This is a genomic window from Pseudomonas sp. SP16.1, from assembly GCF_052682975.1.
In genome coordinates, this window is the sequence record NZ_JBQYFZ010000001.1 from 772,483 (window position 1) to 885,944 (window position 113,462).

The 113,462-nt window shown below is 66.8% G+C and carries 96 protein-coding genes and 2 pseudogenes (2 of these 98 only partly in view); 48 read left to right on the forward strand and 50 right to left on the reverse strand.

Annotated features, from left to right (window positions below; all coding sequences use genetic code 11):
* On the reverse strand, window positions 1–773 hold the 5' portion of the coding sequence (locus tag ACUTAF_RS03915; RefSeq protein ID WP_445578743.1) for an RtcB family protein. It extends 448 nt beyond the left edge of the window; 773 of the gene's 1,221 nt are visible here — the first part of the coding sequence; its start codon is at window positions 771–773; its stop codon lies off the left edge, out of view.
* 49 nt (window positions 774–822) lie between these two features.
* Window positions 823–2,658: an Lnb N-terminal periplasmic domain-containing protein gene (locus ACUTAF_RS03920; protein WP_445578744.1), complete on the reverse strand. Its 1,836-nt coding sequence runs from the start codon at window positions 2,656–2,658 to the stop codon at window positions 823–825.
* A gap of 166 nt (window positions 2,659–2,824) precedes the next feature.
* Here ACUTAF_RS03920 and ACUTAF_RS03925 point away from each other — a divergent pair, with 166 nt between their 5' ends.
* A complete protein-coding gene (locus ACUTAF_RS03925) occupies window positions 2,825–3,136 on the forward strand; it encodes a TraR/DksA family transcriptional regulator (RefSeq protein WP_445578745.1) in 312 nt (103 codons plus the stop codon).
* On the opposite strand, the gene ACUTAF_RS03930 is transcribed toward ACUTAF_RS03925, so the two are convergent.
* Window positions 3,129–4,769: a cation:proton antiporter gene (locus ACUTAF_RS03930; RefSeq protein WP_445578746.1), complete on the reverse strand. Its 1,641-nt coding sequence runs from the start codon at window positions 4,767–4,769 to the stop codon at window positions 3,129–3,131. The genes ACUTAF_RS03925 and ACUTAF_RS03930 overlap by 8 nt on opposite strands.
* Before the next feature lie 318 nt (window positions 4,770–5,087).
* On the opposite strand from ACUTAF_RS03930, the gene ACUTAF_RS03935 reads away from it, so the two are divergent.
* The 7 genes from ACUTAF_RS03935 to ACUTAF_RS03965 all read left to right on the forward strand — a co-directional run bounded on the left by ACUTAF_RS03935 (window position 5,088) and on the right by ACUTAF_RS03965 (window position 11,570).
* Window positions 5,088–7,571: a Lon protease family protein gene (locus ACUTAF_RS03935; protein WP_445578747.1), complete on the forward strand. Its 2,484-nt coding sequence runs from the start codon at window positions 5,088–5,090 to the stop codon at window positions 7,569–7,571.
* Between the two features lie 164 nt (window positions 7,572–7,735).
* Complete coding sequence (locus tag ACUTAF_RS03940; RefSeq protein WP_445578748.1) at window positions 7,736–8,077, forward strand: PA4575 family protein; 342 nt, start codon at window positions 7,736–7,738, stop codon at window positions 8,075–8,077.
* Window positions 8,078–8,249: 172 nt separating this feature from the next.
* Window positions 8,250–8,738, forward strand: a complete 489-nt coding sequence (locus ACUTAF_RS03945; RefSeq protein ID WP_445578749.1) for a TIGR00645 family protein — start codon at window positions 8,250–8,252, stop codon at window positions 8,736–8,738.
* 145 nt (window positions 8,739–8,883) lie between these two features.
* Complete coding sequence (locus ACUTAF_RS03950) at window positions 8,884–9,189, forward strand: DUF6482 family protein (protein ID WP_445578750.1); 306 nt, start codon at window positions 8,884–8,886, stop codon at window positions 9,187–9,189.
* Between the two features lie 10 nt (window positions 9,190–9,199).
* A complete protein-coding gene (locus ACUTAF_RS03955) occupies window positions 9,200–10,735 on the forward strand; it encodes a cryptochrome/photolyase family protein (protein WP_445578751.1) in 1,536 nt (511 codons plus the stop codon).
* Window positions 10,732–10,878: a DUF2256 domain-containing protein gene (locus tag ACUTAF_RS03960; protein ID WP_445578752.1), complete on the forward strand. Its 147-nt coding sequence runs from the start codon at window positions 10,732–10,734 to the stop codon at window positions 10,876–10,878. Before ACUTAF_RS03955 ends, ACUTAF_RS03960 begins: the two co-directional genes overlap by 4 nt.
* 62 nt (window positions 10,879–10,940) lie before the next feature.
* Window positions 10,941–11,570: an FKBP-type peptidyl-prolyl cis-trans isomerase gene (locus ACUTAF_RS03965; RefSeq protein WP_445578753.1), complete on the forward strand. Its 630-nt coding sequence runs from the start codon at window positions 10,941–10,943 to the stop codon at window positions 11,568–11,570.
* 106 nt (window positions 11,571–11,676) lie between these two features.
* Here ACUTAF_RS03965 and ACUTAF_RS03970 read toward each other — a convergent pair whose 3' ends face one another.
* The 8 genes from ACUTAF_RS03970 to ACUTAF_RS04005 all read right to left on the reverse strand — a co-directional run bounded on the left by ACUTAF_RS03970 (window position 11,677) and on the right by ACUTAF_RS04005 (window position 23,474).
* On the reverse strand, window positions 11,677–11,904 hold the full coding sequence (locus ACUTAF_RS03970) for a PA4570 family protein (protein ID WP_074675630.1): 228 nt from the start codon (window positions 11,902–11,904) through the stop codon (window positions 11,677–11,679).
* 135 nt (window positions 11,905–12,039) lie between these two features.
* Entirely contained in the window at window positions 12,040–15,099 is a 3,060-nt protein-coding gene (locus ACUTAF_RS03975) for a multidrug efflux RND transporter permease subunit (RefSeq protein WP_445578754.1), read from the reverse strand.
* 101 nt (window positions 15,100–15,200) lie between these two features.
* Window positions 15,201–16,334, reverse strand: coding sequence for an efflux RND transporter periplasmic adaptor subunit (locus tag ACUTAF_RS03980; protein WP_445578755.1), 1,134 nt, complete (start codon window positions 16,332–16,334; stop codon window positions 15,201–15,203).
* Between the two features lie 140 nt (window positions 16,335–16,474).
* Window positions 16,475–18,097 (reverse strand): methyl-accepting chemotaxis protein, encoded by a 1,623-nt coding sequence (locus tag ACUTAF_RS03985; RefSeq protein WP_445578756.1) that lies wholly within the window; start codon window positions 18,095–18,097, stop codon window positions 16,475–16,477.
* Window positions 18,098–18,294: 197 nt separating this feature from the next.
* A complete protein-coding gene (locus ACUTAF_RS03990) occupies window positions 18,295–19,398 on the reverse strand; it encodes a DUF1513 domain-containing protein (protein WP_445578757.1) in 1,104 nt (367 codons plus the stop codon).
* 1 nt (window position 19,399) lies between these two features.
* Window positions 19,400–20,461, reverse strand: a complete 1,062-nt coding sequence (locus tag ACUTAF_RS03995) for an imelysin family protein (protein ID WP_445578758.1) — start codon at window positions 20,459–20,461, stop codon at window positions 19,400–19,402.
* 10 nt (window positions 20,462–20,471) lie between these two features.
* Window positions 20,472–21,884: a di-heme oxidoreductase family protein gene (locus ACUTAF_RS04000; protein ID WP_445578759.1), complete on the reverse strand. Its 1,413-nt coding sequence runs from the start codon at window positions 21,882–21,884 to the stop codon at window positions 20,472–20,474.
* Between the two features lie 252 nt (window positions 21,885–22,136).
* On the reverse strand, window positions 22,137–23,474 hold the full coding sequence (locus tag ACUTAF_RS04005) for an imelysin family protein (RefSeq protein WP_445578760.1): 1,338 nt from the start codon (window positions 23,472–23,474) through the stop codon (window positions 22,137–22,139).
* 187 nt (window positions 23,475–23,661) lie between these two features.
* Between ACUTAF_RS04005 and ACUTAF_RS04010 the strand changes: the two genes are divergently transcribed.
* On the forward strand, window positions 23,662–24,234 hold the full coding sequence (locus ACUTAF_RS04010) for a LemA family protein (protein ID WP_122107615.1): 573 nt from the start codon (window positions 23,662–23,664) through the stop codon (window positions 24,232–24,234).
* Window positions 24,235–24,238: 4 nt separating this feature from the next.
* Entirely contained in the window at window positions 24,239–25,141 is a 903-nt protein-coding gene (locus tag ACUTAF_RS04015; protein WP_445578761.1) for a GIDE domain-containing protein, read from the forward strand.
* Window positions 25,142–25,229: 88 nt separating this feature from the next.
* Here ACUTAF_RS04015 and ACUTAF_RS04020 read toward each other — a convergent pair whose 3' ends face one another.
* From ACUTAF_RS04020 to ACUTAF_RS04060, 9 genes are all read right to left on the reverse strand, one after another.
* Window positions 25,230–27,296: a putative bifunctional diguanylate cyclase/phosphodiesterase gene (locus tag ACUTAF_RS04020; protein WP_445578762.1), complete on the reverse strand. Its 2,067-nt coding sequence runs from the start codon at window positions 27,294–27,296 to the stop codon at window positions 25,230–25,232.
* 362 nt (window positions 27,297–27,658) lie between these two features.
* Window positions 27,659–28,240: a superoxide dismutase gene (locus tag ACUTAF_RS04025; protein ID WP_445578763.1), complete on the reverse strand. Its 582-nt coding sequence runs from the start codon at window positions 28,238–28,240 to the stop codon at window positions 27,659–27,661.
* Window positions 28,241–28,460: 220 nt separating this feature from the next.
* The gene (locus tag ACUTAF_RS04030; protein ID WP_445578764.1) at window positions 28,461–29,792 is read right to left on the reverse strand and encodes a DUF58 domain-containing protein; all 1,332 of its coding nucleotides are present in this window, start codon (window positions 29,790–29,792) and stop codon (window positions 28,461–28,463) included.
* Window positions 29,789–30,829, reverse strand: a complete 1,041-nt coding sequence (locus ACUTAF_RS04035; RefSeq protein ID WP_445578765.1) for an AAA family ATPase — start codon at window positions 30,827–30,829, stop codon at window positions 29,789–29,791. The genes ACUTAF_RS04030 and ACUTAF_RS04035 overlap by 4 nt, the downstream gene beginning before the upstream one ends.
* Window positions 30,826–32,007: a DUF4350 domain-containing protein gene (locus tag ACUTAF_RS04040; RefSeq protein ID WP_445578766.1), complete on the reverse strand. Its 1,182-nt coding sequence runs from the start codon at window positions 32,005–32,007 to the stop codon at window positions 30,826–30,828. The genes ACUTAF_RS04035 and ACUTAF_RS04040 overlap by 4 nt, the downstream gene beginning before the upstream one ends.
* Window positions 32,004–33,581: a DUF4129 domain-containing protein gene (locus ACUTAF_RS04045; protein WP_445578767.1), complete on the reverse strand. Its 1,578-nt coding sequence runs from the start codon at window positions 33,579–33,581 to the stop codon at window positions 32,004–32,006. Before ACUTAF_RS04045 ends, ACUTAF_RS04040 begins: the two co-directional genes overlap by 4 nt.
* Complete coding sequence (locus tag ACUTAF_RS04050; protein ID WP_445578768.1) at window positions 33,568–34,548, reverse strand: stage II sporulation protein M; 981 nt, start codon at window positions 34,546–34,548, stop codon at window positions 33,568–33,570. The genes ACUTAF_RS04045 and ACUTAF_RS04050 overlap by 14 nt, the downstream gene beginning before the upstream one ends.
* Window positions 34,545–35,270 carry an RDD family protein gene (locus ACUTAF_RS04055; RefSeq protein WP_445578769.1) on the reverse strand — a complete coding sequence of 242 codons (726 nt, stop codon included), beginning with the start codon at window positions 35,268–35,270 and terminating at the stop codon, window positions 34,545–34,547. Before ACUTAF_RS04055 ends, ACUTAF_RS04050 begins: the two co-directional genes overlap by 4 nt.
* Before the next feature lie 94 nt (window positions 35,271–35,364).
* Entirely contained in the window at window positions 35,365–36,123 is a 759-nt protein-coding gene (locus ACUTAF_RS04060) for a hypothetical protein (protein ID WP_445578770.1), read from the reverse strand.
* A gap of 178 nt (window positions 36,124–36,301) precedes the next feature.
* Here ACUTAF_RS04060 and sbcB point away from each other — a divergent pair, with 178 nt between their 5' ends.
* Window positions 36,302–37,735, forward strand: a complete 1,434-nt coding sequence (gene sbcB, locus ACUTAF_RS04065; protein ID WP_445578771.1) for an exodeoxyribonuclease I — start codon at window positions 36,302–36,304, stop codon at window positions 37,733–37,735.
* A gap of 632 nt (window positions 37,736–38,367) precedes the next feature.
* Here the strand turns inward: sbcB and mvaT are convergent.
* Window positions 38,368–38,742, reverse strand: a complete 375-nt coding sequence (mvaT, locus tag ACUTAF_RS04070) for a histone-like nucleoid-structuring protein MvaT (protein WP_445578772.1) — start codon at window positions 38,740–38,742, stop codon at window positions 38,368–38,370.
* Between the two features lie 491 nt (window positions 38,743–39,233).
* Here mvaT and purU point away from each other — a divergent pair, with 491 nt between their 5' ends.
* From purU to ACUTAF_RS04085, 3 genes are read left to right on the forward strand one after another with little or no spacing between them, the layout of a single operon-like run.
* Entirely contained in the window at window positions 39,234–40,085 is an 852-nt protein-coding gene (gene purU / locus ACUTAF_RS04075; protein WP_445578773.1) for a formyltetrahydrofolate deformylase, read from the forward strand.
* 47 nt (window positions 40,086–40,132) lie between these two features.
* On the forward strand, window positions 40,133–40,558 hold the full coding sequence (locus tag ACUTAF_RS04080) for a CBS domain-containing protein (RefSeq protein ID WP_445578774.1): 426 nt from the start codon (window positions 40,133–40,135) through the stop codon (window positions 40,556–40,558).
* 15 nt (window positions 40,559–40,573) lie between these two features.
* Complete coding sequence (locus ACUTAF_RS04085) at window positions 40,574–40,759, forward strand: hypothetical protein (RefSeq protein ID WP_445578775.1); 186 nt, start codon at window positions 40,574–40,576, stop codon at window positions 40,757–40,759.
* Between the two features lie 41 nt (window positions 40,760–40,800).
* Here the strand turns inward: ACUTAF_RS04085 and ACUTAF_RS04090 are convergent, their stop codons facing one another.
* Window positions 40,801–42,678, reverse strand: coding sequence for a methyl-accepting chemotaxis protein (locus tag ACUTAF_RS04090; RefSeq protein WP_445578776.1), 1,878 nt, complete (start codon window positions 42,676–42,678; stop codon window positions 40,801–40,803).
* A gap of 160 nt (window positions 42,679–42,838) precedes the next feature.
* On the opposite strand from ACUTAF_RS04090, the gene ACUTAF_RS04095 reads away from it, so the two are divergent.
* Window positions 42,839–44,323: a helicase HerA-like domain-containing protein gene (locus ACUTAF_RS04095; RefSeq protein ID WP_445578777.1), complete on the forward strand. Its 1,485-nt coding sequence runs from the start codon at window positions 42,839–42,841 to the stop codon at window positions 44,321–44,323.
* A gap of 221 nt (window positions 44,324–44,544) precedes the next feature.
* Here ACUTAF_RS04095 and ACUTAF_RS04100 read toward each other — a convergent pair whose 3' ends face one another.
* Window positions 44,545–44,757, reverse strand: a complete 213-nt coding sequence (locus ACUTAF_RS04100) for a hypothetical protein (RefSeq protein ID WP_445578778.1) — start codon at window positions 44,755–44,757, stop codon at window positions 44,545–44,547.
* Between the two features lie 245 nt (window positions 44,758–45,002).
* Window positions 45,003–45,878: an aldose 1-epimerase gene (locus tag ACUTAF_RS04105; RefSeq protein ID WP_445578779.1), complete on the reverse strand. Its 876-nt coding sequence runs from the start codon at window positions 45,876–45,878 to the stop codon at window positions 45,003–45,005.
* 98 nt (window positions 45,879–45,976) lie between these two features.
* Here ACUTAF_RS04105 and ACUTAF_RS04110 point away from each other — a divergent pair, with 98 nt between their 5' ends.
* Entirely contained in the window at window positions 45,977–46,732 is a 756-nt protein-coding gene (locus ACUTAF_RS04110; RefSeq protein WP_445578780.1) for a FadR/GntR family transcriptional regulator, read from the forward strand.
* A gap of 96 nt (window positions 46,733–46,828) precedes the next feature.
* On the opposite strand, the gene ACUTAF_RS04115 is transcribed toward ACUTAF_RS04110, so the two are convergent.
* The 6 genes from ACUTAF_RS04115 to ACUTAF_RS04140 all read right to left on the reverse strand — a co-directional run bounded on the left by ACUTAF_RS04115 (window position 46,829) and on the right by ACUTAF_RS04140 (window position 52,627).
* Window positions 46,829–47,731, reverse strand: coding sequence for an EamA family transporter (locus tag ACUTAF_RS04115; RefSeq protein WP_445578781.1), 903 nt, complete (start codon window positions 47,729–47,731; stop codon window positions 46,829–46,831).
* A 217-nt stretch (window positions 47,732–47,948) separates the two neighbouring features.
* The gene (locus ACUTAF_RS04120; protein WP_445578782.1) at window positions 47,949–49,229 is read right to left on the reverse strand and encodes a TRAP transporter large permease; all 1,281 of its coding nucleotides are present in this window, start codon (window positions 49,227–49,229) and stop codon (window positions 47,949–47,951) included.
* Window positions 49,229–49,756 (reverse strand): TRAP transporter small permease, encoded by a 528-nt coding sequence (locus ACUTAF_RS04125; protein WP_445578783.1) that lies wholly within the window; start codon window positions 49,754–49,756, stop codon window positions 49,229–49,231. The genes ACUTAF_RS04120 and ACUTAF_RS04125 overlap by 1 nt, the downstream gene beginning before the upstream one ends.
* Window positions 49,757–49,814: 58 nt before the next feature.
* Complete coding sequence (locus ACUTAF_RS04130) at window positions 49,815–50,789, reverse strand: TRAP transporter substrate-binding protein (RefSeq protein ID WP_445578784.1); 975 nt, start codon at window positions 50,787–50,789, stop codon at window positions 49,815–49,817.
* A gap of 77 nt (window positions 50,790–50,866) precedes the next feature.
* Window positions 50,867–51,742 carry a glucurono-1,5-lactonase gene (locus ACUTAF_RS04135; RefSeq protein ID WP_445578785.1) on the reverse strand — a complete coding sequence of 292 codons (876 nt, stop codon included), beginning with the start codon at window positions 51,740–51,742 and terminating at the stop codon, window positions 50,867–50,869.
* Window positions 51,743–51,799: 57 nt separating this feature from the next.
* A complete protein-coding gene (locus ACUTAF_RS04140) occupies window positions 51,800–52,627 on the reverse strand; it encodes an NAD-dependent epimerase/dehydratase family protein (RefSeq protein ID WP_445578786.1) in 828 nt (275 codons plus the stop codon).
* Window positions 52,628–53,492: 865 nt separating this feature from the next.
* Here ACUTAF_RS04140 and ACUTAF_RS04145 point away from each other — a divergent pair.
* Window positions 53,493–54,893 carry a DUF2252 domain-containing protein gene (locus ACUTAF_RS04145; protein WP_445578787.1) on the forward strand — a complete coding sequence of 467 codons (1,401 nt, stop codon included), beginning with the start codon at window positions 53,493–53,495 and terminating at the stop codon, window positions 54,891–54,893.
* A 162-nt stretch (window positions 54,894–55,055) separates the two neighbouring features.
* Here ACUTAF_RS04145 and ACUTAF_RS04150 read toward each other — a convergent pair whose 3' ends face one another.
* Window positions 55,056–56,018, reverse strand: coding sequence for a LysR family transcriptional regulator (locus ACUTAF_RS04150; RefSeq protein WP_445578788.1), 963 nt, complete (start codon window positions 56,016–56,018; stop codon window positions 55,056–55,058).
* 99 nt (window positions 56,019–56,117) lie between these two features.
* Here ACUTAF_RS04150 and ACUTAF_RS04155 point away from each other — a divergent pair, with 99 nt between their 5' ends.
* Window positions 56,118–57,329 carry an MFS transporter gene (locus ACUTAF_RS04155; protein WP_445578789.1) on the forward strand — a complete coding sequence of 404 codons (1,212 nt, stop codon included), beginning with the start codon at window positions 56,118–56,120 and terminating at the stop codon, window positions 57,327–57,329.
* A gap of 151 nt (window positions 57,330–57,480) precedes the next feature.
* Here ACUTAF_RS04155 and ACUTAF_RS04160 read toward each other — a convergent pair whose 3' ends face one another.
* Window positions 57,481–57,876 (reverse strand): RidA family protein, encoded by a 396-nt coding sequence (locus ACUTAF_RS04160; protein WP_445578790.1) that lies wholly within the window; start codon window positions 57,874–57,876, stop codon window positions 57,481–57,483.
* Window positions 57,877–58,016: 140 nt separating this feature from the next.
* Between ACUTAF_RS04160 and ACUTAF_RS04165 the strand changes: the two genes are divergently transcribed.
* Window positions 58,017–58,934 carry a LysR family transcriptional regulator gene (locus tag ACUTAF_RS04165; protein WP_445578791.1) on the forward strand — a complete coding sequence of 306 codons (918 nt, stop codon included), beginning with the start codon at window positions 58,017–58,019 and terminating at the stop codon, window positions 58,932–58,934.
* Window positions 58,935–59,073: 139 nt separating this feature from the next.
* Here ACUTAF_RS04165 and ACUTAF_RS04170 read toward each other — a convergent pair whose 3' ends face one another.
* The gene (locus ACUTAF_RS04170; RefSeq protein WP_445578792.1) at window positions 59,074–60,837 is read right to left on the reverse strand and encodes a methyl-accepting chemotaxis protein; all 1,764 of its coding nucleotides are present in this window, start codon (window positions 60,835–60,837) and stop codon (window positions 59,074–59,076) included.
* Window positions 60,838–61,240: 403 nt separating this feature from the next.
* On the opposite strand from ACUTAF_RS04170, the pseudogene ACUTAF_RS04175 reads away from it, so the two are divergent.
* Both ACUTAF_RS04175 and ACUTAF_RS04180 read left to right on the forward strand, forming a co-directional pair.
* Window positions 61,241–61,720 (forward strand): annotated as a pseudogene (locus tag ACUTAF_RS04175) (hypothetical protein).
* 166 nt (window positions 61,721–61,886) lie between these two features.
* Window positions 61,887–62,366: a VOC family protein gene (locus tag ACUTAF_RS04180; protein ID WP_445578793.1), complete on the forward strand. Its 480-nt coding sequence runs from the start codon at window positions 61,887–61,889 to the stop codon at window positions 62,364–62,366.
* A 54-nt stretch (window positions 62,367–62,420) separates the two neighbouring features.
* Here ACUTAF_RS04180 and ACUTAF_RS04185 read toward each other — a convergent pair whose 3' ends face one another.
* Window positions 62,421–62,972, reverse strand: a complete 552-nt coding sequence (locus tag ACUTAF_RS04185; protein WP_445578794.1) for a nucleotidyltransferase family protein — start codon at window positions 62,970–62,972, stop codon at window positions 62,421–62,423.
* Between the two features lie 284 nt (window positions 62,973–63,256).
* On the reverse strand, window positions 63,257–64,321 hold the full coding sequence (locus tag ACUTAF_RS04190; RefSeq protein WP_445582398.1) for an AI-2E family transporter: 1,065 nt from the start codon (window positions 64,319–64,321) through the stop codon (window positions 63,257–63,259).
* Between the two features lie 207 nt (window positions 64,322–64,528).
* Here ACUTAF_RS04190 and ACUTAF_RS04195 point away from each other — a divergent pair, with 207 nt between their 5' ends.
* Both ACUTAF_RS04195 and ACUTAF_RS04200 read left to right on the forward strand, forming a co-directional pair.
* Entirely contained in the window at window positions 64,529–64,807 is a 279-nt protein-coding gene (locus ACUTAF_RS04195) for a hypothetical protein (protein WP_445578795.1), read from the forward strand.
* Window positions 64,808–64,922: 115 nt separating this feature from the next.
* Window positions 64,923–65,087: pseudogene (locus ACUTAF_RS04200) on the forward strand (tetratricopeptide repeat protein); the annotation flags it as partial.
* Window positions 65,088–65,222: 135 nt separating this feature from the next.
* Here the strand turns inward: ACUTAF_RS04200 and ACUTAF_RS04205 are convergent.
* From ACUTAF_RS04205 to ACUTAF_RS04220, 4 genes are all read right to left on the reverse strand, one after another.
* Entirely contained in the window at window positions 65,223–66,743 is a 1,521-nt protein-coding gene (locus ACUTAF_RS04205; RefSeq protein ID WP_445578796.1) for a tripartite tricarboxylate transporter permease, read from the reverse strand.
* Window positions 66,744–66,752: 9 nt separating this feature from the next.
* Window positions 66,753–67,259, reverse strand: coding sequence for a tripartite tricarboxylate transporter TctB family protein (locus tag ACUTAF_RS04210; RefSeq protein ID WP_445578797.1), 507 nt, complete (start codon window positions 67,257–67,259; stop codon window positions 66,753–66,755).
* Between the two features lie 66 nt (window positions 67,260–67,325).
* Window positions 67,326–68,303: a tripartite tricarboxylate transporter substrate binding protein gene (locus ACUTAF_RS04215; protein ID WP_445578798.1), complete on the reverse strand. Its 978-nt coding sequence runs from the start codon at window positions 68,301–68,303 to the stop codon at window positions 67,326–67,328.
* Between the two features lie 31 nt (window positions 68,304–68,334).
* Window positions 68,335–69,732: an enolase C-terminal domain-like protein gene (locus ACUTAF_RS04220; protein ID WP_445578799.1), complete on the reverse strand. Its 1,398-nt coding sequence runs from the start codon at window positions 69,730–69,732 to the stop codon at window positions 68,335–68,337.
* Between the two features lie 653 nt (window positions 69,733–70,385).
* Between ACUTAF_RS04220 and kdgD the strand changes: the two genes are divergently transcribed.
* The 8 genes from kdgD to ACUTAF_RS04260 all read left to right on the forward strand — a co-directional run bounded on the left by kdgD (window position 70,386) and on the right by ACUTAF_RS04260 (window position 80,234).
* Complete coding sequence (gene kdgD / locus ACUTAF_RS04225; protein WP_445578800.1) at window positions 70,386–71,297, forward strand: 5-dehydro-4-deoxyglucarate dehydratase; 912 nt, start codon at window positions 70,386–70,388, stop codon at window positions 71,295–71,297.
* A 105-nt stretch (window positions 71,298–71,402) separates the two neighbouring features.
* The gene (locus tag ACUTAF_RS04230; protein WP_445578801.1) at window positions 71,403–72,839 is read left to right on the forward strand and encodes an aldehyde dehydrogenase family protein; all 1,437 of its coding nucleotides are present in this window, start codon (window positions 71,403–71,405) and stop codon (window positions 72,837–72,839) included.
* Window positions 72,840–72,961: 122 nt separating this feature from the next.
* Complete coding sequence (gudD, locus tag ACUTAF_RS04235; RefSeq protein WP_445578802.1) at window positions 72,962–74,311, forward strand: glucarate dehydratase; 1,350 nt, start codon at window positions 72,962–72,964, stop codon at window positions 74,309–74,311.
* Between the two features lie 135 nt (window positions 74,312–74,446).
* On the forward strand, window positions 74,447–75,802 hold the full coding sequence (locus tag ACUTAF_RS04240) for an MFS transporter (protein ID WP_445578803.1): 1,356 nt from the start codon (window positions 74,447–74,449) through the stop codon (window positions 75,800–75,802).
* A 23-nt stretch (window positions 75,803–75,825) separates the two neighbouring features.
* On the forward strand, window positions 75,826–77,382 hold the full coding sequence (garD, locus tag ACUTAF_RS04245) for a galactarate dehydratase (protein ID WP_445578804.1): 1,557 nt from the start codon (window positions 75,826–75,828) through the stop codon (window positions 77,380–77,382).
* A 13-nt stretch (window positions 77,383–77,395) separates the two neighbouring features.
* Window positions 77,396–78,337, forward strand: a complete 942-nt coding sequence (locus ACUTAF_RS04250; RefSeq protein ID WP_445578805.1) for a 2-hydroxyacid dehydrogenase — start codon at window positions 77,396–77,398, stop codon at window positions 78,335–78,337.
* 209 nt (window positions 78,338–78,546) lie between these two features.
* The gene (locus ACUTAF_RS04255) at window positions 78,547–79,476 is read left to right on the forward strand and encodes an ABC transporter ATP-binding protein (RefSeq protein ID WP_445578806.1); all 930 of its coding nucleotides are present in this window, start codon (window positions 78,547–78,549) and stop codon (window positions 79,474–79,476) included.
* Window positions 79,473–80,234, forward strand: coding sequence for an ABC transporter permease (locus ACUTAF_RS04260; RefSeq protein WP_445578807.1), 762 nt, complete (start codon window positions 79,473–79,475; stop codon window positions 80,232–80,234). Before ACUTAF_RS04255 ends, ACUTAF_RS04260 begins: the two co-directional genes overlap by 4 nt.
* Window positions 80,235–80,427: 193 nt before the next feature.
* Here ACUTAF_RS04260 and ACUTAF_RS04265 read toward each other — a convergent pair whose 3' ends face one another.
* Together ACUTAF_RS04265 and ACUTAF_RS04270 are read right to left on the reverse strand one after the other, a co-directional pair.
* Window positions 80,428–83,058, reverse strand: a complete 2,631-nt coding sequence (locus ACUTAF_RS04265) for a DEAD/DEAH box helicase (protein WP_445578808.1) — start codon at window positions 83,056–83,058, stop codon at window positions 80,428–80,430.
* A gap of 197 nt (window positions 83,059–83,255) precedes the next feature.
* Entirely contained in the window at window positions 83,256–84,131 is an 876-nt protein-coding gene (locus tag ACUTAF_RS04270) for a helix-turn-helix domain-containing protein (protein ID WP_445578809.1), read from the reverse strand.
* Window positions 84,132–84,262: 131 nt separating this feature from the next.
* On the opposite strand from ACUTAF_RS04270, the gene bglX reads away from it, so the two are divergent.
* The 3 genes from bglX (at window position 84,263) to mdoH (ending at window position 90,891) form a co-directional block, all read left to right on the forward strand.
* A complete protein-coding gene (bglX, locus tag ACUTAF_RS04275) occupies window positions 84,263–86,554 on the forward strand; it encodes a beta-glucosidase BglX (protein ID WP_445578810.1) in 2,292 nt (763 codons plus the stop codon).
* A gap of 289 nt (window positions 86,555–86,843) precedes the next feature.
* A complete protein-coding gene (locus ACUTAF_RS04280; RefSeq protein WP_445582399.1) occupies window positions 86,844–88,346 on the forward strand; it encodes a glucan biosynthesis protein G in 1,503 nt (500 codons plus the stop codon).
* A complete protein-coding gene (gene mdoH, locus ACUTAF_RS04285; RefSeq protein ID WP_445578811.1) occupies window positions 88,339–90,891 on the forward strand; it encodes a glucans biosynthesis glucosyltransferase MdoH in 2,553 nt (850 codons plus the stop codon). Before ACUTAF_RS04280 ends, mdoH begins: the two co-directional genes overlap by 8 nt.
* Window positions 90,892–90,900: 9 nt before the next feature.
* Here mdoH and ACUTAF_RS04290 read toward each other — a convergent pair whose 3' ends face one another.
* From ACUTAF_RS04290 to ACUTAF_RS04310, 5 genes are all read right to left on the reverse strand, one after another.
* Complete coding sequence (locus ACUTAF_RS04290; protein WP_445578812.1) at window positions 90,901–91,755, reverse strand: pirin family protein; 855 nt, start codon at window positions 91,753–91,755, stop codon at window positions 90,901–90,903.
* Between the two features lie 116 nt (window positions 91,756–91,871).
* Window positions 91,872–92,642, reverse strand: a complete 771-nt coding sequence (locus ACUTAF_RS04295) for an MlaA family lipoprotein (RefSeq protein ID WP_445578813.1) — start codon at window positions 92,640–92,642, stop codon at window positions 91,872–91,874.
* Window positions 92,635–93,933 (reverse strand): alpha/beta hydrolase, encoded by a 1,299-nt coding sequence (locus ACUTAF_RS04300; RefSeq protein ID WP_445578814.1) that lies wholly within the window; start codon window positions 93,931–93,933, stop codon window positions 92,635–92,637. Before ACUTAF_RS04300 ends, ACUTAF_RS04295 begins: the two co-directional genes overlap by 8 nt.
* 83 nt (window positions 93,934–94,016) lie before the next feature.
* The gene (locus ACUTAF_RS04305; RefSeq protein WP_445578815.1) at window positions 94,017–94,505 is read right to left on the reverse strand and encodes a GNAT family N-acetyltransferase; all 489 of its coding nucleotides are present in this window, start codon (window positions 94,503–94,505) and stop codon (window positions 94,017–94,019) included.
* A 63-nt stretch (window positions 94,506–94,568) separates the two neighbouring features.
* A complete protein-coding gene (locus ACUTAF_RS04310; RefSeq protein WP_445578816.1) occupies window positions 94,569–94,790 on the reverse strand; it encodes a DUF2061 domain-containing protein in 222 nt (73 codons plus the stop codon).
* Window positions 94,791–94,986: 196 nt separating this feature from the next.
* Here ACUTAF_RS04310 and ACUTAF_RS04315 point away from each other — a divergent pair, with 196 nt between their 5' ends.
* The 10 genes from ACUTAF_RS04315 to ACUTAF_RS04360 all read left to right on the forward strand — a co-directional run bounded on the left by ACUTAF_RS04315 (window position 94,987) and on the right by ACUTAF_RS04360 (window position 103,818).
* The gene (locus tag ACUTAF_RS04315) at window positions 94,987–95,316 is read left to right on the forward strand and encodes a DHCW motif cupin fold protein (RefSeq protein ID WP_445578817.1); all 330 of its coding nucleotides are present in this window, start codon (window positions 94,987–94,989) and stop codon (window positions 95,314–95,316) included.
* Entirely contained in the window at window positions 95,316–95,684 is a 369-nt protein-coding gene (locus tag ACUTAF_RS04320) for a DUF2784 domain-containing protein (protein WP_445578818.1), read from the forward strand. The genes ACUTAF_RS04315 and ACUTAF_RS04320 overlap by 1 nt, the downstream gene beginning before the upstream one ends.
* Before the next feature lie 105 nt (window positions 95,685–95,789).
* Complete coding sequence (locus ACUTAF_RS04325) at window positions 95,790–96,602, forward strand: SDR family oxidoreductase (RefSeq protein ID WP_445578819.1); 813 nt, start codon at window positions 95,790–95,792, stop codon at window positions 96,600–96,602.
* Window positions 96,603–96,692: 90 nt separating this feature from the next.
* The gene (locus ACUTAF_RS04330; protein ID WP_445578820.1) at window positions 96,693–97,853 is read left to right on the forward strand and encodes an MFS transporter; all 1,161 of its coding nucleotides are present in this window, start codon (window positions 96,693–96,695) and stop codon (window positions 97,851–97,853) included.
* 73 nt (window positions 97,854–97,926) lie between these two features.
* Complete coding sequence (locus ACUTAF_RS04335; protein ID WP_445578821.1) at window positions 97,927–98,355, forward strand: hypothetical protein; 429 nt, start codon at window positions 97,927–97,929, stop codon at window positions 98,353–98,355.
* 10 nt (window positions 98,356–98,365) lie between these two features.
* Window positions 98,366–98,698 (forward strand): YnfA family protein, encoded by a 333-nt coding sequence (locus ACUTAF_RS04340; RefSeq protein WP_445578822.1) that lies wholly within the window; start codon window positions 98,366–98,368, stop codon window positions 98,696–98,698.
* A 180-nt stretch (window positions 98,699–98,878) separates the two neighbouring features.
* Complete coding sequence (locus ACUTAF_RS04345) at window positions 98,879–100,177, forward strand: OprO/OprP family phosphate-selective porin (protein WP_445578823.1); 1,299 nt, start codon at window positions 98,879–98,881, stop codon at window positions 100,175–100,177.
* 86 nt (window positions 100,178–100,263) lie between these two features.
* The gene (locus tag ACUTAF_RS04350; protein ID WP_445578824.1) at window positions 100,264–101,388 is read left to right on the forward strand and encodes a GNAT family N-acetyltransferase; all 1,125 of its coding nucleotides are present in this window, start codon (window positions 100,264–100,266) and stop codon (window positions 101,386–101,388) included.
* A 518-nt stretch (window positions 101,389–101,906) separates the two neighbouring features.
* The gene (putP, locus tag ACUTAF_RS04355) at window positions 101,907–103,391 is read left to right on the forward strand and encodes a sodium/proline symporter PutP (RefSeq protein ID WP_445578825.1); all 1,485 of its coding nucleotides are present in this window, start codon (window positions 101,907–101,909) and stop codon (window positions 103,389–103,391) included.
* A gap of 208 nt (window positions 103,392–103,599) precedes the next feature.
* Window positions 103,600–103,818 (forward strand): VF530 family protein, encoded by a 219-nt coding sequence (locus tag ACUTAF_RS04360; RefSeq protein WP_445578826.1) that lies wholly within the window; start codon window positions 103,600–103,602, stop codon window positions 103,816–103,818.
* Between the two features lie 35 nt (window positions 103,819–103,853).
* Here ACUTAF_RS04360 and ACUTAF_RS04365 read toward each other — a convergent pair whose 3' ends face one another.
* A complete protein-coding gene (locus ACUTAF_RS04365) occupies window positions 103,854–106,955 on the reverse strand; it encodes a transglycosylase domain-containing protein (RefSeq protein WP_445578827.1) in 3,102 nt (1,033 codons plus the stop codon).
* A 143-nt stretch (window positions 106,956–107,098) separates the two neighbouring features.
* Between ACUTAF_RS04365 and ACUTAF_RS04370 the strand changes: the two genes are divergently transcribed.
* Genes ACUTAF_RS04370 through ACUTAF_RS04380 form a run of 3 tightly spaced genes read left to right on the forward strand, consistent with a single transcriptional unit; the run spans window position 107,099 to window position 109,022 of the window.
* Window positions 107,099–107,779, forward strand: a complete 681-nt coding sequence (locus ACUTAF_RS04370) for a class I SAM-dependent methyltransferase (RefSeq protein ID WP_445578828.1) — start codon at window positions 107,099–107,101, stop codon at window positions 107,777–107,779.
* A 2-nt stretch (window positions 107,780–107,781) separates the two neighbouring features.
* Entirely contained in the window at window positions 107,782–108,201 is a 420-nt protein-coding gene (locus tag ACUTAF_RS04375) for a VOC family protein (protein ID WP_445578829.1), read from the forward strand.
* A complete protein-coding gene (locus tag ACUTAF_RS04380; protein WP_445578830.1) occupies window positions 108,201–109,022 on the forward strand; it encodes an aldo/keto reductase in 822 nt (273 codons plus the stop codon). The genes ACUTAF_RS04375 and ACUTAF_RS04380 overlap by 1 nt, the downstream gene beginning before the upstream one ends.
* Before the next feature lie 119 nt (window positions 109,023–109,141).
* Here ACUTAF_RS04380 and ACUTAF_RS04385 read toward each other — a convergent pair whose 3' ends face one another.
* Window positions 109,142–110,095 (reverse strand): hypothetical protein, encoded by a 954-nt coding sequence (locus ACUTAF_RS04385; RefSeq protein ID WP_445578831.1) that lies wholly within the window; start codon window positions 110,093–110,095, stop codon window positions 109,142–109,144.
* 20 nt (window positions 110,096–110,115) lie between these two features.
* Window positions 110,116–111,831 carry a proline--tRNA ligase gene (locus ACUTAF_RS04390; RefSeq protein ID WP_445578832.1) on the reverse strand — a complete coding sequence of 572 codons (1,716 nt, stop codon included), beginning with the start codon at window positions 111,829–111,831 and terminating at the stop codon, window positions 110,116–110,118.
* A 239-nt stretch (window positions 111,832–112,070) separates the two neighbouring features.
* Here ACUTAF_RS04390 and ACUTAF_RS04395 point away from each other — a divergent pair, with 239 nt between their 5' ends.
* Window positions 112,071–112,478, forward strand: a complete 408-nt coding sequence (locus ACUTAF_RS04395) for a PaaI family thioesterase (protein ID WP_445582400.1) — start codon at window positions 112,071–112,073, stop codon at window positions 112,476–112,478.
* Between the two features lie 98 nt (window positions 112,479–112,576).
* On the opposite strand, the gene ACUTAF_RS04400 is transcribed toward ACUTAF_RS04395, so the two are convergent.
* On the reverse strand, window positions 112,577–113,462 hold the 3' portion of the coding sequence (locus tag ACUTAF_RS04400) for an OprD family porin (protein ID WP_445578833.1). The gene runs 461 nt beyond the window's last position; 886 of the gene's 1,347 nt are visible here — the last part of the coding sequence; the start codon falls outside the window, past its right edge; its stop codon occupies window positions 112,577–112,579.

Genomic DNA, 113,462 nt, shown 5'->3' on the forward strand with positions numbered 1-113,462 from the left:
GCGATCACCGCCTGCAGCATCAGCGCGCGGTTCTGCCGGGCGTAGTCCTGGGCCCAGCCGACCGCCTCGAGGTAGTCGGCGAAGTGGCGGCTGCCTTCCTCGAAGTAGGCCAGATCCTTGTCCGGCAGGTTGGCCAGGTGCTGGCGCATGTCGGCCTGGGCCAGCTCGATGAACAGGTTGCCGATGGCGTTGCCGACGCCGCGCGAGCCGCTGTGCAGCATCAGCCAGACGCGGTCGGCCTCGTCCAGGCAGAGCTCGATGAAGTGGTTGCCGCCGCCGAGGGTGCCGAGGTGCACGCGGTGGTTGCTCTTCTCCAGGCGCGGGTGCTTGGCGCAGATCGCGCGGAAGCGTCCGGCCAGCGCGCGCCAGGCCGCATCGGTGGCGGCTGGCACCTGGTCCCAGGCGCCGCGGTCGCGCTTGCCGAAGCTCTTGCCGTGCGGCACCGCGCGCTCGATGGCGCTGCGCAGGCGGTGCAGGTCGTCCGGCAGGTCGCAGGCCGTCAGCGAGGTGCGCGCGGCGACCATGCCGCAGCCGATGTCCACGCCGACCGCGGCCGGGATGATGGCGCCGAGCGTGGGAATCACGCTGCCGATGGTCGAACCCTTGCCCAGGTGCACGTCCGGCATCACCGCCAGATGCTTGAAGATGAAGGGCATCCGCGCAGTATTGAGCAGTTGCCGACGTGCGGCGTCCTCCACCGGCACGCCGCGGGTCCAGAGTTTGATCGGCTTGCCGCCGGAAACGTCCAGCAGTTGCGGGCCGTGGTCGTGCATGAGCCTGTTCCTGTCCGTTGCCACCGGCACATTGTGCGCCCATTGGTGCTCAATAGTGATACCAGCGCAGCTCCAGCTTCAGCTCGTTGACCGGCGCGGCGAGCTGGCTGAACTCGCGCTGGGCGCTCAGGCGCAGGCCGAGGTCGGTGCGCACTTCCCATTGCTGGTTCAGCGACAGGCGGCGGCGCACTTCGCCGTTGTGGAAGTAGTCGCCGGCCGCCTCCAGGCTCAGGTTGCCCAGCGCGTTGCGCCACAGCAGGCCGGCGTTGAAGCCCAGCGCCGGGGCGACGAAGGCGGCGAAGTCGCGGTTGTGCTCCAGGCGCGCGGTGGCCAGGGCGAAGCCCAGGGCGTCCTCGCCCAGTTGCCAGGTGGCGCCGGCTCCGCCGCTGATATGACCCACCAGCGGCGCGTCGCCGTCCTCGCCGGGCACCCGTTCCAGGCCGCCGCCGACCTGCCAGGACCAGGGCTGGAGCAGGGCGTCGCGCGGGGTCAGCGAGCGGATGTTGGCCAGGTCCAGGCGCTGCACTTGCCAGTGGTTGCCCTCGTACTGGCGCAGCTTGAGCTGGGCGATCTCGATCTGCGCGCCGAGCGGGAAGCCGTCCTGGTTGTCGTTCAGGTCGTGATAGGCCATGCGCAGGCCGTACTCGGCGAAGGCACGATCCGCGCGGCTGCCGCCGGCCAGCTGCCAGGTGCGCGACTGGTGACCCTCCTCGGGCAGCAGCGGACGGTCCAGCGCCAGCGGTGGTGGCGGGTTGCGGTTGACCGCGCCGAGCAGCTGGAAGCTGCGCTGGGCGGTCTCGCCGGTACGCGCCTCGCCGCTGGCGCGGTAGCGCACCAGGCGGAAGGCGGCGTCCTGGATCAGTGCACGACGCTCGGCCGGCAGCGTCTGGAACTGCGCCGTCTCGAGCCGCGCAGAGTCGCCGGCCAGGCTTAGCACCCAGTCCTTTTCCGCCGCGCCCAGCGGCTCGGCGCGACCCAGCAGTTCGCGCTCGCGCGAGGGGCGGTAGTCGATGCGTTCGATCAAGCCGGCGTCCTTGACCGCGCGCACGGTGTCGGTGGGGATGGCGGTGATCGGGAAGTGCTCGGTCAGCTCGATGCCGGGGCGGGCGATTTCCAGCAGTTCGAGCAGGCGGTAGGAGCAGTTCTCGTCGAAGAAGAAATAGTCGAAGCGTATCTGCTTGAGTTCCCAGACGTGCTCGACCATGCGCCCGGTCTCTTCGGGCGTGAGGTTGAGGCGGTATTCCCACAGGTCGCGGTTCTCCAGGCGGTTGTACTCGCTGAGCTTCTCGCGGTAGGGCACCAGGGCGAACAGGCCGGGATAGCCGCCCATCAGCCCGCGCCAGGCATAGAGGATGCTGTTGTCGTCGCCCTCGATGAAGGCGCCGAAGTTCAGCGCGTAGCTGAGCAGCGCGGTGTTGTGGCTGTCGATATCGGCCTGGTCGATACGCAGCAGGGTGTGGCCGAACATCGACGAGGGGCTGTTGAGGTAGGCGGCGGGGAACACCAGCACCGTGCTGTGCGGATTGACGTCGGCGAACCAGGCGCGGAACTCGGCGCAGTCCGGGTCGGGCAGGTCGTCCAGCGCCAGGCGTTCCCTGAGCCAGCGGCTGCGCGCGGGGTAGATGCACTGCGGGTGGCGGTCGCCCAGCTCGGCGGGCTGGTAAAGCGCCTCCAGCGTGGCGGCCAGCTCCGCGGCCGGGTCGTGGGCGCCGTCCTCGGCGAGAAAGAACTCGTCGTCATCGACATAGCTGCGCCAGCCGCCGAGCTTGCCGGTTTCGTAGTGACCGAGCGCGATCCAGTAGGGATCTTCGGCGAGCGGCAGCGGCGAAGCGGCAGCAAGGAGGGGGGCGGAGCACAGGGCGAGGGCGGCGAATATCCGTTTCAAGGTCGCAGGTTGTCCGGCGATGGCGTTGGCCGAGCTTTGGTCAGGCGCGTGGCGGGTGTCAAGGCAGCAGAGGACAGTATTTCGCGCAAGTCATGATCGGCGTCAGTCCCGGCTCATGCGATTCGCATCAAACTGATAGCTGGCAGTCAATCAAAGGAGACTGGTCATGAACCGGCGTGATGCCTTGCTAGCCTTGCAGCGTGAGTATCGTGGCCGCGCGGAGGCTATCCGGCGGGATCTGGGGCGCGGTCATTCAGCGGACTTCGCCGAACAGGCGCAGCAGCGGCAGAATGACGAGGTGCTCGAAGCGCTGCAGGCCGAGGCCGAGTTGGGCTTGGATCTGGTCAATCGCGCCCTGCAACGCCTGGCCGATGGCAATTATGGGCTGTGCCTGAAATGCGCCGAGCCGATCAGCGAGGCACGTCTCAACGCCATGCCGGCGGCGGAATACTGCCTGCGCTGCGCGACCCTCAATTGAGCGGCTGACCGACCTCTTCCAGCAGGCGGCGTGCGGCCGAATCGGCGGCGTCGATATAAGGCTGCAGCACGCTGGCCGCGCCGGCGCGGGTGAAGGCTTCCAGATCGCCCTCGCGAAAGGCGCTGAGGGTGACCTGGCCACGAAAGCCGGTACTGCGGGCGGCGCGCAGGAGGATGGCATTGACCTCGCGCTGGGGAATGGTGCTGACCAGCGCGCGTGCCCGCTGCAGCGGCAGATGGGCGACGAAATCGAGGTCCTCGGCGTCGCCGTAGCACACCCTCAGGCCGCCGAGGCGGGCGCTGGCCAGGGCCTCGGGGTCGAAGTCGACGCCAAGCACGCGCAGCCCGGCGTCTTCCAGGCGGTGCGCCAGCTGGCGGCCGTAGCGGCCCAGGCCATAGACGATCACCTCCGGCTGCTGGCGGTCGACGTCGCTGTCGGCGGCGTTTTCCCGATGCGCCACGCGGCGTTCGAACAGCCCAAGCCAGGGCGAGAGGCGTTCGAACAGCGGCTGCGAGTAAAGAATCATGTAGGTGGACAGGGTGATGGTGACCACCCCCACCAGGGTGGTCAGGCCCAGGGCTTCGCCGCCGACATGGCCGAGGCCGATGCCCATGGCGACGAAGATGATGGAGAACTCGCTGATCTGCGCCACGGTCAACCCGGCCATGAAGCCGGTGCGCTTGCGGTAGCCCATCGCACCCATGATGGCCATGACGATCAGCGGGTTGCCGACCAGCACGAACAGCGACAGCAGCAGCGCGCTGCCGAGCTGGTTGTGGAAATGGCTGAAGTCGAGCTGGATGCCCAGGTGCAGGAAGAAGAACAGCAGGAGAAAGTCGCGCAGGCTGGTCAGGCGGCTGGCGATGGCCTCGCGCAGCGGCGTCGAGGCCAGGCAGAAGCCGGCGACGAAGGCGCCGATCTCCTTGGACAGGCCCAGCGCCTCGGCACCGCCGGCCAGCAGCGTGCCCCAGGCGACGGCCACCAGCATCAGCAGTTCCGGCGAGCGCGCCATGGGCGCGATCAGGCGCGGCAGGGCGTAGCGTATCAGCAGATAGAGCACTACCAGGCTGCCGAGCAGCACGCTGAGCAGCGCCAGCGGCGACAGTCCCTGGTGGGCGCCAGCCGCCGGCTGGTACAGGTTGATCGCCAGCATGGCCAGCACCACGGCGATGTCCTGCACGATCAGAAAGCCCATGGCGATGCGCCCGTGCAGCGAATCGATCTCGCCTTTGTCCGACAGCAGCTTGACGATGATGATGGTGCTGGAGAAGGTCAGAGCCACCGCCACGTAGGACGCGGTCAACCAGTCCAGGCCAAGCAGGCGGCACAGCAGCAGGCCGAACAGGATGGTGAAGGTCAGCTGCCCCAGACCGGTGGCCAGCGCTACCGGGCCGAGGGTGCGCACCAGGCGCATGTCCAGTTTCAGGCCCACCACGAACAGCAGCACGGTAATGCCGATCTCGGCCAGCAGGCCGAGCGAGGCGTGATCGCCGGACAGGTTCATCGCCGCGGGGCCGGCGACGATGCCGACCAGGATATAGGCGATGATCAACGGCTGGCGCAGCCTCACCGCCAGCGCCCCGAACAGCGCGGAGAGCGCGAGCAGGGCGGCGATTTCCTGAAAAAGACTCATGCGGGACGTCCGGTGGCTGGGGGCGCGATACTTTAATCGGCATCGGGCCGGGCAGGCTGTTCTGGATCAAGCTTATTGAAGTGGCGGCTTTTATCCAGCGAGTCGGGCCAAGGTAGCAGGCCGCCACTGCGGTGGGAGTCGCTTACTGCGGCCAATGGCTGGCCCGGACGGTCGCAACGGTTTCGCCTCGGGGGGCGGTTGCTGCGATGCTCCTGCCGATCCGTCCGCCCATTCCCGCCGGTTCTTAGCGCTTGTCCGGGGCCGCGGATCGGGCCATGATTTCCCCCAGGCCTTTGCCTTCCCGCCTAAGGATTTACGATGCCCGACTCCGTTGCTGCCAGCCTGCGGCTAGCGCCCGATGCCCTGACCAGCCCCTTCGCCCCCGAGCAGTTCAACTTCACCAGCACCGACGACCTCGAACCCTTCCGCGGCGTGCTCGGCCAGGCCCGCGCGGTGGAGGCCCTGCAGTTCGGCGTGGCCATGCCACGTCCCGGCTACAACGTGTTCGTCATGGGCGAGCCGGGCACCGGGCGCTTCTCCTTCGTGCAGCGTTACCTCAAGGCCGAGGCCAAGCGCATGGAGACCCCGGCCGACCGGGTCTACGTCAATCATTTCGACGAGCCGCGCGAGCCGCGTGCGCTGGAGCTGCCGGCCGGCACCGCGAGCGCCTTCATCAGTGACATCAACCAGCTGATCGACAACCTGCTGGCGACCTTCCCGGCGGTGTTCGAGACGCCGACCTACCAGCAGAAGAAGAGCGCCATCGACCGCGCGTTCAACAAGCGCTATGACCAGGCGCTGGACGTGATCGAGAAGCTGTCGCTGGAGAAGGGCGTGGCCCTGTACCGCGACAGCAGCAACATCGCCTTCACCCCCATGTTCGAGGGCAAGGCGCTGGACGAGGCCGAGTTCGCCCAGCTGCCGGACGCCGAGCGCGAGCGCTTCCACGCCGACATCGCCCTGCTCGAGGAGCGCCTCAACGAAGAGTTGGCCAGCCTGCCGCAGTGGAAGCGCGAGTCGAGCAACCTGCTGCGTCAGCTCAATGAGGAGACCATCACCGTTGCCCTGCAGCCGCTGCTGGCGCCACTGTCGGAGAAATACGCGGAGAACGCCGGGGTTTGCGCCTACCTGCAGGCCATGCAGGTCAACCTGCTGAAGACCGCGGTCGAGCAGCTGGTGGATGTCGACAAGGCCGACCCGCAGCTGCGCAAGCTGCTGGAAGAGCAGTATTGCCCGAGCCTGGTGGTCGGCCACCACGCCCACGGTGGGGCGCCGGTGGTGTTCGAGTCGCACCCGACCTACGACAACCTGTTCGGCCGCATCGAATACAGCTCCGACCAGGGCGCGTTGTACACCAGCTACCGCCAGCTGCGTCCCGGCGCGCTGCACCGCGCCAACGGCGGCTACCTGGTGGTGGAGGCGGAAAAACTGCTGAGCGAGCCCTTCGTCTGGGAGGCGCTCAAGCGCGCCCTGCATTCGCGCCAGCTGAAGATGGAGTCGCCGCTGGGCGATCTCGGCCGCATAGCCACCGTGACCCTCAATCCGCAGGTCATCGCGCTGCAGCTGAAGGTCATCATCATCGGCTCGCGCCAGCTCTACTACGCGCTGCAGGACGCCGATCCGGACTTCCAGGAGATGTTCCGCGTGCTGGTCGACTTCGACGAGGACATCCCGCTGGCGGAAGACAGCCTCGAGCAGTTCGCCCAGCTGATGAAGACGCGCACCTCGGAGGAGGGCATGGCGCCTCTGACCGGTGCCGCGGTGGCGCGCCTGGCCACCTACAGCGCGCGCCTGGCCGAGCACCAGGGGCGCCTGTCGGCGCGCATCGGCGACCTGTTCCAGCTGGTCAGCGAGGCCGATTTCATCCGCCACCTGGCCGGCGAGAGCATCACCGACGTCGGCCATATCGAGCGTGCGCTCAAGGCCAAGGCCACCCGCACCGGCCGCGTATCGGCGCGGATCATCGACGACATGCTGGCCGGCATCATCCTGATCGACACCGCTGGCGCAGCCATCGGCAAGTGCAACGGCCTGACCGTGCTGGAGGTCGGCGACTCGGCCTTCGGCGTGCCCGCGCGGATATCCGCCACCGTCTACCCGGGCGGCAGCGGCATCGTCGACATCGAGCGCGAGGTCAACCTCGGCCAGCCGATCCACTCCAAGGGGGTGATGATCCTCACCGGCTTCCTCGGCAGCCGCTACGCCCAGGAATTTCCCCTGGAGATTTCCGCCAGCATCGCCCTGGAGCAGTCCTACGGCTACGTCGACGGCGACAGCGCCTCGCTCGGCGAGGTCTGCACGCTGATCTCGGCGCTGTCGCGCACGCCGCTCAAGCAGTGCTTCGCCATCACCGGCTCGATCAACCAGTTCGGCGAGGTGCAGGCGGTCGGCGGGGTCAACGAGAAGATCGAGGGCTTCTTCCGCCTGTGCGAGGCGCGCGGCCTGACCGGCGAGCAGGGGGTGATCATCCCGCACTCCAACGTCAGCAACCTGATGCTCGACGACCGGGTGCTGCAGGCGGTGCGCGCCGGCCAGTTCAACGTCTACGCTGTGCGTCACGTCGACGAGGCGCTGAGCCTGCTGGTCGGCGAGGCGGCCGGCCACCCCGACGAGCAGGGCCGCTTCCCCAGGGGCAGCGTCAATGCGCGGGTGGTCGAGCGTCTGCGCGAAATCGCCGAGATCGACCTGGAGGAGGACGGCAAGCACGCCGAGGCGGCCAAGGCCAAAGCCGAGGTCGAGAGCCGCGCGGCCAAGCCGGCCAAGGCACCGCGGCGCAAGAAGGGCGACGGCGCCGATAGCTGATCAGAACTTGCACGATTGTCCCGGGTCGCCCGGGGCAGCCGTGCCGGTGTCGTTGCTCACTTCTCATGCACAGGGTTATCCACAGAATGCGGGGATAACTTTGGCTTCCCAGTGCGTCCGCTCGGGGTGTAGGCTGAAGCCTGGATTCCGCGAGGGTCGCCACCATGCCGCGTAGTCTCTGCCTTACCCGCCAATGCCTGGGCCTGATCACCCGCATCGAATGCGAGATCCGGCCGCTGGCAGGAAGCAACGGCCTTTGGACGCTGCTCTGCGCCGCCGGCATGTCCGGCGCGCAACCCTCGGCGATCAAGGCACAAGGCCCGTTCTATGGGCCTTTCGTCGCCGAAGGAGTACTCGCCGCAATCGCCGAGAGCCTGGCTCTGCAAGGCTATGGCGAATGTCATGAACCCCCCATCTGGCGCCTGCATCTGCAGGCCGAACTGCGCCGCGTGAATGGTGAGCGCGGGCGACTGCCGGGGCAGTATCAGTTCCAGCCGGAAACCTGACGGTCAGCGCTGGGCAGCTTTTGTACAGCGCCGCCCACGGCCCCGAGAGCGCCGCGTCGGCGCCGCTGTTCACAGGCTTATCCACAGAAGCCGTGGATAACCGCGTGGCCTTTGTCTGGCGCGGGTGGCTGGGTATACTCGCGGCCGGTTTTGGTCCCTTCTGTGAGCCCCTATGGAACGCTTTATCGAGAACGCCATGTATGCCTCGCGCTGGCTGCTGGCGCCGATCTACTTCGGTCTTTCCCTGGCGCTGCTGGCACTGGCGCTGAAATTCTTCCAGGAAATCTTCCACATTCTGCCGCACGTGTTCGAGAAGGCCGAGGCCGATCTGATCCTGGTGTTGCTGTCGCTGATCGACATGGCCCTGGTCGGCGGCCTACTGGTGATGGTGATGATCTCCGGCTACGAGAACTTCGTCTCGCAGCTGGATATCGACGACAGCAAGGAGAAGCTCAACTGGCTGGGCAAGATGGACTCCGGCTCGCTGAAGATGAAGGTGGCGGCTTCCATCGTGGCTATCTCCTCCATCCACCTGCTGAAGATCTTCATGGATGCGCAGAATATTCAGCCTGAGCACCTGAAGTGGTACGTGATCATCCACATGACCTTCGTCGCTTCGGCCTTCGCCATGGGCTATCTGGACAAGCTGACCAAGCATTGATACCGAACCACTCCAGCCATTGCCGCCGCCCGGCCGTTGCAAAACGGACGGGCGGTTTGCTTTCTGCCTTGTGTTTTTATTTTCCTGTACAAAAATTGTAAATGTAGTTGGTTTTGTATAGCTTTTCCCTCGCGAGGAGAGCCCCATGAACCTGCATGACCTGTCCAACCATGCCCATGCCGGGCATATCGACGAGCTCAACCTGATCTCCATGGAGGGCGGCATCTATCTGCTCGAGGCGCAGATGGACGGCCGTGCCCACCCGCTCAGCGACAGCCGGGGCGCCACCCTGCACCTGCGTTCGGTGGAACATGCGCGCGATCTGCTGCACGAGCTGCCGAAGGTGCCATTCAACCTGGTGCATGCCGTGGTGCACGACGAGATGTGCGGCATGCCGGCCGGCAGCCAGGACTGCCTGAAGGTGCCGATTTCCTTGCGTTCCGGCTGGTGATGGGGTGAGGGTGAGGGCGCGGCGCCTGGCGCTGGTACTCGGCGACCAGCTCAGTTTCGATCTGGCCAGCCTGCAGGGGCTCGACCCGGTGCAGGACATCGTGTTGCTGGCCGAAGTGATGGAGGAGGCCAGCCATGTGCCCCATCACCCGAAGAAGATCGCCCTGATATTCAGCGCCATGCGCCACTTCGCCGTGGCGCTGCGTGAACGAGGCCTGCGCGTGCAGTACGTGGGTCTGGACGATGCCGACAACAGCGGCTCGCTGCCTGGCGAGCTGGTGCGCTGGACGCAACGCCTGAGCCCCGCAGAGGTGCATCTGACCGAGTGCGGCGACTGGCGTCTGGAGCAGGCCCTGCGCCACTGCGGTGTGCCGATCCACTGGCATGTCGACCTGCGCTTTCTTTGCAACCGCGAGGCGTTCGCCGCCTGGGCCGGCGGGCGCAAGCAGCTGCGCATGGAGTACTTCTACCGCGAGATGCGCCGCCGCAGCGGCCTGCTGATGAACGGCGACGGCACGCCGGTGGGCGGCGCCTGGAACTTCGACGCCGACAACCGCAAGGCCCTGCCGCGCGGCGTGCGCCCGCCGCAGCCGCTGCGCAGCGCGCCCGACGCGATCACTGGCGAGGTGCTGGCGCTGGTGGCCGCGCGCTTTTCCCACCATTACGGCAGCCTGGCGGCCTTCGACTACCCGGTGACCCACGCCGAGGCCGAGCGGCTCTGGGCGCATTTCCTCGCCCACGGCCTGGCGGATTTCGGCGACTACCAGGACGCCATGGCCAGCGGCGAGCCCTACCTGTTTCACGCGCGCATCAGCGCCGCGCTGAACATCGGCCTGCTCGACCTGCGCCGCCTGTGCGCCGACGTCGAGGCCGCCTATTGGGCCGGGCGCGTGCCGCTGAATGCGGCGGAGGGCTTTATCCGCCAACTGATCGGCTGGCGCAAGTACGTGCGCGGCATCTATTGGCTGCAGATGCCCGAGTACGCCGAGGGCAACGCCTTCGGCAACACGCGCGCGCTGCCTGCGTTCTACTGGACCGGCAACACTCGCATGAACTGCCTGCGCCAGGCCATCGGCCAGACCCTGGAGCACGCCTACGCCCACCATATCCAGCGGCTGATGGTCACCGGCAACTTCGCCCTGCTCGCCGGCATCGCGCCCAAGCAGATCTGCGATTGGTACCTGGCGGTGTACATGGATGCCTTCGACTGGGTCGAGCTGCCCAACACCCTGGGCATGGTGATGCACGCCGACGGCGGCTACCTGGGTTCCAAGCCCTACTGCGCCAGCGGCCAGTACATCAAGCGCATGTCCGACTACTGCAGCGGCTGCGCCTACAAGGTGAGCGAGAGCAGCGGCGAGTCGGCCTGTCCGTTCAACGCGCTGTACTGGCACTTCCTCATGCGTCACCGCGAAGCGCTCGAGCGCAACCCGCGCCTGGGCATGGTCTATCGCAACCTGGCGCGCATGGACGAGGCCAGGCAGCAGGCGCTGTGGGACTGGGGCGAACGCCTGCTGGCCTGCCTGGATGCCGGGGAGATGCTGTGAACAAGCGCCAGCTGCCGGTGAAAAGCTGCGCGGTCTGCGGGCTGCCGTTCACCTGGCGCAAGAAATGGGCGCGCTGCTGGGACGAGGTGCGCTACTGCTCCGAGCGCTGCCGACGCCGCCGTCACGCCAGCGCGGGTGCGTGACGACGGGCCGCGCTTCTGTGCTAGTCTGGCCGGCCTTTTTGCAGCCCCAAGCGGAGCCTTTCATGTCCGAATTCACCTTCAGCCCCGATCTGTCCTCCGACGAGGGCCGCGTCAGCTACGGCATCGGCCGCCAGCTCGGTGGTCAACTGCGCGACAACCCGCCGCCCGGCGTCGACCTGCAGGCCATCCTCGCCGGCCTGACCGATGCGTTCGCCGGCCAGGCCAGCCGCGTGTCCGAGGCCGAACTGTCGGCCAGCTTCAAGGTGATTCGCGAAGTCATGCAGGCCGAAGCCGCCGCCAAGGCCGAAGCTGCTGCCGGCGAAGGCCGCAACTACCTGGCCGAGAACGCCAAGCGCGAGGGCGTGACCGTGCTGGCCTCCGGCCTGCAGTACGAAGTGCTGGTGGCGGGCGAGGGCGCCAAGCCGTCGGCCGACGACCAGGTGCGTACCCACTACCACGGCACTCTGATCGACGGCACTGTGTTCGACAGCTCCTACGAGCGCGGCCAGCCGGCGGAATTCCCGGTTGGCGGCGTGATCCCGGGTTGGGTCGAGGCGCTGCAACTGATGGGCACCGGCAGCAAGTGGCGCCTGCACGTGCCGAGCGAGCTGGCCTACGGCGCCCAGGGCGTCGGCAGCATCCCGCCGCACAGCGTGCTGGTGTTCGATGTCGAGCTGCTCGACATCCTGTAAGCCTTGGACACAGGCTGTCGCTGCGGTGCGCATGGCGCACCCTGCATGACCGCGAGAAAGTCCAACGAAGCGGGGCGCCCTGGAAACAGGGCGCCCCGTTTGCATTTCAGGGCCGCAAGGCCCGCGCGTAGCAGTAGAGGAACAGGCTGCGCACCAGCTCCTTGAGCACTATGGGCTCGCTGGAGCTGAGCTCGTGCAGGTCCAGATCGCCCTGGTCGCGCAGTTCGTCCAGCGCCTCTTCTTCCAGCATGGCGCAGACCTCGCCGGTTTCGCGGTTGAGGATGCGCAGGTAGGGATGCGGGCGGTCCAGCCAGGCATCGATCAGGTAGGTCATGGCAGTCTCCTTGGCCGTCTTTATGTAACTGAGAATAATTCCTATTACATAAATAGCAAGGACTAATTACGCCTTTCTGTCGTACGCCGGCTGTAGGGTGTCGCGGCCCCGCGACACCCTACGGACAGGCACTGCTCAATGGGCGGGCGAAGCCTGTGCCTGTTCCTGCGGCTCGGCATCCGGCTTGGCCAGCAGGCTGTAGACGCAGGGCAGGACGAACAGGGTGAACAGCGTGCCGACGCTCATCCCGGTGGCGATCACCAGGCCGATGTCGAAGCGGCTCACCGCGCCGGCGCCGCTGGCGAGGATCAGCGGCACCATGCCGAACACCATCGCCGCGGTGGTCATCAGCACCGGGCGCAGGCGAATCGCCGCCGCTTCCTCGATGGCCTCGCGCAGCTGCAGGCCCTTGTCGTGGCGCAGCTGGTTGGCGAACTCGACGATGAGGATGCCGTGCTTGCTGATCAGGCCGATCAGCGTCACCAGGCCGACCTGGGTGTAGATGTTCATGGTCGAGAAACCGAGGAAGATCGGCACCAGCGCGCCGCAAATCGACAGCGGCACGGTGACCAGGATCACCAACGGGTCGCGGAAGCTCTCGAACTGCGCGGCCAGCACCAGGAAGATGATCGCCAGGGCCAGGGCGAAGGTGACGAACAGCGCGCTGCCTTCCTGGATGTACTGCCGCGAGGCACCGGCATGGTCGAAGCTGTAGCCGCGCGGCGCTTCCTCACGGGCGATAGCGGTGATGGTGTCGATCGCCTCGCCCTGGCTGACGATCGGCACGCCTTCGATGATCGCCGAGTTGAGCTGCTGGAACTGCTTGAGCTTGGTCGGCCGGGCGCGGTCGCTGAGGCTGATCAGGGTGCCCAGCGGCACCATGACGCCGGCCTCGCTGCGCACGTGGTAGTTGTCCAGCCAGCCCGGGTTGTCGCGGTAGGCACGTTCGACCTGGGCGATCACCTTGTAGCTGCGCCCGTCGATGGTGAAACGGTTGATCTCGCCCTCGCCGAGCAGGCTGGCCAGGGTGACGCCGAGATCCTCCATGGACACACCCATCTGCGCGGCCTTCTCGCGGTCGATGTCGACCACGATTTCCGGCTTGTCGAAGGCCAGGTCAATGTTGAGGAAGGCGAACTTGCCCGATTCCAGCGCGCGCGCCTTGATCCGTTCGGCTACCTGCAGCAGCGACTCGTAGTCGTTCGGCGTGTTGACCACGAACTGGAACGGCAGGCCCTCGCCGGTGCCGGGCAGCGACGGCAGGTTGAAGCCGAAGATCTGCAGGCCGGGAATATGGTTGAGCCGCGCCTGCACCTCGGGAAGGATCTCCATCTGCGTGCGTTCGCGTTCGTTCCACGGCGTCAGCAGGAAGCCGCCGATGCCCGACTGCACGCCGTCGAAGCCGTTGATCTGGAACGACGAGTAGTACTCGGGGAAGGTCTTGAAGATCCCGACGAACTGGTCGGTGTAGGCATTGACGTAGTCGAGGTTGGTCGGCTGCGGCGCGTTGGCGAAGAGGAACACCACGCCCTGGTCCTCCTCGGGCGCCAGCTCGCTCTCGGTGAAGCTGAGCAGCACCGGGATCAGCGCCATGACGATCAGGCCGAACACCACCACCACCGGGCGGGTGTTGAGGGTGCCGTGCAGCATCTTCTGGTAACGCTGCTTGAGCCGGTCGAAGATCAGGTCCAGGCGATGGGCCAGACCCGAGGGATTCTCGTCGTGACGCAGCAGCTTGGCGCACATCATCGGCGACAGGGTCAGGGCGACTATGCCGGAGATGATCACCGCGCCGGCCAGGGTCAGGGCGAACTCCTTGAACAGCGCGCCGGTCAGGCCTTCGAGGAAACCGATGGGGGCGTACACCGCGGCCAGGGTGATGGTCATCGACACCACCGGCACGGCGATCTCGCGCGCGCCCTCGATGGCGGCGTCGAACGGTGTCCTGCCCTCCTCGATATGGCGGTGGATGTTCTCCACCACGACGATGGCGTCGTCCACCACCAGGCCGATCGCCAGCACCATGGCCAGGAGGGTCAGCAGGTTGATCGAGTAGCCCATCAGCTGCATGAAGAACAGCACGCCGATCATCGACAGCGGGATGGTGATCACCGGGATCAGCACCGAACGCAGCGCGCCGAGGAACAGGAACACCACGACGATGACGATCAGCACCGCCTCGATCAGGGTCTTGACCACCTCGTCGATGGAGGCCTGGATGAACAGGGTGGCGTCATAGGCGATGGCCACCTTGAGGTTCGGCGGCAGCTGGGCTTCCAGCTCGGGGAGGATGCCGCGCACTTCCTTGATCACGTCCAGCGGGTTGGCGCTCGGCGTGCCCTTGATGGCGATGTACACCGAGGGGATGCCGTCGAAGGAACTGATCGAGTCGTAGTTCTCCGCGCCCATCTCCACCCGGGCGATGTCGCGCACCAGCACGCGGGTATCGCCGAGGGTCTTCACCGGAATCGCGCCGAAGGCCTCGGCCGACTTCAGGTCGGTGCTGGCGTTGATGCTGGTGACCACGTACTGGCCCTTCACCTCGCCGGCGGCGGAGAGGAAGTTGTACTTGCGCACCGCCTCATTGAGGTCGCCGGCGGTGACGCCGTAGGCGGCCATCTTCACCGGGTCCAGCCACAGGCGCATGGCGAACACCTGGTTGCCGAGGATCTGCGCCTCGGCCATGCCGGGCAGGGTGGCCAGCTTGGGCTGGATCACCCTGGAGAGGTAGTCGGTGATCTGCGGGTTGGACAGCTCGTCGCTGTAGAAGCTGACGTACATCAGCGCCGAGGCGTCGGCTGCCTCCTTGGACAGCACCGGGTCTTCGGCGTCCTGCGGCAGCTGGTTCTTCACCTCGTTGGCCTTGGCCAGCAGCTCGGTGAACAGGCGGTCGGTGTCGGCGCCGATGCGCGCGTAGATGGAGATGGTCGACAGGTTCTGCTGGCTCGACGAGGTCATGTAGTCGATGCCTTCGGCGCTGGCCAGGCTCTGCTGCAGCGGCTGGGTGATATAGCCCTGGATGGTCTCGGCGTTGGCCCCGGGGTAGGCGGTGGTCACCGTGATCAGGGCGTTCTCCATCTGCGGGTACTGACGGATGCTCAGCTTGCCGAAGGCCTGGAAGCCGAGCAGGACGATCAGCAGGCTGACCACTGTGGCCAGCACCGGACGGCGGATAAAAGGATCGGTAAAAGCCATAAGGATTTCCTTGGCTGTTGTCATCCGTAGGAGCTGGCATGCCGGCGAGATCTGGCTTGGGGCAGATCGCCAGCGGGCTGGCTCCTACGCGCGTTGACGGGTCAGTTCGCGTCTAGTTGCAGCGCCGGATCTTCGACCAGCTCGACATGGGCGCCGTTGTCCAGCTTGAGCTGGCCGGAGGTGACCACCTGTTCGCCGGCTTGCAGCCCTTTGACTATTACCACTCGGCCGGCACGGCGTTCGCCGGTCTCGACGAAGCGCCGCTCGACCGTCAGCTGCGTCTTGCCCTCGGCATCCTTGGCCGGTTGGCCGTCCTCGTCCTGCTTTTCCTGCACCACGTACACCGAGTTGCCGTAGAGGGTGTAGGTGATGGCGGTTTCCGGCACCAGAATCTTTGGCTCGTCATCCGGCAGCAACACCTCGAGGTTGGCGAACATGCCCGGCAGCAGCTTCTCGTCCGGGTTGCTCAGGGTGGCGCGCACCTGCAGGTTACGGGTCTCGTTCTCCACCTTGGGGTTGAGCGCGGCGATCCGGCCCTCGAAGGTCTCGCCCGGGTAGGCGGCCACGCCGACTAGCACGCGCTGGCCGACCTGCAGCAGCGGCGCGCGCTGTTCGGGCAGGAAGAAGTCGACGTGCAGGCGCGACAGGTCCTGCAGGGTGGCGATGGCGGCGCCGGGCGAGAGGTAGTCGCCGGTGTCCACCTGGCGGATGCCGATGGTGCCGGCGAAGGGTGCGAGCACGCGCTTCTTGTCCAGTTGCGCCTTGAGCTGGGCGACCGTGGCCTCGGCCTTGAGCAGCTCGGCGTTGAGGCGGTCGAACTCGCTCTTGGAGATGTTCTGCCGGTTCACCAGGCTGCGGCCGCGCTCGAATTCGACCCGCGCCAGGCTGCGCACCGCCTCGGCGGTGGCCAGGTTGGCGCGTTCCACTTCGCTGTCGAGCTGGATCAGCGGCTGGCCGAGCGTGACCTTCTGCCCGGACTCGAACAGCACTGCGCTGACGATGCCTTCCACCTCGGCGGACAGGTCGACGCCCTGGAAGGCCTTGAGCGTGCCGATGGCCGGCAGGCGACCCTGCCAGGGCTGCTGCTCGGCCTGTGCGGCGGAGACGCTGATGGCCGGCTGCGGCGCCGAGAACATCTGGATCTGCTGGTAGATGGAGAGGCCTTTGTAGGCGGCAAGGGCGAGCACCACGACGAGTACCACGCCGAGCATGATGAGCATGCGACGGAGCAACATATTCCGTTTCCTTGGCAGACAGGTAGGGCCTGGGAATAGGCAAGACAGGCACCTTAGTGCCAGAGTCGGACGCTGTCAAAACCCTGTTCGAGCGGTGATTGCAGGGTGCTGGCACTTCCCTGTGCCAGCTGTTGCGGGTGCTATGAACCCAGGCGGCGGGTCACCTCGCCGAGCTGCCCGGACAGGCCATGCAGGTTGTCGCTGGCGGCCTGGGTGCGTTCGACGTTGTCCTGGTTGGCACTGGCGATGGCGGTCAGCTCGGTGAGGTTGCGCGAGATGTCCTCGGCTACCGAGGTCTGCTCCTCGGCGGCGGTGGCGATCTGCCGGTTCATGTCGCGGATCGCCTCCACCGCGGCGGTGATGCGCTGCAGCATGGCGCCGGCCTCGGTGACCTGGGTCACGCCCTGCTCGCTGCGCTGCTGACCGCTCTCGATGGCGCGCACGGCATTCAGCGCGCCGGTCTGCACGGTGTCGATGATCTGGTTGATCTCGGCGGTGGATTCGGCGGTGCGCTGCGCCAGGGTGCGCACCTCGTCGGCCACCACGGCGAAGCCGCGGCCCTGTTCGCCGGCGCGCGCCGCCTCGATGGCGGCGTTGAGCGCCAGCAGATTGGTCTGCTCGGCGATGCCGCGGATCACTTCCAGGACCTTGCCGATGCGTCCGCTGTCGGCCTCCAGGCGGCGGATCACCTCGGCGGTGTTGGCGATCTCGCCGCGCATGTCGGTGATGGTGGCGATGGTCGATTGCATCACCTGGCCGCCCTGGCGCGCCGAATCGTCGGCATCATTGGCCGCTTGCGCCGCCTCGGCGGCATGCCGCGCCACTTCCTGGGCGGTGGCGGACATCTCGTGCATGGCGGTGGCGACCTGATCGGTGCGCTGGAACTGCTCGTTGACGCCCTCGCTCATGCGCGAGGCGATGGCATTGAGCTCGCCGCTGGCGCCGTCCAGATCGCTGCTGCTGCGGTGCAGACGCTCGCTGGTGTCGGCGAGGAAATCGCGCAGGGTATTGGCGGCGCGCGCCAGCAGGCCCAGTTCGTCCTGACGGCTGCTGTCGACCCGTTGCGCGAACTGGCCATGGCTGAGCTGGTCGACGTGGCCGATCAGATGGCGGATGGGATTGATCAGGTTGCGGTTGACCAGCCACAGGCCGAGTAGGCCGATCACCAGCGTGGCGGCGAGCATCAGCAGGGTGCCGGCGAGGATGGTGCGCTCGGCATCGGCGTTGATCCGCTCGGCCTGCGCGAGGCTCTGCGCGCGCAGTTGCCCGACCAGCGCGCTCATCTGTTCGCTGGCCGCGCGGTCGATGCCCTTGACCGCGGCATCGCCGGCCTGGGCATCGGCGCCGGCGGCGACGAAGGCGTCGCGGCCCTTGCGGTAGTTGGCGCCCAGGCTCTGGTGCTCGCTGCGCAGGCGCTCGACCTGGGCGCGCAGCGCCGGATCGCTGCCGGCGATCTGGCTCAGCCGGCCGAGGGTCTCCTGCACCTTGCGCTCCTGCGCCTCGAACTGGCCCCAGTAGCGCTCGAGGTTGGCGCTGTCCCGACCGCGCAACAGCACGTTCTTCCATTCCTGCACCTGGATCTTGAACTCGACGTTGGCGGCGTCGATCAGCCGCGAGGCCTCCAGCGGGCCGTCGAGCAGGCCGCGATAGGACTGCAGGCCGCCGGAGAGGAAAGTGAAGCAGGCCAGCGCGGTGATCAGGATCAGCGCCAGGCTGCCGCCGAGTAGAGCGAGGATCTGCGCGCGCAGGGATTTTTGCAGCATGGACGTCACGCCTCGGAAATTGGAATGGACAGGTGTTGGCCGGATATCCCTTTCCGTTGGCCGGTCATGCGGAGGCCCGGCCCTTAGCGGCATTTGATAACAGTTTGATGACATAAATATGTCAGTGAGCGCGGGCGCGCCGTGCGCACCTGCCGAGCGTTCGGCGGATCGTTGCGGTGCGCGCGGCGTATTCTACGTCAGGCCAGGCGCAGGTGGTTGTCCCACAGCCCGGCCGGCAGCTCCAGCGCCTTGGCATTGATGCGCTCGCCGCGGCAGTCGTACAGGCGGCAGCGGCCCTGGCCGGAGCTGACCACGAAGCCCTCCGCCAGCGCGCCGACCCCGGCGCAGTCGGCCAGCGGCACGTCCAGGCGTACTTCGGCGCTGTCCAGGTCCCAGATGAAGAAGCGGTTGCCGCGCGGGGCGGTCAGCGCCAGCAGACGCAGCTCGCTGTGGATCGCCAGGCTGGCGGTGTACTGGTGCATCGCCAGGCGCTGCGCCTCGCCCAGGGGGAAGGGCTGGAAGGCCTGGCCGGGACGCTTGATCGCCAGTAGCGGTGCCGCATCCTGGCTGTCGCCCATATATTGCTGGCCGCTGACCACCGTGCCGTCATCGGCCACGGCCAGGTGGCGCACGCTGTTCTGCCGCTCGGCCAGGCGCTCGCGGCTGAGCAGGCTGCCGTTGCGGCGCATCAGCACCAGGCTGGCATCCATGGCGTCGAGGTTCATCTCCACCCGGCTCTCGGCCTCGGTACGGATGCCGCCGTTGGCCACCACCAGGGTTTCGCCGTCGGGCATCCACAAAAGCTGGTGCGGGCCGACGCCGTGGGTGGAATGCTCGTCGGCGCGCGCCAGGCGCTCGCCCTGCAGGCGGTAGACACCGAGCACGCCGCGACCGGGCTCGCGGGTGTCGTTCTCGGTGGCGTACAGCCAGTCGCCGCCCTGGTGGAATACCGCGTGGCCGTTGAAGTGACGGCCGGCCGGCGTGGCCAGGGTCTGCAGCAGGCGGCCGTCGCGGGTGTCGATCAGGTAGCTCGCGGTGCTCGGGCGGCGGCCGACGAACAGCGCCAGCGGCAGTCTGGGGTGCGGCACCACGTCGTGGCAGCGCTCGGCTACCTGCGTGGCGAAGGCGCGCGTGCCGTCGAGCCTGAAGCCGACCGCGTAGTGGCGGCCGTCACCGTCGTCGCGGGCGGACAGCAGCAGCGGCTGGCCGTTCGGGCCGAACAGGGTCCAGCCGGCGAAGGCGCCGGTTGCGGCGCCTGCGCCGAGCAGCGCGCCCAGGCCGAGCAGGGTTCTGCGTTGCATGTCAGTCCCCGTCGTGGGCGTTGAAGCCGATCTGCACGCCGAGGGCCTTGGCCAGCTCGCCTTCCTGCAGGCGGTGCAGGCGATTCAGGCTGTCGTACAGCTCGTTGAGGCTGGTGCGCCCGGCTTGGTCGGCGAGCAGTTCGCCCAGCGGCCGCTCCAGCGCCGCCACGCGCTGGCGGGTGTCCTGGTAGGCGGCGTCGATGCGGCCCGCCAGTTCGGCCTGATCCTTGCCGAGCAGCGCCTGCAGGCCGTCCTGGTTGCTGCCGTGCCACAGTTGCTCGGCCGTGGCCAGGGCGGCGCCGAGGTTGGCCAGGCTGGCGGCGCTGCGCCAGGCCTCGGCCTGGTAGGGCTGGGGAATGCCCTTGCTCTGCCGGCCCATGGGCGCGCCGAGCTTCTTCTTCAGGCCGTCGAGGGCACTGACCTGCACGCGCAGCAGTTCGGCGATGGCCTCGTTGGCGTCGGCATAGCGCTCGTTGGGGAAGCTCTTCAGCTGGGCGGCCATGCCCTGTTCGGCCTGCCACTCGCCGAGGATCTCGCCGGCCAGAGCCTGCTGGTGATTGCCTATGGCCTGCAGCAGCGGGCAGTAGCGGGTTTTCTGCTCGGCCTGGGCCAGATCCAGGCGGGGGTCGAACAGCAGGTACTCGTAGGCGCTCAGGCCCTGCACCACCACGCTGGCGCTTTCCACGTCGGCCTGGCTCAGCTGCGGCTTGTTCTTCAGCAGAGCCTCGACCTGGCGCTGCACCAGGTTCTTCTTGTCCGGCCAGAACTGGATCTGCCAGGCGCGATTGCCTTCGGCCAGCGGCCCGACCAGCAGCGGCTGCAGCCCGGCCCAGGCGCTCTGCGCGCCGAGGAAGGCCTGGCGCGCGGCGGGCAGGTCGGCTTCGCCGGCGCAGAAGGCGGCGGCGCTGGCGGCGAGTTGGCGGTCGGCCTCGTGCCAGCTGTTGTAGGCCGGCAGCAGCACGCCGTCGGCCAGCGCCGCGGCGACCTTGGCCGCTGGTTCCTGCTGGCCGCAGCCGACCAGGACCAGGCCGAGCAGAGAGGCGATCAGGCTCTTGTGCAACATGTCGGGCTCCTTATAGGGAATTGAGAAAGGCGAGCAGCGCGGCGCGCTCCTCGACGTTGAACTGCAGCACCTGCTGTTTGGCCGCCTCGGCTTCGCCACCGTGCCAGAGGATGGCTTCCAGCAGGTCGCGCGCGCGACCGTCGTGGAGGAACTGGGTGTGGCCGTTGACCCTCTGCGTCAGGCCGATACCCCACAGCGGCGCGGTGCGCCATTCGCGGCCGCTGGCGAGAAATTCCTCGCGGCCGTCGGCCAGGCCCTCGCCCATGTCGTGCAGCAGCAGGTCGCTATAGGGACGGATCAACTGGCCTGCCAGTTCCGGTTCGGCGGCCTCGGCAGCGGTGGTGAAGCTGGGCGTGTGGCAACGCTGGCAGCCGGCCTGGTGGAACAGGTTCTTGCCTGCGAGCACGGCGGGCGAGTCGACGTCACGACGCGCCGGCACGCCGAGGTTGCGGCTGTAGAACAGCACGCTGGCGAGGATGCTGTCGCTGACCTCCGGCGCGCCGCCGTGGGGCGCGGCGAGGCAGTCGGCCTGCGCGGCGGTGCAGTTGTCGCGGTCAATTAGCGAGCTGGTCAGGCCCATGTCATTGGCGAAGGCGTCGGCGTTCTGCTGGTTGAGGTTGGGTTGGCCGGCTTTCCAGCCGAAGCGTCCGAGCACGCTGTGTTGTCGCTCGCGATCCCAGACCCTGTTGGCGCGACCGGAGATGCCGTCACCATCGGCATCCTCGGGGTCGGCATTGGCGAGGATATCCGCTTCGGCGATGGCCTCGAGCAGGCCCAGGCCGATCATCGGCGGCGCCACCCGCACCGAGAAACGGGTGTCCGGGTGCAGCGGGCCATGACCGAGCTGGCTGATCGCCAGTTCGGGCTGGCGCAGCTCCACCACGCTGCCGTCGGCGAAGCGCACCGGCACGCTGCGGTAGCTCAGGCGCACCTTGCCTTCGGGCGCTACGCCGGGGTTGGCCATGTCCTGCAGCTGGGTGCCGTAGGTGGGCTCGGGAATCACCCCCAGGCGCTCGATCAGCTCGGGCTGGGCCGGGTCGTGGGGCAGCGATAGGCGCACCAGCAGCGAGGCGGCGCTGCTGGCATCGGGCGCCGGCGGGTGGCCGCGGCCGTCCTTGATGTGGCAGTTCTGGCAGGCGTTGGTGTTGAACAGCGGGCCGAGGCCGTCGCGCGCAGTGGTGGTGGCCGGGGCCACGACCCAGGGGTTGCGGAAGAAGCTGTTACCCACGGCGAAGTCCAGGCGCCGGCTCGGCGCCAGGTTGGCCGCGGGCATGGAGAAGGCGTTGTGGTCGTACTGGCGCACGCTGGCGGCACCGGCCGAGAGCGCTTCGCTGGGCTCGGCGGCGGTGAAGCGCGGTTGCTGATCACAGGCCGCCAGGGCGAGAGCCAGCAGGGGCAGCAAACGGCGCGGGAACGGCGACATCGAAGAGTCCGGAGCTAAAAGACGAGGGCGCCAAGCTTAGCAGCCTAACGGAACTTAAATAAGATGGATTAGCGTTTCTTTGGCGGGACAAAAGGTCGCGCAAGGCTGTCTTGTAGCGCGGATGCAATCCGGGAGTCGGGTGCCGGACTGCCTCGGATTGCATCCGGGCTATGGCCTGTCGCTTGTGTCCAAACGCCCACAAAAAACCGGCGTCCCTTGCGGAAGCGCCGGTCTGTGCGGCTACCGGTGCGATCAGAACTGGTGATCGGCGGTATCCGGGTTGAGGTCGGCGATGCCCAGCTTGCCGGCGGCCTGTTCGATGGCGCCGGTCTGCTTGACCAGGGCGGCGATGGCGTCGCGTACCAGCTGCTGGCCTTCGGCGTTGTCGGCGGCGATCAGCTGATCGAAGTGCACGTCGTTCTTCTCGGCGCTGTCCACCAGCTTCTGCAGCGCGGCCTCGCTGGCCTGCAGGTCGGCCTTGAGGGTGGCGTCGGCCTGGGCGTCGACCTTGGCGACCAGCTCTGCCAGGCTCGGGCCGCTCAGGGTGCTGCCGTCGACCTTCTGGTACTCGCCCAGGTAGACGTTGCGGATGCCCTTGCCATTGTAGAAATGCGAGTTGTGGGTGTTGTCGCTGAAGCAGTCGTGCTCGTCCTCGGTGGAGTTGGCCTCCAGGGCGACCTTCATGCGTTCGCCGGCCAGCTCGCCGAGCGACAGGCTGCCCATGCCGAACAGCATCTTGCGCAGGCCGTTCTCGGCCGAGTCGGCCAGCAGCTGGCTGCGATAGTTGCCTTCGACGCCGTCTTTCCACTGCTCGACCATGCTGTCCAGATCGCTGACCAGCAGCTCGGTGGCAGCCTTCAGGTAGGCGCGACGGCGCTCGCTGTTGCCACCGGTGGCGCCTTCGCCGACCAGGTAGTCGGTGTAGGGACGCTCGCCGGCGCCCGGCTCAGTGCCGTTGAGGTCCTGGCCCCAGAGCAGGAACTCGATGGCGTGGTAGCCGGTGGCGACGTTGGCTTCGGAGCCGCCCAGCTCGTTCAGGCTGGCCAGCAGTTCGCCGTTGATCTCGGTCACGTCGACCTTGTCCTCGCCGATTTGGATCTCGGTATGGGCGACGATGTTGGCCTGCGCGCCGGGGTTGCCCAGGGCGTGCTGGTAGTCGGTGGCGACGTAGTCGATCAGGCCTTCGTCCAGCGGCCAGGCGTTGAGCTGGCCTTCCCAGTCGTCGACCACGGCGTTGCCGAAGCGGAACACCTCGGTCTGCATGTAGGGCACGCGCGCGGCCAACCAGGCCTGCTTGGCAGCCTTCAGGGTGTCTTCGCCGGGGTTGGCGAGCAGGGCATCGATGGCGCCCTGCAGGGCCTTGCCGGTGCTGGCGGCGTCGCTGAACACAGCCAGGGCCAGATCCGCATAGTGGCCAACCACGGCCTTGGCCGCCGCCTCGTCGACCTTGGCGGCAGCTGCCGGAGCGGTGCTCTCGGTGCTGGCTGCCGGGGCCGCCGCTTGGGTGGCGGGCGCTTGGTCGTCGCCGCAACCGGCGAGGGAAATGGCGATGGCCAGCAGGCTGGCGGAAGCCAGGGGCATACGAATCATGACGTGGTCCTTTGCGTGTGCGGATGTGGATGGTACGCAGGCGTACCTGTAAAACCGCAACATAATGCAAATGTTTCGCATTATGTGTAAAGGCCATTATGCGTCCTGTGCGGGATATCGCTGCCGGCGGCGCACGGCTGCCGTTAGAATGCGGCACCGATTCGCAGTTCTGCATGGAGAAAACTGCATGAGCCTGACCGCCGTGATCCTGATCGTCGTCCTCGTCCTCCTGGGCGCCTACGCGGTGTCGCTGTACAACGGCCTGGTGCGTCTCAAGCACGGGGTGAGCAAGGCCTGGTCGAACATCGACGTGTTGCTCAAGCAGCGTCACGACGAGCTGCCCAAGCTGGTGGAGACCTGCAAGCAGTACATGCAGTACGAAGGCGCCACCCTGGAGCGGGTGATCGCCGCACGCAGCGCCGTGGCCAGCGCCCGCGAGCAGCACGACGTCGGCGCCCTGGGCAAGGCGGAAAGCGGCCTGCGCGCCGGACTCGGTCAGCTCTTCGCTCTGGCCGAGAACTACCCGGAGCTCAAGGCCAACGACAGCTTCCAGCATCTGCAGCAGCGCATCAGCGGATTGGAGAACGGCATCGCCGACCGCCGCGAGCTGTACAACGAGGCGGTCAACCTCAACAACGTGCGCATCGAGCAGTTTCCTGACGTGATCCTGGCTCGCCTGTTCGCTTTCCAGGCCGCCGAACTGCTGGTATTCAGCGACGCCGAGAAGGCCGACGTCGACCTCAAGTCGCTGTTCAGCTGAGACGATGGAAGGCGATATCGGCGGCCTGCTGATCGCCCTGGGGTTCAGCCTGGGTGCCTGCCTGGGCGGTGGCTGGTGGTGCCTGCGACGCTGGTCGCAGGCGCGCCATCTGCTGGACACGCCGACTTCGAAGATCCGCTCGGCGGCGCAGGGCTATGTCGAACTCTACGGCGTGCTGGAGGAGCTGCCCGAGGCGACCGTGCGCGGCCCGCTGACCGGCAAGCCCTGCCTGTGGTGGCGCTTTCGCATCGAGGAGCACCAGTCCAGCGGCAAGAAGCGCAGCTGGCGGGTGATCGAAAGCGGTAGCAGCGATGCCTGGCTGCGTCTGGTCGACGGCACCGGCGAATGCCTGATCGACCCGCGCGGCGCCGAGGTGCGGCCGCTGGTGCGCGAGGTCTGGCAGGGCAACCTGCGCCATCCGCTGGGGCCGGCCAAGACCGGCCTGCTGGGCTTTCTCAGCAGCGGCAAGCGCTACCGCTACTGCGAGGAACGTTTTCACGTCGGCCAGCCGCTGTATGCCATCGGCGATTTCCGCACCTCCGGCGGCGGCCAGCAGGGGCTCGACCTGCACAGCGCGCAGGGTCAGGTGATCCGCGAGTGGAAGGGCGACTACGCCGGGCTGCTGCGGCGCTTCGACAGCGACGGCAACGGCGAGCTGGACGAGCGCGAGTGGGGCCGCGTGCGCCTGGCCGCGCAGCTGGAGGCGGAGAATCGCCATCGACGCAGCAGCGCCGAGCCTGCGCGGCACAAGATGGCCAGGCCGGGCGAGGCGCGTCCCTTCATCCTGTCCAATGCCGGCGAGGACGAGCTGGCCCGCGGCTTCTACTGGCAGGCGGCGGCTGGCGCTGCGCTGTGCCTGGTGGGCGCTTTGGCCACCGCCTGGCTGCTGGGCGTGCGGCATTTCTGAAGCGTGCAGGGTGGCCTGGGGCCCGGATGCAATCCGGGGAACGCGGCCCCCGGATTGCGTCCGGGCTACAGCACTGGGGCGCGCCGGTTCAGAGCGTGGCCGGATTGCTGGCGGCGGCGCTGAGGCGGCGGGCCTGCTTGAGGAACAGGGTCAGCTCGCGCGCCGGCAGCGGCTTGCTGTACAGGTAGCCCTGACCCTCGTGGCAGCCCTGGGCGATGATGTAGGCCTCCTGCTCGGCGGTCTCCACGCCCTCGGCGATCACCTGCATGCCCAGGCTCTTGCCGAGCTGGATGATGGCGCGAACGATGGTCGCGTCGTCCTCGTCTTCCAGCAGGTCCTGAACGAAGCTCTTGTCGATCTTGATCTTGTCCAGCGGCAGGCTCTTGAGGTAGCTCAGCGAGGAATAGCCGGTACCGAAGTCGTCGATGGCGATCAGCGCGCCCGAGCGGCGCAGGCTGAGCAGGTGCTGGGCGGCGGTGCTGATGTCCTCCATCAGGCCGGTTTCGGTGACTTCCAGTTCCAGGCTCCTGGACGGCAGGCGGTAGACCTGCATCAGGTTGTTGACCACCCGCGGCAGCTCGGCATGGTGCAGTTGCACGGTGGACAGGTTGATGGCCATGCGCAGGTCGCTGAAGCCCTGGTCGTGCCACTCGCGCAACTGGCGGCAGGTCTGGTCGAGAACCCATTCGCCGATGGCGATGATGGTGCCGTTCTGTTCCGCCAGCGGGATGAACAGGTCCGGCGCGACGAAGCCGTGCTGCGGGTGCTGCCAGCGCAGCAGCGCCTCGACGCCGACCACCCGGTGGTCGCGGTAATCCACCTGTGGCTGGTAGACTAGGTGCAGCTGGTTCTGCCCCAGCGCCTCGCGCAGGTCCTTCTCCAGCTCACGGCGGCGGCGCATCTCGCTGTCGACGCTGGCGATGTAGAACTGATAGCGATTGCGCGAGCGGCTCTTGGCCAGGGTCATGGTCTGCTCGGCCTTCTGCAGCAGCTTCTCGGTGCTGTCGCCATCCTCGGGGAACAGGGTGATACCGATGGTGGCGCGCAGACGCACCTGGTGCTGATCGACGATGAACGGCTGCTCCAGGTCGTCGAGCACGCTCTGTGCCAGTTCGGCAGCTTCGTAGGGCTGCTCGATATCGGCCTGGATCAGGGCGAACTGGTCACCGCCGAGACGGGCCAGGGCGCCGAGACGCCCGCTATGGCTGCGCAGGCGGTCGGACAGCGCCAGCAGCAGCTGGTCGCCGCTCTGGTAGCTGAACTGCTCGTTGATGCCCTTGAAGTCGTCCAGGCCGACGCACAGCACGGCGACGCGGCGCTGCAGACGGCCGGCATCCTCGAGGATCTGGTCGAGTTGCTGCTGCAACTGCTGGCGGTTGGGCAGGCCGGTGAGGAAATCGTACTGGGCCATGCGCAACAGGCTGTTCTCGGCTTCGCGACGCAGATGGGTGTTGCGCTCGATGGAGGCCAGCAACTGGTTGGCGGTGTTGATCCACAGGCCCAGCTCGTTCTTCTCGTTGCCCTTGAGCATCGGCAGTTTGTGTTCGCTGGGGCGATCGGGATTGATGGTGGTCAGGTGCTCGATGATCTTCGACAGCGGTTTGGTCAGCAGCCAGTGATAGACCAGGTACAGCACCAGGCCCATGGCCAGAGCGCGCAGCACGCCGGAAACGAAGATCACCACCGAATTGGTGACGAAGCTTTCGCCATAGGGGGCGGTGTCGAGGGTGATGTCGAGATCGCCGTAGTATTCGCTGTAGGGGCCGCGGCCGACCAGCTTGGTGGAGTAGTGCTGCTCCTGGCCGAGGATTGGATCGGTCATCCAGCGCGTTGGCAGCTGGGTCAGCTCGCGGGTCTTCTCCGCCAGCATGGGTTCGTTGGGATGACCGATGGAGGCGTAGCGCACCGACTCGTGCTGGAACAGTCCCTCGATGACTTGCATGCCCATCTCGCGGTCGAGGCTGTAGACCGCCTGGGTCGAAGGGTCGCGGAACATGCCGAGGATGCGCTGGGCATCGTTGGCCACTGCCTGGCGCGTCTTGTAGGCATCGAAGACGATCTGCGCGCAGCTCAGTACCACCCCGACCACCAGAGCCGAGAGCAGCACCACACGGAGCAACTTGAGTGACAAGCTGTTCTTCAATTCCAGCTTCAAAGGCGTTTCCTTGTCGGGTCCGTGTACGTCAGTCCAGAGTATTGGCAATCTCGGGTTGGCCGTCAAAGGGCCATCATGCGTGCTGGCAGATTTTCCCTTGCGCGCCGCGATGGCGCCCAGCCACCTTGGCAACATGCATTGTGTCGGTGGGACGGCTGCGGACTTGAGAGCCGTTCGGCGTCCGGAGACTGGCACAGGACGAGCGGTCGGTTCGGGCGCCTGGCGGCCTGATCCGGGGGGAGCGGCGACTCGCTCGGGCGCGCGTGGCTCGAGGACGGGCCGGCCGAGGTGGGGGCACGGCTGCGCCGGGCAGAAACGAAGAACCCGGCCGGGGCCGGGTTCTGCTGTTGCGGAGCCTGCGATCAGGCCGCGTAGTTCTGGGCGACGAAGTCCCAGTTGACCAGGTTCCAGAACGCCTCGACGTACTTAGGACGCAGGTTGCGGTAGTCGATGTAGTAGGCGTGTTCCCAGACGTCGCAGGTCAGTAGCGGGGTGTCGCCGGAAGTCAGCGGGCAGCCGGCGCCGATGGTGCTGGCCAGGGCCAGGGAGCCGTCGGCCTTCTTCACCAGCCAGCCCCAGCCGGAGCCGAAGGTGCCGATGGAGACCTTGCTGAACTCTTCCTTGAACTTGTCGAAGGAGCCGAAGGCGGCGTTGATGGCATCGGCCAGGGCGCCGGTGGGCTGGCCACCGCCGTTGGGCGACAGGCAGTTCCAGTAGAAGGTGTGGTTCCAGACCTGCGCGGCGTTGTTGAAGATGCCGCCGGAGGAGGTCTTGACGATTTCTTCCAGGCTCTTGCCTTCGAACTCGGTGCCCGGCACCAGGTTGTTCAGGTTCACCACGTAGGTGTTGTGGTGCTTGTCGTGGTGGTATTCCAGGGTTTCCTTGGAAATGTGCGGCTGCAGGGCGTCATGGGCGTACGGCAGTGGCGGCAATTCGAAAGCCATGGTGTATCTCCTACTCAGGTCGTGTGCGGTATGCGCAAAAGGCCGATCACGGGCGGCCTTAACGGCAGGCTGTTGACAGCCTGCGAGCGGCGTGGAGTTTGTACTCTTTGCGCCGCAGGCTCGGGATCATAGCACCGCCCCCAGGGCATAACCACGCAGCTTCTGTGTGGAAAAGCCGGCGGCGCTCAAGGTTCGACCACGGCCGGCGCGCAGCGTTTCTCTACAGTGCTCCGGCTTTCTTCCAGGCCAGGTAATTGCTGACCAGCTCGGGGCCCAGTTCGTCGGGGCGGGCGTCGAGCACCGGCACGTTCTGGGCGGCCAGGCGTTCGAGCAGGTCGGCGCGGGCGTTGAGGTAATCCAGGGTGCCGCAATAGGCCAGCGCCTGTTCGAACTGCTGCACCGGCTGCTGGCGCAGGCGATCGAGCACTTCCTCGCGCAGGCTGGCGATCAGCACGCGGTGCTGGCGCGACAGGCGCCTGACCGCGGCGAGCAGGTCCTGGTCGTCCTCGTCGCGCAGGTTGGTCACCAGCACCACCAGGGCGCGGCGGCGCTGGCGGGCCAGCAGGGCGTCGGCGGCGGCGCTGAAGTCGGCCGGCTGCTGGCTGGTGTTCAGGTCGTAGACGGTATTGAGCAGCACGTTGAGCTGGGCCGGACCCTTGACCGGCGCCAGATAGCGCGGCTGGTCGCCGGCGAAGGTGGCCAGGCCCACCGCGTCGCCCTGGCGCAGGGCCACGTAGCTGAGCAGCAGGCAGGCGTTGAGGGCGTGGTCGAAGTGCGACAGCTCATCGTCCTGGCTGCGCATGCGCCGGCCACAGTCGAGCAGGAAGACGATCTGCTGGTCGCGTTCGTCCTGGTACTCGCGGGCGATGGGGGTGCGCTTGCGCGCGGTGGCCTTCCAGTCGATCTGGCGCAGGCTGTCGCCGTCGCGGAACTCGCGCAGCTGGTGGAACTCCAGGCCCAAGCCGCGACGCGGGCGCTGGCGCACGCCGAGCTGGCCGAGCCAGTCGTCCACCGCTTTCAGCTGGGCGCCGTAGAGGCGGGCGAAGTCGGGGTAGACGCGACTTTCGCCGGGTAGCGCCTGCAGGCGCCTGGCCTGCCACAGGCGCAGCGGGCTGGGCAGCGCCAGTTCGCAGCGGGCGAAGTGGAAGTGTCCGCGCACCAGCGGTCTGAGGCGGTAGGCGAAACGTGTCTGCTGGCCGGGGCGCAGGGCGATGCGCTGCGGCAGGTGCTCGAACGCCATGCCCTCGGGCACATGGTCGAACACCTCGATTTCCTGCGTCTGGGCGAAATCGTGATGAGCGATCAGTTGCACCTCGCTCCAACGCCCGAGCGGCAGATTGCCCGGCAGCACGCGTTCGAGGCGCGGCGAGGGCTGGCGGCGCAGCCACAGGGCATCGACCGCGGCGACCAGCAGCAGGGCCAGCAGCAGGCCCCAGGCCAGCGGCATCAGGCTGGCGGTCAGGCGAATGCCGAGCAGGAGCAGGGCGCCGAGTAGCACGGCGGCGGCGAACAGGCCGCCGAGCAACCCGAGGAGCAGGCGCGAGGGTTTCATAGACGCGGCGCCGGCACCTGGTCGAGCAGTTGTTGCAGCACCTGGTCCACCGACAGGCCTTCGATATCCAGCTCCGGCGCCAGGCGCACGCGGTGGCGCAGCACGGCCAGGGCGCAGCCCTTGATGTCGTCGGGCAGGACGAAATCGCCGCCGCGCAGCAGGGCGCGGGCGCGGGCGCCGCGCACCAGGGCGATCGAGGCGCGCGGCCCGGCGCCTAGGGCCAGGCCCGGCCAGCTGCGGGTGGCGCGGGCCAGGCGCACGGCGTAGTCGAGCACCTGGTCGTCGAGCGGCAGGTCGCTGGCGATCTTCTGCAGCGCCAGCACGTCCTTGGCCTGCAGCAGGGTGCGCAGCGGGCTGACGTCGAGCATGTCGGCCCGGGCCGAGCGGGTCACCTGGCGCACCATGCTCAACTCTTCGTCCTGCTCCGGATAGTCCATGCGCAGCTTGAGCATGAAACGATCCAGCTCGGCTTCCGGCAGCGGGTAGGTGCCTTCCTGCTCGATGGGGTTCTGCGTCGCCAGCACCATGAACGGCGCCGGCACCGCCAGCGCGCGGCCTTCCAGGGTCACCTGGCGTTCCTGCATCACCTCCAGCAGCGCGGCCTGGGTCTTGGCCGGGGCGCGGTTGATCTCGTCGGCCAGCAGCAGGTTGGTGAACACCGGGCCCTTGCGCAGCTTGAACTGCTCACTCTGCATGTCGTACACGGCGTGGCCGGTGACGTCGCTGGGCATCAGGTCGGGGGTGAACTGGATGCGCGCGAACTCGCCACCGAAGCAGCGCGCGAGGGCGCGCACCAGCAGGGTCTTGCCGAGGCCGGGCACGCCTTCCACCAGCACGTGGCCGCCGGCGATCAGCGCGGTGAGCACGTCGTCGATCACCGCGCCCTGGCCGATCACCGCCTTGCGCAGCTCGGCGCGCAGGGCCTGGGCCAGGGAGCTGGCGCGCTGGCGTTGCTGCGCCTGCGGATGGCTCGGGGCGGCGGCCGGGACTTCGCCGGCCGGCGCGTTTTCGATATCGGGCGTCTGTTCGCTCGTCATAGGGCATTCCTGAGAGTTTGCAGGTGGGCGACCTGGCGGGTGAAGTCGCTGGCGGAGAGGCGCTGCGGCGGCAGCGGGCGCATGGCCTGGCTGATGTCCCTGGCCGGCAGGCGGGTCAGGCGACCGAGCACCTGCCACTGTTCGGCCACGGCGAGCCTGTCGAAGCCGGGATGACGGCGCCGCGCGCGGCGCTTGATGTCCTGTTGCAGGCCCTGCAGCAGGCTGTGCTGGCCGTTGCGCCGGAGCAGGAAGTCGGCGCTGCCGCGCAGGTGCTCCTCCAGCTGTCGGCGAGCGCGGCTGGCGGGGGCCTGCAGCGGACCCTGGCGCATGCCGAAGTGCCACAGGGCGGCGACGATCAGCAGCGCCAGCACCGCCAGCGCCAGCGGGAAATGGCGCAGCAGCAGGCTGGCCAGGTCGGCGCGTTCGGCGTGATAGAGCAGGCTCACCGCGCTGTCCTGGGCCAGATACCAGAGCAGCCAGGCGTGGTCGTACTGGTCGATACTGCGGTTCTGCCAGATCCACGGATCGCTGAGCACGGTGATCAGGCCGTCGCCGTGGTACAGCTGCAGCAGGTGGGTGGCGGCATCGCTGTTGGCCCAGGCGTGGGCGCGGTTCTGTGCGTCGAAGAGGTGAAAGTCGGTGTCGAAGGCGATATAGGCCGGTGCCTGCTCGTTCTCCAGGTAGAGCTTGGTCAGGTCCGGGTAGGGCTCGCCATCGCCATTGATCTCGTCGTCCTCGGCCGCTTCCTCCTCGTCCAGCTCGTCGCTCATGTACTGCTGGATGCCGAGCAGATCGAGCAGCAGGTCGCCGCTCCTGCCTTCCTCTTCGTTCCACAGGCGTTCGGCGATGAACAGCAGGTGGCCGCCATTGGCCGTCCATTGCAGCAGCCGTTCCACCTGGCGCGGGGTCATGTTGCCGCGGTCGGCCAGCAGCATCAGGGTCTGGCCCTGGCTGGGCAGGCCGTCGAGCACCTCCAGGCCGTCGGCGCGGCGCGCCTCGATGCCCTGCCGGCGCAGGAAGTGTTCGGCGGCGAGATAGGGGCTGCTGGCGACCTCGGGCGCCGGGCCATGCTCGGCCACCTCCTCGTAGGGCTCGAGCTTGCCCAGCAGGTAGCTGGCGAGCAGGCCGAGCACCAGCGCCAGGCCCAGACCCAGGAGCAATCCGGCGCGCCGCGTCATGCGCTGCGCTCCGCGCCGAACAGCTCGCGCCAGCCCTGGCACAAGCCCTGGCGCAGGGTGTCGGCGGGCAGGCGGTGACCATAGGCCAGCGCCTGCCAGTGACCGGTGAGCCGACGGCTGTAGACTGCCAGTTCCTCCTGCTGCAGGGCCTCGACCAACTGCAGCACTTCGCCTTCGGTGTGCGACTGCTTCAGCGGCAGTCGGTAGTCATGCAACAGGCGGCTGAGCAGGGCGCGGTAGAGCAGGCCGAGGGCGGCGCGCGGCTGCTCGGCCCAGAGCCGTTCGGCCGCGCCGGCGACGTCGTCGGGCAGGCTCTCCGGCGCCAGTTCCAGACCGAACAACTGATCCGGCGGCGGTACCCTGCGCCGGCTCGGCAGGCCGAGGCGTTCGCCGAAGGTCTGCAGCCACTCGCGGTAGCGCCACAGGACGAATACCAGCAGGATGGCCAGAGCGGCCCACAGCAGGACCTCGAAGACCTGCGCGACGATATCCAGACTCTTCCACCATTTGCCGAGCCTGATCAGGTTCTTGAGCATCTCCAGCAGGGCTTGCAGGTCCTCGGGATCGGCCTCCTGCGCCGGTTTCTCCTCGCCGAAGCGCCAGCGGGTGACGGTTTCGCGGTGCTCGAACGGCGGCTCGTCGAGCAACGCCTCGATGTCGGCGCGCGCCGCCTGGCTGGTCAGCGGCTGCTGCAGCAGGCGCGGCGCATCCGGGCCCTGCGCGTCGGTCTGGGCGCCGGCCGCCGGCGCCGAGTCGGCCCAGGCGGCGCCGGGCGGCTGGGTCAGCAGCAGGGCACAGCCCAGCAACAGGGCGTAGGCGCTGCCGGTCAGGCGCTGGCGCAGGCGGCGGAAGCTCAGCTCGATGTCCCAGGCTTCCAGGGCGGTGCGCCGGTTGAGATAGAGGCTGAAGCCGCAGGCGACATAGACCGGCTCCCAGACGATCAGCAGCAGCACGTAGAGCAGGTTGGACAGGTGCTCGAGCCACAGCCACTGGCCGGCGCTGGCGGCGATCAGGGTTTCCCAGCTCCAGTCCAGTTCCACCTGCTGCGGCAGCATCAGGTAGAACAGCGCGGCCAGGCCCATCCACAGGGCGATTTCCAGGTGCATGCCGACCAGGGTCAGCCAGGTGGCGGCGGCGCTGTCGCGCTGGCCAAGCACGACCAGGCGCCGGCTGCGCGCCTGGCCGGCGAGGCCTTCGAGCTGCAGCACCGGCAGGTCGAAGCTGCGCGTCGGGCTCAGCCGGCGCCAGGTCAGGCTGGCCAGCAGTTGTGGTTTCAGCAGGCGTGGCAAGACGCGCAGGGCCTGCCTGAGGCAGGGTGTGTTGCCGAACAGAGCCTGCGACAGGATATACAGCGGCAGCCGCTCGTAGGCCGGCTTGAGCCACCAGAAGACGAATACGGCCCAGCCCGGGTACTGCCAGAGCAGGGCGCAGAGCAGGGCGAACAGTGGCAGGGTGAGCAGCGCCCAACTGGCCATCAGCAGGCCTGCGTGGCGGCGGGCGAGCAGCACGCCGAGGTCGATCGCTTCCCAGGCGCTGCGTGGGCGGATGGCGACGCTGGCTTCAGTCAGGCGCATGCTGTCTCCTTCCGGCCAGCAACAGGTAGCCGAGCACCAGCGTCCACAGTCCGGCGCCGACCGCGTACTTGATGGTCGGGCTGGCGAAGGTGGTGGACGACCAGAAAGCCTCGATAAAGGCCGCCAGCAGGAGGAACAGGATCACCCCGGCGACCAGTTGCACCGCCGTGCTCGCCGCCAGGCGCAGCGCTTCGCCGCGCGGCAGGCGGCCGGGGGCGAGCAGCGCCCAGCCGAGCTTGAGGCCGGCGGCGCCGGCCAGGGCGATGGAGGTCAGCTCGAAGGCGCCATGGCCGACGACGAAGGACCAGAAGGTCTCGCTGTAGCCGATGCGGGTCAGGTGGCCGGCCACGGCGCCGATCATCAGGCCGTTGAACAGCAGGAAAAACAGGCTGCCCAGGCCCAGCAGCAGGCCGCTGGCGAAGGTCTGAAAGGCGATGCCGATGTTGTTCATGATGTAGAAGCCAAACATCACCCAGTCGTCGCCGGCGTCGCGCTCGCCGAAGCGGCCGATGCGCCGCGCGTCGGGGTCGTACATTTTCTCCATCTCGCCGACCTGCTCGGGGGCGACCAGGCTGTAGATCAGTTCAGGGTACAGGTAGGTCAGGCCCCCCATCAGCGCCAGGCTGCCGAAGAACAGCAGGCAGGCGGCGCATACGCTGCGCCACTCGGCACGCACCAGACGGGGGAAACCACCGAACAGGAAGCGCACCAGTTGGGCGCCGAGGTGGCTGCGGTGGCGATAGAACTGCTGGTGGCCGCGCATCGCCAGTTGCTGCAGCTGCTCGATCAGGTGACTGCTGTAGCCGCGCGCCTGGGCCAGGGCCAGGTGCTGGCAGAGCCGGCGATAGTCGGCGGCGAAGCGGCTGCCGGCCTGCGTATCGGTCTTGCCTTTTTCCAGGGCCGCAAGCTGCGCAGCGAAGGCGTCCCAGTCGGTCTGGTGACGGCTCTCGAACAGGCTCTGCTTCATGGCGCGCTGCCCAGGAGGCCACGGGCGATGCCGTTCAGGCGCGCCTCGGCCTGCTCGCTCGGCACCTGCAGCGGTTCGGCGAGCAGGGCGGCGAGTTCGGCGCGGCGTGCGGCGGACAGCTGGCCGCCGCGTTCGGCGAAGCCGAGCAGGGCGCGCTGTTCGGCCAGGCTGAGCGGGAAGGGCGTCGGCAGCGGCTCGGCCTCCGGCAGCGGCGGGCGTGCCGGCGCCGCGTCGCGGTAGACCACCAGGGTGCCGGCGGCGATATCGCCGAGGCGCTTGAAGGCCGGATGATTTAGGCAGCTGAGGATGCCCAGGGTGTAGCCGAACGGCAGGATGTCGACGAAGCGCAGCAGGTTGCGCGTCAGCGAGGCGGCCCAGCCCACCGGTGTGCCGTCGTCGTGCACCACGCGCAGGCCGAGCAGCTGCTTGCCGGGCGAACGCCCCTGGTTGAGTACCTCGAACAGCACCATGTACCACCAGGTGACGAGAAACAGCAGGATGGTGGCCAGGCCCATGCCGAAGCGGCCGAGCAGGCCGAGGACGATGAACATCACCGCGAGGATCAGGCCGCGGATCGCCAGATCGATGGCGAAGGCCAGGGCGCGCGGCACCAGGCCGGCCGGGCGCAGCTGCAGGTCGATGCCTTCCGGCGTCTCGACCCGGTAGCGGGTGTCCAGGGGCGGCTGGCTGTGCGGGAGGCTGGCGCCTGAGGGTGAGGGCATCGGCGGACTGCATCAAGGAAAGCCCGATGCTAGCGAGCAGCGGGACAGCAACGCAACCGGGTCGATTGCTCGGCCCGGCGACAACTGCGGCGATTTACTGGGCGGGCGGCAGTACGCCGAAGATGGTGCGGTAGAGCACGCCCATGGCGATGACCATCAGCGGGATGCTCCAGACCAGGCCGATGCCCAGCGGGATGGCGCTGAGGATCACGATCACGCCGAGCAGCAGGAACAGGCCGAAGACCTTGAACCAGTGCTGACTGATGGCCTTGCGCGAGGCCTCCAGCGCCTGCCAGGGCGACAGGCCGCGCTCGACCACCAGCGGGATCGCCAGCAGGTAGGCCACGGCCAGGTAGATGCCGGGGAGTAGCAGCAGGAGCATGCCGAGGTAGATCAGCAGCATCATCACCACGGCGGTGATCACCAGCGGCACGGTGCGGCCGAAGTGGCTGAAGATCTCGTTGAAGCTGATCGGCTGGCCGGCGGCGCGGCGGATGCCGACCATGTTGATACCGGCCATGAAGGGGTAGGCCAGGGCCGAGGCCAACAAGGAAATCAGTACTTCCCCGACGAATACGGCGACCAGGCTTTCGCTGAGGGCGCCGAAGACGCCGACTATCCCGCCGAGGATGAAGGTGGCGGCCAGCAGCACCACGTAGAACACCAGGAAACCACCGATGACGATGCCCTTGGCGCCGCTGACCAGCGCCCAGGATTCGCTGAGCAGCGCACCGATGCTGAAGTCGTAACCGCGCGCCAGGGCCTGTTCGATGCTTGGCGCCTGATCGCCGACCGGTTGCTGCAGGTCGCTGACCGGGGCGGCGTAGGGATTGGGGGTGGCAGTGTCACTCATGGCGGCGTCCTTGTACATAGAGTGGAAAGGTGGCCATGCTAGTGCTACTGGCATTTGGCCTACAAGTGGCGCATGGCGGGGCGTGCGGCGCCTGTGCGCTGGTTCAAGCTTTGCCCGCGGCGATGCGTCTGGGCATGAATGATAGACTGCCCGGCCACTGTGCACTGGGGAACTGTGCGTGACTTCCAGCATCTTCTGGTACGACTACGAGACCACCGGCATCAACCCGCGCTGCGACCGGCCGCTGCAGGTAGCCGGCATCCGCACCGACGAGGCGCTCAACGAGATCGGCGAGCCGCTGAACATCTATTGCCGGCCCAGCGACGACATCCTGCCGCACCCAGCCGCCTGCCTGGTCACCGGTATCGATCCGCAGCGCTTGCAGCAGTTGGGGCTGGACGAGGGCGAGTTCGTCACCCGGGTGCATGCCGAACTGTCCGCACCGGGCACCTGCGGCGCCGGCTACAACAGCCTGCGTTTCGACGACGAGGTGACCCGCTACAGCCTGTACCGCAATTTCTTCGATCCCTATGCCCGCGAATGGCAGGGCGGCAACAGCCGCTGGGACCTGATCGACCTGGTGCGCACCGCCTACGCCCTGCGCCCGGAGGGCATCCAGTGGCCGCAGGAAGAGGGCCGCGTAACCCTCAAGCTGGAGCGTCTGACCCAGGCCAACGGCATCAACCACGGCCAGGCCCACGACGCGTTGTCCGACGTACGCGCCACCATCGGCCTGGCGCGCCTGCTGCGTGAGCGCCAGCCGCGGCTGTACGATTTCCTCTATCAGTTGCGCAGCAAGCAGCGAGTACTGGACCAGATTCGCCTGTTGCAGCCGTTGCTGCATGTCTCCGGGCGTTTCTCCGCCGACCGTCATTACCTGGCGCCGGTGCTGCCGCTGGCCTGGCATCCGCGCAACCGCAACGCGCTGATCGTCTGCGACCTGCAGGCCGACCCCACGCCGCTGCTCGAGCTGGATGCCGAGACCCTGCGCGGCCGCCTGTACACGCGCCGTGACGAGCTGGCCGAAGGCGAGGTGCCGGTGCCGCTCAAGCTGCTACATATCAACCGCTGCCCGGTGGTGGCGCCGCTGTCGGTACTGCGCGAGCAGGACCGCCAGCGCCTGCAGCTGGACTGGTCGCCTTGCCAGCGCAACGTCGAGGCGCTGACCGCGGCGCAGGCACTGTGGCAGGACAAGCTGGTGGTCATCTATCGCGAGGAGGCGTTCGCCGCCAGTGGCGACCCCGAGCAGCAGCTGTACGACGGTTTTATCGGCGACCGTGATCGCCGTCTGTGCGAGCAGGTGCGTCGCGCCGAACCCCAGGCCCTGGCCGGTCAGAACTGGCCGTTCGACGATGCGCGTCTGCCGGAGCTGCTGTTTCGTTATCGCGCGCGCAACTTCCCGGGCAGTTTGTCTGCCACCGAGCAACAACGCTGGATGGAATTCTGCCGCCAGCGGCTGAGCATTCCCGAGTTCGGCGCACCCAATACCCTGGCGCAGTTCCGGCAGGCGCTGGAGGAGTTGCGCAGCAACTGCACTGCCAGCCAACTGCAACTTCTCCTGCAATGGCAGGCGCATGCACAGGAACTGCAACTGCGCTATGGCGTGAATTAACCGAGCCGCCGGTTGCCGCCCCTCGCCGAATCGCCTGCGTACATATCGAGCGGTGCCGACGCCGTGGTCGCATTGTTTATCCCCATGCGGCTTGGCGTTCGTCTCCTACTGGTGTTTCGGCAATTGCCGCCGGGGCTGCGGCTGCCGCTCGCGGGCAACTAGCGGCGCACCTGGCATACGCCTGGAGAGTTGTCGGAAGCAGTTTCACTGGCATCTTGCGGAAAAAGACCGGCAACAAAAAGCCAGGTACCAGTTGGCTAGGGAAGTTCTGAAAAAGCCGTTTACCGTCACTCCCGCGAAGGCGGGAGCCCAGGGACTACGGAGGTTCTGGATTATTCCCCTTCGGGCCAGTGCAAGCGCTGTTCAGCGATAAAGCTGCTGTCCCGCCTGCGCCCGGCTATTTCAGCGTTTCCCTAGGGGCGTAGTGCACACCGGTGCGAATCGGAATCCTGATGCGCCCGGCATGGCCTACGAAGCTCTCGAGTGCCAAGCGTCAGGGCGCAAGGCATAACGGAGGCAAGGCGCAGAAGTTATCGGAATCATTTTCAGCGTCGCGTAGCGACGGCTCGCCAAGGATCACGGGCAATAAAAAACGCCAGCATGGCTGGCGTTTGCGGGAGGCTGCCTGAGGATCAGCCGAGCAGGGTGGCCCAGCCTTCGACGACCTCGGCGCCCCACTTGGCTTTCCACTCTTTCAGGGTCTTGTGGTTGCCACCTTTGGTTTCGATCACTTCGCCGCTGTGCGGGTTCTTGTACTGCTTGACCTTGCGCGCACGCTTGGTCGGAGCAGGCTTGCCGGCGCGTGCAGTCTTGCTGCTCTTGGCCTCGGGATCGAGCAGCGCGATGATGTCACGCAGGGACTTCTGATATTCACCCATCAGGGTGCGCAGCTTGCCTTCGAATTCCAGTTCTTTTTTCAGTTTGTCGTCTTGCGACAGGTTCTTCAGGCGCTCTTGCAGTTCCTTGATGGCTTCTTCGGTAGCGCGGTATTCATTGATTAGCGACATGGACAGCACCTTGGCATGAATAGGTTCTAATGGTGAGCAGTGAGGCAATAATAGTCAGGCATTAATAACAAGTAAACAGCGCTGAAAAAATAACTGGCTGGTAAATGCAAGCGCTTGTATCCGCGCCAGCTAATTCATTCCGCCTGCTGCGCGGCGGGGCAAAGTTTTTCCAACCAGCGGGGGGCGATTATTGGCCAAGGTCCAGTCGGGAAAGGCCGTGGCATCGTCGCAATAATTCGAGGCCGTGGCCAACTGTTGTAAGAAAACTGGCAGCGCCCGGTAATGTTTGCTCAAACCATGGCGGTATTGTCGACGCCGACCTGCGCCGCGCCGAGATGCCTCGACTTCTCCCGGCATTTTCAAGGCGCGCCGGTGAATATTAAGCCGCACTCTTGCAGCGATACACGCGCTGCTCGCCGGCGTTCGCTCGACGACTTTTCACGCAGCCCCTAGAATGGCCGACTTTTGCGTCGTCATTGGGGTTCTTGCATATGCGCACGTTCAGACTGGTCATCGCCTGCCCGGATCGCGTCGGTATCGTCGCCAAGGTCAGTAATTTCCTGGCGACCTACAATGGCTGGATCAACGAGGCGAGCCATCACTCCGACCCGCAGACCGGCTGGTTCTTCATGCGTCACGAAATTCGTGCCGACTCACTGCCGTTCGAACTGGAAGGCTTCACCCAGGCGTTCGCGCCGATTGCCCGTGAGTTCTCCATGGAGTGGCGCATCACCGATTCGGCGCAGAAGAAGCGGGTGGTGCTGATGGCCAGTCGCGAATCGCACTGCCTGGCCGATCTGCTGCACCGTTGGCACAGCGACGAACTCGATTGTGTGATTCCCTGCGTGATTTCCAACCACGACGACCTGCGCAGCATGGTCGAGTGGCACGGCATTCCCTACTTCCACGTGCCGGTCGATGCGCGGGACAAGGCGCCGGCCTTTGCCGAGGTGGAGCGCTTGGTCAAGCAGCACCAGGCCGACGTCATAGTCCTGGCGCGCTACATGCAGATCCTGCCGCCGACGCTGTGTGCCGAGTACGCGCACCAGGTGATCAATATCCATCACAGCTTCCTGCCGTCCTTCGTCGGCGCCAAGCCCTACCACCAGGCCTCGCTGCGCGGGGTCAAGTTGATCGGCGCCACCTCGCACTACGTCACCGAGGAGCTGGACGCCGGCCCGATCATCGAGCAGGACGTGGTGCGCGTCACCCACCGCGACGATATCGAGGAAATGGTGCGCCTGGGCAAGGATGTGGAGAAGATGGTGCTGGCGCGTGGACTACGCTATCACTTGGAAGACCGGGTTCTGGTGCACGACAACAAGACGGTGGTGTTCGACTGATCCTGCCGCATGGCCCGGTCCCCCAGGCACGCCAGAGGAGATCGCCCATGCTCAAATCCATCAAGGTGCGGGACTACATGACCCGCCATCTGGTGACCTTCAGGTCGGACACCGATCTGTTCACCGCCATCAACCGCCTGCTGGAGCACCGGATTTCCGGGGCGCCGGTGGTCGATTCCCAGGGGCATCTGATCGGCATGCTGTCGGAGGGCGACTGCCTGCGCGGCATCCTCTCCGGGGCCTACTACGAGGCCATCGGCGGCAACGTCAGCGCCTACATGACCACCGAACTGGAGACGGTGTCGCCGGAGGCAGACATCATCGACCTCTCCGAGCGGTTTCTGCGCGGCAAGCGCGGGCGCATGCCGGTGATCGAGGACGGTCGTCTGGTCGGCCAGATCAGCCGCCACGACGTGCTGCGGGCGGTCAAGGAATTCGCCCAGCATGAGCAGGGCAAGCTGGAGGCCGGCTAAGCGAGGGCGGTGCAGATGATCGATCCACTGGACAAGGCGACGTCCCAGGCGCCGCCGACCCTGGGCGAGGGGTGCGTGCGGCGCTACGACCCGGACGCCCTGAGCGAGGAGGACGGCACCGAGTTCGCCGGTGCCGCCGAGTTGTGGCGACAGCTGCAGGAGCAGGAGAAAACGCCGGCCGAGCCCGAGCGCGAGCCATAACGACGAAGGGCGCCGCGGCGCCCTTCGTTTCATTGCCGCCCTCAGATGCGGAAGCTGTCGACCAGCTGCTTGAGGCGCGCGGCCTGCTGTTCCAGATCGCCGCAGGCGCGCAGGGTGGCCTGCAGGTTTTCCACGCCCTCCTGGTTGAGGGTGTTGATCTCGATGATGTCCATGTTCAGCGACTCGATCACCGAGGTCTGCTCCTCGGTGGCGGTGGCCACCGACTGGTTCATCCCGTCGATCTCGCCGATGCGTGCGGTCACCGTGCCCAGGCGTTCGCCGGCCTGGTTGGCGATCTCCACGCTGTCCTCGCTGTAGCGCTGGCTCTCGGTCATGGTGGTGACCGACTCGCGCGAGCCGACCTGCAGCTCTTCGATCATCTTCTCGATCTCCTGTGCCGACTCCTGGGTGCGGTGCGCCAGGTTGCGCACCTCGTCGGCGACCACGGCGAAGCCGCGACCCGCCTCGCCGGCGCGCGCCGCCTCGATGGCGGCATTGAGCGCGAGCAGGTTGGTCTGCTGGGAGATGCTCTTGATCACCTCGAGAATCTGGCCGATGTCCACGGTCTTGCTGTTGAGCATCTCGATCTTGGCGCAGGCGTCGCTAATCTTGTCCGACAGCTCGCTCATCGAGCGGATCGCCTGCTGCACCACCTGGCCGCCGTCCTCGGCCTGATGGCGGGCGTCGGAGGCATGGGTCGAGGCATCGGCGGCGTTGCGCGCGATCTCCTGGGCGGCGGCGCCGAGCTGGTTGATCGCGGCGGCCACGCTGTTGGTGCGGCTGGCCTGCTCGTCGGAGTTGGCCATCGACGAGTTGGAGGCGCCGACCACCAGCTTGGCCACCTCGTTGACCTGCGCGGTGGCCGAGGACACCTCGCGGATCGAGCTGTGGATGCGTTCGACGAACTGGTTGAAGGCGCGGGCCAGGGCTCCGAATTCGTCGTCGTTCTGGATTGCCAGGCGCTTGGTCAGATCGCCCTCGCCCTGGGCGATGTCCTGCATGGCCTTGCCCATGGCGGTCAGCGGCTGCATCAGTACGCGGATCAGCAGGCCGAGCAGGGCGATGATCAGCACCACGGCGATCACCGTGGCGATGAGCGCCGAGGCGCGGAACTCGGTGAGCATCGCATAGGCCTTGGCCTTGTCGATGGACAGTCCGACGTGCCAGTCGACCGAGGGCAGGCCCTTGACCGGGGTGAAGGCGAGGATGCGGGTGTCGCCATCGAGTTGCGTCTCGCTGAACTCGCTGCCGATGAGCGGGGTGTTCTGCGGGTAGACGTCCTTGAGATTCTTCATCACCAGGCTCTTGTCCGGGTGCACGAGGATCTTGCCGTCGGCGCTGACCAGGAAGGCGTAGCCGATACCGTCGAAGTCCAGGGCATTGATGATGTCGACCAGGGTCTGCAGGCTGAGGTCGCCGCCGACCACCCCGGCCGGCCTGGCTGGGGTGGCGATGGTGATGATCAGCTCGCCGGTGGCGGCGTCGACGTAGGGCTCGGTGAGAGTCGTGCCGCCGGCGGCCATGGCGTCCTTGTACCAAGGGCGCGTGCGCGGATCGTAGCCGTCGGGCATTTTTTCGTCCGGGCGCATGGTGAACCCGCCGCTCTCGGTGCCCAGGTAGGTGAAGGCGAACGAGGAGGTCAGCGCCTTCTGCTCCAGCAGCTTGACCACTCGCTCGGCGCCGCTGTCGTTGACGATCGACTGGGCGGTGCTTTCCACCAGCAGGATGCGTCCGGACAGCCAGTTCTGGATATTGCTGGCGGTCACGTCGCCCATCTGGCGGAGATTGCTTTCCAGGTCCGTGCCGATGGCGTTGCGTTGCAGGTAATCGTTGTAGAGGGTGAACAGGGAGAAGGCGACTATCACCACCAGCGATGCTGCGAGCAGGATCTTGTGGCTGAACTGCAGGTTTTTAGTCATGTTGTCTTGCGTCCGGAGGGCTCTGGAACCAGTCTTGTGTTCCACCGCTACGCCAGCGTAGCTGGGGCGCGGGGAAAATTGCGGCAAAGGCAATTCGCCTTTGGTCTGACGACTGTGTCGGCATATCAGCACTAAAGCTTTAACCCAGGGGATGGCAAAGATGCCTTTGAATTCGCAGTTCGTACTGGGCGCCGGCAGCGACGGCGCGCCCGTCGGCCAGCCGTTGCGCCTGGCCAACCGTCACGGCCTGATCGCCGGTGCCACCGGCACCGGCAAGACGGTGACCCTGCAACGCCTGATCGAGACCTTCAGCGACGCCGGTGTGGCGGTGTTCGCCGCCGACGTCAAGGGCGACCTGTGCGGCCTCGGCGCCGCCGGCGCGCCGCAGGGCAAGGTGGCCGAGCGCATCGCCAGCATGCCCTGGCTGGTGCACCAGCCGCAGGCCTACCCGTTGACCCTGTGGGACGTGCACGGGCAGAGCGGCCACCCGCTGCGCACCACCTTGAGCGAGATGGGCCCGCTGCTGCTCGGCGCCCTGCTGGAACTCACCGACAGCCAGCAGGCGGCGCTCTACGCCGCGTTCAAGGTGGCCGATCGCGAGGGTTTGCTGCTGCTCGATCTGAAGGATCTCAAGGCGCTGCTCGGCCACCTCAAGGACAACCCGCAGGTGCTTGGCGAGGACAGTGCGCTGTTCACCAACAGCTCGGCGCAGGCGCTGCTGCGGCGCCTGGCCAGCCTGGAGCAGCAAGGCGCCGAGGCGCTGTTCGGCGAGCCGGCGCTGCAACTCGAGGACCTGTTGCACCCCGATCGCGACGGCCGCGGCCGCGTCCACCTGCTCGACGCCAGCCGCCTGGTGCACGAGGCGCCCAAGGTCTACGCGACCTTCCTGCTATGGCTGCTGGCCGAGCTGTTCGAGCAACTGCCCGAGCGCGGCGACGCCGACAAGCCGGTGCTGGCGCTGTTCTTCGACGAGGCGCACCTGCTTTTTCAGGGCACGCCCAAGGCGCTGCAGGAACGCCTGGAGCAGGTGGTGCGGCTGATCCGCTCCAAGGGCGTGGGGGTGTATTTCGTCACCCAGTCGCCGAGCGATCTGCCGGACGACGTGCTGGCCCAGCTCGGCCTGCGCATCCAGCACGGCCTGCGCGCCTTCACCGCCCGCGAGCAGAAGGCGCTGCGCGCGGTGGCCGAGGGTTTTCGGCCCAATCCGGCGTTCGACAGCCTGAGCGTGTTGACCGAACTGGGCATCGGCGAGGCGCTGGTCGGCACCCTGGAGGAGAAGGGCACGCCGGCCATGGTGCAGCGCGTCGCCATCGCCCCGCCGCAGTCGCGTATCGGCCCGTTGAGCGAGGCCGAGCGCGCCGCCCTGGTGCGCCAGTCGCCGCTGGCCGGGCGCTACGACAGGCCCATCGACCGCGAATCGGCCTACGAGCTGCTCACCGCCCGTGCCGCCCGGGCCGCCGCCGAGGCGCCGATCCAGCCGAGCGGACGACAGAAGGGCGCGACGCAGGACCAGGGGTTGGGACAGATGGCCGGCGAGCTGCTCGGCGGGGCGATGAAGTCGGCGCTGCGTCAGGCCGCCAACCAGCTCGGCCGGCAGCTGGTGCGGGGGCTGATGGGGTCGCTGCTGGGCGGAAAGAGGCGTTAGCAGCTAGGGGGGGGCGGCGGCGTGCCGATTTAGCGCTGCCCGAGCGTTCGCCGCGCCGCTAACCCTCCCTGCATTAGGCCGTTTAAGGAAACTCTGAAATAGCCGTCATTCTCGCGCAGGCGGGAACCCAGAACCTGCGTAGCCTCTGGGCTCCCGCATTCGCGGGAGTGACGATAAATGGCTTTTTCAGAACTTCCTTAACTCTGGTCGATCAGAGCGCGCTATTCACCGGCCGCATCCTGCTTGTCCTGACGTTCTTTCTCGATCTTTTCGATTTCCTTATCGAAGGCCTGGTCGAGCAGGCTGGGTTTCTTGCGCCAGGGTTTGCGCTCGGGGTCCGGCTGTGCGGCGTAGGTGATGACTTCCCCGCCGTATACATCCTTGTAACGTTGCGCCTGGCGCTCGAGTTCGGCGCGCAGTTCGTCTTTCGTCACTGGGTTTACCTTGTATGGTCTGTCGTTCGATCCGTATGACGCGTGAAGCGCTGGGCTTCACTGCTGCGGTCGGGGATCGCTCTGAAGTCTAGTTGGTCGTGCGATGGAGAAAGACTCGGAAGCCTCTTTGGCTTTCAGTTTTCTCTTTATTTTCAGTTACTTATGGTTATGCAACTGTTTATATTGAAAGTTGCTTCCGGCAACTTGGGAGTCATTATCGTCAAGGCTCTTCGAATGTCCAGTGTTCAATCCCGCAGCGCTTGATAGTGCAGGCTGAAATGCAAGCGGCAACTTTCTCCGGAGTCCAGCAATTGCAGGCCGGGGCGGCCGGGCAGGTGGTGGGCATTGGCCGGATGGCTGACCGGCTCGAAACAGAAGAACTCCCGATCCTCAGGGCAATAAAGGAGGAAGAATTCGGCGCCCTCGGCATGGCAGACCAATTGATAGCCGGCATCTGGCTGAACGATGCGCGCGTCGCCTGGCCAGCCGGTAAAGGCATTATCGACAAGTTGGGCCGGTAGTTTGCCCGGCGCGCTGAAGTTCCAGGCTTCGGGCAACTCGACCAGTTGGCTGGACAGCTTGTTTTCGTCGCACAACCAAACCTGCTCGGCGCTGGCCTGCAGGCGGGTATGTGCGGTGCGGGTGATATAGGGATGCAGACCGAGACCGTACCAGGTCGGCCGCTCGCCTAGATGAATGGCCTGGAGAGTCAAACTCAGGCGGCCCTCGGCCAGGTGCACCCGCAGGCTGGCGCGGTAGGGAAAGGGGGCCTGGCTGTCGAGTTGCAAATGCGCGCTGTCGGATGTCGCATCGACCAACTGCCAGGGCTGCTGCCAGGCGCTGCCGTGGATCGGCAGGGGTTCATGGTCGGTGTTGGCCGTCAGCGTCTGCCAGCCGCCCGGGCAGTCGAAGCCGCCGCCGCCGATCCGGTTGGACCAGGGCGCCAGCGGGTAGCAGGCCAGCAACCGCGGGTTGGCGGCGGCGAGTGCCTGCCCGTCGCTATGACGCAGCAGCGGCCAGCCGTCGCTCAGGCGGCTCCAGTTGACCAGGCTGGCGCCCAGTTCGGGGGCCAGGGTCAGACGGGTCAGGCCGTCGTCCAGGGTCAGCAGGCGGGTCGTCATCTGGCGCTCCTGTGTCGGTATTGGTCGGGAATTCATAGTGTCATCGTACAACTGCTGGGCTATGATGGCGGCTCAGTCGTCAACCGAGAGTTCTCGTCATGGAAACCCCCAACGCCCAACCACGCGCTCGTCGCAAGCATCGCAGCCTGGCCCAGGAACTGGTGGCCGACCTGTCGCAGCGCATTCGCGACGGCGTGATCAAGCGTGGCGAGAAGCTGCCGACCGAGTCGGCGATCATGGAAGAGCAGGGCGTCAGCCGCACCGTGGTGCGCGAGGCGCTGTCGCGGCTGCAGGCGGCCGGCCTGGTGGAGACCCGCCACGGCATTGGCACCTTCGTGCTCGACACCCCCAGTGCCAGCGGCTTTCGCATCGACCCGGCGACCATCGTTACCCTGCGCGACATCCTGGCGATTCTCGAGCTGCGCATCAGCCTGGAAGTGGAGTCCGCCGGCCTGGCCGCGCAGCGCCGCAATGATGGCCAGTTGAGTGCGATCCGCGAAGCGCTGGACGCCATCAACGAGAGCGCGGCGCACGCCAGCGACGCGGTGTCTTCGGATTTTCACTTCCACCTGCGTATCGCCGAGGCCACCGGCAACCGCTACTTCACCGATATCCTCAGCCACCTGGGCACCAGCATCATCCCGCGCACCCGGGTCAATTCGGCCGGCTTGGCGCGTGATGACCAGGCGCACTACATGGCGCGCCTGGCGCGCGAGCACGAGCAGATCTTCGAGGCCATCGCCCGCCAGGACGCCGAGGCGGCGCGCGCCGCCATGCGCCTGCACCTGACCAACAGCCGCGAGCGCCTGCGCCAGGCGCACGAGGCGGCCGAGGCGGAGGCGCTGCACGGTTGAGCCATGGCTACGGGCGCCGACGGCCGTAGGGTGTCGCGGGGCCGCCCAGGCTGTGCGCGCCAGCCTGCACGCTGAGTCCTCGGTGCGCACGACGCGCTACCGGCGATAGGCCAGGGCGACTATGCCGCCGACCACGATCAGCCCGCCGGCCACCTGCAGGGCGCCGAGCAACTGGCCGAGAATCAGCCAGCCGAACAGCATCCCGGCGACCGGCTCCATGTTCATCACCGGCGCGTTGCGCGCGATATCCAGGCGCGGCATGCAGATGAACAGCACCGAGAACGCCGTGCCGTAGAGCAATACCAGACAGGCCAGGGCGACCCAGCCGAGCGCCGCGTCGGGCAGGCCCAGGCCGCCGGGCAGGGCGCCGCTGGCACCGGCCAGCGCCGAGGCGCTGAACACCACCGCCATGGTCAGCATGCTGCGTACCCGACCTGGCATCGCCGACAGCCGATGCTCGGTGATCCACAACGCAACGGCGAACACCGCCGCCGCGGTCAGGCTGAACGACACCCCTTCGATCCAGCGTGCATCGAGCTCGGCCTGGCCGGCCAGGCGCGCCGGTACATCCAGCACCAGCACCAGGCCGAACAGGATCACGCCCATGATCAGCGCCGCGCGGCCGGTCGGCGCCGGGCCGCCGAGGGCCCAGGTGAGCAGCGCGAGGAGGATCGGCGAGAGGTTCACCACCAAGAGCGCCAGGCCCACCGGGATGCGCGCCACCGCCGAATAGATGCAGAAGCTCTGTACCGCGATCAGCAGTCCCAGCACCAGCTGCCATCCCCAGGTGGCGCGGCTCAGGCGCAGCGAGTCGCGTTGCCACAGCACCAGGGCGGCGAGCACCAGCAGGGTCACTCCCGAGCGGCAGAGGATCGCCAGCAGCAGGCCGGCGTCGTGGTCGAAGGCGATACGCGCGGCGATATGGTTGCCGGCGAACGAGCAGGCCAGGGTGGCGAGGATCAGCGCGGCGATATGCCGGGGGAACGGGGCGGCGGGCATGGCGGGGCGTTACGTCCTTATAAAGCGAGAGCCGCCAGGCGGCGGCTCGGGGTGAATGGGGCAGGCCCCGCACGAGGGACGGTGAATCAGAAGGTGCGATCTCGCGAGCTAGAGCCCTACAAGGCAAACACAGGCGAGGAAACGGAGTGTACTTTTGTACATGAGCATTCCGAGCCTGTTTTTAACGCAGTAGGGCCGACGCGCAGCAGATCGTAAATCAGAGCACCACGCTGGGCAGCCACAGCGAAATGGCGGGGATATAGGTGACCGCCAGCAGCACGGCGAACAGCGCGACGTAGAATGGCAGCAGGGCTTTCACCGTGCTCTCGATGCTGACCTTGCCGATGGCGGCGCCGACGAACAGCACCGCGCCCACCGGCGGGGTGATCAGGCCGATGCCCAGGTTGACCAGCATGATCATGCCGAAGTGTACCGGGTCGACGCCGAAGGAGGTCACCACCGGCAGCAGGATCGGCGTGAGGATCAGGATCAGCGGCGCCATGTCCATCAGCGTGCCCAGCACCAGCAGCATCATGTTGACGCACATCAGGATCACGTAGCGGTTGTCCGACAGGGTCAGGAACGCCGTGGTGATCTTCGCCGGGATCTGCATCAGGGTCATGATGTAGCCGAAGCTGGCGGCGAAGGCGATCAGGATCATCACGATCGACAGGGTGCGCACCGTGCGGTGCAGCATCTTCGGCAGCTCGCGCCACTGGTAGTCGCGGTAGATGAACATGGTCACGAAGAACGCCCAGACCACCGCCACCGCGGCCGACTCGGTGGCGGTGAACACGCCGCTGAGGATGCCGCCGAGGATGATCACCATGGTCATCAGGCCCCACAGCGCCTCCACGCAGATCTTCAGCGCCTGGCGCAGCGGAATCACCTCGCCCTTGGGGTAGTTGCGCTTGCGGGCGAACAGCAGGCACAGGGTGGCCATGGTGAAGCTGAGCAGCAGGCCCGGGCCGATGCCGGCGACGAACAGCGCGGCGATCGACACCGTGCCGCCGGCGGCCAGCGAGTAGATCACCGAGTTGTGGCTGGGCGGGGTGAGCAGCGCCTGCACCGAACCGGACACGGTGACCGCGGTGGAGAATTCGCGCGGGTAGCCTTTCTTTTCCATTTCCGGGATCAGCACCGAGCCCACCGAGGCGGTGTCGGCCAGCGAGGAGCCGGAGATGGCCCCGAAGAAGGTCGAGGCGGTGATGTTGACCAGCGACAGGCCGCCGCGGACGAAGCCCACCAGCACCCCGGCGAAGGCCACCAGACGGCGGGCCATGCCGCCCTCGGCCATGATCGCGCCGGCCAGGACGAAGAAGGGGATGGCCAGCAGGGAGAACTTGTTGACGCCGCCGGCGATCTGGATCATCACGGCGTGCAGGGGAATCTCGATCCACCAGGCGCCGATCAGGGTGGCCATGCCGAGGGCATAGGCGACCGGGACGCGCAGCAGGATCAGGGCCAGGAAGCTGCCCAGCAGGATGACGGCATCCATTACACGGCCTCCTTGGAGTCTTCGGTGCATTCGTAGTCGACGACGCGGCGCTTGTGCTGGTCGCCGTAGAGCAGCTGTTCGAGCACGAACAGCAGGGTGATGAAGCCGCCCAGCGGGATCGGCGCGTAGCTTAGGCCGACGCGCAGCCAGGTCAGGGTGCTCAGGTACTGGTTCCAGGTGGCGACGCACAGCTTGTAGCCCCAGACCAGCATGAACAGACTGATGGCGGCCATGGCCAGGCGTACGAACAGGGTGAGAAACGGCTGCACCTGCGGCGGCAGGCGGTCGCTCAGGGCGTTGACCGCCATGTGCGCGCCGGCGCGGTAGCTGGCGGCGGCACCGACGAAGGTGAACAGCACCATCAGCAGGATGGCGATGGGCTCGGGCCAGCCCAGGCCCTGGCCGAGCGCGTAACGGCTGAACACGCCCCAGGGAATGATCAGCGCCATGATCACGATCGCCAGGCCGGCGACGCCGATGCAGGCGCGGTAGATGGCGTCGTTGACGCCCAGAACCAGGTTTTTCATCAGATATCACCGGTGGCGTCGCGACGGCCCGGGCCGCCGCAACGCGCTTGCGCGAGGGTTACTGAACGGCTTCGATGCGCTGGATCAGCTCGGCGAACTGCGCGCCGTACTTCTCCCGAACCGGGGCGGTGGCGTCGTAGAAGGGCTTGGTGTCGACTTCGATGAACTCGACGCCTTCGGCCTTGAGCTTCTCGTTGCTGGCGGTTTCCTTGGCCACCCACAGGTCGCGCTCTTCCAGCTGGGCCTCTTTGGCCAGCTTCTTCACCAGCGCCTGCTGCTCGGGCGTCAGCTTGTTCCAGGTGGTCTTGGACATCAGCAGCGGCTCGGGGAGGATCAGGTGGTGGGTCTGGGTGTAGTACTTGGCGGCGCGGAAGTGGTTGTGCTCGAGCAGGGTCGGCGGGTTGTTCTCGGCGCCGTCGATCACGCCGCTCTGCAGGGCGCTGAAGATCTCGCCGGTGTCCATGGCGATGCCGTTGGCGCCCATGGCGTTGAGGGTGTCGATGAACAGCGGGTTGCCGATCACGCGGATCTTCATGCCCTTGAGGTCTGCCAGGCTGCGCACCGGCTTCTTGGTGTAGAGGCTGCGGCTGCCGGCCTCCATCCACGCCAGGCCGACCATGTTGAAATCGGAGTTGGTGATGGCGTCGAGGATCTCCTGGCCGATCTCGCCGTCGACCACCTTGCGCATATGCTCGATGTCGCGGAACACGAAGGGCATGTTGAACACGTTGGTGGCCGGAACCACCGGGCCGACCGAGCCGAGGCTGACGCGGGTCAGCTGCACCGCGCCGATCTGGGTCTGCTCGATCACTTCCTTCTCGGAGCCGAGTACGCCACCGGCGAACATGCGCGACTTGATCTCGCCGTCGGTGGCGGCTTCCAGCTTCTTGCCGAGGTTTTCCATGGCGACCACGGTCGGGTAACCGGCGGGGTGGATCTCGGCGATCTTCAGGGTCACCTCGGCTTGTACGAAGGAGGACAGGCCGAGGGCCAGCGGAAGTGTGGCCAGAAGCAGCTTGCGTTTGAGGTTCATGCGGAAATCTCCGTCTTGTTGTTGTTGGTAAGCAGCAGTGCAAACCGGTACCGCGAGCGGCCCGGGGTGGAGCGGATTCAGGGTCGGAAGGCAGGCTCCTCGAGCCCGGTGACGCCGGGGTTCAAGGCGAACACGCTACCGGCCAGCGGCTGGTCGGACAGATCGCCGTCGGGGCGGATCGAGGTGACGAACAGGGTGTCCAGGCGCGGCCCGCCGAAGGCGCACATCGCCGGCTTCTTCACCGGTACGGCGAGCGAGCGATCCAGGCGGCCGTCGGGGGTGAAGCGGTGGATCAGCCCGGCGTCGTTGCCGCAGATCCAGTAGCAACCGTCGACGTCCATGGCGGCGCCGTCGGGGCGGCCGGGATGGGCATTCATGTCGATGAACAGGCGGCGGTTGTGCGGGGTGCCGCTGTCGGTGTCGTAATCGAAGGCCCACACCGCCTGCACCGAGGGGTGCGAGTCGGACAGATACATAGTGCGGCCGTCCGGGCTGAAGGCCAGGCCGTTGGGCACGATCAGGTCGTCGAGGCGTTGTTCCAGCTGGCCGTCGAAGCGGTACAGCGCGCCGACGCGGGCGCCGGCGGCCATGTCCAGCAGCATGCTGCCGGCCCAGAAGCGCCCCTGGCGGTCGCAGCGGCCGTCGTTGAAGCGCATCTCGGCGCGGGCATGCTCGACCGCCGCCAGGCGCTCGGCCTCGAGGCGGCCGTCTGCCTGCGGCTGCAGATGGAAAATGCCGCTCTGCATGCCGGCCAGCCAGCCGCCGGCCGGGTGCGGGGCGATGCAGGCGAGCATCTGCTCGGCCTGCCAGCTCTGGCTGCTGGCGTCGTGCAGGTTCCAGCGATGCAGGCGGGCGGCGGGGATGTCGACCCAGTACAGGGCCTGCTCGGCGGCATGCCACACCGGGCTTTCGCCGGTGGCGTTGCGGGCATCGAGGATCAGTTCGGCTGGCATGGCGGTTCGTCGCTCGGCTTGTTGTTATCGCGTCGTGGGTGCCGTAGGGGAGGCGTCTCAGTCGTCGCCGAAAGGCCCCGCGGCGACGAAGGCGCCGCCCTGGTAGATGCGCGCCGGGTCGTCGTCGGCCGGCAGTGGCTGCGCTTCCACCTTGTAGCGGAACACCTCCGAGCTGTCCTTGGCCTGGTAGCCCAGGTGCGCGGCCAGGTGGTTGTCCCACCACAGATCGCGGTTGGCCGACATGCCGTAGACCACGGTATGGCCGACGTTCGGGCTGTAGAGGCAGCGTTCGAGCAGCTGGGTGAGGTCGTCATAGCTCAGCCAGGTGCTCATCATTCGGCGGTTGGCCGGCTCGGGGAACGAAGAGCCGATGCGGATGCTCACGGTCTCGATGCCGTAGCGGTCGAAGTAGAAGCTGGCCATGTCCTCGCCGTAGGACTTGGACAGGCCGTAGTAGCCGTCCGGGCGACGCTGGCAGTGGGCGTCGAGGTGCTCGTCCTGCTTGTAGAAGCCGATCACGTGGTTGGAGCTGGCGAACACCACGCGTTTCACGCCATGCCGGCGGGCCGCCTCGTAGATATGGAACACGCCGCAGATGTTGGCGCCGAGGATTTCCTCGAAGGGACGCTCGACCGACACGCCACCGAAGTGAAGGATGGCATCGACGCCCTCGACCAGTCGGTGCACGCCGGCCTTGTCGGCCAGATCGCACTGCACCACTTCCTCATGCGGGCCTGCGGCAGGCGCCATCTCGCCGATATCGGACAGGCGCAGGATGTTGGCGTAGGGGCGCAGGCGCTGGCGCAGTACCTTGCCCAGCCCGCCGGCGGCGCCGGTGAGCAGCAGGCGATTGAAGGGGCGGGGGTCGCTGGAAATGGTGGTCATGGCGGGCCTGGACTCTTGTCGCTTGTTGTTATTGAGTTGTCATACGTTGTCGTATGACTTGGCCGGATTATCGGCAGGCCGACGGGCATATGTCAACGCGCAACCGACGGAAAATTAGCGCGGCCCCTTCGCTCGTCGCCCTCCCTCCATCGGTCGATAAACCCTTTAAAGCCTATGGTTTTTCCTCGGCAGAATGCTCTATATCGATGCTTTCGGCGCGGTACTACATGTGTTCTGGCGGTTTTGCGCGAAGGCCGGTCGATGGGCTCTTGCCCGTACCGTTCGTCTGCTATGACTAAAGTTGTATGACGACGTATCTCATATGAATCGCGACGGGCGCGCCGGACCAGGTGCCCAAACTTCCGAGGGCAGGGCATGGGTACGAGAACGCCCGGCTCGCGCGGCGACCTGGCCAAGCTGGCCGGCGATTCCCCATCACCCTGTCCCGCGCCCAGGTGTCCCGAGCAAGTTTACGCTGCCATGTTCAAGCGAATGCTGGAGGAGCGGCTAGGGGGCCAGCCTCGCCGAACCGGCCCGATTCGTCAGTCGCTGGGCCCGGATGTGGGGGGAGTCGAACGAGCGGGGCAGAGGGCAATAGGCGGATGCTCCAGGCGCGTCCGCGCGATGTCGCTTCCGCCAACGCCGGGGCTGGCGTTTCCGCCCCGTGCCTGGGCCTCGGCCGCGCGAGCCGGGGGCGCGATCTTCAGCATCGTTGATGTCGCGCAAAGGGCTCGCGAAAACTTGTTCTAACGTGACAGGAGCGGGGTCGGTGATGGCGGAACAAACCGGCGCAAGCGACCCCGTACAGCCGAGGCACGAATTGCATGCTCGCCTCTACTCCCTATGTGCAGGTGACAACCGCATCATGAGCGCCAGCAAGAGATCCTCCAGCAAGAAGTCAGTCAAGGCCGAACAGCCGCCCCAGTTCTGTTCCCGCGGAGAACGCATCGCGGCCGGACAGCGGCTACGTCGCCACGCTCCTCGCGAAGACCACGCCATCTGGAAGCCGCCCGGCCGCCAGCGCGACGTCATCTCCATCCTCGACAGGTCCAACCGCGACCGTCTCGAGGAACTGGTTCCGATCCGCTACGGGCGCATGCTGCGCAGCCCTTTCACCTTCCTGCGCGGTTCGGCCGCGTTGATGGCCCATGATCTGGCCAAGGGCCCCAACGTCCAGGTGAACGTACAGGCCTGTGGCGACTGTCACCTGCTCAACTTCGGGCTTTTTGCCACCCCCGAACGCAACCTGGTCTTCGACCTCAACGATTTCGACGAAACGCTGCCCGCGCCCTGGGAGTGGGACATCAAGCGCCTGGCCGCGAGCTTCGCCGTCGCGGCGCGCGAAAGCGGCATCACCGACAGTCGCGCGCGAGATGCGGCCATCGCCTGCGTACGCGCCTATCGCGAGAACCTGCGCGCCTACTCGAAGATGAGTCCGCTGGAGGTCTGGTATTCGCGCCTGGACACCCAGACGCTGCTGGACATGGCGCCTGACGCCAAGGCACGCAAGGTTCGCCAGCAACTGTTCGATCGTGCCCACGAACGCGTGGTGGAGAGCACTTTTCCCAAGATTGCCGAGCAGGTCGCCGGCCACCCGCGCATCGTCGACCAGCCACCGATCATCTACCACGTCGCCCAAGCCGATTTCATGGAGCGTGTGCTCAAGAGCATGGCCCAATACCGGGAGAGCCTCTCCGAGGAGCGTCGTTTGCTCTTCGATCGCTACCGTGTGGTCGACGCGGCGCTGAAGGTGGTCGGCATCGGCAGCGTCGGCACCCGCTGTTTCGTGGCGCTGATGTTCTCCGAGGAAAATCACCCCCTGATCCTGCAGTTCAAGGAATCCTGCCGCTCGGTGCTGGAACCCTACAGCGGCAAAAGCCGCTACGAAAACCAGGGGCAACGGATCGTCATGGGGCAGCGCCTGATGCAATCCTCCAGCGACATTTTCCTCGGCTGGATGCGCAGTCCGGGGGGACGCGACTACTTCGTCAGGCAGTTGCGCGACATGAAAGTATCGGTGCCGGTCGAACACGTCACGGCCGCGCAGCTGGAGCGCTACGCCGAAATTTGCGGCCTGACCCTGGCGCGCGCTCACGCCAAGTCCGGTGACGCGGCGACCATCAGCGGCTACCTGGGCAAAGGAGACAGCTTCGACGAGGCCCTCGGCGACTTCTCCCTGCTCTACGCGGATCAGAACGAGCGTGACCACGCCGTGCTGGTCAAGGCGGCGCGTGCCGGCCGGGTGAAAGTGCTGGTCGAGGAGTAGAGGGCGGGCCGCTGCGCCCGGTGGACGGTGCGTCGGTGCCTGCCGCTATCGGCCCCGGCGGCGAGCTATTCGCGGCCACGGCCATGTCGGCTGCAGTTCGGCAGATCAGCTTCGCAGCAGGCGCACGCGGCGGCCGGCTGGCCGTCCTGTCTGCAAGGCGCCTTAGCTGCGGCCGTCCGGCTCCATGGCGTCCGCTGTCGCCCGCAACCCGACGAGGTGCGGCATGCGGCTGCGGATCAGCTCGGCGAACAGGCGCAGCTTGGCGGGGTAGCTGCGCGCGTGGGGGTAGATCAGGTAGACCGGTAGTGGCGCTGCCTGCCACTGCGGTATCAACTGGATCAGGCGGCCCTCCTCGATATCCCGGGCGACTATCCACGCCGAGCTGACGCAGGCGCCAAGCCCTGCGAGCGCGGCGCTACGCAGGGCGTAGAGGCTGTCGGTGCTCATCCGCGGCCGGATCGCGAAGCGGTGCGAGCGACCGTCGCGCAGGCAGGTCAGCACGACCTCGTCGGTGTAGTAGGTGCGTAGCGCCAGCCAGGGCAGGCGCTGCAGCTGTTCGGTCGAGGCGGGCAGCGGCTCGTCGCCGAGCAGCTGCGGCGCCGCGACCACGATGCGCGGCACCTCGCCGAGGCGGATGGCGACAACCGAAGGATCCTCGATGACCCCGACCTGAATCGCGCAATCGATGCCCTCGGCGGTGAAATCGGGGCTGCGATCGTGCAGCACCCACTCCACGCTGACGTTCGGGTAGCGGCGCAGGTAGTCGCCCAGCGGGGCGATCAGCTGGTCCTGGCCGAAGGCATGCGGGACTTGCACGCGCAGCGTGCCGCGCGGGTCGTCGCGCGCGCCGATCAGCTCGTCCTCCATCTCCATCCAGCTTTCCAGCACCTGCCTGGCATAGGTGTAGCAGCGCTCGCCATCGCCGGTCAGCTGCATGCCGTGGGTGGTGCGGTTGAGCAGTTGCAGGCCCAGCGAGCGTTCCAGTGCCTGCAGGCGACGACTGACGGTGGGTTGCGTGGTGCCCAATTGCGCGGCGGCGGCGGAAAGACTGCCGGCATCGACGATGCGGACGAAGGTGCGCAACAGCTCGATGCGATCGAGGCCGGGGACGACGGATTCGTTCATACGTTATACGCATAATGGATTTGCCTGTGAGGCTACTACAGCGTCTTCCAATACGCGATAAGAATGACGACCTCGTTCAAATCCCCAGGGAATTCGCTTATGACCTCCTCCTCTCTATCCGCCACGCTCGAGCAGCGCGCCCCGGCGCTGTCGCGCGGGCTGGTTCTGCTCCTGGCCACGGGCGCGGGTCTCAGCGTCGCCACGCTCTACTACAGCCAGCCGATGCTGGGCGTGCTCGGCAGCGATATCCAGGCCGGCGAGCGTGCGGTCGGCATGCTGCCGATGCTGACGCAGCTCGGCTATGCCCTCGGCATCCTGCTGCTGGCGCCGCTGGGGGACCGCTACGACCGGCGCCGGATCATCCTGGCCAAGGCAGGCATGCTGATGCTGGCCCTGCTGCTGAGTGGCATCGCCCCGGGAGTGGGCGCCTTGCTGGTCGCCAGCCTGGCCATCGGCCTCGCTGCCACCATGGCCCAGGACATCGTTCCGGCCGCCGCGACCATGGCGCCGGAGACGCAACGCGGCACGGTGGTGGGCACGGTGATGACGGGCCTGCTGCTCGGCATTCTGCTGTCGCGGGTGATGAGCGGCTTGATCGCCGAGCAGTTCGGCTGGCGCGCGGTATACGCGGTGGCGGCAGTGTCCATCGCGCTGTTCGCCATTGGCGCCTGGCGCGGCCTGCCGCGCTTCGCCGCCACCACCTCGCTGGGCTACGGCGCGCTGCTCGGCTCGATGCTCAAGCTCTGGTCGCGCTATCCGGCCCTGCGCCGCGCCGCGCTGGCCCAGGGCCTGCTGTCGGTGGCCTTCAGCGCCTTCTGGTCGACGCTGGCGGTGATGCTGCACAGCCAGTTCGGCCTGGGTAGCGCGGCAGCCGGCGCGTTCGGCCTGGCTGGTGCGGCGGGTGCGCTGGCGGCGCCGTTGGCCGGGCGCTTGGCCGATCGCCGCGGCCCCGAGCGGGTGACCCGCCTCGGCGCGGCGTTGACTGTGGTCTCGTTCGCCGTGCTGGGCCTGGCCGACGCCGTGCCGCTGGAGGCTCGGCTGGGCCTGATCGTGGTCGCCGCCATCGGCTTCGACTTCGCCATCCAGGCGACGCTGGTCGCGCACCAGACCATCGTCTACGGCATCGATCCGCCGGCGCGCAGTCGCCTGAACGCCGTGCTGTTCACCGGGGTGTTCATCGGCATGGCGAGCGGCGCCGGGCTCGGCAGCCTGGCGCTAGCGCAGTGGGGCTGGAACGGGGTGGTGGCGCTGGCCATCGTCGCGTCCTGCGGTGCGCTGGTTGTGCGGCTGCTGCCGGCTTCGCGCAAGTGAGTTTTTGCTCCCCTCCCATTTATGGGGCGTAAGCGGAAATAGCGAAGCACCGCTTCGCCCGCTGCAGCGCCCTGAGCCCTGCGAAGGGCTGGGGCGCAGAGCGGGGCTGGGGGGAGGACCGAGGTAGTAGCGGTGGCAGCCAACCCGAGCGCTACTGCGGCAACTTGGCGATCACCTTGATCTCGAAGTCGAAGCCGGACAGCCAGGTCACGCCGATGGCGGTCACCGTCGGGTAGGGCGCCTGGCCCCAGTATTCGGCCGCCACCTCCCAGATGGTCTCGAACTTCGAATCGGGGTCGACCATGAAGATGGTGGTGTCGACCACATCATCGAAGCTGCCGCCGGCCTCGGCCAGGATCGCATTGAGGTTGGCGAAGGCCAGACGGACCTGCGCCGCCAGGTCCGGCTCGGCCGAGCCATCCTTGCGGCTGCCGACCTGGCCGGAAACGAACAGAAAGCCGTTGGAGCGAATCGCCGGCGAATAGCGGTGCAGCTCGTACAGGGCATGGCGCTCGGGTGGGAAAACGACGTCACGGGTGCTGCTCATGGGGTGCCTCCATCGGGGCCGTCGCGGCCCGCGGTTAACGATGGAGTCACTGTAGAAACACCGCCGGCCTGGATAAACGAGCAACTCTGGTCATGACTGTTTGTAGAATCCAAACAATCCCGACCCGAGCGAGGCATGAAATGGACCGTTTCGATGCGATGCAGGCCTTCGCCCGCGTGGTGGAAACCGGCAGCTTCACCAAGGCGGCCGCCACCCTGCACATGAGCAAGACCAGCGTCACCCAGCTCGTCCAGCAACTGGAGGCGAGGCTGCGGGTGCGCCTGCTCAACCGCACCACGCGCCGGGTCAAGGTCACCGCCGACGGTGTGGCCTACTACGAGCGCGTCGTGCGCCTGCTGGCCGATATGGACGACGCCGAGACCAGTCTGTCCAGCGCCTCGCTGGCGCCGCGCGGGCGATTGCGGGTGGACGTGCCCAGCCCGCTGGCGCGCATGCTGCTGATCCCGGCCCTGCCGGAGTTCTACGCGCGCTACCCGGAAATCCAGCTGAGCATGGGCGTGAGCGACCGCATCGTCGACATCATCGGCGAGAACGTCGACTGCGTGGTGCGTGGCGGCGAGATCACCGACCAGTCCCTGGTGGCGCGGCATGTGGCCGACCTGCAGCTCGGCGTCTACGCCACGCCGGGCTACCTGCAGCGCCGCGGCACGCCGGCGCACCCGCGTGAGCTGGAGGAGGGCAGGCACAGCACGGTCGGCTTTCTCTGGTCCCGCACGGGCAAGGCCCTGCCCTACGCTATGCAGCGGGGCGCGGAAAGCATGGAGGCCCAGGGCCGCCCGCTGCTGACGGTCGACGACGGCAACGCCTACCTCGCCGCGGGCCTGGCCGGCCTGGGCATCCTCTGGCTACCGCACTACATGGCCAAGCCGCACCTGGCCAGCGGCGAGCTGCTGCCGCTGTTCGAGGACTGGCAGATGGCGCCGATGCCGATGTACCTGGCCTTCCCGCCGAACCGCCATGTCAGCGCCAAGCTGCGGGTGTTTATCGACTGGGTGGCGGAGTTGATGGCCGTGCATGCGCCGGTGGGTGGGCGGTGAATGGGGAGGGGGCTTTCGGCCACAATCGACCAGAAGTAGCCATCCAATGGCTACTAAAGCTCGTGCGATTCAGTTGGTGACAGCGGCTGGATCAGAAGCCAGATGAGAGGATGGGCACATAGGCGCAAGAGCCTGGCATCTACGATGAGGACAGCAGGGCATTCAGGGATGCGCTCAAGCGGTCGATTCGTTCGGTGCTTTCGGTGACCAACTGGGTGATCTCTGTTGCTGAATCGGCGGACTGCTGGGCGAGCTTGCGAACCTCATCGGCGACCACGGCAAAGCCGCGTCCGGACTCACCGGCCCTGGCCGCCTCAATGGCGGCATTCAAGGCCAGGAGGTTGGTTTTCTGGGTGATCGAGTTGATCGTTGCGATGATGTTGGCGATCTGGGTGCTCGACTCCTGTACAAGGCGCATCTCGCGGTCCGTGACCAGCGAGGCATCCTGCTTGGCCTGCTCGTCGATGCCGTAGCTGACCAGGCGCTGAATCCTGCCAATCGAATCGGTGATCGGGCAGACGGCCCCGCTGAATTGGATGGTACGCCCATCCTTGCCTGGGATCGTATAACCGCCAGCGTATTGCTCGCCCTTGAGCAGTCTCGAAAAGAGTTCGCCGCCCAGAATATCGCGAAGGTTGAGCTTGAGGTGCAGCAGCTCCGATGCCTGCTGGAAACCAAGGTGCTGGACCAGGTAATCGTTGGCCGAATAGATCAAGCCATCAGTTTCCCATTCAGCTACGGCATTGGTGACGCTGATAGCTTCAAAGCGCTTTTCCGACTCAAGGGACAGCTCCTTGGTTTGGGTGATATTGGCCTGGATTGAGATGAACTGCTCGACCTCACCTGCAGCGTTGAAGATGGGATTGATCGCCAGCGAAATCCAGTAGTGCTCGCCCGTTTTCCCGTAGTTCAGGATCTCGTTGTAAATGGGGCGGTTGTTACGCAGGCCGTCCCTGATCTGCCCGACGGTGTCCATGTCCGTGGCCGGCCCCTGCAGGAAGTCGCCCGGCTTCTTCCCGACCACTTCATCCAGACTGTAGCCGGTGAGCTTGGTAAAGCCCTGGTTCACGTACTGGATGAAGCCATCCCTGTTGGTGATGACGATAGAGTTGTCCGTCTCGTTGGCGACCAGGGAGAGCAGCTTGAATTCCTGATTGCGAAGCACCTCGGCGGTGATGTCATTGGCGAACTTGATGACTCGCACAACCTCGCCATCGGAGCTGCAAATGGGGTTATAGGTGGCATGAATCCAGACAGAACGGCCACTCTTGGTGATCCTTTCGTACTCGGCTGTCTCGAAGTTACCGGCGCGCAGCTTGTTCCAGAAGTCGGCGTAAGACCTGGATGTGCGCTCGGACTCACGGACGAAAATCTGGTGCTTCTTGCCGCGAATCTCTGCCAGGGAATAGCCCATCAGATTGAGGAAGTTTTCGTTGGCTTCGAGAATCGTGCCGTCGGGGCCGAACTCGATAACCGCCTGTGAACGATTGATGGCCTCCATCTGTGCGCGGATGCGTGCGCCCTCGATCACCTGGGCGGTAACGTCAGTGGCAAACTTGATGATCCGCTGGACCCTGCCGCCACGAATAATCGGGGTGTAAGTCGCCTGAATCCAAACAGGCTCCCCGCTTTTGCTGAGCCGCTTGAACTCTCCAGTCTGAGACCTGCCTGCCCGCAGATCCTGCCAGAAGGAGCTGTATGCCGGGCTCCGGGCGTAATCAGGGATGGCAAAGATGCTGTGATGGCGGCCGCGAACTTCGTCGAGCGAATAGCCCAACAAGTCCAGGAAATTCTTGTTGGCTCGAATTATTTTGCCGTCAAGATCGAACTCGATGACCCCCTGCGTCTGCTCGATAGCATCCATCACATCCAAGGCAGATCTTCTACGAAATAGATTAAGCATCTAGATTCCTGGCCATCCGGATAATCCTGTTTTTGTTAACGGCAAGCCGGGGGCGAACTTAAGCCCCGCATGCCACGTCTAGATGCTTTCGTCGGCAGCACCTGGGTTGAGCGGCTGCCGCCAGCGCGAGCCATCAGTCGATGACTATCGCCATCGCCCCTGCCAACCGGCCAAAAGCGGGCATTAGCAATGCGGCTAATTTCAACCCGCAGTGCGGGAAAGGGGATGGATTTATTTATAGCCCGAGTGACTGCTCCTGGCCGACTCTAGCCTATTGCCACCAGCGAGTCTCGGCCAAAAGCCGGTCATTAGCGCAGCAAGAGTCTCCCACCGCCGCGCCCGCCCGGACTGACTACAGTAGGCGCCCGATTGCCTCGGGCCATTGCTCTGGCCACACGCCTGCATGGCTTTCCCCGATAAACAGAAAGAACGCGCCAGGCGGGTCAAAGCCAAGACCAAGCAGAACCGCATGAGCAAGGCCAAGAGCCATCTCATCCTCACGGTTCTGGCCAATCCGCTGATCGACGAGCCGTTCGATGATGTGGCCATCGACCTGCACACCTTCGATTGCAAGGACATCGAGGAGAATGGTTTCGACCCGGCGCACTTCGACGATCTGTTGCAGGCGATCAAGGTCGGCGAGGACGTCAGCCTGCTGGCGATGTGCCTGGTGTTGCTGCAATAGCCCGTGCTGGAACTGGTGGTCGCCGAGGAAGCGGAGGATGCGGCCATCGACTTCATGATGGGGCTGCTGATCCTCTATCGCGCGATTTTCCACGATGAGGACGAAGGCAGGGCGGCGCAGTGGATCGGCAGCGAGGTCTTCCAGCAGGCCTGCAACGAGGCGTCAGTCATCCTGCAGAAAAAGAACGCCGGCGCCTAGAACGAGCGGCGCTCCGCCCCGCCGCAAGGAAATGGTTGTTCCAGCGGCCCGCTCCGCGACTTTGGCCATCGCCTGCCTCGCGCACCTGTCCTTTGGGCTGGCCGCGAACCCAGCTCCTACAGACTGTCTAGACTCCCCGGGTTATCCCCAACCCTGGAGATTCGCGATGACCAGCAAGAACACCATCTGCCTCTGGTACGACCGCGACGCGCTGGAGGCTGCGACCTTCTACGCCGAAACCTTCCCCGACAGCGCGGTGCAGGCCGTGCATCACGCGCCCGGCGACTATCCGTCCGGCAAGCAGGGCGATGTGCTGACGGTCGAGTTCAGCGTGATGGGCATTCCCTGTCTCGGCCTGAACGGCGGCCCGGCGTTCCAGCACAACGAGGCGTTCTCCTTTCAGGTGGCGACCGACGATCAGGCCGAGACGGACCGCCTGTGGCACGCGATCATCGACAACGGCGGCCAGGCCAGCGCATGCGGCTGGTGCAAGGACAAGTGGGGGATCTCCTGGCAGATCACCCCGCGCATCCTCACCGAGGCCATCGCCAGCCCGGATCGCGCGGCCGCCAAGCGCGCGTTCGAGGCGATGATGGAGATGAGCAAGATCGATATCGCCAGGATCGAGGCGGCGCTGAAAGGCTGAGCGCCGCGCTTTGCAGGCGAGCAGAGCGCCGATGGGATGAGCCTGATGGTCCGGTTAGAGAATCGTCAGATCGGGCCAGTTCGCGAGCCAGTTCTTGGCGCGAAGACGATCCAGATAAGCTTGTCGCTTCTCGCCCTTGAAGCGTGCCGTGGGCCGCACGATCAGGTCGAACAGGTCATTCAGGCCGAACGGCGCCGCGACCTCGATACGGTCGTCGGCTCCCAGCCTTACCGCGACGGCGGTCGCCGTCTCCGGCCAGTGGCGCATTGCATCGGTTGCCGAGGTGTAGGGACGGTCGCCATTGCGCCGATGCATGCGCGCCTGGTTCTTCACCGACCAGTCGAGCGTCTCGTCCCAGCGCCGCAGGGCGGCCTCGATCTCGCCGTCCACCGTCTTGCAGGCCGACGCGCCGTCGAACCAGATCACATCGATATCCGTCGGCAGGGCGGAGTCAAGCCGCTGATGCAGGTGATCCCATACCGCGCTGCGCACGAATCCCGCCGCCACCCAGCAGTCGGCGAGCTGGAGCGCCTCTACCCGACGGAGAATCCGCATCCGTAGCGGGTCGGCGGCGATGATGGTCTGTAGCAGGGCGAGCTTGTGCATGGGCGTTCTGGCGATGGGGTGGGGGAGCAGACTAGCAGCGCCGGCAACGCCTAGGTGGGGCAGGGGGAGGACAGAAAGTAACGCGAAACTGCCGGCCACCCCTCTCCGAACGCGGCCCGCCTTGACTGATCGTGCCCGGCCGACGCTTGGATGATCAGGGCCATGTCTCCAGGCCTGCTCTGTAGGAGCGAGTTTATTCGCGATCCCCCACCGAGATTCGGCGGACAGCGCGGCCGGTTACGTCTAAAGGTCGCGCAATCATTGGCCAAAACGGAGCCCTTTCCCTAATCCGGCAATCTCACCGTCGTCTTGCCGCTGCCGAACAGGTTCCAGCTCGCCACGAACAGCGCCGCCACCAGCGGCCCGATGACGAAGCCGTTGAGACCGAGCAGGGCCAGGCCGCCAAGGGTGGAGATGAGGATCAGGTAGTCGGGCAGGCGGGTGTCCTTGCCGACCAGGATGGGGCGCAGGATGTTGTCCACCAGGCCGATCACCAGCACGCCGAACAGGGTCAGCGTCACGCCCTGCCAGACGCCGCCGCTGAGCAGCAGGTACAGGGCCATCGGTGCCCAGACGATGCCGGCGCCGACGGCCGGCAGCAGCGACAGGAAGGCCATCAGCACGCCCCACAGCAGCGGGCTGGGCAGGTCCAGCACCCAGAGGATCAGGCCGCCGAGGGCGCCTTGCACCGCCGCCACCACCAGGTTGCCCTTGACCGTGGCGCGTACCACGCGGGTGAACTTGATCTGCAGGCGGCGCTTGGTCGTCTCGCCCAGCGGCACCGTGGTGCGGATGTCGCGCGCCAGTTCCTGGCCGTCGCGCAGCAGGAAGAACAGCAGATAAAGCATGACGAAGAAGCCGATGACGAACTCGAAGGTCACCTGGCCGATGGCGAGCACCTTGGTGGCCAGGTACTGGCTGCCGGCCATGGCGCCCTTGGAGATCTGCTCGCGCAGGCCTTCGAGGTTGGAGACGCCGAAGCGCTCGAGCAACTGCTGCATGTAGGGCGGCAGCATCTCCACGGTTTTGGTGACCTGGGTGCCGATATCCAGCTCGCCGGAGTCCAGGCGCTGAAACAGGCGAGTGCCTTCGGCCACCACCGCCGAGCTGATGAAGATCACCGGCAGGATCGCCACCAACAGGCAGATGATCAGCGTCAGCAGCGCCGACAGGTTGCCCTTGCCGCCGAGACGCCGGGCCAAGCGCCGTTGCAGTGGGGCGAAGACCACGGCCAGCACCAGCGCCCAGAACACCGCGCCGTAGAACGGCAGGAGGATCCAGAGGAAGGCGATCGTCACCAGGGCGAGCAGGAACAGGAAGGCCTTGTTTTCGAAGGAGGTAGTCGGCATGGTCGGTTCGCAGGAATGGTACATGCCCGTTAGTCCCTCGCGGACGGGGCAAAGTGCAGAAAAGATTGCCCCGGCACCGATCCCGGATCGCCGGCGCTGGCGCCCACCAGCAGGCCTGTGGGGCGGGCACTCGAGCGGCTACGAACTGTCTACCGAGAGCCGCCAACGAGGCGGCTGGCACTCGTAATCACTGGAGTTGCAATTGCGATGAACAGCATTCCCAGACTCTTGGCCGTCTTGCTCTGCGCCAGCGCAGGCAGTGCGCTCGCCGATGACCCTGGCAAGGATTATCGAGAGGCGCACAAGCGCTATTGGGAGCATGTGCAGGAGATGGACAAGGACGGCCTGGAGGCGGAGCGGGAACACCGCAAGCTCCATGAGGAAATGGATAGGGAGGAGCGCAAGCATTTCGAGGAAATGCAGCGAGAAGATGTCAAGCACAGGCCGCAATATCGGCGAGAGTGGGAGAGGGCCTACCATGAATGATCCAGTCGATAGCTCGTTGCCAAGGGCGTTCTACCGCGTCCTCCGGCCTTTGTCGGCAGGTTTCGGCCTGCTGCTCTGTGCCGGCTGCGTGGCGTATGGCTACGGCGATCATGGCCCGTACCCGCCGCACGGATATGAGGTGCCGGCAGGGCATCTGCCCCCGCCGGGGGAGTGCCGCATCTGGTACCCCGACCGGCCGGCCGGACACCAGCCGCCGCCGGGCAGTTGCCGTGCGTTGGAGTGGCAGGTACCGCCGGGGGCGGTGTTGATTCGCGGTTGAACCGGGAGCGGCGAACCCTGGCCTGATAGCCTGATCGGCGCCATCGAGGTGGCCGGCGCGCCTGGGTGGCTGCGGATTTGTCCTAGCGGAAAACGACCCCTCTCGCCCATTGCGGGAGAGAGGGGAGGGCGGCGCTCAGGTACGCAGGATCTCGTTGATCGCGCTGGGCTTGGGACGCAGGGCGTTGAACACCTGCCAGAGGACGAAGGCCAGGGCCAGACCGAGGAAGCTGCCGGCGATGGGCGTGGTGAAGAACTCGGCGAAGCTGCCATCGGAGAGCATCAGGCCGCGGCGCAGGTTGGTCTCGGCCATCGGCCCGAGGATGAAGCCGATGATGAACGGCGCCGCCGGCATGCCGGCCTTGACGAAGCCGTAGCCGAGCAGGCCGAACAGTAGGATCGACCAGACGTCGAACAGGCGGCTGGACAGGCCGAAGGCACCGACCACGCAGAGCACCAGGATGATCGGCAGGAGGATGTGCTTGGGCACGTCGAGCAGCTTGATGAACAGGCGCAGGCCGTAGAACTCCATGAACAGCATCATCACGGTGGCGACCAGCAGCGCGGCGAAGATGGTGTACACCAGCGGGCCCTGGCTGATGAACAGCAGCGGACCGGGCTGGATGCCGTGGATCAGGAAGCCGCCGAGCATGATCGCAGTCACGGTGTCGCCGGGGATGCCCAGGGTCATCAGCGGCAGCATGGCGCCGCCGATGCCGGCGTTGTTGGCGGTCTCGCTGGCGACCACGCCGCCGATGTTGCCCTTGCCGTAGGTGTGGCCGTCCTTGGCGCGCTTCTTGGCGATGATGTAGGACACCAGGTTGGAGGTGCCGGCGCCGATGCCGGGGAGGATGCCGATGCCCAGGCCGATCAGGCCGGAGCGTCCGGCATTGGGCAGCTGCTGGCGGAATTCCTTGAGCGAGAAGCCGAACCCCTTGATGTTCTGCGTGCTCACCGACCTGGCCTTGTCCTGCACGGCATGGCGGCCGGTCTCGGCCAGTTTGATGATCTCGGCGACCGCGAACATGCCGATCATCACCGCCAGCATGGAGAAGCCGCCGTTGAGCTCGCTGAAGTCGAAGGTGAAGCGGCGGATGGCTTCCACCGGGGCGATGCCGACGGTGGACACGGCGATGCCCAGGGCGCCGGCGAACAGGCCCTTGATCATCGAGCCGGCCGACAGGGTGGCGATCAGGGTCAGGGAGAACACGGCGATGGCGAAGTATTCGTGCGGGCCGAAGCGCAGCGCCACCTTGGCCAGCTGCGGGGCGATGAACATCAGCGCGACGATGCTGAAGATGGTGCCGAGGAAGGAGAACACGATGCCCACGCCGAGCGCCTTGACGCCCTGGCCCTGCTCCATCAGCGGGCCGCCGTCGAACACCGTGGCGATGGACGAGGGCGTGCCGGGAATCTTCAGCAGGATCGCCGAGATCAGTCCTCCCGAGGTGGCGCCGATAAACAGTGCGACCAGCAACGCCAGGCCCGCCTGCGGGCCCATGGTGAAGGTCAGCGGCAGGCACAGGGCCACGGCCATGGTGGCCGACAGCCCGGGTACGGCGCCGAAGACGATGCCGACGGCCACGCCGATAGCCATCAGCAGCAGGATGTTGAGCGAGAAGACGGCACCGAAGCCTTGCTGCAGTAATTCGAGCATGGTCGATCCTCAGAGGAAGTTGAGCAGGCCGGCGGGCAGCATCAGGTCGAAGGCCTCGCGGAACAGCAGGTAGATGGCGGCCGAGCAGATCACCGCGATCAGCAGGTAGGCCAGGTGGTTGGCCTTGTGCTGCACCGGCGTCAGCAGCAGGAACTGCAGGTACAGATAGACCACCGTCATCAGCGGAAAGCCCACCGTGCCGAGCAGGGCGATGTAGCCGAGGATCAGACCCAGGGTCAGCAGCACGGTCCTGGGCTCGACCACGCTGGCGGGGGCAGGTTCGGCTGGGCTGGCGGGCAGCTCGTCCCGGGCTGCGCTGGCGGCGGGCTTGCTGGCAAGGGCGGCGAATACCTGCAGCACGCCGAGCAGGGTCAGGAAGCCGGCCAGCAGCAGCGGCAGGGTGGCGGCGTCGATGCCTTGGTGGTTGGGCAGCTGGTAGGCCATCACCAGGTAGGCGAGGCTGCAGGCGATCATGGCCAGGCCGACGATCAGTTCTTTCTTGTTCAGGGTGTTCATTGCGTACCTCGGTGTTCTGAGGTGCAGCGCCGCCCGATGGCGAAAGGGGCGACGCTGCGGTATGGCTTACTTGGCCTTGCGCAGATCATCCTTGAACTGCATGAAGTCGTCGCGGGTCTTGGCCAGGATCGCCTTGGCGTCCTCGGTGCCATAGAAAGCGACCGGCTGCTTGAACTTCTGCAGATCCTCGGCGTACTCCGGCTTCTCGGTGATCTGTTTCATGATGTCGGCCATCTTGGCGACGATCGCCGGGTCGGTGCCCTTGGGGAAGGCCACCACATAGGGCTTGTCCATGGTGATGTCCAGGCCCTGCTCCTTGAGGGTCGGGACGTCTCCCAGCATGGCGTTGCGTTCGGCGTTGGGCTGGCCGAGGGCGACCATCTGCCCGCCCTGGACATAATCCTGTACCGAACCGTAGGTGATGGCGCCCATGTCCAGACGGCCGCCGAGCATGCCGACCACGCGGTCGGACACGGTGCCGCCGTCGACCATCTTCAGCTTGGCGCCGGTGAGTTTCTCCAGCATCAGACCCTGCAGGTGGGAGAAGCTGCCCATCTCGGTGCCATAGGTGATGCTGCCCGGCTCGGCCTTGGTCTTGTCGATCAACTCCTGCATGGAGTTGACCCCGGCCTGCTTGGAGGCGACGAACACGGTGCTCTTGTCGACGCCGGCGATGCAGGCGACATCGAAGGTCTCGTAGCTGTCGTCGGTCAGCCCGGCCACTTCGTTGACGATCAGCTGGCCCGGGTGGGTGAACAGGATGGTGTTGCCATCCGCCGCGGCGCCCTTGACCTGTTCGGCGGCCAGGGTGCCGCCGCCGCCGGCGACGTTGGTCACCACCATGCTCTTGCCGGTGATCTGGTTGAAGTACTTGGCCATCATGCGGGCGTTGAAGTCGGTATCGCCGCCGGGGTTGGCGATCACCACCACCTGCACCGGGCGGGTCGGCCAGTCGACCTCATTGGCGAAGGTGGCGGCATGGCTGACCAGGGCACCCATGCCGACCAGGGCAGAGAGCAGGGAGGCGCGGAAGGTTTTTTTCATTGGAATACTCCGGGGTTGAGGGCGGGGTGCTTCAGTTGTCGCGGCCGAGGCTGGGGCGTTTCGGATGGTACTGCCAGCCTGGCACCAGGTACTGCATGGCCATGGCGTCGTCGCGCGCGCCGCTGGCCACTTTCTTGTAAAGCTCATGGGCGGCCATGATTCGCGCCATGTCCGGTTCGATGCCGAGACCGGGTCTGTCCGGCACCTCGACCTGGCCGCCGACGATGCGCAGCGGTTCACGGGTCAGGCGTTCCTCGCCTTCCTGCCAGATCCAGTGGGTGTCGATGGCGGTGATGCGCCCCGGCACGGCGGCCGCGGCGTGGGTGAACATGGCCAGGGAAATGTCGAAGTGGTTGTTCGAATGCGAGCCCCAGGTCAGGCCGAACTCCTCGCACACCTGGCCCAGGCGCACGGCGCCCTGCATGGTCCAGAAATGCGGGTCGGCCAGCGGGATGTCCACCGCCTCCAGGCGCAGCGAGTGGCCCATCTGCCGCCAGTCGGTGGCGACCATGTTGGTGGCGGTGGGGATACCGGTGGCGCGTTTGAATTCCGCCATCACCTCGCGGCCGGAATAACCGTTCTCCGGCCCGCAGGGGTCTTCGGCGTAGGCCAGCACCTGGCCCTGGCCCTTGCACAGCTCGATGGCCTCGGCCAGCGACCAGGCGCCGTTGGGGTCGAGGGTGACGCGGGACTCGGGGAAGCGCGCCTTGATCGCGCGGATCGCGTCCACCTCCTCGGCGCCGCGCATCACCCCGCCCTTGAGCTTGAAGTCGGTGAAGCCGTAGCGCGCGTGCGCCGCCTCGGCCAGGCGGGCGATGGCGTCTGGTGTCAGTGCAGCCTGGTGGCGCAGGTGATACCAGTCGTCCTTGGCACCGCTGCCGGCCAGGTAGGGCAGGTCGGTGCGCTGGCGCTCGCCTATATAGAAGAGGTAGGCGAGCATCGGCACGCTATCGCGCTGCCGGCCGCCGCCGAGCAGCTCGCATACCGGCACGTCCAGATGCTGGCCGAGCAGGTCGAGCAGGGCGGCTTCCACCGCGGTGATGACGTTGTCCAGGCGCAGGTTGATCTCGTGCGGCTGCTTGAGCACGCGCGCTTCGGCTTCCGAGGTGACCTGGTGCTGGGTGGTCTGCGGACCTTTGGCCGGGCCGGCGATGGCCTGGCGCAGGCGGTTGAGCACGCGGTTGTAGCGGCCGACCGGTTGGCCGAGCACCAGTTCCTTGCAGCGCTCCAGGGCCTGGCGAATGCCTTCGCCGCCCGGCACTTCGCCGCAGCCGGTGCGCCCTGCGTTGTCCTTGAGCAGCACCAGGTTACGGGTGAAATGGGGGGCGTGGGCGCCGCACAGGTTGAGCAGCATGCTGTCATGACCGGCGACCGGGATGACCTGCATCTCGACGACCTGAGGCGTGGCGCTGGAGCTGGATGGGTACATCTGTCGTGGGACTCCGAACGGGTGGCGGCGCGGCCGCCGTGGCGGTGAGACGCGATTCAGCGGTGCCGCGCCGCGCAGCGGGCGCGGCGTGACGGTGTTCGGGACAGGGGCACCGACCGCAGGCAGGTGGTGTCGGGCTGAGGGCGGCGACGCGGGGCGGCGCACGCTTGGGCTGGAAAGGTCGATGACATGACCCGGGCCTCTGCTTGTTGTTATTGGGTGTCATATGTTGTCGTATGACTTGATGCGAATTAGTACCAGCCGATTTTTCCCCTGTCAACGCGGCAAGATCATTTTGTCCGACAGTCCGGCGCCTGGCGGGCTCCACCTCGGCCGCTGTCCAAGGCGATCTGTCTGGCTCTAGGGAACTCTGAAATGGCCGTCATTCCCGCGCAGGCGAGAATCCAGAACCTGCATAGTCACTGGGATCCCGCCTTCGCGGGAGTGACGATAGATGGCTTTTGCAGAACTTCCCTAGGTCGATGATCTGCCCGCTGTGACGGGGATTGCCCGATAAGACGGCGGGGCCGGCGGAATGCTCGCGGACGAGTGGCGAGAAAAACTGGTGTTTTTTTTGTTGTTGTACGATAACGTATCTCTACAGCCGCGGCTGACGCTATTCCTCACAACTCGCTCTACAGGGTGTTCGCACAATGAATCCACAAGAACTGAAGTCCATCCTCTCCTCCGGCCTGCTGTCCTTCCCGGTCACCGATTTCGACGCGGCCGGCGATTTCCACCAGGCCGGCTACGTGCGCCGCCTCGAGTGGCTGGCCCCCTACGGTGCCTCCGCGCTGTTCGCCGCCGGCGGCACCGGCGAGTTCTTCTCCCTGGCCCCGGACGAGTACAGCGCGGTGATCAAGACCGCCGTGGACACCTGCGAGAAGTCCGTACCCATCCTGGCCGGCGTCGGCGGCCCGACCCGCGTGGCCATCCAGATGGCGCAGGAAGCCGAGCGCCTGGGCGCCAAGGGCCTGCTGCTGCTGCCGCACTACCTGACCGAAGCGTCGCAGGACGGTGTCGCCGCCCACGTCGAGCAGGTGTGCAAGTCGGTGAAGATCGGCGTGGTGGTGTACAACCGCAACGTCTGCCGCCTCAATGCCGGCCTGTTGGAGCAACTGGCCGAGCGCTGCCCGAACCTGATCGGCTACAAGGACGGCCTGGGCGATATCGAGCTGATGGTGTCGGTCCGTCGCCGCCTGGGCGAGCGCCTGACCTACCTCGGCGGCCTGCCGACCGCGGAAGTCTATGCCGCGGCCTACAAGGCCCTGGGCGTGCCGGTCTACTCCTCGGCGGTGTTCAACTTCATTCCCAAGACCGCCATGGCGTTCTACAAGGCGATCGCCGCCGACGACCACGCCACCGTCGGCAAGCTGATCGACGATTTCTTCCTGCCCTACCTGGACATCCGCAACCGCAAGGCCGGTTACGCGGTGAGCATCGTCAAGGCGGGCGCCAAGATCGTCGGCTACGACGCCGGCCCGGTGCGCGCACCGCTGACCGATCTGCTGCCGGATGAATACGAGGCGCTGGCCAGGCTGATCGAAGCTCAAGGCGCGCAGTAAGCGCCTAGGGTGTCGCGGGGTCACCAAGGCCGTGCATACCAGCCGTCCGTCATTGTCATTGGTGCGCACGGCGCACCCTACGGCCAGCAATAGCTAGGAGGGATCATGAGCAAGCGTTACGACAACTACATCGGTGGCCAGTGGGTCGCCGGCAGCGATTACTCGCGCAATATCAACCCGTCGGATCTGTCCGATGCGATCGGCGAGTACGCCAAGGCCGACGCCGCTCAGGTCGATCAGGCCATCGCGGCGGCCCGCGCCGCCTTTCCGGCCTGGTCGATCTCCGGCATCCAGGCGCGCAGCGATGCGCTGGACAAGGTCGGCAGCGAGATCCTCGCGCGTCGCCAGGAGCTGGGCGAGCTGCTCGCTCGTGAAGAGGGCAAGACCCTGCCCGAGGCTATCGGCGAGGTGACTCGCGCCGGCAATATCTTCAAGTTCTTCGCCGGCGAATGCCTGCGTCTGAACGGCGAGATCGTGCCCTCGGTGCGTCCCGGCGTGTCGGTGGAGGTGACCCGCGAGCCGCTGGGCGTGATCGGCCTGATCACCCCGTGGAACTTCCCCATCGCCATCCCGGCTTGGAAGATCGCCCCGGCCCTGGCCTACGGCAACTGCGTGGTGTTCAAGCCCGCCGACCTGGTGCCGGGCAGCGCCTGGGCGCTGGCCGAGATCATCTCCCGCGCCGGCTTCCCCGAAGGCGTGTTCAACCTGGTGATGGGCAGCGGCCGGCTGGTCGGTGAGGCCATGGTTGGCGATAAGCGCGTCGACGGCATCAGCTTCACCGGTTCGGTCGGTGTCGGTCGCGGCATCGCCGCCGCCTGCGTGGCCCGCGGCGCCAAGGTGCAGCTGGAGATGGGCGGCAAGAACCCGCAGATCGTGCTCGACGACGCCGACCTCAAGGTGGCCGTGGAGCTGGCGGTGCAGAGCGCCTTCTACTCCACCGGCCAGCGCTGCACCGCCTCCAGCCGGCTGATCGTCACTGCCGGCATCCACGACCGCTTCGTCGAGGCGATGGCCGCGCGCATGGCCTCGATCAAGGTCGGTCACGCGCTCAAGGCCGGCACCGACATCGGCCCGGTGGTGTCCCAGGCGCAACTGGAGCAGGACCTGCGCTATATCGAGATCGGCCGCGGCGAAGGCGCCGAGCTGATCGCCGGCGGCGGTCTGGTGAGCTGCGACACCGAGGGCTACTTCCTGGCGCCGACGCTGTTCACTAACAGCAGCGCCGAGATGCGCATCAGCCGCGAGGAGATCTTCGGCCCGGTGGCCAACGTGGTACGCGTGGCCGACTACGAGGCGGCGCTGGCGATGGCCAACGACACCGAGTTCGGTCTGTCCGCCGGTATCTGCACCAGCTCGCTGAAGTACGCCAACCACTTCAAGCGTCACGCCCAGGCCGGCATGGTGATGGTCAATCTGCCCACTGCCGGGGTGGATTACCACGTACCCTTCGGCGGCCGCAAAGGTTCGTCCTACGGGCCGCGCGAGCAGGGTCGTTATGCTGCGGAGTTCTACACCACGGTTAAGACCAGCTATATCGGCTAGCCCGTAGGGTGGATCGCGCTTTATCGATCCACCATGGCGCTGTGGTGGTGGATGAACAGAGCGTCATCCACCCTACGGCCGCAACAAGTTACAACCCGCACAACAACAACAGGGTAACGGTCATGAGTTCACAGAATACTGCCGGCGTCGGCACTCCGCTAATCACTGAGCTGCAAGTCGTGCCGGTCGCCGGCCAGGACAGCATGCTGCTCAACCTGAGCGGCGCCCACGGTCCGTACTTCACCCGCAACATCCTCATTCTCAAGGACAGCGCCGGCCACGTCGGGGTCGGCGAAGTCCCGGGCGGCGAGGCCATTCGCCAGACCCTGGAGGACGCCCGCGCGCTGCTGGTCGGCCAGCCGCTCGGCAATTACAACGCGCTGCTCAACCAGGCGCGCCGCGCTTTCGCTGACCGCGACGTCGGCGGCCGCGGCCTGCAGACCTTCGACCTGCGCATCGCCATCCACGCGGTCACCGCGCTGGAGTCGGCGCTGCTCGACCTGCTCGGCCAGCACCTCGGCGTGCCGGTTGCGGCCCTGCTCGGCGAAGGCCAGCAGCGCGATGCGGTGGAGATGCTCGGCTACCTGTTCTTCGTCGGCGACAAGGACAAGACCGACCTCGGCTACCGCGACGAGCAGGACGCCGACGACGCCTGGGCGCGGGTGCGCAACCAGACCGCGCTGACCCCCGAGACCATCGTCCAGCAGGCCGAGGCGGCGCATGCGCGCTACGGCTTCAACGACTTCAAGCTCAAGGGCGGCGTGCTGCAGGGCGAGGCCGAGGTCGAGGCGATCCGCGCCCTGGCCGCGCGCTTTCCCGAGGCGCGCATCACCCTCGACCCCAACGGCGGCTGGTCGCTCAAGCAGGCGGTGGCGCTATGCCGCGACCTGCACGGCGTACTGGCCTATGCCGAAGACCCTTGCGGCGCCGAGAACGGCTATTCCGGGCGCGAGGTGATGGCCGAGTTCAAGCGTGCCACCGGCCTGCCGACGGCGACCAACATGATCGCCACCGACTGGCGGCAGATGGGCCACTGCATCTCCCTGCAGTCGGTGGATATCCCGCTGGCCGACCCGCACTTCTGGACCATGGCCGGTTCCGTGCGGGTGGCGCAGATGTGCCACGACTGGGGCCTGACCTGGGGTTCGCATTCGAACAACCACTTCGACATCTCCCTGGCCATGTTCACCCACGTGGCCGCTGCCGCGCCGGGCAAGATCACCGCCATCGACACCCACTGGATCTGGCAGGACGGCCAGTACCTGACACGCAACCCGCTGCGTATCGAAGGCGGCCTGGTGCAGGTGCCGAAAACCCCGGGCCTGGGCGTGGAGCTGGACTGGGACGCGCTGGCCAAGGCCCACGAGCTGTACCGGGCCAAGGGCCTGGGCGCGCGCGACGACGCGGTGGCCATGCAGTACCTGATCCCGGGCTGGAGCTTCGATAACAAGAAGCCCTGCCTGGTGCGCTGAGCCGAGTGCGGCGCCGTCCCGTAGGGTGGGCTTTAGCCCACGCTGATTTGAGTTGGTGGGCTGAAGCCCACCCTACGGTCTGACGCGGTCCGTCTTACGGGCTGAGCCTTTACTTTTATGTCACGAGCCTTGCCGATGCCAGATGCCAAACCGGGTCGGGTGCGTTACCGCATCCTGCTGATGCTGTTTCTGGTCACCACCATCACCTTCGCCGATCGCTCCAGCCTGTCCGTCGCCGGTTCGGCGATGCAGGCAGGCCTGGGCATCGACGCGGTGACACTCGGCTACATCTTCTCGGCGTTCGGCTGGGCCTACGTGATCGGGCAGATTCCCGGTGGCTGGCTGTTCGACCGCTTCGGCACCAAGCCGGTGTATACCCTGGCGTTGTTCGTCTGGTCGGCGCTGACCCTGCTGCAGGGCTTCGTCGGCTGGCTGCCGACGACCTGGGCGGTGACCTCGATGTTCCTGCTGCGGCTGCTGGTGGGTTTCGCCAGCGCGCCGTGCTTTCCCGGCAATGCGCGGGTCATCGCCTCCTGGTTTCCCACCGCCGAGCGGGCCACCGCGACGGCCATCTCCAGCTCGGCGCAATACGCCGCCACCGCGCTGTTCGCGCCGCTGATGGGGGCGGTGGTGCAAGCCATGGGCTGGCAAGCGGTATTTATCGTGCTCGGCTGTCTCGGACTGGCGCTGTCGTTCGTCTGGCTCAAGCAACTGCACGGTCCGCGTCAGCACCCACGTATCGAAGCGGCTGAACTGCACTATCTCGAACAGGGCGGGGCGCTGATCGATCTGGAGGGGCAGCGCGGCGGCAGCACGGCTTCGCAGTGGCGATACCTGGGCCTGCTGCTTCGGCAACGCACGATGATTGGCATCTACCTCGGCCAGTACTGCAACAACGCCATCACCTATTTCTTCCTCACCTGGTTCCCGGTGTACCTGGTGCAGGCGCGCGGCATGAGCATCCTCGGCGCCGGTTTCGCCGCCGCGCTGCCGGCGATCAGCGGCTGCGTCGGCGGTGTGCTCGGCGGGCTGTTGTCCGACGGCATGCTGCGCCGCGGCCACACGCTGACCCTGGCGCGCAAGCTGCCGATGGTGCTCGGCCTGCTGCTGTCGAGCGCGGTGATGCTGTGCATTTTCGTCGAGAGCGACGCCGCCGTGGTGGCGCTGATGGCTTTGGCCTTCTTCGGCAAGGGCCTCGGCTCGCTGGGCTGGACGCTGGTGGCCGACACTTCGCCGCGGCAGATACTCGGCCTGTCCGGCGGGCTGTTCAACACCTTCGGCAACCTGGCGGCGATCACCACACCCATCGTCATCGGTTACCTGGTCAGCCATAGCGGTTCTTTCGATGGGGCATTGGCCTATGTCGGCCTCAATGCCCTGCTGGCGGTCGTCAGTTTCGGCCTGATCGTCGGCCGTATTCACAGGGTCGAGCTGGGCGAAACGGCGGCGGCCCAAACTGCCTCCAGCCACGAATCCGGCTCGCTATCCTGAACGCACAAGAGGAGCAAGCATCCATGCAGTTGATTCCCCATCAGGATTCGCCCCGTTACATCCGCCTGCACCCGACCGACAACGTCGGCGTGGTGGTCAATGACCAGGGAGTGGCCGCGGGCGGCCAGTTCGACGACGGTCTGACGGCTGTCGAAGGCATCCCGCAGAGCCACAAGGTGGCGCTGCTGGATATCGCCGAAGGGCACGAGGTGGTGCGCTACGGCGAGGTGATCGGCTATGCGCTGAGGCCCATCGCCGCCGGCAGCTGGGTGACCGAACAGGTGCTGCGCATGCCCGAGCCGCCGCTGCTGGACAACCTGCCCAAGGCGACGATCAAGACCGCGCCCGGCGAGCCGTTGGAGGGTTATACCTTCGAGGGTTTCCGCAACCCGGACGGCAGCGTCGGCACGCGCAATATCCTCGGCGTGACCACCACCGTGCAGTGCGTGGTCGGGGTGCTCGATCATGTGGTCGAGCTGGTGCGCAAAGAACTGTTGCCCAAGTACCCCAACGTCGACGACGTGGTGGCGTTGTCGCACAGCTACGGCTGCGGCGTGGCGATCAACGCGCCGGACGCGGTGGTGCCGATCCGCACCCTGTACAACATCAGCCGCAACCCCAACCTCGGCGGCCAGGCGCTGGTGATCGGCCTCGGCTGCGAGAAGCTGCAGGCCAGCCAGTTGATGGACGGCGATGCGCTGACCAACGGCATGGACGAGGAAGACTGGCTGTTCCGCCTGCAGGATTCGGGCAGCGGCTTCGCCGGCATGGTCGAGCAGATCATGGCCATGATCGAGGCGCGCCTGCAGGTGCTCGATCGGCGGCGCCGCGAAACCGTGCCGGCCTCCGAGCTGGTGGTGGGCATGCAGTGTGGCGGCAGCGATGCCTTCTCCGGCATCACCGCCAACCCGGCCCTGGGCGTGGCCGCCGACCTGCTGGTGCGCGCCGGCGCCACGGTGATGTTCTCCGAGAACACGGAAGTAAGGGACGGCATCCACCTGCTCACCCCGCGTGCGGCCTCGGTGGAAGTGGCCGATGCGCTGATCCGCGAGATGGACTGGTACGACCGCTACCTTTCGCGCGGCATGGCCGACCGCAGCGCCAACACCACGCCGGGCAACAAGAAGGGCGGGCTGAACAACATCGTGGAAAAAGCCATGGGCTCGATCGCCAAGTCCGGCAACAGCCCCATCGCCGGCGTGGTTTCCCCGGGCGAGCGCATTCGCGGCAAGGGCCTGTGGTTCTGCGCCACGCCGGCCAGCGACTTCATCTGCGGCACCCTGCAACTGGCGGCGGGGATGAACCTGCATATCTTCACCACCGGGCGCGGCACGCCCTACGGCCTGGCCATGGTGCCGGTGATCAAGGTGGCCACCCGCAGCCAGCTGGCCGAGCGCTGGCCGGACCTGATCGACGTCGACGCCGGGCAGATCCTTTCCGGTCGCATGAGCCTGGAGCAAATGGGCTGGCATATCTTCCAGCTCTATCTGGACGTGGCCAGCGGCCGCCAGCAGACCTGCGCCGAACGCCTGCGCCTGCACAACGATCTGGTGCTGTTCAACCCGGCGCCGGTGACCTGAACGGGAGATCCTGATGAGCAAACCCAAGGTGCTGCAGATCGGCCCGCTGAGCGAGCGTTTCAACCGCGAGCTGGCCGAAGAATACGAGGTCAGCGCGCTGTGGCAGCAGGCCGAGCCGCTGACCTTCCTGCGCGAGCAGGGCGAGCAGTTCGAGCTGATGGTGTCCTCGGGCCGCTTCGGTTGCAGTGCCGAGCAGCTGGCGCTGCTGCCCAATCTGCGTGCGATCTGCAGTTTCGGCGTCGGCTACGACCCCTATCCGCTGCAGCTGCTGCGCGAGCGCGGCATCGCCATCAGCACCACGCCGGACGTGCTCAACGATTGCGTCGCCGACCTGGCCATGGGCCTGATGATCGACAGCGCGCGGCGCCTGTCCGAGGCCGATCGCTTCGTGCGCAGCGGCGCCTGGGGCGGCGGGGCGAGCTTCCCCCTGGGCCGGAGGGTCAGCGGCAAGCGCCTGGGCATCGTCGGCCTCGGTCGCATCGGCGCGGCGGTGGCGCAGCGGGCGGCGGGCTTCGCCATGCCGGTGCGCTACCACAACCGTCGCCCGGTAGAGGGCAGCCGCTACCAGCACGAGCCGGATCTGCTGGCGCTGGCGCGCTGGGCGGACTTTCTCGTGCTGACCTGCCCGGGCGGTGTGGCGACCCATCATCTGATCGATGCCGAGGTGCTCGAGGCGCTGGGGCCTGAGGGTTTCCTGATCAACGTCGCGCGCGGTTCGGTGGTGGACGAGGCGGCGCTGATCACGGCTTTGCAAAATGGTGTGATTGCCGGCGCCGGTCTGGACGTCTACCAGCACGAACCGCGGGTGCCGCCCGCCCTGCGCGAGCTGGACAACGTGGTGCTGCTGCCGCATGTCGGCAGCGCCAGCGTCGAGACCCGCCAGCAGATGGCCGATTTGGTGCTGGACAACCTGCGTTGCTTTATCGCCAGCGGCGAGCTACTGACGCCGCTGTAACCCATTTGCGTGGTGGCGCTCGTCGCCACGCTTATCGCCGCAACGCCACAAGCGTCGCGGCCGCTTCTCCCTCAACCTCACCTGCAGCACCGGCGCGCCACAAGCGCGCCGGGTTTTTCCCGTTTTCCACCTCCCGGCGATCCGCGCTTGCCCTGGCCTGGTGGTCAGGCTCTACACTCTGTGGTTTTTCCGCAGGCAAGGATTCCACCGTGCAGTCGGTCATCTCCATCGCGCAATTGAACAAGACTTACGCCTCGGGCCATCCGGCCCTGCAGGGCATCGACCTGGAGATTCGCCAGGGCGAGATCTTCGCCTTGCTCGGCCCCAACGGCGCCGGCAAGACCACCCTGATCAGCATCATCTGCGGCATCGTCAATCCCGGTAGCGGGCAGGTGCTGGTGGGCGGCCACGACATCGTCCGCGACTACCGCGCGGCCCGTTCGCAGATCGGCCTGGTGCCGCAGGAGCTGGTCAGCGACGTGTTCGAAACCGTCTGGGCGACGGTCAGGTTCAGCCGCGGCCTGTTCGGCAAGAAGCCCGATCCGGCCTACCTGGAGCAACTGCTCAAGGACCTGTCGCTGTGGGACAAGCGGGGCGCCAAGATCATGGAACTGTCCGGCGGCATGAAGCGCCGGGTGATGATCGCCAAGGCGCTGAGCCACGAGCCGCGGATCCTGTTTCTCGACGAACCCACCGCCGGCGTCGACGTCGAGCTGCGCCGCGACATGTGGAACATGGTGCGGCGCCTGCGCGAGCGCGGCGTGACCATCATCCTCACCACCCACTACATCGAGGAAGCCGAGGAAATGGCCGACCGCATCGGGGTGATCAGCAAGGGCCGGATCATCCTGGTGGAAGACAAGCAGGTGCTGATGCACAAGCTGGGCAAGAAGCAGCTGAGCCTGCAACTGCAGCAGCCGCTGGCCGGCGTGCCGGCCGAGCTGGAGCGCTACGGCCTGGAGCTGACCGATCAGGGCCATGCCCTGGTGTTCACCTTCGACGCCCAGCACGAGCACACCGGCATCGCCGAGCTGCTGCGCGACCTGGCCCAGCACGGCATCGACTTCAAGGACCTGCAGTCGAGCCAGAGTTCGCTGGAGGAGATCTTCGTGTCTCTGGTCAAGGAGTCGCGCGCATGAACCTCTACGCCATCAAGGCCATCTACCTGTTCGAGCTGGCGCGTACCTGGCGCACCTTGCTGCAGAGCATCGCCACGCCGGTGATCAGCACCTCGCTGTACTTCGTGGTGTTCGGCTCGGCCATAGGTTCGAGCATGACCCAGGTGCAGGGGGTGAGCTACGGCGCCTTTATCGTGCCGGGGCTGATCATGCTGGCGCTGCTGACCGAGAGCATCTCCAACGCCTCGTTCGGCATCTATATGCCCAAGTATTCGGGGAGCATCTACGAGCTGTTGTCGGCGCCGGTGTCCTATCTCGAGATATTGATTGGCTTTGTCGGCGCGGCGGCGACCAAGTCGGTGATACTCGGCATCATCATCCTGCTCACCGCGCGGCTGTTCGTCGATTTCGAGGTACAGCACCCGCTGTGGATGGCGGCCTTCCTGGTGCTCACCGCGCTGACCTTCAGCCTGTTCGGCTTCATCATCGGCGTCTGGGCCGACGGCTGGGAGAAGCTGCAGATAGTCCCGGCGCTGATCGTCACGCCGCTGACCTTCCTCGGCGGCGCCTTCTACTCGATCAGCATGCTGCCGCCGGCCTGGCAGACGGTGACCCTGTTCAACCCGGTGGTGTACCTGATCAGCGCCTTCCGCTGGAGCTTCTACGGCGTCTCCGACGTCAACGTCGGCCTCAGCCTGGCGATGATCCTGGGCTTTCTCGGCCTGTGCATCGCCCTGGTCGGCTGGATCTTCAGGACCGGCTACCGGCTGAAGAACTGAGGCGGCACGGCGGGGCGCGCACCAATCACCTAGGGTGGGTCAGCGGCGACAGACGCCGAGCGCTCAGGCATCGCTTGGCTGGCGCGCCTCAAGCCTTCGAGCTTGTGGGAGCCCCGCCCCGGGGCGAAGCTTTTCAGTCGTCCGACTTGGCCCATTCGCCGCGGGGCGCGGCTCCTACCGGAGCGACGGCCTGCTACTGCAGCGGCGCGAACAGCGCCGCCAGGTCGGCCTCGTTCAGCTGCCATTGGCCCTGGCTGCCGCCCTCCAGCACGCCCTGGGCCAGGCTGGCCTTAGCCTGCTGCAGCTGCTGGATCTTCTCCTCGACGCTGCCGCGGGCGATCAGCTTGTAGACGAACACCGGCTTGTCCTGGCCGATGCGGTAGGCGCGGTCGCTGGCCTGCGCCTCGGCGGCCGGGTTCCACCAGGGGTCGAAGTGGATCACTGTGTCGGCGGCGGTCAGATTGAGGCCGCTGCCGCCGGCCTTGAGGCTGATCAGAAATACTGGGAACTCCCCGGCCTGGAAGCGCTGCACCGGCGTGCGCCGGTCCTGGGTGCTGCCGGTGAGCTTGGCGTAGGCGATCTTGCGCGCCTGCAGTTCGGCTTCGATCAGCGCCAGCATCGAGGTGAACTGGGAGAACAGCAGCACCCGGCGACCCTCGTCCACCAGTTCCTCGAGCATCTCCAGCAGGGCGCTGAGCTTGCCCGAGTCGGCGGCGCTCAGCTCGTCCGCGCCGTCGCCCAGCAGGCGCAGGTCGCAGCAGCTCTGGCGCAGGCGCAGCAGCGCCTCGAGGATGACGATATGGCTGCGCGCCAGGCCCTGGCGGGCGATCTCCGCACGCACCTTCTGATCCATCGCCAGGCGCAGGGTCTCGTAGCGGTCGCGCTGCAGCTGGGTCAGCTCGACCCAGTGGGTGATTTCGGTCTTTGGCGGCAGCTCGCGGGCCACCTGTTCCTTGTTGCGACGCAGCAGGAAGGGGCGGATGCGCCCGACCAGGTGGGCCAGGCGCTGGGCGTCGCCGCGTTTCTCGATCGGCGTGCGGTAGTCGCGGGTGAAGGCCTTGGCGTCGCCCAGCCAGCCGGGCATGAGGAAGTGGAACAGCGACCACAGCTCGCCCAGGTGGTTTTCCAGCGGCGTGCCGGTCAGGCACAGGCGCAGCTCGGCGCGCACCTGGCCGGCGGCGGTGGCCGCCTTGCTGCGCGGGTTCTTGATGTTCTGCGCCTCGTCGAGAATCAGCAGGCGATAGGCATGCCGGTTCAGCGCCTTGAGGTCGCGCGGCAGCAGGGCGTAGGTGGTGAGGATCAGGTCGTGCGCTTCGATCTCCTCGAACAGCGCGCGGCGCCTGGCGCCGTGCAGGGCCAGCACGCGCAGCTCGGGGGCGAAGCGCGCGGCCTCGTCCTGCCAGTTGGGAATCAGGCTGGTGGGCATGACGATCAGCGCCGGCTGGCTCAGGCGCCCGGCCTGTTTCTCGCAGAGGATATGCGCCAGGGTCTGCAGGGTCTTGCCCAGCCCCATGTCGTCGGCCAGCACGCCGCCGACGCGCAGCTCGGCCAGGGTCTGCATCCAGTTCAGGCCCTGCAGCTGGTAGGGCCGCAGCTCGGCGCGCAAGCCCTCGGGCGCGACCACCTCGCGGCTCTGCAGTTGCTGCAGGCGCTGGGCGAAGCCGCGCAGTTCGTCGCCGCCCTGCCAGCTCAGTGTCGGGCCGGCGGCCAGCTCGGCCAGGCGCGCGGCGTCGGCCCGGCCCAGGCGCAGGCGGCTTACATCCTCGCCGGGGTCGCGGAAATACAGCTCGCCGAGGGTCGCCAGCAGCGGCTTCAAACGGGCGAAGGGCAGGGCGATGCGCTTGCCGCCCTGCGGCAGGCTGACCAGCAGGCGGTCCTCGTCGGAACGCTGGGCCAGGGTCTCGGGGGCCAGCAGCCAGGGCGTACGGCGGATGGCCTGGAGCAGGATCGGCAGCAGGCTCAGGCGCTGGCCTTCCACCTCGATGCCCAGCTCCAGGTCGAACCAGTTTTGCTGCGGGTCTTCCTCGACCTCGGCGTACCAGTCGTCGACCTCCGCCAGGTTGTACTGGAAGTCCGGGCGCATGTGGATCTGCCAGCCCTCGGCGCGCAGCTGCGGCAGCTGCTGCTGGACGAAATCCAGCCAGTCGCGCTCGCTGTCCAGCTCGAACGGCTCGCCGGCCTCGGCCGGCAGCGCCTCGCTCTGCCGTAGCGCCACCTGCAGACCGAGGCCTTCCAGGCGTTTGCGCAGCGCCGCTTCCGCTTGCGCGTCGCGGATCAGGCGCAGGTTGGTGTCGGCATCGAGGCGCTTGACCAGGTCCTTGGCCGGCTTGCCGAACACCCGGTGCCCGGCGTAATCGAAGGCCAGCGCGGCGCGGTGCTGGGTCTGCTCCTGCATGCGCCCCTTGCGCGCGTCGAAATGCACGCGCACCTGGCTGCCCAGGCTCAGCTGCGGGGTCGGGGCGATGCCTTCGAGGCGCTGCTCGGCCACTTCCTTGGTCGCCACGATGATCTCGGACAGATCGCCGCCGCCGCGCTGCTGCGCCTCCAGGGTGAGCAGGGCGGCGACCACGTGCTTGCAGTTGAAGCCCACCGGGCAGTTGCAGTGGCCGGTGACGCTCCAGCGGCGGCCATAGGGGTGCAGGGTGATGCGCTGCTGGTAGGTGTGCCCGGCCGCGCCGCGGCAGCTGGCCAGCAGGCTGTTGTCCTTGAGGCTGAGCAGCTTGCTGCGCTTTTCCTCGGCGTAGGCGATGCCGCGGCGCAGGTCGCCGGCGCCAAACTCGGAGCGCCAGTCCTCCTGGCGCAGCTGGTGGATATCCAGGGGCATCAGCGAAGCCCCGTGGACGAAGGTGGTAGGCGCATGGATCGGTCGCGGCAATGCAAAGCCGCAGATTTTCGCATAGCCGCGCGAGGATTAGCAGGCGCCGCGGCGAGATTGCCGACGTGCAGTCGCGGCGACTGTGCAGAAGCCCGCTTGCGGGCGATAGAGGCAATCGCCCGCAAGCGGGTTCCTACGGATCGCGTTCAGGATGCGAAGGCGGCGCGGTACTGGCCCGGCGTCGCCCCCAGCGCCTGGCGGAAGCGGTTGCTGAAGTGGCTGGCGCTGGCGAAACCGCAGCTCAGGGCGACGTCGCCCAGGGCCAGGGAGGAATGCCTGAGCAGCTGACGGGCGCGCGCCAGGCGCCGGGCCAGCACGTAGCGGTGCGGCGGCAGGCCGAAGCTGGCCTGGAACATGCGTGCGAAGTGATAGGGCGACAGGGCGCAGAGCGCGGCCAACTGCCCCAGCGTCAGGGACTCGGCCAGATGCTGTTCGATAAAGTCGCGCACGCGTTTGCGTACGTTCGGCGCCAGCCCGCCCTTCAGGCGCAGGCCCTGACGCAGGTTCACCTGGGTGAGCAGGGCGTGGTCGAGCAGCTCGTGGGCCAGGCTGCTGGCCAGCAGGCGCTCGCCCGGCTCCTGCCAGTCGAGTGCGCACAGCAGGCGAAAGCGCGCGGCCTGTTCGGCATCCTCGACAAAGGTCGCCTCCTGCAGCTGCAGGCTGCGCGGCTCGCGGTCGAGCAGGGCGACCGCGCCGAGGGCGAAGCGCTCCTGTTCGACATACAGGTGGGCCAGCTGGATCCCGCCGTTGATCACCCAGGCCGACTGGTGCTCGGCCGGCAGGATGCACAGCTTGTCCGGCGCGCCCTTGGCGCCCGGCCGTTCGCGGCGGAAGGTGCCGGTGCCGCCGGCCAGGTAGCAGGACAGGGTGTGATGGCTGGGCGCCAGGTAGTCGCGCGCATCGTGGGCATTGCTCCAGCGCGCCACGGCCAGACCCTCGCCCAGTTCGGCCCCGCCGTGCAGGCGCGCGTTGGCCGAGCGGCTCATGCTCTGGAATACCTGCAGGTGATCGAGTTGCGCCATCGCCGTCCCCCCTCGAGTCGCTATGCTACGCTGGCCTCGGCTTGCCGCCAGCCCCGCGGGCGGAAAAAGCGCAAGTTCATGCAAGGCCGTCCGCCGGTCGTTCCCTCCCCGCAGCCTGGATGCCGCTCTCGATGACATGCCTGCGTTATCTGCTGTTCAGCAGCCTGATTCTCTCCTGTCATATCGCCAGCGCCGCCGAGCCCCCACCGCGCGAGGTATTGATCGCCGACCTGCTCGGGCGCATGCGCCTGGAGGAAAAGATCGGCCAGCTGCGGCTGATCAGCATCGGCGGCGAGATGACCCGCGAGCGCATCCGCGAGGAGATCGCCGCCGGGCGCATCGGCGGCACCTTCAACTCGGTGACCCGCCAGGACAACCGGCCGATGCAGGAGGCGGCGTTGCGCAGCCGCCTGGGCATTCCGCTGTTCTTCGCCTACGACGTGATCCATGGCCATCGCACCACCTTTCCCATCGGCCTCGGCCTGGCCTCCAGCTGGGATCTCGACGCCATCGAGCGCAGCGCGCGGATCGCCGCGCTGGAGGCCAGCGCCGACGGCCTGGACATGACCTTCGCGCCGAGCCTGGACATTTCCCGCGACCCGCGCTGGGGCCGCGTTTCCGAGAGTTTCGGCGAGGACCCGCAGCTGGTCTCGCTGATCGCCGCACGCATGGTGCGCGGCTTGCAGGGCACCAAACCGAACGATCCGCAGCGCATCATGGCCAGCATCAAGCACTTCGCCCTGTATGGCGCGGTGGAGGGCGGACGCGACTACAACGTGGTCGATATGAGCGCGCTGCGCATGTACCAGGATTACCTGCCGCCTTACCGGGCGGCGCTGGAGGCCGGCGCCGGCGGGGTGATGGTGGCGCTCAATGCGATCAACGGCGTGCCGGCTTCGGCCAACGCCTGGCTGCTGCGCGACCTGCTGCGTCGCGAGTGGGGCTTTCGCGGCGTGGTGCTGAGCGACCACGGCGCCATTTCCGAGCTGATGCGCCACGGCGTCGCCGCCAACGGCCGCGAGGCGGTGCGGCTGGCGATCAATGCCGGCGTCGGCATGAGCATGGCCGACGATCTGTACCTCGAGGAGCTGCCCGGCCTGGTGCGTGACGGCGAGGTGGACGAGGCGCGCATCGACGAGGCGGTGGCCGCGGTGCTCGGTGCCAAGTACGACCTGGGCCTGTTCCATGACCCCTTCCTGCGCATCGGCCGCGCCGCCGACGATCCGGCCGAGGTCAACGCCGAAAGCCGTCTGCACCGCGCCGCGGCGCGCGCGATCGCGCGCGATGCCCTGGTCCTGCTGGAGAACAAGGGCGACACCCTGCCGCTGCGCAAGGGCGGGCGCATCGCCCTGATCGGTCCGCTGGCCGATTCGCCGGTCGACATGCTCGGCAGCTGGTCGGCCAGCGGCCGCGCCGAGCAGGCGGTGACCCTGCGCCAGGGCATGCAGGCCGCGCTGGGCGAGCGCGGCAAGCTGCTCTACGCGCGTGGCGCCAACGTCACCGACGACGCGCGGGTGGTCGAGTACCTCAACCGCCTCAACTGGGACCGGCCGGAGGTCGAGCAGGACCCGCGCAGCCCCCAGGCCATGCTCGAGGAAGCGCTGCGCGTGGCAAGCCAGGCCGACGTCATAGTCGCCGCCGTGGGCGAGTCGCGCGGCATGTCGCACGAATCCTCCAGCCGTACCCGCCTGGACCTGCCGGACAGCCAGCAGGCGCTGCTGCGCGCGCTCAAGGCGACCGGCAAACCGCTGGTGCTGGTGCTGATGAACGGCCGGCCGCTGGCCCTGGGCTGGGAGCAGGCCAACGCCGACGCCATCCTCGAGACCTGGTACAGCGGCATCGAAGGCGGCCACGCCATCGCCGAGGTGCTGTTCGGCGAGCACAACCCGGCGGGCAAGCTGCCGATCTCCTTCCCGCGTTCGGTGGGGCAGATTCCCAGCCACTACAACCACCTGCGCCTGGGCCGCCCGTACCGTGAGGGCAGTCCCGGCAACTACACCTCGCAATACTTCGAGGCCGCCAACGGCCCGCTCTATCCCTTCGGCTACGGCCTGAGCTACAGCCGCTTCGAATTGTCCGCGCCGAAGCTGTCGGCCACGCGCATGCGCGCGGGCGAGAAGATCGAGGTCCGCGCGACGCTCAGCAACGCCGGTCCGCGCGCCGGCAGCAGCGTGGTGCAGCTGTATCTGCACGACGAGGTTGCCTCGGTGATTCGACCGGTGAAGGAACTCAAGGATTTTCGCAGGGTCAAGCTCCAAGCGGGGGAGACGCGCGAGGTGCGTTTCGAGATCGATGAAAGCATGCTGCGTTTCTTCGACGCCAACCTGCGCCATGTCAGCGAACCGGGGGCGTTTCGCGTGCAGCTCGGGCTGGATTCGGCGCAGGTAAGGGAGGCCCGTTTCGAGCTATTGCCGCCCGACTGAGAGGCGGCCCGAGGAGGCAAACATATACCTGGGCGGGCACCTATGCCGGACAGCGCGATCTGCTGACAATGCGCAGAACAGATCCGTGCGTGCGCGCGCCGCCGTTCGGTTGGCCGTCTGCATCGCGCTCGCGTCGTCCACGCACTCCCTGCCCGATTTCAACGTCATGCGGCGGCGCCCCCGGGGCCGGCCGTCGCGTGTCGGTACCTGTCGCCCTGGAGGCTATGTGTCGATGAGAGGTCGTTGTGATAACCGTTGGGGCAAGGCCGCCAAGCTGGCCGGCGCTCTGATGGGGCTGTTGTGGGCTGCGCAGAGTGGGGCATTCGAACTGGATGACGTGGCGGTCAAGGCCCAGGCCCTGGCCGGCCAGGAGTACAGCGTGGCGCAGAGCCGTCTGCCGGCGGCGCTGCGCGAACTGAAGTTCGCCGATTACCAGAAGCTGCGCTTTCGCGAGGACCAGGCGCACTGGCGCGACGGCAAGACCCCGTTCCAGCTGTACTTCTTCCACCAGGGTATGCACTTCGACCTGCCGGTGAAGATCAATGAGATCACCGCTGCGGGCACTCGCGAGATCCGCTACGAGCCGGCCATGTTCGACTTCGCCGACCTGCCGGTGCAGGCCGGCGAGCTGGAGAACCTGGGCTTCGCCGGATTCAAGGTGATGCATCCGCTCAACGGCGCGGACAAGCAGGACGAGCTGATGAGCGTGCTCGGTGCCAGCTACTTCCGCATCGTCGGCAAGGGCCAGGTGTTCGGTCTGTCGGCGCGCGCCCTGGCGATCGACACGGCGTTGCCCTCCGGTGAAGAGTTTCCGCGTTTCACCGAGTTCTGGATCGAGCAACCGCAGCCGGACCGGCGCAGCCTGGTGCTCTACGCGCTGCTCGATTCGCCGCGCGCCACCGGCGCCTACCGCATGGAGATCAGGCCGGGGCGCGCCAGCGTGCTGGACGTCGAGGCCAGGGTCTATTTGCGCGAGCCGGTGGAAAAGCTCGGCATCGCGCCGCTGACCAGCATGTACCTGTACGGCGCCAACCAGCCCTGGCCGCGTCCCAACTACCGCCCCGAGCTGCACGACTCCGACGGCCTGGCCATCCACGCCGGCAATGGCGAGTGGCTGTGGCGTCCGCTGAACAACCCCAAGCGCCTCAATGTCAGCAGCTATCGCATCGACAACCCGCGTGGCTTCGGTCTGCTGCAGCGCGCTCGCGATTTCGCCCGGTACCAGGATCTCGACGACCGCTACGAGCTGCGTCCCAGTGCCTGGATCGAGCCGCTCGGCGACTGGGGTGCCGGGCACGTCGAACTGGTGGAGATCCCCACCCCCGACGAAACCAACGACAACATCGTCGCCCTGTGGCATCCCGCGCAGCAGCCGGCCCCGGGCGAGGCGCTGAACTTCGCCTACCGCCTGCACTTCGGCGGCGACCTGGCCGCGCTGCGCGTCCCGCAACTGGCCCGGGTCGAACAGACCCGGCTGTCCGAGGGCGACGTCAAGCAGGCCAACCTGATCCGCCACCCCGATGGCAGCACCGCGCTGCTGGTGGACTTCGTCGGTCCGGCGCTGGCCGAGCGCGCGCCGGAGGCGCCGGTCATGCCGCAGGTCAGCATCGACGACAACGCCGAGCTGGTGGAGCAGAACCTGCGCCACAACCCTGTGAGCAAGGGCTGGCGCCTGACGCTGCGGGTCAAGGTCAAGGACCCGACGCGGCCGGTGGAAATGCGTGCCGCGCTGGTCGAGGACGGCAAAAACCTGTCGGAAACCTGGAGCTACCAGCTGCCTGCCCATGAATGACTTCTCCGATTCGACGCTGATCCGCCATTACCTCGACGAACTGTCGCTCGACGCCGAGCGGCAGCAGGCGCTGGCGCGCGGCCTGGCCGGCGGCGGTGATCTGGCGGCACTGCACCATGCGCTGCAGTCGCCGGGCGAGGCCGCGCCGCAACCCGCCGGGGAAACCCGCGAGCTGCTCGAGTCGGTGCCGGCGCGCCTGGCCCTCGGCTGGCCGGATGCGCTCGAGCGCGGCTGCCGCCTGGTCAAGGATCACCAGGGCCGGCCGAGCATCGAATCGACGCCGCCGATCCGCCGCACGCGCATGCTGCCCGAGCCCTGGCAGACCAACATCCTGCGGCGCGGCTGGCGCTGGCTGCGGGGCGACAAGCCGGCGCCGCGGCCGCGCACCCGCGAGGCCGAGGATTTCAGCGAGGCGCACTGGCGGCATGTCGCCGCCGTGCGGCGCGGCGCCCTGCTGCTGCTGATGCTGGTGCAGACGCTGGTCGCCACCTGGTACATGAAGTCGGTGCTGCCCTACCAGGGCTGGTCGCTGGTCGACCTCGGCCTGGTGTTCGAGCAGCCGTGGCAGGAGTCGGCGCGGCAGATCCTGCCGTACGTGGTACAGACCAGCATCCTGGCGCTGTTCGCCCTGCTGTTCTGCTGGGTGTCGATGGGCTTCTGGACCGCGCTGATGGGCTTCTTCCAGCTGCTCAAGGGGCGCGACCGCTACAGCATCTCGGCCAGCAGCTGCGGCGACGAGACGATCTCGCCGCAGGCGCGCACCGCGCTGGTGATGCCAATCGCCAACGAGCACGTGCCGCGGGTCTTCGCCGGCCTGCGCGCGACCTTCGAGTCGCTGCGCGAAACCGGCCAGCTCGAGCATTTCGACCTGTTCGTCCTGAGCGATAGCAACGACCCGGATATCTGCGTCGCAGAGCAACAGGCCTGGCTGGAGCTGTGCCGCGAGGTGGAGGGCTTCGGCCATATCTTCTACCGCCGTCGTCGGCGGCGGGTGAAGCGCAAGAGCGGCAACATCGACGACTTCTGCCGGCGCTGGGGCAGCAACTACCGCTACATGGTAGTGCTCGATGCCGACAGCGTGATGAGCGGCGAATGCCTGACCCGCCTGGTGCGCCTGATGGAGGCCAACCCCGGCGCCGGCATCATCCAGACCGCGCCCAAGGCCTCGGGCATGGACACCCTCTACGCGCGCATGCAGCAGTTCGCCACCCGCGTCTACGGCCCGCTGTTCACCGCCGGGCTCAACTTCTGGCAGCTCGGCGAGTCGCACTACTGGGGGCACAACGCGATCATCCGCATCCAGCCCTTCATCGAGCACTGCGCCCTGGCGCCGCTGCCGGGCACCGGCGCCTTCGCCGGGGCGATCCTCTCCCACGACTTCGTCGAGGCGGCGCTGATGCGCCGCGCCGGCTGGGGGGTGTGGATCGCCTACGACCTGCCGGGCAGCTACGAGGAGCTGCCGCCGAACCTGCTCGACGAACTCAAGCGCGACCGCCGCTGGTGCCAGGGCAACCTGATGAACTTCCGCCTGTTCCTGGTGCGCGGCATGCACGCGGTGCACCGCGTGGTGTTCCTCACCGGGGTCATGTCCTACCTGTCGGCGCCCTTGTGGCTGCTGTTCCTGCTGCTGTCCACCGGCCTCTTGGCGATCCACACGCTGATGGTGCCGGAGTACTTCCTGCAGCCCAACCAGCTCTACCCGCTGTGGCCGCGCTGGCAGCCGCTGGAGGCGATCGCGCTGTTCTCCGCGACCATGACGTTGCTGTTTCTGCCCAAGCTGCTCAGCGTGCTGCTGATCTGGATCCAGGGCGCCGAGGCCCACGGCGGGCGTCTGCGGGTGCTGCTGTCGATGCTGCTGGAGGCGGCCTGCTCGGTGTTGCTGGCGCCGGTGCGCATGCTGTTCCACAGTCTGTTCGTCACCGCCGCGTTCCTCGGCTGGTCGGTGCAGTGGAACTCGCCGCAGCGCGTCGACGACTCCACGCCCTGGAGCGAGGCGCTGCGCCGGCATGGCTCGCAGGTGGCGACCGGCGTGGCCTGGACCGCGCTGGTGGCCTGGCTCAATCCGGACTTTCTCTGGTGGCTGGCGCCGATCGTCGTGTCGCTGGTGCTCTCGCCGCTGGTCTCGGTGCTGACCAGCCGCACCGGTCCCGGCCTCGCCGCACGCCGCGCCAGGTTGTTCCTGATCCCCGAGGAGCATGAGGTGCCGCGCGAGTTGCGCGACACCGCCGAGTACGCGCGGCGCAACGGCGCGCGGGCCCTGCGCCGGGGCTTTCTGCGTGCGGCGGTCGATCCGCTGTACAACGCCCTGGTCTGCGCCATGGCCCGTGCCCGGCACGCCAAGGTGGTGGCGCCGGCCGAGACGCTGCGCGAGGCGCGCATCGCCGAGATCCTCGCCGCCGGCCCGGATGGCAACGCCGAGGCCACCCGCTGGCGCCTGCTCAACGATCCGGACGGCATGGCGCGCCTGCATGCGCGGCTCTGGCAGGACCCGCAGCAGCAGGCCTGGCGCAGCGCCTATGGGCGGCTGCGCGAACCGAGAGGCTGAGGTGGCGACTCAGGCCAGCACGCCGTCGCGGAAATCGCGCAGCGCCTGCTCGATTTCCTCGCGGCTGTTCATCACGAACGGGCCGTACTGGACGATGGGCTGCTGCAGCGGCGTGCCGGCGATCAGCAGCACCCGCGCACCCCGTTCGCTGGCCAACTGCAGCGTGCCGGCGTCCGACAGCCGCACCAGGCGTCCGGCGGCGATCGGCTGGGCGCCGGCCTGCGGCAGCTCCAGTTCGCCTTCGTAGACGTAGAGCATGACCCGCTGGCCGTCGGCCAGGCGCGGGGCGACCCGAGCGCCGGCCGGCAGCTGCAGGTCGAACAGCTGCGGCTCGGTATGCGGGCGCTGCACGGCGCCGGCCTGGCGGATCTCGCCGTCGTCGAACTGGCCGGCGATCACCACTGCCTGGACGCCGCCGGCGGTGGTCACCCGCGGGATGTCCGCGGCGGCGATATCGCGGTAGCCGGGCTCGCCCAGCTTGTCCTTGGCCGGCAGGTTTAGCCACAGCTGGAAACCGCGCATGGCGCCGGATTCCTGCTCGGGCATCTCGCTGTGGATGATGCCGCGGGCGGCGGTCATCCACTGCACGCCGCCGGAGCCGAGCAGGCCGACGTTGCCCAGGTGATCCTCGTGGCGCATGCGTCCCTCGAGCATGTAGGTGATGGTCTCGAAACCGCGGTGCGGGTGCGGCGGGAAGCCGGCGATGTAGTCGTCCGGATTCTCGGTGGAGAATTCGTCGAGCATCAGAAAGGGATCGAAGCGCTCCAGCCCGGGGCCGCCTATCACCCGGTTGAGGCGCACGCCGGCGCCGTCGGTGGCCGGCTGGCCGGGCTGGATGCTGAGGATGCGGCGGGGCTGGGTCATGATCTGGGCTCCATCGGTTCGAGATGGGGCTCATGCTACGTCCGATGGATCGATCGATGGGTGCAATTTCTTCGGAATAAATATCGGTTTGATCGATATTTTCTCCGGGCAACGGCCTATTCGGCGATCTTCAGCTTGCGCGACTCGTGGTAGAAGTAGCGGATCTTCTCGTACTCGAACGGCGAGTTGAGCTGGCCGTAGCGGAAGTCGGTATGCGCCCGCTCATCCACCGCGCGCAGCGTGACGATGCCGGGGTTGTCGCCGCTGGCCTCGGCCACGCCCAGGTAGTTGACCGCGCCCTCCAGGCTGTAGTCCATCACCAGCCCGCCGGTGTCGCGCAGGTTCGAGGGGCCGAGCACCGGCAGCATCAGGTAGGGCCCGGCCGGTACGCCGTAATGGCCGAGGGTCTGGCCGAAATCCTCGCGCGAGGCGGGCAGGCCCATCAGGGTCGCCGGGTCCCAGATGCCGCCGATGCCGAGCACGGTGTTGAACAGCAGCCGCGCGGTGCTGTTCATCGCCCGCTCGCCCTTGAGCTGGAGCAGGCTGTTGGCCAGGGTCGGCACTTCGCCGAGATTGCCGAAGAAGTTGTGCACGCCGCTTTCCACCAGGTCCGGGGTGACGGCGCGGTAACCCCTCACCAGCGGCAGGAACAGCCACTGATCGAAGCGGTAGTTGAAGTGGTAGACGCGGCGGTTCCACGACTCCAGCGGGTCGTACACCTGCAGGGCGTCGTTGGAGGCGCGCTCGAACTCCTGCTGATCCAGGCCGGGGTTGAAACGCAGATGCTGCAGCGGGTTGCTGAAACCGTCGGCGTCGACCTGGTGCCCGGCCAGGGCCGGCGCGCTGGTCAACAGCAGGGTGGTGATGAGGAGACTGGGCTTAACCACGGAAGAACTCCAGCATGGCGTCGCTGTTGACGCGGTAGTTGAGGTTGCCGCAGTGCCCGCCGCGCGGGTACAGGGTCAGGCGTTCGCCGAAGGTGCGGCGCAGGAAGCCGATGTCGCCGGGGCCGAGGATCAGGTCGTCGGCGTTGTGCATCACCGCCACCTTGTCGCTGCTTTTCAGGTAGTCCTCCAGCGCGTAGAGGCTGGCCTGGTCGATCAGCTGGTTGAGGCTGCCGCCGTCGTAGCGGGCGCGCCACATCGGCACCAGCTGTTCGGCGATGTAGCAGTCGAAGTCGCAGCGCAGCGCCAGTTGGAAGAAGGGGGTGAGGCTGGTGCCCTGGCTGATGCGATAGCCCTGCGGGGTGATCAGGCCGCGCCGATTGAGCAGGTCCGAGGTGAACACGATGTCGGCCGAGGCGAAGCGGAACACCGTGCCGATGAGCATGGCCAGCTGCTCGTCGGAAAGCTTCTCCTTGGACTGCTGGAAGTCGTAGAGCATGGCCTCGTTGATATCCAGGTAACCCTTCTCATTGAAGTAGCGGGTCAGCTTGCCGAGCACCAGGTCGTAGAAGTTGGTGCTGTTGTCGATGCCCTGCACCCGCGTCTGCACCAGGCGGTCGAGGTTGGTGATGGAGGTATAGAGGTTGACCGGCGGGTTGAGCAGCAGCACGCGCTTGAAGCCGAAGGCGCGACGGGTCTCGTCGAGCTGGCTGACGAAGGCCGCATGCAGGCCGCCGAGGCTGTAGCCGGTGAGGTGGTATTCGCTGACGTCCAGGTCGGGGTGCTGGGCGCGTACCGCCTGCATGGCGCGGTAGAGGTCGTCGGCATCGTCCGGGGTGTAGCCCGGGGTGGCGAAGCGCGAGGCCGAGGCCATGAAGTCGTAGCTGGTCGGCGAGGACAGTTGCACCACGTGATAACCGGCGCCGTAGAACAGCCGCTTCAGGTATTCCGGGGTGCCGCTGGCGTAGTGAGCGCCGGTGCCGGCGATGATGAAGATCAGCGGCGCGCGGCCTTCCTGCCGGGCCAGGCGGTACTGCATCTTGGTCACCGGCCAGAAGTTGTCCAGCAGCTCGAACTCGCGATCCGGGCGAATGCGCACGGCATGGTCGCGCTGGTCGATATCACCATCCGCCGGCAGCGTCGGACGCAGTTCCGGCGGGGTGGTGGCGATGGTCGCCTCGAACGGGTTGGTCAGCGGAAAACCGTAGCTTTCGGCGTCCACATCCACCGCGCCGGCACCGGTGCAGAGGAGCAGGCCGCCGCACAGGGCGGCGAGTCGGGCAAGGCTGGGCATGCATGAAGTCCCTTGTGAGAGAGCGTCTCGATTGAACAGCCCGCTTATGACAACGACGAGTCGGGCAAAGTGCCAGGGGCCGTCTATCGAGGCGAGGTGGCCAGTGCTGCCAGCGCCTCGCCGGTCAGGCGGTAGACGGTCCAGTCGTCCTGCGCGGTGGCCCCGAGCTTCTGGTAGAAGCCGATGGCCGGCGTGTTCCAGTCCAGCACCGACCATTCCAGGCGGCCGCAGCCGCGGGCCACCGCCAGGCGCGCCAGCTCGGCCAGCAGCGCCTTGCCGAGGCCCGCGCCGCGCGCGCTGGGACGCACGTAGAGGTCTTCCAGGTACAGCCCGGGGCGGCCGAGGAAGGTGGAATAGTTGTGGAAGAACAGGGCGAAGCCGGCGGCCTCGCCGTCCACCTCGCCGATCAGCACTTCGGCGAAGGGGCGCGGGCCGAACAGGTGCTCGGTCATCTGCAGCGGGTCGGCGACCACCTGGTGGCTGAGTCGCTCGTACTCGGCCAGCTCCTGGATGAAGTCGAGAATCAGCGAAATATCGGCGGGTTGCGCGGGGCGCAGGCTCAGCTTGGACATGGCGGCTCCTTGGTGGTGCCGCCGAGTATGCCGCGAGAGCCGGGGGCCATGGCAAGCCTGGCCTCAGGCGTGGTGATGCAGCCAGGCGTGTTTGGGAATGGCGGAGGCGTGTTTCTTCGCTGTCAGGCGCGCCCAGAGTTTCTCGTGGAAGTAGAAGCCCACCGAGTTGCACAGCGGCTCGACCGCCGCCAGCAGGCCGCTGACGGCGATGCTGCCGGTGAGGACATAGGCCACGCCGAAGGCGATGCAGAAGTGCATGACGGTGAAGGTCAGGGTCTTGAGCATGATGCACCTCGATGAGAATCGTTTCGTATCGAATAGCAGGCTAGCGGCCGCAGCCGAGGCGGGGAAATATGGCTTGTGCATGATGTCGATAGCCAGGCTGCATGAATTTTCCTCTACTGAAAGCGCGGCCCTATTCACTTCGTTGCCTCGTCGCGCTGCGCTATGGTGGGGCGCCCTGTTGAAAGGACTCCTCGACATGCAGATCCGCGATATTCCCTTCGGCGTCACCGACTGGGCCGCGCTGCCGCGCAGCGAGCATCCCGGCGAGCGCGGCATGGCGTACTGGCGCACCTGCCGATTCGGCGCGCTGCGGGTGCGTATGGTCGAGTACTCGCCCGGCTACCTGGCCGATCACTGGTGCCACAAGGGCCATGTGCTGCTGTGTCTGGAGGGGGCGTTGCATACCGAACTGGAAGACGGCCGGGTATTCGTGCTCGAGCCGGGAATGAGCTATCAGGTCGCCGATGGCGCCGAGGCGCACCGCTCCTCGGCGCCGAGCGGCGCCCGGCTGTTCGTGGTGGACTGATGCTGCAGCGCCTGGCCGCCGATGCGCTGGTGCTGCTGCACCTGGGCTTCATCCTCTTCGTGCTGCTGGGCGGCCTGTTGCTGCTGCGCTGGCCGCGCCTGGTCTGGCTGCATCTGTCGGCGGTGGCCTGGGGCGCGGTGGTGGAGTTCTTTCACCTGCTGTGCCCGCTGACGCCCTGGGAAAACCAGCTGCGCCGCGCGGCGGGGCAGGCGGGCTACGACGGCGGCTTCGTCGAGCATTATCTGATCCCGCTGATCTATCCGGCCGGTTTGACGCCGCAGATCCAGCTATGGCTCGGCGCGCTGGTGTTGCTGGTCAACGGCGCAGTCTACGCCTGGCTGCTGTGGCGCTGGCGACATCGCTCGTAATGCCGATTTGCCCGGCCTATTCATAAGTCGAATGAAGGGCCGGCGGCACCATTCCCTTCGCTACACTGCCGCCATTGCAACCGCACACTACAAGGCAGGCCTGCTATGCAAAACCGCATGATGATTACCGGCGCTGGTTCCGGTCTGGGACGCGAGATCGCCCTGCGCTGGGCGCGCGATGGCTGGCGACTGGCGCTGGCCGACGTCAACGAGGCTGGCCTGGCGGAAACCCTCAAGCTGGTGCGCGAGGCAGGCGGCGACGGTTTCACCCGCCGTTGCGACGTGCGCGACTACAGCCAGCTGACCGCGCTGGCACAGGCCTGCGAAGAGCAGTTCGGCGGCATCGACGTCATCGTCAACAATGCCGGCGTCGCCTCCGGCGGCTTCTTCAGCGAGCTGTCGCTGGAGGACTGGGACTGGCAGATCTCGATCAACCTGATGGGCGTGGTCAAGGGCTGCAAGGCCTTCCTGCCGCTGCTCGAGCGCAGCCGCGGCAAGATCGTCAACATCGCCTCCATGGCGGCGCTGATGCAGGGCCCGGCGATGAGCAACTACAACGTGGCCAAGGCCGGCGTGGTGGCCTTGTCGGAAAGCCTGCTGGTCGAGCTGCGCCAGCAGGAGATCGGCGTGCACGTGGTCTGCCCGTCGTTCTTCCAGACCAACCTGCTGGACTCCTTCCGCGGCCCGACCCCGGCGATGAAGGCGCAGGTCGGCAAGCTGCTGGAAGGCTCGCCGATCAGCGCGGCGGACATCGCCGAGTACATCCACGCCGAGATGGCCAAGGGCAGCTTCATGATCCTGCCGCACGAGATGGGCCGCATGGCCTGGGCGCTGAAGCAGAAGAATCCGCAGGCGCTCTACGACGAGATGGCATCCATGGCCGAGAAGATGCGCGGCAAGGTCAAATCGCTGAGCTGACCAAAAGGTCAGTTAATTACCCCGGCAGGCTTGCCCGGCGCGGTCTGCAGGGGTAGGGTGGCGGGCCCGCGCCACGATCTTGGATAACCTGTGAAACCAGTCCCCCGGGCCTTGCTATTGGTGGCTCTGGTGCTGGCGGCGATCAATCTGCGCCCCGGCATCACCTCCCTCGCGCCACTGATCGAGCGGATCGCCGCCGAGCTGTCGCTCAGTCGCAGCTTCATCAGCCTGACCACCGCGCTGCCGGTGCTGTGCATGGGGCTGCTCGCGCCCCTGGCGCCGCGTCTGGCGCTGCGCTGGGGGCTCGAGCGCGTCATCCTGCTGTGCTTGGCACTGATCGCCGTGGCCCTGGCGGCGCGTCTGGCGGCGCACCAGAGCGCGGTGCTGATCGGCAGCGCGATCGCCCTCGGCGCCGCCATCGCGGTGGCCGGGCCGCTGCTGTCGGGCTTCATCAAGCGCTATTTCGCCGGGCAGATGGGCCGCGTGGTGGGTTGGTATTCCCTCGGAATGGCCATCGGCGGCGCCGCCGGGGCGGTGCTCACCGCGCCGGCCACCGAGCTGTTCGGCGATGCCTGGCACCTGGGCCTGGCGGTCTGGGCGCTGCCCGCGGTGTTGGGTGTGCTGCTCTGGCTGCGCCTGCCCAATCAGCTCGGCGGCGAGCAGGCGCAGGAGGGCGGGCTGCCCTGGCGCGAGCCGCGTGCCTGGTTGATCAGCGCCTTCTTCGCCCTCCAGGCCGGCTTGTTCTACGCCCTGGCCACCTGGGTGGTGGCGCGCTATCACGAGGCCGGGCTGAGCCTGCTGCGCAGCAACTCGCTGTTGAGCATCTCGATGCTGATGGGCCTGCCCAGCTCCTTCCTGTTGCCCTGGCTGGCGCAGCGCTTCGATGCGCGTTACCAGCTGCTGCTGGCCTGTGGCGCGGTGAGCAGCCTGTGCCTGGCCCTGATCAGCTTCATGCCGGGCTTCCTGCCCGAGCTCTGGGCGCTGCTGATCGGCTTCGGCCTCGGCGGCTCGTTCGCCCTGTCGCTGGTGCTGCCGCTGTACGAGGCCGGTTCGCCGCTGGCGGTCAGCCGCTGGACCGCGATGATGCTGTTCACCGGCTATGGCCTGGCCTGCCTGACGCCGATTCTCACCGGTCTGGCACGCGACCTGTCCGGCAGCTACCGTCTGCCGTTTGCCGCGCTCACCGGTCTGGCCGTGCTGATGATGCTGATCGCCTGGTTGCTGGGGCGCAGCAAGCGCCGGCAAGGCTGAGAATTCGCGCCAGTTCCTTTCCTGGCCGCGGGGGCTGTGTTAGAAGGCGGTCTGTTTTTCCTGGAGTGCCGGTGTGGAGTCCGAATCCATCGTCTATGGCTGCATCCGCGACTGGCCCTCGGATGACCCCGAGCTGCGTCGCCTGCGCCGCGAAACCAACCACGGCGTGCTGACCGAGCTGCCGGCCGGCGAGCTCTGGCCCTTCCTCGGTCGCGAGATGTTTTCCTTCTGCGAGCTGCCTGGGGCTGGGCTGTACCAGACCCAGGTGATCCACTTCGGCGCCAGCTACGGCGCGGTGGAATACGAGTGGAACCTGTGGATCGAGGCCTTCGAGGCGCTGCTCAAGCGTCTGTACTGGGCCAGCGCGGTGGTGCATCTGGAGACCGAGCTCAATGGCGTGCACACCTTTCGCTGGGAATCCGACAGCGGCTTCCACAGCCCGCAGGAGGGCGGCCTGCGCGTGCGCTGCGCCTGGGAGCGCGAAGGCATGCTGCGCGGCTGAGGAGGCGAAGATGCTTAACTATCTATGGTTCCTGCTCGCCGCGCTGCTGGAGATCGCCGGCTGCTACGCCTTCTGGACGTGGCTGCGGCTCGATCGCAGCGCCTGGTGGTTGCTGCCCGGGCTGCTCAGCCTGGCGCTGTTCGCGCTGGTCCTGACGCGGGTCGAGGCGGCCTTCGCCGGGCGCGCCTACGCCGCCTACGGTGGCGTCTATATAGTCGCCTCGCTGGCCTGGCTGGCGTTTATCGAGAAGACCCGCCCGCTGGCCAGCGACTGGCTGGGAGCGGCGCTGTGCCTGGCGGGCGCCGTCATCATCCTGTTCGGGCCGCGCTTCGCGCCGTCCTGAACCGCGAGCCAGAGCGCAGCGCTACTTATAGACAATCGAAGTAAAAAAGTTCCGTTGTCATGAAATCTTTATATATCGGCAACTGAGCTGAAATAACCCCTCGCCAAGATTCCCCCCAGCACGAACGAGCCCTGCGCTCGGGTGTTTTCAACACTAAAAGTTCAACAGGGGAATTTCTCGATGATCCGTAAGCACTTCGCCGGTTTCGCAGCCAGCGCCCTGGCACTGGTCGTTTCCGCCCAGGCTTTCGCCGGCACCGTCACCACCGACGGCGCCGACATCGTAATCAAGACCAAAGGCGGTCTGGAGGTCGCGACCGCCGACAAGCAGTTCGGCTTCAAGATCGGTGGCCGTCTGCAGGCCGACTACAGCTCGTTCGACGACTTCTACACCGTCAACGGTGCCAGCGCCGACGCCGCCTACTTCCGTCGCGCCTTCCTGGAAATCTCCGGTGTTGCCTATACCGACTGGGCTTACGCGATCAGCTACGATTTCTCCCACAACGCCGGCAGCTCGGAAGACGGCTACTTCGACGAGGCTTCCATCGCCTACAACGGCTTCAAGCCGCTGTCGATCAAGGTCGGTCGTTTCGACCCCGAGTTCGGTCTGGAGAAGGCCACCAGCTCCAAGTGGGTGACCGCCCAGGAGCGTAACGCCGCCTACGACCTGGTGGACTGGACCAACTCCCACCAGAACGGCTTGGGCATCCAGGCTTCCGGCACCGCCGGTGACTCGCTGTACGGCTCGTTCAGCCTGAGCGCCAAGGACCAGAACGACGTCGACGGCGAAAGCGTCAAGCAGTTCAACCTGCGCGGCGTGTTCGCCCCGATGCACGAAGCCGGCAACGTCCTGCACCTGGGCCTGAACTATGCCCAGCGCGACCTCGCCGACACCGCTTTCGACGGCCGTATCCGCAGCCGCCTGGGCATGCGTGGCGTGAGCACCTCCGGCGGCAACGACGCCGGCGCCAACGGCAACCGCCTGGTGCTCGGCGGCGCCAACGGCCTGCCGGCTGGCTCCTACGACGACGACAGCGCCTGGGGCGTGGAAGCGGCCTGGGCCATGGGGCCGTTCTCGGTCCAGGGCGAATACGTCAAGCGCGAGATGGAAGCCGATGCCGCCGCGTTCGACGACATCGAGGCCGAGGGCTACTACGCCCAGCTCGCCTACACCCTGACCGGCGAAGCGCGTGGCTACAAGCTCGGCAAGTTCGACGCGGTCAAGCCGGAGAACAAGCAGATCGGCGCCTGGGAAGTGTTCTACCGCTACGACAACCTCAGCGTCGAAGACGACAGCGTGGGCATCGATGCCTCCGACGATGTCGAAGCCAAGGTTCACAATCTCGGTGTCAACTGGTACGTCAACGAAGCGGTCAAGCTCAGCGGCGTCTACGTCAAGGCCGACGTCGACAACCAGGAGAACGCCAACGGCGACGACAGCGGTGACGGTTTCGTGGTACGCGCCCAGTACGTGTTCTAAGTAATCCCCGTTAAGTTGCTCCTCCTTTCCGGCCCCGCATTCATGCGGGGCTTTTTTTCGCCAGCGGCACAGGCCAGACTGCGCCCATGCCGATCATGACCCTGAACCGACTCGCCGACCTGCAGCCTGCCTCCTGGGATGCGCTGCTGCCCGACGCCCAGCCTTTTCTGCGCCACGCCTTCCTGTCCGCTCTCGAAGACAGCGCCAGCGTCGGCGGGCGCAGCGGCTGGCACCCCGTGCATCGGCTGATCGCCGACGACACGGGGCGTTTGCTGGCGGCCATGCCGCTGTATGTGAAGAGTCATTCCTACGGCGAGTACGTGTTCGACTGGGGCTGGGCCGACGCCTGCCAACGCGCGGGCATTGCCTACTACCCCAAGCTGCTCTGTGCGGTGCCGTTCAGCCCGGTGAGCGGTGCGCGGGTGCTCGGTCGTGGCGAGGCCGCCGTGGAACTGCTGGGCGAGCTGTGCGCCGGGCTGGAGCAGCAGGGGCTGTCGAGCCTGCATATCAATTTCACCACACCGGCCTGCGATGCCCTGCTGCGCGGCCGCGCCGGCTGGCTGGAGCGCCTCGGCTGTCAGTACCACTGGTGCAACCGCGGCTATCGCGATTTCCAGGATTTCCTCGACGCCCTGACTTCGCGCAAGCGCAAGCAGCTGCGCAAGGAGCGCGAGCAGGTGGCGGGGCAGGGCATCGACTTCGACTGGCGCCAGGGCCACCAGTTGAGCGAGGCGGACTGGGACTTCGTCTACCAGTGCTACGCCAACACCTACCAGGTGCGCGGTCAGGCGCCGTATCTGACGCGCGCCTTCTTCAGCCTGCTGGCCGAGCGCATGCCGGAGGCGATTCGCGTGGTGCTGGCCCGCCAGCGCTCACGACCGGTGGCCATGGCCTTCAGCCTGCTCGGCGACGATTCGCTCTACGGCCGCTACTGGGGCTGTCTGGCTGAGTTCGATCGGCTGCACTTCGAGACCTGTTTCTATCAAGGCATGCAGCTGGCCATCGACGAGGGACTGGCGCGCTTCGACGCCGGCGCGCAGGGCGAGCACAAGCTGATCCGCGGTTTCGAGCCGGTGCTCACCCGCTCCTGGCATTACCTCCGTCATCCGGGGCTGCACGCGGCGGTGGCGGATTTCCTCGAGCAGGAGCGCGCCGGCGTGCTGGTCTACGCCGAAGATGCGCGACGCTATCTGCCCTATCGGCAGGGCTGAGCCTCACCACCGACATCGCTTGGCGAGAAACCGCGCCCGCCGCTCTAAGTCGCGTTACGCGAAGCAGGATACCAGGGGCAAAAGCCTCGCTCATCCTGTACCCCGGCAGCAGGAAAGTTCCGCAGCCTGGAGATTTCTGCAAAAACTCCAGAGCTTTTCGCAAGAAGCCGGCACTGCTCTGCCACTAAATTCAGCCCTTCCTGATCGTCACGACCGCTTTCCGGCCACGCGTGTTAGTCAAGCCAGTCTCGCTGGGCTAGACCGATAGGAGTTGCCTAGCAACTCTGTGCGGTACTGGCGCCATAGGCAATGGTCAGGGCAGAGAGGGGGATCCAGGCGCCGGCCGATGGTTGCTCCCCCCCAGCGATATCTGTTCTCGACCATCTCACCAAGCATCGGTGCGACGAGGGAAAGCGACGGGAGAGCTGGTATCCGTCAAACAGGCGGGTGAGTTTTGCCAACCAAGGCATGGGCGGTTGCCGGTGCCGGATAACAACAATCGAGAGGGGAGCCCCCCAATGACAGCTAGTACTCCAATGCTCGTCACCTTCGTGGTGTACATCGCAGCCATGGTGCTGATCGGCCTAGTGGCTTATCTGCGTACCAAGAACCTTTCCGACTACATCCTCGGCGGCCGCAGCCTCGGCAGCTTCGTCACCGCCCTGTCCGCCGGTGCGTCCGATATGAGCGGCTGGCTGCTGATGGGGTTGCCGGGGGCCATCTTCGTTGCTGGCATCTCGGAAAGCTGGATTGCTATCGGCCTGGTCATCGGTGCCTATCTCAACTGGCTGTTCGTTGCCGGCCGTCTGCGCGTGCAGACCGAGCACAACGGCAACGCCCTGACCCTGCCGGACTACTTCACCAACCGCTTCGAAGACAACAGCCGCATCCTGCGCATCTTCTCCGCCGTGGTGATCCTGGTGTTCTTCACCATCTACTGCGCCTCCGGCGTGGTCGCCGGTGCCCGTCTGTTCGAGAGCACCTTCGGCATGAGCTACGAGACCGCGCTGTGGGCCGGCGCCGCCGCCACCATCGCCTACACCTTCATCGGCGGCTTCCTCGCGGTGAGCTGGACCGACACCGTGCAGGCCACGCTGATGATCTTCGCCCTGATCCTCACCCCGGTCGTGGTGCTGATCGCCACCGGTGGCGCCGATGCGACCTTCGCCGCCATCGAGCTGAACGACGCCACCAACTTCGACATGCTCAAGGGCGCCACCTTCGTCGGCGTGATCTCGCTGATGGCCTGGGGCCTGGGCTACTTCGGTCAGCCGCACATCCTGGCGCGTTTCATGGCCGCCGACTCGGTCAAGTCGATCCCGGCTGCCCGCCGCATCTCCATGACCTGGATGATCCTGACCCTGGCCGGTGCCGTGGCCGTCGGCTTCTTCGGCATCGCCTACTTCGCCGCCCACCCGGAACTGGCCGGCCCGGTCGCCGAGAACCCGGAGCGTGTGTTCATCGAGCTGTCCAAGCTGCTGTTCAACCCGTGGATCGCCGGCATCCTGCTGTCCGCCATCCTCGCCGCGGTAATGAGTACCCTGAGCTGCCAGCTGCTGGTGTGCTCCAGCGCGCTGACCGAGGACTTCTACAAAGCCTTCCTGCGCAAGGGTGCCAGCCAGCTCGAGCTGGTCTGGGTCGGCCGCGCCATGGTGCTGCTGGTGGCGCTGATCGCCATTTGGCTGGCCGCCAACCCGGAAAACCGCGTCCTGGGCCTGGTGTCCTACGCCTGGGCCGGTTTCGGCGCCGCCTTCGGCCCGGTGGTGATCCTCTCCCTGCTGTGGAAAGGCATGACCCGTAACGGCGCCCTGGCCGGCATGCTGGTCGGCGCGGTGACCGTTATCGTGTGGAAGAACTGGATCGGTCTGGGGCTGTACGAAATCATCCCGGGCTTCATCCTCGCCACCCTGGCCATTCTGATCTTCAGCCGCATCGGCAACGGCCCGAGCAAGGCGATGCTGGAGCGCTTCGAGAAGGCCGAGAAGGAATACCAGTCGGTCTGATCCCCTGGCAGTGACGACACAGGCGGTGGTTGCCTCAGCAACCACCGCCTTTTTCTGCTCGCAGGAAACTGCAGGCGCGAGGTCTCACGTCCATGGGCGTCTCTATGGGGCCGCAGTTACACCGATCTCCCGGGGTAGGATCGGCTTTCGCTGTCTGCAGTCTTTGGTTAAGGTGGCGCCCCGTCCTCCGATCACGCACAGGTTGCCCATGACCGCGAAAGACCCGCTGCACGGCCTGACCCTGCAGGCCATCCTCGCCGCCCTGGTGGAGCGTATCGGCTGGGAGGGGCTGGCCCGGCAGATCGATATCCGCTGCTTCAAGCACGAGCCGAGCCTCAAGTCGAGCCTGACCTTCCTGCGCAAGACGCCCTGGGCGCGGGCCAAGGTGGAGGCGCTCTACCTGCAGCAGTTCAAGGATCGGCCTTAGGCGTCGAGCGCTGCTCGCCGGGGGAGGCCGGCGCGTTACTGCCGGCTGACCTGCGCCGCGCTCATCGGCGCCTGGCACAGGGTCGCGCTGCCAGGCTCCAGGTAGGGCGCGAGGATCGGCGCCATGCCCTTGAGCACCTGCACCGGCAGCGCCGAGGTGAAGGTGAACTTCTCCGCCTCGCGCCCCGGCACGAAGGCGGTGAGGGTGCCGTAGTGGTGCGGGCCGAGGAAGAACACGAAGGTGGCGGTGCGGTTCAGCGCCCGCGAGCTGAGCACCCGGCCGCCGGCGCCGACGCTTTCGATGCGGTTGTCGCCGGTGCCGGTCTTGCCGCCCAGGGTCAGGCTGCGCCCGTCTTCCAACTGGAAGCTGCCCTGCAGGCGACGCGCGGTGCCGCCTTCGACCACCTGCGACAGCGCCCCGCGCAGCGCGGCGGCGACCTCCGAGGACATGACCCGTCTTGCGGCGCCGTGGACGTCACGTTCGACCCGCGTCTCGTAGGGCGTGCCGGCGGCGAAGTGCAGTTCGTCGATACGCAGCACCGGCTGGCGGATGCCGTCGTTGAGGATGATGCCCATCAGCTCCGCCAGCGCCGCCGGGCGGTCGCCGGAACTGCCGATGGCGGTCGCCAGCGACGGCACCAGGTGGGCGAAGGGATAGCCGAGGTTCTGCCAGCGGCGATGGATGTCGGAGAAGGCTTCGACCTCCAGCATGATGCGGATGCGGCTGTCGCGGGCGCTCTTGTGCCGGCTGCGGAACAGCCAGCCGTAGACCTCCTGGCGCTCGTCGGCGCTGGCGGCGACGGCATCGGCGAAGCCCGCCTTCGGGTTCTCGATGAGGAAGCCCAGCAGCCACAGCTCCAGCGGGTGCACGCGGGCGATGTAGCCCTGGTCCGGCAGGCTGTAGGCGCCGGGGCCATAGTCCAGGTAGAGGCGGGCGATGCGCTGGTCGGTCAGCTTCTCGTTGGGCAATTGCGCGCGCAGGAAGGTGGCGAAGGTGGCTTCGTCGGCCTGCGGTATCAGGTAGCGGTACACCGCGGCCAGCCGCACCGGGGTCTGGCGCAGGCCGCTGAGGAAGGTCTCCAGGCGTTGCTGTTCGGGCTGCTCTTGATACTTGCGCCAGAAGCGCAGCAGGAAGGTGCGTCCCTCGCGGTCGGCGAAGCGGCGCAGGTACTCCTCGCGGCGCGGGTCCTTGTCGTCCTTGAGCAGCTCGGCGCTGCTCTGGTAAGTGCTGTAGCGCACCAGGTCGCGCATCAGACGAATGAACGGCAGGTTGATCGACTCGCGCAGGGATTCGCGCAGGGTCGGGATGCGGCCGTTGTCCTCGCGACGGAAGTTGCCGAAGGTGTGCAGGCCGCCGCCGGTGAAGAAACGCTCGTACGGGCTGGCCGAGTACTTGCGTTCCAGCGCGGCGTCGAGCATGGCCGCCAGCTCGCCGCCGGGGTTGGCGCGCAGGTAGTCGATCGCCCAGCGGCTGAGATTGTCCTGCTCGGCGATATCCAGGGCGCGCAGTTCTTCTGGGCTCTTGCCGGCATGGCGCTGGTGCAGCTCGGCGATCATTTCCAGATAGGTCGCCAGCACCCGCAGCTTGGCGGTGGAGCCCAGTTCCAGCTTGCTGCCTTCGTTGATGTCGAACGGCTGGTCGGTGCTGTCGGTCTGCACCCGTACCCGGCTGCCGGTGGCGGTGCGTTCGAACAGGGTGAAGCTGTAGCGCACCTCGGCGGTCTTTTCCGGCGACAGCAGGCGTTCGCCGAACAGGCCGATCTGTCCGGCGAACTCGGGGTCGGCCAGACGCTGCAGGTAGCTGCTGGCGGCCTGTTGCAGGTCGCGCTGCAGGGTGGTGCGGGCCGCCAGGTCGAGGCGATCGAGGTCGTACAGCGGCATGTTGAGGAGGTTCGAGAGACGCGAGCGGGCCACGCTGATGCCCTTGTCGCTCTCCACCGGGCGCAGGTTGGGCTCCAACTCCCAGTCGCGGTATTGCAGCTTCTGCGCCAGGGCGGCGTCGCGCAGGGCGCCATCGATCAGCCCGCCGCCGGCCAGCAGGCGGATATGGCTGTCGGTGAGCGCCTCCATCTCCTTGCGCCCCTGGGCCAGGTAATAGGAAGGGCGGCGCTGGGCGATCATCAGCGACAGCACCTGGCGCAGCGCCAGCCCGCGCTCGGCCATGCTGGCCTCGGGTGTACGAGACGGGTCGAGCAGGGCATTGGTGCGGGCGAAATCGGCGCCGTACCAGATGCGCAGGCCATCGGCCAGGCCATGCACTTCGCCATGCCCGGGAGCGGCGGACAGCGGCACGCTGTTGAGGTAGTCGCGCACGATGTTCTGCCGCACGGTCAGGGTCTGCGGACCCTGCTGATAGGCGCGCACGCTGGCGGAGATCATCTGCCGCAGCTTTTCCCCGGCCGACAGGGTCAGGCCGTCGGGCGAATGGCGGTATTTCTCCAGTTGCGTCGCCAGGGTGCTGCCGCCGGCGGACTGGTCCTGCACGTCGAGGACCTTGCCGATCTGCGACAGTGCCGCCATGGCGAAGCGTGGCCAGTCCACCGCGGGGTTGGCCAGCGGCTGCTCGGCATCGAGTAGGTGGCGGTTCTCGATGAACAGCAGGCTGCTCACCACCAGCGGCGGGATGGCGGCGAAGTCGGCATAGCCCTGCTGCGGGTAGCTGAACTGGTAGAACGGCGTGCCGCGGCAGTCGGCGATGCTCAGGCCGCTCTGACCCTTCTCGACGAAGGGCGGGAAGAAGCCGCGCCGACTATAGGCGAGCAGCTCGGGGGAGAAGCGGGCCTGTTCGCTGATCACGAAGTCGCGTTGCTGCAGGCGCTCCAGCATTAGCGGCAGGTAGGCATAGCCCTGGCGTTTGTCGAACGGGCCGTCGCTCGGGTAGACGATCTCCGTGCTGGCACCGGGTTCGATGCGGTAGCTGAGGGTTTCCGCGTAGCGGCTCAGCTGCCGGGCCTGGAAATGCGCGGTGCGCAGCTCGAAGACGAACAGCGCTGCGCCGACCAGCAGCAACGGCGGTAGCACTAGCCAGGGCAGCAGGCGCCAGCGAAGCCGCGGCGGACGCGGCTGCGCTTCGGCCGCCGGGATGAGGCTCGCGGCCAGCTCAGGCTGTTTCGGATCGGTTTGCCACAGTGCGCCCATATACCACCGGCCTGGCCTGTCTTCCTACGAAACCCCACGCAGTCCCCTGGCTTCTGACGCCAGAAACTTCGTTCGTCTGATACCAGCGTAGCTGGTGACAGAAGGTCTAGAATCGACCTCACCGCAAAAAAACGGGAAGCGGCATGCAGCACGATCACCGAGAGCAGCTTCAATTGAGCTGGCAAGCCAATGCCGATGCCTGGACGGCCGCGGTGCGCGAGCAGCGCATCGAGAGCCGGCGACTGGTCACCGATGCGGCCATTCTCCAGGCGGTGCTGGCCCTGGCGCCCAAGCGGGTGCTGGACATCGGCTGCGGCGAGGGCTGGCTGTGCCGGGGCCTGGTCGAGCACGGCATCGAGCCGGTCGGGGTGGACGCCTCGGCACCCTTGATCGAGGCCGCCCGCGCTGCCGCAGGTGGGCGCAGCCAGTACCGGGTCTGCGGCTACGCCGAACTGGATGGCCAGGCCGAGCTACTGGGGCGCTTCGAAGTGCTGGTTTGCAACTTCGCCCTGCTCGAGGAGCCGCTGCAGCCGATTCTGCAAAGTCTGCACGGATTGCTGGCGCCGGGCGGCAGTCTGCTGATCCAGACCCTGCATCCCTGGCGCGCCAGCCACGGCGAGGCCTATCGCGACGGTTGGCGGGTGGAGGGCTTCGCCGGCTTCGGCGAGGGCTTCCAGGCTCCCATGCCCTGGTTCTTCCGCACCCTGCAGTCGTGGCTGACGCTGATCGGCGAAACCGGCTGGCGCCTGGAGTGGCTGCAGGAGCCGCTGCACCCCGAGAGCGTGCAGCCGGTGTCGCTGTTGCTGCTGCTCAAGCCGCTGTGACCATGCAATTGTTGCTGAATCTCGACGTACCGGATCTGCCGGCGGCCGAGGCCTTCTATACCCGGGCGCTCGGCCTGCGCGTCGGGCGCCGGCTGTTCGAGGGCAGCGTGGTCGAGATGCTGGGCGCCCCGGTGCCGCTCTATCTGCTGCACAAGGCGACGGGCAGCTCCCCTTGCGGGCAAGCGGGCATCGTCCGTGACTACCGGCGCCACTGGACGCCGCTGCATCTGGATTTCGTCGTCGACGACCTGGACGTCGCCCTGGCGCGGGCTCTGGCCGCTGGCGCGCGACAGGAAGGGGCGATCAGCGAACAGGCTTGGGGGAGGCTGGCGTTGCTCGGCGACCCCTTTGGCCACGGTTTCTGCCTGCTGCAATGGCGTGGCGAGGGATATGGACGGGGGTTCGACCCCGGGGAGGTGTGATGCGGACCTACCAACTGGCGGGCGTTCAGGTGCCGGTGATCGGCCAGGGTACCTGGCGCATGGGCGAGGACAGGCGGCAGCGCGCGCGCGAGGTGGCGGCCCTGCGCGAGGGCCTGGAGCTGGGCCTGCGGCTGATCGATACCGCGGAAATGTACGGCGAGGGTGGCGCCGAGGAAGTGGTCGGCGAGGCCATCGCCGGGCTACGCGAGCGGGTGTTTCTGGTCAGCAAGGTCTATCCGCACAATGCCAGCCGTTCAGGCGTGCAGCAGGCCTGCGAACGCAGCCTGCGTCGCCTGGGCTGCGAGCGCATCGATCTGTACCTGCTGCACTGGCGCGGCCAGCATCCCCTGGCGGAAACCGTGGAAGGCTTCGAGCGCCTGCGCGAGCAGGGCAAGATCGGCGCCTGGGGCGTGTCCAACTTCGACCTGGATGATCTGCTCGAACTGGATCAGGCGACCTGCGCCACCAACCAGGTGCTCTACAACCTCGAGGCGCGCGGTATCGAATATGACCTGCTGCCCTGGCAGCGGCGCGCCGGCATGCCGCTGATGGCCTACTGTCCGCTGAGCCAGGCCGGTGCCCTGTTGCAGGAGCCGGCGCTGCGCGAGGTGGCCGAACGGCATGGCGTCACGCCGGCTCAGGTGGCGCTGGCCTGGACCCTGCGCCTGGAAGGGGTGCTCGCCATACCCAAGGCGGTCGATGCCGCCCACTTGCGCGACAACGCCGCCGCGGCTTCGGTAGTGCTGGGCGCGGACGACCTGAAACTGCTCGACGCGGCCTTCCCGCCGCCGCAACGCAAGCGAAGTTTGCAGATGGTCTAGGGCGCGGAGCCCGAAAGGCTTCGCGCGTCGGCGCAAGCGAGGCAGGATGCAAGCCGGAGGGGGGCGCATGCGCCCTAGGCTGGAGCCGTGCGCAACGCATTGTGGGCGGATAAGCCTCTTCAGTTCACTACCGGGTCGGCTGCCAGGCGTCCGGCATCCTTGAGCAGCGCCTTGAGGAAGGCCTCCTGCAGTTCCGGATCGTTGCGGGTCAGCTCGATCAGGCTCTGTTCCAGTTCGCTGGCCTCTTCTTCCAGGCCCAGATCGGACAGGCGCTTGACGCGGTGCACCCATTGCGCCACGTCGTCGTCCTCGAGATCGTCGAAGATCAGGTCGTGGGCTTCGCGCAGCTTGCCGCGTAGCGTCTGGCTGACCAGCAGGCTGGCCTCGGCGCGGGTGTCGTCGCGGTCGTCCTCGACACTGAGCAGCAGCAGGCCGAGACGGCCGATCTGCTGTTCGGTGAAGGGGTTGTCCAGCAGGTTCAGGCGCAATACGCCGCTGCGGTCGGTGAGCAGCTCGAAACTGTGCTCGCCGGCCTTGACCAGTACCGGCCGCTCGGCCCAGGGCAGGCTGGAATACTCCAGGCGGCTATCCTGCTGGCGTTCCTCGATGTGCGCCAGGTTCTGCTCGGCGCGGCCATTGGACTCGACGTTCATGAAGGGGTTGAGCCCGGCGATGCCGTAGCTGATCCAGTCGCGTGTCGCGGTATCCGGCAGGCTGCCGAGCATCATCACGTTGAGCACGTTGGCGCCGATGCCGGCGACCACCGCCACCGCACCCAGCGGCACCTCGTAGAGCTCGCGCCAGGGTTGGTAGGGGGTGTAGCGATCGTAGCGGCGGGTCACCTCGAAGGCGGTGACCTCGAAGCTCTTCTGCTCCTGCACGCGCACCCGGCGCTGCGGCAGCTCCAGCACCTTGGGCTCGCCCACGTCGATCTGCAGCTGGTGATCCAGCAGTTTGCGCTCGACGCGTTCCTCGTGCTCGCTGCGTTGCGGCAGCTGGTTGGCGCAGCCGCTGAGGAAGAGGGCGCCGCACAGGGCGGCGCCGGTTAGGCGAAGGGTGGTGCTCGTGTGCATGATGTCTCGGCGCGGCGTGATCAGCGGCTGATACGGGCTTGCAGGAAGGGCAGGATCTCGGCCAGCGGCACGGCTTGGGCCTCGGTTTCGGCGCGGCTCTTGTATTCCAGGTTGCCGTCGGCCAGGCCACGGTCGCTGACCACCACGCGGTGCGGGATGCCGATCAGCTCCATGTCGGCGAACTTGATGCCGGGGCTGGTCTTCTTGTCGCGATCGTCCAGCAGCACCTCGAAGCCGGCGGCGGTCAGCTCGGCGTAGAGCTTGTCGGTGGCCTCGCGGACCTGCTCGGTTTCGTAGCGCAGCGGCACCAGGGCGATTTGGAAGGGCGCCAGGGCGTCGTTCCAGAGGATGCCGCGCTCGTCGTTGTTCTGCTCGATGGCGGCGGCCACCACGCGCGACACGCCAATGCCGTAGCAACCCATGGTCAGGGTCACCGGCTTGCCGTTCTCGCCCAGCACCTGGCAGTTCATCGCCTCGCTGTACTTGGTGCCGAGCTGGAAGATGTGCCCGACTTCGATGCCGCGCTTGATCTCCAGGGTGCCCTGGCCGTCCGGGCTGGGGTCGCCGGCGACGACGTTGCGCAGGTCGGCCACGGCCGGAAGCGGCAGGTCGCGCTCCCAGTTGACGCCGAAGTAGTGCTTGTCGTCGACGTTGGCGCCGATGGCGAAATCGCTCATCAGGGCCACGCTGCGGTCGACGATGCAGGGAATCGGCAGGTTCAGCGGGCCCAGCGAGCCGGCACCGGCGCCGATGGCTGCGCGCAGCTCGGCCTCCGAGGCGAACACCAGCGGACTGGCGACCTGTTCCAGGTTGGCGGCCTTGATCTCGTTCAGCTCATGGTCGCCGCGCACGATCAGGGCGATCAGCTTGCCTTCCTCGGCAGCGTGCACCACCAGGGTCTTGATGGTCTTCTCGATGGGTAGGCCGAAGCCTTCCACCAGGTCGGCGATGGTCTTGGTGTTGGGCGTGTCGACCAGACGCAGCGTTTCGGTCGCGGCGCCGCGTTCTTTCTCGCGCGGCACGGCCTCGGCCTTCTCGATGTTGGCGGCGTAGTCGGAGACGTTGCTGAAGGCGATGTCGTCTTCGCCGGACTCGGCCAGCACGTGAAATTCATGGGAACCGGTACCGCCGATCGAGCCGGTGTCGGCCTGCACCGGACGGTAGTCCAGGCCCAGGCGGCTGAACACCTTGCAGTAGGCCTGGTGCATGCGGTCGTAGGTTTCCTGCAGCGAGGCCTGGTCGGCATGGAAGGAGTAGGCGTCCTTCATGATGAACTCGCGGCCGCGCATCAGGCCGAAGCGCGGACGGATCTCGTCGCGGAACTTGGTCTGGATCTGGTACAGGTTGATCGGCAGCTGCTTGTAGCTGTTGAGCTCGTTGCGCGCCAGGTCGGTGATCACTTCCTCATGGGTCGGGCCGACGCAGAATTCGCGCTCGTGACGATCCCTGACCCGCAGCAGCTCGGGGCCGTACTGTTCCCAGCGGCCGGATTCCTGCCACAGTTCGGCCGGCTGGATGGCCGGCATCAGCACCTCCAGGGCGCCGGCGGCGTTCATTTCCTCGCGCACCACCTTCTCTACCTTGCGCAGCACGCGCAGGCCCATCGGCAGCCAGGTATAGAGGCCGGAGGCCAGCTTGCGGATCATGCCGGCCCGCAGCATCAGCTGGTGGCTGATCACCACGGCGTCGGAAGGGGTTTCTTTCAGGGTCGAGAGCAGGAACTGACTGGTACGCATGTTTGGCCGTTCTGTCGGTTGCGAGGACTTGGGATAGGGCGGCATTGTACGGTGCCTGTACAGTGGCGTACAGGACGGGGCAGGAGTGACCCGGTTCACGGCCATTGCCGGCAGGTTGCCCGCTTCGATTGCGAGCAAAGGCCGGCGCCCCCGTCGCTCCTGTGGACCCGCGGTTCCTCCGGTGAAGCCACGGGGAAGTCGTTCGAGGCCACCGATTGCGGGAGGAGAGGATGTCGACATTGACCGCGCCTGAGGTCCAGGCGCTGATTCGTGCGGGGCTGCCGATGGCCGAGGATATCGATCTGCGCATCGACCGGCTGGACGGCGAGAGCGTACTGGCGCGGGTGCCCTTTCAGGCCAAGTTGGTGCGCCCGGGCGGTACGCTCTCAGGGCCGACCATCATGGCGCTTGGCGACGCGGCCATGTACGCCATGGTGCTGGGGCGTCTCGGGCGGGTGGAGATGGCGGTGACGTCGAACCTGAACATCAACTTCCTGGTCAAGCCCAAGCCTGTGGACCTGCTGGCCGAGGCGCGCATATTGCGCCTGAGCCGGCGTCAGGCGGTGTGCGAAGTGTCGTTGTATTCGGCGGGTAATGATGAGGAACTGGTGGCGCATGTAACGGGCACTTATGCGCTGCCACTTTGATGATTGTGGGTGAGCTCTTGATCATTATTTGATCTGCAATAAAGAAAAAGCCCGGCATGCGCCGGGCTTTCTCACATTACTACCGAGTCAGCGCTGGCTTACAGCACGCTCAGCGGGTACTCGACGATCAGGCGGAAGTCGTTCACATCGCCAGTGTACGATTCGTTCGCACGGTAGAAAGCGTTACGGATGCGGAAGGACAGATCCTTCGCAGCGCCTTCCTGGATGACGTACTTGGCTTCGATGTTCAGTTCGTGTTCTTTTGCATCCTTATCAGTGCCAACATCGATGTTGTCACCCGTGATGTAGCGGGTCATGAAGCTCAGGCCCGGCACGCCGTAGGAAGCCATATCGATGTCGTAGCGAGCCTGCCAGGAACGCTCATCTTTGCCATTGAAGTCGGAGAACTGCACGGAGTTGGCCAGCCAGATGGTGCCGCCGCCGTCCTCGCCGTAGCGATAGCCGTCATCGCCAGAGGAGCGCTGGTGAGCCAAGGTGAAGGTGTGAGCACCGATGGAATAGGCTGCAGCCAGGCTCCAGATGGTGTTGTCACGGCTTTCACGTACTCCCGCCTCAGTGACGTTGTCATCGTCATCGGTCACGGTGGTGTAACTCTCGACGTAGCCTTTGTCGTACTTGGTCTTGTAGATGTTGAAGTCCAGGTTCAGAGCCTGTTCTTCGCTGAACGGCATGTTGTAGTTCAGGTTGCCGTAATACTTACGGTACAGGTCGTCTGCGTCGGATGCATGCAGTGCGCCGCTGAAGTTGTCGGTGAAGCTGTAGCTGGCGCCGACAATGTTGATCTCTTTCAGGCCCAAACTGTCGTTGTAGGTCTGAACTTGATCGTTAAGGGCAGTAAAGCGACCCGCGGTCAGCTCCAAACCTTCGATCTCGTTGCTGGTGATCAGGGTGCCGGTAGCGACTTCAGGGAGGATGCGGCTGTCGTCGGTGGAGAATACCGGGCTGGCGGTCATCTGGTTGCCG

Bases quoted from the DNA above. Each gene is read 5' to 3' on its own strand.
- ACUTAF_RS03925 (WP_445578745.1), top strand. From the start codon at position 2,825: ATGAACCGGCGTGATGCCTTGCTAGCCTTGCAGCGTGAGTATCGTGGC.
- ACUTAF_RS03930 (WP_445578746.1), bottom strand. From the start codon at position 4,769: ATGAGTCTTTTTCAGGAAATCGCCGCCCTGCTCGCGCTCTCCGCGCTG.
- ACUTAF_RS03935 (WP_445578747.1), top strand. From the start codon at position 5,088: ATGCCCGACTCCGTTGCTGCCAGCCTGCGGCTAGCGCCCGATGCCCTG.
- ACUTAF_RS03940 (WP_445578748.1), top strand. From the start codon at position 7,736: ATGCCGCGTAGTCTCTGCCTTACCCGCCAATGCCTGGGCCTGATCACC.
- ACUTAF_RS03945 (WP_445578749.1), top strand. From the start codon at position 8,250: ATGGAACGCTTTATCGAGAACGCCATGTATGCCTCGCGCTGGCTGCTG.
- ACUTAF_RS03950 (WP_445578750.1), top strand. From the start codon at position 8,884: ATGAACCTGCATGACCTGTCCAACCATGCCCATGCCGGGCATATCGAC.
- ACUTAF_RS03965 (WP_445578753.1), top strand. From the start codon at position 10,941: ATGTCCGAATTCACCTTCAGCCCCGATCTGTCCTCCGACGAGGGCCGC.
- ACUTAF_RS03970 (WP_074675630.1), bottom strand. From the start codon at position 11,904: ATGACCTACCTGATCGATGCCTGGCTGGACCGCCCGCATCCCTACCTG.
- ACUTAF_RS03975 (WP_445578754.1), bottom strand. From the start codon at position 15,099: ATGGCTTTTACCGATCCTTTTATCCGCCGTCCGGTGCTGGCCACAGTG.
- ACUTAF_RS03980 (WP_445578755.1), bottom strand. From the start codon at position 16,334: ATGTTGCTCCGTCGCATGCTCATCATGCTCGGCGTGGTACTCGTCGTG.
- ACUTAF_RS03985 (WP_445578756.1), bottom strand. From the start codon at position 18,097: ATGCTGCAAAAATCCCTGCGCGCGCAGATCCTCGCTCTACTCGGCGGC.
- ACUTAF_RS03990 (WP_445578757.1), bottom strand. From the start codon at position 19,398: ATGCAACGCAGAACCCTGCTCGGCCTGGGCGCGCTGCTCGGCGCAGGC.
- ACUTAF_RS03995 (WP_445578758.1), bottom strand. From the start codon at position 20,461: ATGTTGCACAAGAGCCTGATCGCCTCTCTGCTCGGCCTGGTCCTGGTC.
- ACUTAF_RS04000 (WP_445578759.1), bottom strand. From the start codon at position 21,884: ATGTCGCCGTTCCCGCGCCGTTTGCTGCCCCTGCTGGCTCTCGCCCTG.
- ACUTAF_RS04005 (WP_445578760.1), bottom strand. From the start codon at position 23,474: ATGATTCGTATGCCCCTGGCTTCCGCCAGCCTGCTGGCCATCGCCATT.
- ACUTAF_RS04010 (WP_122107615.1), top strand. From the start codon at position 23,662: ATGAGCCTGACCGCCGTGATCCTGATCGTCGTCCTCGTCCTCCTGGGC.
- ACUTAF_RS04015 (WP_445578761.1), top strand. From the start codon at position 24,239: ATGGAAGGCGATATCGGCGGCCTGCTGATCGCCCTGGGGTTCAGCCTG.
- ACUTAF_RS04025 (WP_445578763.1), bottom strand. From the start codon at position 28,240: ATGGCTTTCGAATTGCCGCCACTGCCGTACGCCCATGACGCCCTGCAG.
- ACUTAF_RS04030 (WP_445578764.1), bottom strand. From the start codon at position 29,792: ATGAAACCCTCGCGCCTGCTCCTCGGGTTGCTCGGCGGCCTGTTCGCC.
- ACUTAF_RS04035 (WP_445578765.1), bottom strand. From the start codon at position 30,829: ATGACGAGCGAACAGACGCCCGATATCGAAAACGCGCCGGCCGGCGAA.
- ACUTAF_RS04040 (WP_445578766.1), bottom strand. From the start codon at position 32,007: ATGACGCGGCGCGCCGGATTGCTCCTGGGTCTGGGCCTGGCGCTGGTG.
- ACUTAF_RS04045 (WP_445578767.1), bottom strand. From the start codon at position 33,581: ATGCGCCTGACTGAAGCCAGCGTCGCCATCCGCCCACGCAGCGCCTGG.
- ACUTAF_RS04050 (WP_445578768.1), bottom strand. From the start codon at position 34,548: ATGAAGCAGAGCCTGTTCGAGAGCCGTCACCAGACCGACTGGGACGCC.
- ACUTAF_RS04055 (WP_445578769.1), bottom strand. From the start codon at position 35,270: ATGCCCTCACCCTCAGGCGCCAGCCTCCCGCACAGCCAGCCGCCCCTG.
- ACUTAF_RS04060 (WP_445578770.1), bottom strand. From the start codon at position 36,123: ATGAGTGACACTGCCACCCCCAATCCCTACGCCGCCCCGGTCAGCGAC.
- mvaT (WP_445578772.1), bottom strand. From the start codon at position 38,742: ATGTCGCTAATCAATGAATACCGCGCTACCGAAGAAGCCATCAAGGAA.
- purU (WP_445578773.1), top strand. From the start codon at position 39,234: ATGCGCACGTTCAGACTGGTCATCGCCTGCCCGGATCGCGTCGGTATC.
- ACUTAF_RS04080 (WP_445578774.1), top strand. From the start codon at position 40,133: ATGCTCAAATCCATCAAGGTGCGGGACTACATGACCCGCCATCTGGTG.
- ACUTAF_RS04085 (WP_445578775.1), top strand. From the start codon at position 40,574: ATGATCGATCCACTGGACAAGGCGACGTCCCAGGCGCCGCCGACCCTG.
- ACUTAF_RS04090 (WP_445578776.1), bottom strand. From the start codon at position 42,678: ATGACTAAAAACCTGCAGTTCAGCCACAAGATCCTGCTCGCAGCATCG.
- ACUTAF_RS04095 (WP_445578777.1), top strand. From the start codon at position 42,839: ATGCCTTTGAATTCGCAGTTCGTACTGGGCGCCGGCAGCGACGGCGCG.
- ACUTAF_RS04105 (WP_445578779.1), bottom strand. From the start codon at position 45,878: ATGACGACCCGCCTGCTGACCCTGGACGACGGCCTGACCCGTCTGACC.
- ACUTAF_RS04110 (WP_445578780.1), top strand. From the start codon at position 45,977: ATGGAAACCCCCAACGCCCAACCACGCGCTCGTCGCAAGCATCGCAGC.
- ACUTAF_RS04115 (WP_445578781.1), bottom strand. From the start codon at position 47,731: ATGCCCGCCGCCCCGTTCCCCCGGCATATCGCCGCGCTGATCCTCGCC.
- ACUTAF_RS04120 (WP_445578782.1), bottom strand. From the start codon at position 49,229: ATGGATGCCGTCATCCTGCTGGGCAGCTTCCTGGCCCTGATCCTGCTG.
- ACUTAF_RS04125 (WP_445578783.1), bottom strand. From the start codon at position 49,756: ATGAAAAACCTGGTTCTGGGCGTCAACGACGCCATCTACCGCGCCTGC.
- ACUTAF_RS04130 (WP_445578784.1), bottom strand. From the start codon at position 50,789: ATGAACCTCAAACGCAAGCTGCTTCTGGCCACACTTCCGCTGGCCCTC.
- ACUTAF_RS04135 (WP_445578785.1), bottom strand. From the start codon at position 51,742: ATGCCAGCCGAACTGATCCTCGATGCCCGCAACGCCACCGGCGAAAGC.
- ACUTAF_RS04140 (WP_445578786.1), bottom strand. From the start codon at position 52,627: ATGACCACCATTTCCAGCGACCCCCGCCCCTTCAATCGCCTGCTGCTC.
- ACUTAF_RS04145 (WP_445578787.1), top strand. From the start codon at position 53,493: ATGAGCGCCAGCAAGAGATCCTCCAGCAAGAAGTCAGTCAAGGCCGAA.
- ACUTAF_RS04150 (WP_445578788.1), bottom strand. From the start codon at position 56,018: ATGAACGAATCCGTCGTCCCCGGCCTCGATCGCATCGAGCTGTTGCGC.
- ACUTAF_RS04155 (WP_445578789.1), top strand. From the start codon at position 56,118: ATGACCTCCTCCTCTCTATCCGCCACGCTCGAGCAGCGCGCCCCGGCG.
- ACUTAF_RS04160 (WP_445578790.1), bottom strand. From the start codon at position 57,876: ATGAGCAGCACCCGTGACGTCGTTTTCCCACCCGAGCGCCATGCCCTG.
- ACUTAF_RS04165 (WP_445578791.1), top strand. From the start codon at position 58,017: ATGGACCGTTTCGATGCGATGCAGGCCTTCGCCCGCGTGGTGGAAACC.
- ACUTAF_RS04170 (WP_445578792.1), bottom strand. From the start codon at position 60,837: ATGCTTAATCTATTTCGTAGAAGATCTGCCTTGGATGTGATGGATGCT.
- ACUTAF_RS04180 (WP_445578793.1), top strand. From the start codon at position 61,887: ATGACCAGCAAGAACACCATCTGCCTCTGGTACGACCGCGACGCGCTG.
- ACUTAF_RS04185 (WP_445578794.1), bottom strand. From the start codon at position 62,972: ATGCACAAGCTCGCCCTGCTACAGACCATCATCGCCGCCGACCCGCTA.
- ACUTAF_RS04190 (WP_445582398.1), bottom strand. From the start codon at position 64,321: ATGCCGACTACCTCCTTCGAAAACAAGGCCTTCCTGTTCCTGCTCGCC.
- ACUTAF_RS04195 (WP_445578795.1), top strand. From the start codon at position 64,529: ATGAACAGCATTCCCAGACTCTTGGCCGTCTTGCTCTGCGCCAGCGCA.
- ACUTAF_RS04205 (WP_445578796.1), bottom strand. From the start codon at position 66,743: ATGCTCGAATTACTGCAGCAAGGCTTCGGTGCCGTCTTCTCGCTCAAC.
- ACUTAF_RS04210 (WP_445578797.1), bottom strand. From the start codon at position 67,259: ATGAACACCCTGAACAAGAAAGAACTGATCGTCGGCCTGGCCATGATC.
- ACUTAF_RS04215 (WP_445578798.1), bottom strand. From the start codon at position 68,303: ATGAAAAAAACCTTCCGCGCCTCCCTGCTCTCTGCCCTGGTCGGCATG.
- ACUTAF_RS04220 (WP_445578799.1), bottom strand. From the start codon at position 69,732: ATGTACCCATCCAGCTCCAGCGCCACGCCTCAGGTCGTCGAGATGCAG.
- kdgD (WP_445578800.1), top strand. From the start codon at position 70,386: ATGAATCCACAAGAACTGAAGTCCATCCTCTCCTCCGGCCTGCTGTCC.
- ACUTAF_RS04230 (WP_445578801.1), top strand. From the start codon at position 71,403: ATGAGCAAGCGTTACGACAACTACATCGGTGGCCAGTGGGTCGCCGGC.
- gudD (WP_445578802.1), top strand. From the start codon at position 72,962: ATGAGTTCACAGAATACTGCCGGCGTCGGCACTCCGCTAATCACTGAG.
- ACUTAF_RS04240 (WP_445578803.1), top strand. From the start codon at position 74,447: ATGCCAGATGCCAAACCGGGTCGGGTGCGTTACCGCATCCTGCTGATG.
- garD (WP_445578804.1), top strand. From the start codon at position 75,826: ATGCAGTTGATTCCCCATCAGGATTCGCCCCGTTACATCCGCCTGCAC.
- ACUTAF_RS04250 (WP_445578805.1), top strand. From the start codon at position 77,396: ATGAGCAAACCCAAGGTGCTGCAGATCGGCCCGCTGAGCGAGCGTTTC.
- ACUTAF_RS04260 (WP_445578807.1), top strand. From the start codon at position 79,473: ATGAACCTCTACGCCATCAAGGCCATCTACCTGTTCGAGCTGGCGCGT.
- ACUTAF_RS04265 (WP_445578808.1), bottom strand. From the start codon at position 83,058: ATGCCCCTGGATATCCACCAGCTGCGCCAGGAGGACTGGCGCTCCGAG.
- ACUTAF_RS04270 (WP_445578809.1), bottom strand. From the start codon at position 84,131: ATGGCGCAACTCGATCACCTGCAGGTATTCCAGAGCATGAGCCGCTCG.
- bglX (WP_445578810.1), top strand. From the start codon at position 84,263: ATGACATGCCTGCGTTATCTGCTGTTCAGCAGCCTGATTCTCTCCTGT.
- ACUTAF_RS04280 (WP_445582399.1), top strand. From the start codon at position 86,844: ATGGGGCTGTTGTGGGCTGCGCAGAGTGGGGCATTCGAACTGGATGAC.
- mdoH (WP_445578811.1), top strand. From the start codon at position 88,339: ATGAATGACTTCTCCGATTCGACGCTGATCCGCCATTACCTCGACGAA.
- ACUTAF_RS04290 (WP_445578812.1), bottom strand. From the start codon at position 91,755: ATGACCCAGCCCCGCCGCATCCTCAGCATCCAGCCCGGCCAGCCGGCC.
- ACUTAF_RS04300 (WP_445578814.1), bottom strand. From the start codon at position 93,933: ATGCCCAGCCTTGCCCGACTCGCCGCCCTGTGCGGCGGCCTGCTCCTC.
- ACUTAF_RS04305 (WP_445578815.1), bottom strand. From the start codon at position 94,505: ATGTCCAAGCTGAGCCTGCGCCCCGCGCAACCCGCCGATATTTCGCTG.
- ACUTAF_RS04310 (WP_445578816.1), bottom strand. From the start codon at position 94,790: ATGCTCAAGACCCTGACCTTCACCGTCATGCACTTCTGCATCGCCTTC.
- ACUTAF_RS04315 (WP_445578817.1), top strand. From the start codon at position 94,987: ATGCAGATCCGCGATATTCCCTTCGGCGTCACCGACTGGGCCGCGCTG.
- ACUTAF_RS04320 (WP_445578818.1), top strand. From the start codon at position 95,316: ATGCTGCAGCGCCTGGCCGCCGATGCGCTGGTGCTGCTGCACCTGGGC.
- ACUTAF_RS04325 (WP_445578819.1), top strand. From the start codon at position 95,790: ATGCAAAACCGCATGATGATTACCGGCGCTGGTTCCGGTCTGGGACGC.
- ACUTAF_RS04340 (WP_445578822.1), top strand. From the start codon at position 98,366: ATGCTTAACTATCTATGGTTCCTGCTCGCCGCGCTGCTGGAGATCGCC.
- ACUTAF_RS04345 (WP_445578823.1), top strand. From the start codon at position 98,879: ATGATCCGTAAGCACTTCGCCGGTTTCGCAGCCAGCGCCCTGGCACTG.
- ACUTAF_RS04350 (WP_445578824.1), top strand. From the start codon at position 100,264: ATGCCGATCATGACCCTGAACCGACTCGCCGACCTGCAGCCTGCCTCC.
- putP (WP_445578825.1), top strand. From the start codon at position 101,907: ATGACAGCTAGTACTCCAATGCTCGTCACCTTCGTGGTGTACATCGCA.
- ACUTAF_RS04360 (WP_445578826.1), top strand. From the start codon at position 103,600: ATGACCGCGAAAGACCCGCTGCACGGCCTGACCCTGCAGGCCATCCTC.
- ACUTAF_RS04365 (WP_445578827.1), bottom strand. From the start codon at position 106,955: ATGGGCGCACTGTGGCAAACCGATCCGAAACAGCCTGAGCTGGCCGCG.
- ACUTAF_RS04370 (WP_445578828.1), top strand. From the start codon at position 107,099: ATGCAGCACGATCACCGAGAGCAGCTTCAATTGAGCTGGCAAGCCAAT.
- ACUTAF_RS04375 (WP_445578829.1), top strand. From the start codon at position 107,782: ATGCAATTGTTGCTGAATCTCGACGTACCGGATCTGCCGGCGGCCGAG.
- ACUTAF_RS04380 (WP_445578830.1), top strand. From the start codon at position 108,201: ATGCGGACCTACCAACTGGCGGGCGTTCAGGTGCCGGTGATCGGCCAG.
- ACUTAF_RS04385 (WP_445578831.1), bottom strand. From the start codon at position 110,095: ATGCACACGAGCACCACCCTTCGCCTAACCGGCGCCGCCCTGTGCGGC.
- ACUTAF_RS04390 (WP_445578832.1), bottom strand. From the start codon at position 111,831: ATGCGTACCAGTCAGTTCCTGCTCTCGACCCTGAAAGAAACCCCTTCC.